At 44.8% G+C, this 115,343-nt stretch carries 91 protein-coding genes and 1 riboswitch (1 of these 92 running past the window's edge); of the genes, 49 read left to right on the top strand and 42 right to left on the bottom strand.

Annotated elements, in window-relative coordinates:
* Together EKG38_RS11135 and EKG38_RS11130 are read right to left on the bottom strand one after the other, a co-directional pair.
* On the bottom strand, positions 1-674 hold the 5' end (the start) of the coding sequence (locus EKG38_RS11135) for a fibronectin type III domain-containing protein (RefSeq protein ID WP_126520337.1). It extends 2,026 nt beyond the left edge of the window; the window shows 674 of its 2,700 coding nt (coding positions 1-674); its start codon is at positions 672-674; its stop codon lies beyond the left edge, outside the window.
* A 622-nt stretch (positions 675-1,296) separates the two neighbouring features.
* Entirely contained in the window at positions 1,297-2,082 is a 786-nt protein-coding gene (locus EKG38_RS11130; RefSeq protein ID WP_246033142.1) for an alpha/beta fold hydrolase, read from the bottom strand.
* A gap of 207 nt (positions 2,083-2,289) precedes the next feature.
* Here EKG38_RS11130 and EKG38_RS11125 point away from each other — a divergent pair, with 207 nt between their 5' ends.
* The 3 genes from EKG38_RS11125 (at position 2,290) to EKG38_RS11115 (ending at position 3,584) form a co-directional block, all read left to right on the top strand.
* A complete protein-coding gene (locus EKG38_RS11125) occupies positions 2,290-2,496 on the top strand; it encodes an AbrB/MazE/SpoVT family DNA-binding domain-containing protein (protein ID WP_126520336.1) in 207 nt (68 codons plus the stop codon).
* A 189-nt stretch (positions 2,497-2,685) separates the two neighbouring features.
* Positions 2,686-3,201, top strand: a complete 516-nt coding sequence (locus tag EKG38_RS11120; RefSeq protein ID WP_126520335.1) for a hypothetical protein — start codon at positions 2,686-2,688, stop codon at positions 3,199-3,201.
* Positions 3,202-3,326: 125 nt separating this feature from the next.
* The gene (locus tag EKG38_RS11115) at positions 3,327-3,584 is read left to right on the top strand and encodes a hypothetical protein (RefSeq protein WP_126520334.1); all 258 of its coding nucleotides are present in this window, start codon (positions 3,327-3,329) and stop codon (positions 3,582-3,584) included.
* 145 nt (positions 3,585-3,729) lie between these two features.
* Here EKG38_RS11115 and EKG38_RS11110 read toward each other — a convergent pair whose 3' ends face one another.
* Entirely contained in the window at positions 3,730-3,930 is a 201-nt protein-coding gene (locus EKG38_RS11110) for a hypothetical protein (RefSeq protein ID WP_126520333.1), read from the bottom strand.
* A 1,719-nt stretch (positions 3,931-5,649) separates the two neighbouring features.
* On the opposite strand from EKG38_RS11110, the gene EKG38_RS11105 reads away from it, so the two are divergent.
* Complete coding sequence (locus EKG38_RS11105; protein WP_126520332.1) at positions 5,650-7,413, top strand: hypothetical protein; 1,764 nt, start codon at positions 5,650-5,652, stop codon at positions 7,411-7,413.
* A gap of 85 nt (positions 7,414-7,498) precedes the next feature.
* Here the strand turns inward: EKG38_RS11105 and EKG38_RS11100 are convergent, their stop codons facing one another.
* Together EKG38_RS11100 and EKG38_RS11095 are read right to left on the bottom strand one after the other, a co-directional pair.
* Positions 7,499-8,164, bottom strand: a complete 666-nt coding sequence (locus tag EKG38_RS11100; protein ID WP_126520331.1) for an SDR family NAD(P)-dependent oxidoreductase — start codon at positions 8,162-8,164, stop codon at positions 7,499-7,501.
* A 251-nt stretch (positions 8,165-8,415) separates the two neighbouring features.
* Positions 8,416-9,333 carry a GGDEF domain-containing protein gene (locus tag EKG38_RS11095; protein ID WP_126520330.1) on the bottom strand — a complete coding sequence of 306 codons (918 nt, stop codon included), beginning with the start codon at positions 9,331-9,333 and terminating at the stop codon, positions 8,416-8,418.
* A 261-nt stretch (positions 9,334-9,594) separates the two neighbouring features.
* Between EKG38_RS11095 and EKG38_RS11090 the strand changes: the two genes are divergently transcribed.
* Together EKG38_RS11090 and EKG38_RS11085 are read left to right on the top strand one after the other, a co-directional pair.
* Positions 9,595-10,236: a class I SAM-dependent methyltransferase gene (locus EKG38_RS11090; RefSeq protein WP_246033141.1), complete on the top strand. Its 642-nt coding sequence runs from the start codon at positions 9,595-9,597 to the stop codon at positions 10,234-10,236.
* A gap of 308 nt (positions 10,237-10,544) precedes the next feature.
* Positions 10,545-12,983 (top strand): Lon protease family protein, encoded by a 2,439-nt coding sequence (locus tag EKG38_RS11085; protein WP_126520329.1) that lies wholly within the window; start codon positions 10,545-10,547, stop codon positions 12,981-12,983.
* 107 nt (positions 12,984-13,090) lie between these two features.
* On the opposite strand, the gene EKG38_RS11080 is transcribed toward EKG38_RS11085, so the two are convergent.
* The 7 genes from EKG38_RS11080 to EKG38_RS11050 all read right to left on the bottom strand — a co-directional run bounded on the left by EKG38_RS11080 (position 13,091) and on the right by EKG38_RS11050 (position 20,172).
* On the bottom strand, positions 13,091-13,531 hold the full coding sequence (locus tag EKG38_RS11080; RefSeq protein WP_126520328.1) for a universal stress protein: 441 nt from the start codon (positions 13,529-13,531) through the stop codon (positions 13,091-13,093).
* Between the two features lie 269 nt (positions 13,532-13,800).
* Complete coding sequence (locus tag EKG38_RS11075) at positions 13,801-14,046, bottom strand: acyl carrier protein (protein ID WP_126520327.1); 246 nt, start codon at positions 14,044-14,046, stop codon at positions 13,801-13,803.
* Positions 14,043-15,236 carry a dihydrolipoamide acetyltransferase family protein gene (locus tag EKG38_RS11070; protein WP_246033140.1) on the bottom strand — a complete coding sequence of 398 codons (1,194 nt, stop codon included), beginning with the start codon at positions 15,234-15,236 and terminating at the stop codon, positions 14,043-14,045. The genes EKG38_RS11075 and EKG38_RS11070 overlap by 4 nt, the downstream gene beginning before the upstream one ends.
* Positions 15,236-16,219 (bottom strand): alpha-ketoacid dehydrogenase subunit beta, encoded by a 984-nt coding sequence (locus EKG38_RS11065; RefSeq protein ID WP_126520326.1) that lies wholly within the window; start codon positions 16,217-16,219, stop codon positions 15,236-15,238. The genes EKG38_RS11070 and EKG38_RS11065 overlap by 1 nt, the downstream gene beginning before the upstream one ends.
* On the bottom strand, positions 16,216-17,211 hold the full coding sequence (gene pdhA / locus EKG38_RS11060) for a pyruvate dehydrogenase (acetyl-transferring) E1 component subunit alpha (protein WP_126520325.1): 996 nt from the start codon (positions 17,209-17,211) through the stop codon (positions 16,216-16,218). Before pdhA ends, EKG38_RS11065 begins: the two co-directional genes overlap by 4 nt.
* Complete coding sequence (gene acsA / locus EKG38_RS11055) at positions 17,208-18,977, bottom strand: acetate--CoA ligase (protein WP_126520324.1); 1,770 nt, start codon at positions 18,975-18,977, stop codon at positions 17,208-17,210. The genes pdhA and acsA overlap by 4 nt, the downstream gene beginning before the upstream one ends.
* A 274-nt stretch (positions 18,978-19,251) precedes the next feature.
* Entirely contained in the window at positions 19,252-20,172 is a 921-nt protein-coding gene (locus tag EKG38_RS11050; RefSeq protein ID WP_126520323.1) for a manganese-dependent inorganic pyrophosphatase, read from the bottom strand.
* A 175-nt stretch (positions 20,173-20,347) separates the two neighbouring features.
* Between EKG38_RS11050 and EKG38_RS11045 the strand changes: the two genes are divergently transcribed.
* A complete protein-coding gene (locus EKG38_RS11045) occupies positions 20,348-20,773 on the top strand; it encodes a LexA family protein (RefSeq protein ID WP_126520322.1) in 426 nt (141 codons plus the stop codon).
* A 135-nt stretch (positions 20,774-20,908) separates the two neighbouring features.
* A complete protein-coding gene (locus tag EKG38_RS11040) occupies positions 20,909-22,162 on the top strand; it encodes a Y-family DNA polymerase (protein ID WP_126520321.1) in 1,254 nt (417 codons plus the stop codon).
* Positions 22,163-22,335: 173 nt separating this feature from the next.
* Here EKG38_RS11040 and EKG38_RS11035 read toward each other — a convergent pair whose 3' ends face one another.
* From EKG38_RS11035 to EKG38_RS11000, 8 genes are all read right to left on the bottom strand, one after another.
* Complete coding sequence (locus EKG38_RS11035) at positions 22,336-22,689, bottom strand: P-II family nitrogen regulator (protein ID WP_126520320.1); 354 nt, start codon at positions 22,687-22,689, stop codon at positions 22,336-22,338.
* Between the two features lie 551 nt (positions 22,690-23,240).
* Positions 23,241-23,594, bottom strand: a complete 354-nt coding sequence (locus EKG38_RS11030) for a P-II family nitrogen regulator (protein ID WP_126520319.1) — start codon at positions 23,592-23,594, stop codon at positions 23,241-23,243.
* 201 nt (positions 23,595-23,795) lie between these two features.
* Entirely contained in the window at positions 23,796-26,924 is a 3,129-nt protein-coding gene (locus EKG38_RS11025; RefSeq protein ID WP_126520318.1) for an efflux RND transporter permease subunit, read from the bottom strand.
* 11 nt (positions 26,925-26,935) lie between these two features.
* Positions 26,936-28,687, bottom strand: coding sequence for an efflux RND transporter periplasmic adaptor subunit (locus tag EKG38_RS11020; RefSeq protein WP_126520317.1), 1,752 nt, complete (start codon positions 28,685-28,687; stop codon positions 26,936-26,938).
* Complete coding sequence (locus tag EKG38_RS11015) at positions 28,684-30,123, bottom strand: TolC family protein (RefSeq protein ID WP_126520316.1); 1,440 nt, start codon at positions 30,121-30,123, stop codon at positions 28,684-28,686. Before EKG38_RS11015 ends, EKG38_RS11020 begins: the two co-directional genes overlap by 4 nt.
* A complete protein-coding gene (locus EKG38_RS11010; protein ID WP_126520315.1) occupies positions 30,123-30,644 on the bottom strand; it encodes a DUF411 domain-containing protein in 522 nt (173 codons plus the stop codon). The genes EKG38_RS11015 and EKG38_RS11010 overlap by 1 nt, the downstream gene beginning before the upstream one ends.
* A 320-nt stretch (positions 30,645-30,964) precedes the next feature.
* Positions 30,965-31,315, bottom strand: coding sequence for a hypothetical protein (locus EKG38_RS11005; protein ID WP_126520314.1), 351 nt, complete (start codon positions 31,313-31,315; stop codon positions 30,965-30,967).
* A 278-nt stretch (positions 31,316-31,593) separates the two neighbouring features.
* The gene (locus EKG38_RS11000) at positions 31,594-31,968 is read right to left on the bottom strand and encodes a cation transporter (protein ID WP_126520313.1); all 375 of its coding nucleotides are present in this window, start codon (positions 31,966-31,968) and stop codon (positions 31,594-31,596) included.
* 459 nt (positions 31,969-32,427) lie between these two features.
* On the opposite strand from EKG38_RS11000, the gene EKG38_RS10995 reads away from it, so the two are divergent.
* From EKG38_RS10995 to EKG38_RS10850, 30 genes are all read left to right on the top strand, one after another.
* Positions 32,428-33,426: a DUF4382 domain-containing protein gene (locus EKG38_RS10995; RefSeq protein ID WP_126520312.1), complete on the top strand. Its 999-nt coding sequence runs from the start codon at positions 32,428-32,430 to the stop codon at positions 33,424-33,426.
* A gap of 394 nt (positions 33,427-33,820) precedes the next feature.
* A complete protein-coding gene (locus tag EKG38_RS10990) occupies positions 33,821-35,011 on the top strand; it encodes an efflux RND transporter periplasmic adaptor subunit (protein ID WP_126520311.1) in 1,191 nt (396 codons plus the stop codon).
* 3 nt (positions 35,012-35,014) lie between these two features.
* A complete protein-coding gene (locus tag EKG38_RS10985; RefSeq protein ID WP_126520310.1) occupies positions 35,015-38,197 on the top strand; it encodes an efflux RND transporter permease subunit in 3,183 nt (1,060 codons plus the stop codon).
* 532 nt (positions 38,198-38,729) lie between these two features.
* Positions 38,730-39,605, top strand: a complete 876-nt coding sequence (locus EKG38_RS10980; protein ID WP_221767756.1) for an RnfABCDGE type electron transport complex subunit B — start codon at positions 38,730-38,732, stop codon at positions 39,603-39,605.
* A gap of 49 nt (positions 39,606-39,654) precedes the next feature.
* A complete protein-coding gene (locus EKG38_RS10975) occupies positions 39,655-44,574 on the top strand; it encodes a 2-oxoacid:acceptor oxidoreductase family protein (protein WP_126520309.1) in 4,920 nt (1,639 codons plus the stop codon).
* 14 nt (positions 44,575-44,588) lie between these two features.
* A complete protein-coding gene (gene rsxC / locus EKG38_RS10970; protein WP_126520308.1) occupies positions 44,589-45,944 on the top strand; it encodes an electron transport complex subunit RsxC in 1,356 nt (451 codons plus the stop codon).
* Positions 45,941-46,996 (top strand): RnfABCDGE type electron transport complex subunit D, encoded by a 1,056-nt coding sequence (locus EKG38_RS10965; protein ID WP_185826838.1) that lies wholly within the window; start codon positions 45,941-45,943, stop codon positions 46,994-46,996. Before rsxC ends, EKG38_RS10965 begins: the two co-directional genes overlap by 4 nt.
* Positions 46,993-47,775: an RnfABCDGE type electron transport complex subunit G gene (locus tag EKG38_RS10960; protein WP_221767755.1), complete on the top strand. Its 783-nt coding sequence runs from the start codon at positions 46,993-46,995 to the stop codon at positions 47,773-47,775. Before EKG38_RS10965 ends, EKG38_RS10960 begins: the two co-directional genes overlap by 4 nt.
* A gap of 4 nt (positions 47,776-47,779) precedes the next feature.
* Entirely contained in the window at positions 47,780-48,454 is a 675-nt protein-coding gene (gene rsxE / locus EKG38_RS10955) for an electron transport complex subunit RsxE (protein WP_246033139.1), read from the top strand.
* Positions 48,444-49,034 carry an electron transport complex protein RnfA gene (locus EKG38_RS10950; protein ID WP_126520307.1) on the top strand — a complete coding sequence of 197 codons (591 nt, stop codon included), beginning with the start codon at positions 48,444-48,446 and terminating at the stop codon, positions 49,032-49,034. Before rsxE ends, EKG38_RS10950 begins: the two co-directional genes overlap by 11 nt.
* Positions 49,027-49,209, top strand: coding sequence for a chemotaxis protein (locus tag EKG38_RS10945; RefSeq protein ID WP_126520306.1), 183 nt, complete (start codon positions 49,027-49,029; stop codon positions 49,207-49,209). The genes EKG38_RS10950 and EKG38_RS10945 overlap by 8 nt, the downstream gene beginning before the upstream one ends.
* Before the next feature lie 534 nt (positions 49,210-49,743).
* Positions 49,744-49,914, top strand: a riboswitch (cobalamin riboswitch).
* A gap of 168 nt (positions 49,915-50,082) precedes the next feature.
* Entirely contained in the window at positions 50,083-51,933 is a 1,851-nt protein-coding gene (locus tag EKG38_RS10940; protein ID WP_126520305.1) for a TonB-dependent receptor domain-containing protein, read from the top strand.
* 57 nt (positions 51,934-51,990) lie between these two features.
* Positions 51,991-52,803: an ABC transporter ATP-binding protein gene (locus tag EKG38_RS10935; protein WP_126520304.1), complete on the top strand. Its 813-nt coding sequence runs from the start codon at positions 51,991-51,993 to the stop codon at positions 52,801-52,803.
* Positions 52,790-53,800 carry a FecCD family ABC transporter permease gene (locus EKG38_RS10930; RefSeq protein ID WP_126520303.1) on the top strand — a complete coding sequence of 337 codons (1,011 nt, stop codon included), beginning with the start codon at positions 52,790-52,792 and terminating at the stop codon, positions 53,798-53,800. Before EKG38_RS10935 ends, EKG38_RS10930 begins: the two co-directional genes overlap by 14 nt.
* Positions 53,801-54,328 (top strand): bifunctional adenosylcobinamide kinase/adenosylcobinamide-phosphate guanylyltransferase, encoded by a 528-nt coding sequence (gene cobU / locus EKG38_RS10925; RefSeq protein WP_126520302.1) that lies wholly within the window; start codon positions 53,801-53,803, stop codon positions 54,326-54,328.
* Complete coding sequence (locus EKG38_RS10920) at positions 54,329-55,249, top strand: cobalamin-binding protein (protein WP_126520301.1); 921 nt, start codon at positions 54,329-54,331, stop codon at positions 55,247-55,249. It begins immediately after the preceding gene.
* Positions 55,246-55,815 (top strand): bifunctional adenosylcobinamide kinase/adenosylcobinamide-phosphate guanylyltransferase, encoded by a 570-nt coding sequence (locus EKG38_RS10915; RefSeq protein ID WP_126520300.1) that lies wholly within the window; start codon positions 55,246-55,248, stop codon positions 55,813-55,815. Before EKG38_RS10920 ends, EKG38_RS10915 begins: the two co-directional genes overlap by 4 nt.
* Positions 55,815-56,453, top strand: coding sequence for a histidine phosphatase family protein (locus EKG38_RS10910; protein WP_246033138.1), 639 nt, complete (start codon positions 55,815-55,817; stop codon positions 56,451-56,453). The genes EKG38_RS10915 and EKG38_RS10910 overlap by 1 nt, the downstream gene beginning before the upstream one ends.
* Positions 56,454-57,548: a nicotinate-nucleotide--dimethylbenzimidazole phosphoribosyltransferase family protein gene (locus tag EKG38_RS10905; protein ID WP_126520298.1), complete on the top strand. Its 1,095-nt coding sequence runs from the start codon at positions 56,454-56,456 to the stop codon at positions 57,546-57,548. It begins immediately after the preceding gene.
* Positions 57,545-59,014, top strand: coding sequence for a cobyric acid synthase (locus tag EKG38_RS10900; protein ID WP_126520297.1), 1,470 nt, complete (start codon positions 57,545-57,547; stop codon positions 59,012-59,014). The genes EKG38_RS10905 and EKG38_RS10900 overlap by 4 nt, the downstream gene beginning before the upstream one ends.
* The gene (locus tag EKG38_RS10895) at positions 59,014-60,387 is read left to right on the top strand and encodes a cobyrinic acid a,c-diamide synthase CobB (protein WP_126520296.1); all 1,374 of its coding nucleotides are present in this window, start codon (positions 59,014-59,016) and stop codon (positions 60,385-60,387) included. The genes EKG38_RS10900 and EKG38_RS10895 overlap by 1 nt, the downstream gene beginning before the upstream one ends.
* Positions 60,384-61,157, top strand: a complete 774-nt coding sequence (gene cobS / locus EKG38_RS10890; RefSeq protein WP_126520295.1) for an adenosylcobinamide-GDP ribazoletransferase — start codon at positions 60,384-60,386, stop codon at positions 61,155-61,157. Before EKG38_RS10895 ends, cobS begins: the two co-directional genes overlap by 4 nt.
* Positions 61,154-61,738 (top strand): cob(I)yrinic acid a,c-diamide adenosyltransferase, encoded by a 585-nt coding sequence (gene cobO / locus EKG38_RS10885; RefSeq protein ID WP_126520294.1) that lies wholly within the window; start codon positions 61,154-61,156, stop codon positions 61,736-61,738. The genes cobS and cobO overlap by 4 nt, the downstream gene beginning before the upstream one ends.
* Positions 61,739-61,764: 26 nt before the next feature.
* Positions 61,765-62,772, top strand: a complete 1,008-nt coding sequence (locus EKG38_RS10880; protein ID WP_126520293.1) for a TIM barrel protein — start codon at positions 61,765-61,767, stop codon at positions 62,770-62,772.
* 277 nt (positions 62,773-63,049) lie between these two features.
* Complete coding sequence (locus EKG38_RS10875) at positions 63,050-63,628, top strand: helix-turn-helix transcriptional regulator (protein WP_126520292.1); 579 nt, start codon at positions 63,050-63,052, stop codon at positions 63,626-63,628.
* A gap of 86 nt (positions 63,629-63,714) precedes the next feature.
* On the top strand, positions 63,715-64,413 hold the full coding sequence (locus EKG38_RS10870; RefSeq protein WP_126520291.1) for a TetR/AcrR family transcriptional regulator: 699 nt from the start codon (positions 63,715-63,717) through the stop codon (positions 64,411-64,413).
* 280 nt (positions 64,414-64,693) lie between these two features.
* Positions 64,694-66,616 (top strand): Ig-like domain-containing protein, encoded by a 1,923-nt coding sequence (locus EKG38_RS10865; RefSeq protein WP_126520290.1) that lies wholly within the window; start codon positions 64,694-64,696, stop codon positions 66,614-66,616.
* A 569-nt stretch (positions 66,617-67,185) separates the two neighbouring features.
* Complete coding sequence (locus tag EKG38_RS10860; RefSeq protein ID WP_126520289.1) at positions 67,186-69,096, top strand: hypothetical protein; 1,911 nt, start codon at positions 67,186-67,188, stop codon at positions 69,094-69,096.
* Positions 69,097-69,767: 671 nt separating this feature from the next.
* Positions 69,768-71,807, top strand: coding sequence for a hypothetical protein (locus EKG38_RS10855; protein ID WP_126520288.1), 2,040 nt, complete (start codon positions 69,768-69,770; stop codon positions 71,805-71,807).
* 292 nt (positions 71,808-72,099) lie between these two features.
* Positions 72,100-72,297 (top strand): hypothetical protein, encoded by a 198-nt coding sequence (locus EKG38_RS10850; protein WP_126520287.1) that lies wholly within the window; start codon positions 72,100-72,102, stop codon positions 72,295-72,297.
* A gap of 183 nt (positions 72,298-72,480) precedes the next feature.
* Here EKG38_RS10850 and EKG38_RS10845 read toward each other — a convergent pair whose 3' ends face one another.
* The 5 genes from EKG38_RS10845 to EKG38_RS10825 all read right to left on the bottom strand — a co-directional run bounded on the left by EKG38_RS10845 (position 72,481) and on the right by EKG38_RS10825 (position 78,231).
* Positions 72,481-72,876, bottom strand: a complete 396-nt coding sequence (locus EKG38_RS10845; RefSeq protein WP_126520286.1) for a DoxX family protein — start codon at positions 72,874-72,876, stop codon at positions 72,481-72,483.
* A 260-nt stretch (positions 72,877-73,136) separates the two neighbouring features.
* Positions 73,137-75,146 carry an MtrB/PioB family decaheme-associated outer membrane protein gene (locus EKG38_RS10840; RefSeq protein ID WP_126520285.1) on the bottom strand — a complete coding sequence of 670 codons (2,010 nt, stop codon included), beginning with the start codon at positions 75,144-75,146 and terminating at the stop codon, positions 73,137-73,139.
* Positions 75,147-75,157: 11 nt separating this feature from the next.
* A complete protein-coding gene (locus EKG38_RS10835) occupies positions 75,158-76,072 on the bottom strand; it encodes a DmsE family decaheme c-type cytochrome (RefSeq protein WP_126520284.1) in 915 nt (304 codons plus the stop codon).
* Positions 76,073-76,366: 294 nt separating this feature from the next.
* Complete coding sequence (locus EKG38_RS10830) at positions 76,367-77,350, bottom strand: ABC transporter permease (RefSeq protein WP_126520283.1); 984 nt, start codon at positions 77,348-77,350, stop codon at positions 76,367-76,369.
* The gene (locus EKG38_RS10825; protein WP_126520282.1) at positions 77,347-78,231 is read right to left on the bottom strand and encodes an ABC transporter ATP-binding protein; all 885 of its coding nucleotides are present in this window, start codon (positions 78,229-78,231) and stop codon (positions 77,347-77,349) included. Before EKG38_RS10825 ends, EKG38_RS10830 begins: the two co-directional genes overlap by 4 nt.
* A gap of 187 nt (positions 78,232-78,418) precedes the next feature.
* Between EKG38_RS10825 and EKG38_RS10820 the strand changes: the two genes are divergently transcribed.
* From EKG38_RS10820 to EKG38_RS10790, 7 genes are all read left to right on the top strand, one after another.
* The gene (locus EKG38_RS10820; RefSeq protein ID WP_126520281.1) at positions 78,419-79,312 is read left to right on the top strand and encodes an ABC transporter substrate-binding protein; all 894 of its coding nucleotides are present in this window, start codon (positions 78,419-78,421) and stop codon (positions 79,310-79,312) included.
* A 344-nt stretch (positions 79,313-79,656) separates the two neighbouring features.
* Complete coding sequence (locus EKG38_RS10815) at positions 79,657-81,591, top strand: hypothetical protein (RefSeq protein WP_246033136.1); 1,935 nt, start codon at positions 79,657-79,659, stop codon at positions 81,589-81,591.
* A gap of 166 nt (positions 81,592-81,757) precedes the next feature.
* Entirely contained in the window at positions 81,758-82,519 is a 762-nt protein-coding gene (locus EKG38_RS10810) for a LuxR C-terminal-related transcriptional regulator (protein WP_126520279.1), read from the top strand.
* A gap of 203 nt (positions 82,520-82,722) precedes the next feature.
* Positions 82,723-84,675 (top strand): hypothetical protein, encoded by a 1,953-nt coding sequence (locus EKG38_RS10805; RefSeq protein WP_246033135.1) that lies wholly within the window; start codon positions 82,723-82,725, stop codon positions 84,673-84,675.
* 157 nt (positions 84,676-84,832) lie between these two features.
* On the top strand, positions 84,833-85,594 hold the full coding sequence (locus EKG38_RS10800; RefSeq protein ID WP_126520277.1) for a helix-turn-helix transcriptional regulator: 762 nt from the start codon (positions 84,833-84,835) through the stop codon (positions 85,592-85,594).
* Positions 85,595-85,803: 209 nt separating this feature from the next.
* Positions 85,804-87,696 (top strand): hypothetical protein, encoded by a 1,893-nt coding sequence (locus EKG38_RS10795; RefSeq protein ID WP_246033134.1) that lies wholly within the window; start codon positions 85,804-85,806, stop codon positions 87,694-87,696.
* Positions 87,697-87,902: 206 nt separating this feature from the next.
* Positions 87,903-88,664 (top strand): helix-turn-helix transcriptional regulator, encoded by a 762-nt coding sequence (locus EKG38_RS10790; protein ID WP_126520275.1) that lies wholly within the window; start codon positions 87,903-87,905, stop codon positions 88,662-88,664.
* 84 nt (positions 88,665-88,748) lie between these two features.
* Here the strand turns inward: EKG38_RS10790 and EKG38_RS10785 are convergent, their stop codons facing one another.
* Positions 88,749-89,534 carry a helix-turn-helix transcriptional regulator gene (locus tag EKG38_RS10785; protein WP_185826837.1) on the bottom strand — a complete coding sequence of 262 codons (786 nt, stop codon included), beginning with the start codon at positions 89,532-89,534 and terminating at the stop codon, positions 88,749-88,751.
* Between the two features lie 146 nt (positions 89,535-89,680).
* Here EKG38_RS10785 and EKG38_RS10780 point away from each other — a divergent pair, with 146 nt between their 5' ends.
* Together EKG38_RS10780 and EKG38_RS10775 are read left to right on the top strand one after the other, a co-directional pair.
* Positions 89,681-91,561: a hypothetical protein gene (locus EKG38_RS10780; RefSeq protein ID WP_126520273.1), complete on the top strand. Its 1,881-nt coding sequence runs from the start codon at positions 89,681-89,683 to the stop codon at positions 91,559-91,561.
* Between the two features lie 1,013 nt (positions 91,562-92,574).
* Entirely contained in the window at positions 92,575-92,889 is a 315-nt protein-coding gene (locus EKG38_RS10775; RefSeq protein ID WP_126520272.1) for a site-specific integrase, read from the top strand.
* Between the two features lie 107 nt (positions 92,890-92,996).
* Here the strand turns inward: EKG38_RS10775 and EKG38_RS10770 are convergent, their stop codons facing one another.
* The 16 genes from EKG38_RS10770 to EKG38_RS10690 all read right to left on the bottom strand — a co-directional run bounded on the left by EKG38_RS10770 (position 92,997) and on the right by EKG38_RS10690 (position 112,998).
* A complete protein-coding gene (locus tag EKG38_RS10770) occupies positions 92,997-94,316 on the bottom strand; it encodes a hypothetical protein (protein ID WP_126520271.1) in 1,320 nt (439 codons plus the stop codon).
* 189 nt (positions 94,317-94,505) lie between these two features.
* Positions 94,506-96,809, bottom strand: coding sequence for an SEL1-like repeat protein (locus EKG38_RS10765; RefSeq protein WP_126520270.1), 2,304 nt, complete (start codon positions 96,807-96,809; stop codon positions 94,506-94,508).
* A 1-nt stretch (position 96,810) separates the two neighbouring features.
* Entirely contained in the window at positions 96,811-97,359 is a 549-nt protein-coding gene (locus EKG38_RS10760) for a hypothetical protein (RefSeq protein ID WP_126520269.1), read from the bottom strand.
* 10 nt (positions 97,360-97,369) lie between these two features.
* The gene (locus EKG38_RS10755; protein WP_126520268.1) at positions 97,370-98,683 is read right to left on the bottom strand and encodes a transglycosylase SLT domain-containing protein; all 1,314 of its coding nucleotides are present in this window, start codon (positions 98,681-98,683) and stop codon (positions 97,370-97,372) included.
* A gap of 9 nt (positions 98,684-98,692) precedes the next feature.
* The gene (locus EKG38_RS10750; protein WP_126520267.1) at positions 98,693-99,451 is read right to left on the bottom strand and encodes an ETEC_3214 domain-containing protein; all 759 of its coding nucleotides are present in this window, start codon (positions 99,449-99,451) and stop codon (positions 98,693-98,695) included.
* Positions 99,452-99,513: 62 nt separating this feature from the next.
* Entirely contained in the window at positions 99,514-100,047 is a 534-nt protein-coding gene (locus EKG38_RS10745; protein WP_126520266.1) for a hypothetical protein, read from the bottom strand.
* Positions 100,048-100,577: 530 nt separating this feature from the next.
* A complete protein-coding gene (locus tag EKG38_RS10735) occupies positions 100,578-101,087 on the bottom strand; it encodes an LPP20 family lipoprotein (protein ID WP_126520265.1) in 510 nt (169 codons plus the stop codon).
* Between the two features lie 42 nt (positions 101,088-101,129).
* Positions 101,130-103,469: a caspase family protein gene (locus EKG38_RS10730; RefSeq protein ID WP_126520264.1), complete on the bottom strand. Its 2,340-nt coding sequence runs from the start codon at positions 103,467-103,469 to the stop codon at positions 101,130-101,132.
* Positions 103,470-103,485: 16 nt separating this feature from the next.
* The gene (locus tag EKG38_RS10725) at positions 103,486-104,520 is read right to left on the bottom strand and encodes a hypothetical protein (protein ID WP_126520263.1); all 1,035 of its coding nucleotides are present in this window, start codon (positions 104,518-104,520) and stop codon (positions 103,486-103,488) included.
* A 107-nt stretch (positions 104,521-104,627) separates the two neighbouring features.
* Positions 104,628-105,191 (bottom strand): hypothetical protein, encoded by a 564-nt coding sequence (locus EKG38_RS10720; protein WP_126520262.1) that lies wholly within the window; start codon positions 105,189-105,191, stop codon positions 104,628-104,630.
* A gap of 261 nt (positions 105,192-105,452) precedes the next feature.
* Positions 105,453-109,040, bottom strand: coding sequence for a PKD domain-containing protein (locus EKG38_RS10715; protein ID WP_126520261.1), 3,588 nt, complete (start codon positions 109,038-109,040; stop codon positions 105,453-105,455).
* Between the two features lie 441 nt (positions 109,041-109,481).
* Complete coding sequence (locus EKG38_RS10710) at positions 109,482-110,615, bottom strand: serine/threonine protein kinase (protein ID WP_126520260.1); 1,134 nt, start codon at positions 110,613-110,615, stop codon at positions 109,482-109,484.
* Positions 110,612-111,199 carry an ECF-type sigma factor gene (locus EKG38_RS10705; protein WP_185826836.1) on the bottom strand — a complete coding sequence of 196 codons (588 nt, stop codon included), beginning with the start codon at positions 111,197-111,199 and terminating at the stop codon, positions 110,612-110,614. Before EKG38_RS10705 ends, EKG38_RS10710 begins: the two co-directional genes overlap by 4 nt.
* Before the next feature lie 92 nt (positions 111,200-111,291).
* Positions 111,292-111,966 (bottom strand): metallophosphoesterase, encoded by a 675-nt coding sequence (locus EKG38_RS10700; protein WP_126520258.1) that lies wholly within the window; start codon positions 111,964-111,966, stop codon positions 111,292-111,294.
* A gap of 58 nt (positions 111,967-112,024) precedes the next feature.
* Positions 112,025-112,615, bottom strand: a complete 591-nt coding sequence (locus tag EKG38_RS10695) for a hypothetical protein (protein ID WP_126520257.1) — start codon at positions 112,613-112,615, stop codon at positions 112,025-112,027.
* Positions 112,616-112,671: 56 nt separating this feature from the next.
* The gene (locus EKG38_RS10690) at positions 112,672-112,998 is read right to left on the bottom strand and encodes a hypothetical protein (RefSeq protein WP_126520256.1); all 327 of its coding nucleotides are present in this window, start codon (positions 112,996-112,998) and stop codon (positions 112,672-112,674) included.
* A gap of 135 nt (positions 112,999-113,133) precedes the next feature.
* Here EKG38_RS10690 and EKG38_RS10685 point away from each other — a divergent pair, with 135 nt between their 5' ends.
* A complete protein-coding gene (locus EKG38_RS10685) occupies positions 113,134-113,724 on the top strand; it encodes a hypothetical protein (RefSeq protein WP_126520255.1) in 591 nt (196 codons plus the stop codon).
* Between the two features lie 232 nt (positions 113,725-113,956).
* Positions 113,957-115,084, top strand: a complete 1,128-nt coding sequence (locus EKG38_RS10680; protein ID WP_126520254.1) for an OmpH family outer membrane protein — start codon at positions 113,957-113,959, stop codon at positions 115,082-115,084.
* Positions 115,085-115,343: the final 259 nt, after the last annotated feature.

Raw genomic sequence — 115,343 nt, 5'->3', positions numbered from 1 at the left:
GGCTGAATGCCATGGTTGTGTGCTAAGTTGCCAACGACCGGATTAGAAACATCATGGCAAGTGCCACAGAAGTCTCGATCACGATGGAAATTTGATTTAAGGAACTGGTGGCGTGCCTCTGCATTGTTATATGGACCTAATTTATCACTCCCCCCAAACATGGATGACATTCCGGAACCGAGGTAACCCTCAACCCCTGTAAAAGGTTCATCCCAATCAAATACTGAATCAAAATTTGGCTCGGCTTCATTTGCAATAAAAGGAACGTTCATTGTTCCTTGATGCTCTGAATTATCGGAGTTAGTGAGTTTATGGCAGTAGTCACAATCTACGCCATCAGAGTCACGCGCAGCCAGACCCGAACCATCAGTTGGTGTAGAGCGTCCGCCGAGCCAGCCACTTGTGCTATGGCAGCGTATACACAGATCGCCGGAACCATCGAAGTCCTGTTCGGCTATTGCCACAGTCGCCCAAAAAATAGGATCTCGCCCGGCATGAGCCATCATACTACTTCGCCAATTGTGTGCTGGTTCTACAGAGCTGTTATAGCCACCGTGACAATTATCACACTTGTTCGGGGATTCTAAGTTACCAATTTCCCCTTGCTGGGTACCCGGTTGTTTTATATCCGTCGGAACCGTATCGGCGGCCAGAGCCGTAACCAAAGTAAACAAGCACAGAAACCAAAAGAGATGAAGTATCAACATTAGCCTCAAGGAAAATTTCATGATCTCCTCCGAACTTAATCAATATGTGATATCAGCATTTTCTGATCTAAGAATAACTTTAGTACCGAAAAAAACTGAAGGAGTAGTAACTCCATAATCAAGCCTACATTTCTTGAAAAACGAAATGTTCTTTAGTTTGGAATATGTTCTTAAGCTCATGGTTAATTCTTGTTGGTTACAAAGCAAATTGTTAAACATGCCAGCTAACGCTTTACAATCTGAACTTGATTTTTTATGTACTCAGTTCTTAACCATTAACAATGCCGTCTGCAGCAAAAAATTTGAATGATTGTCCAGAACCGCAATAAAAAGGCCTGCTAATAAGCAGGCCTTAAGAAAATGAGTGAAAAGCGCGTCGGGGGCTAGCTATTTCAGGGTTTTGCTACGTCCCTCGTTGACCGCGCTGTAAGCCCAGAAACTAACACGGTTGCTGAACTTAGAGTCATGATATCCTAAACTTAACAACCCTATCACGCTCTAAGAAACGCTTTTCATAGTTAATTGTAGTAGATAATTTGCCGATAAGTTGCTTAGGAACCAAACAGTCTAAAAAATTTGAGCGTTATTTCTAACAAGAAGATAAGGTTAGGAAGCTTTCTACCTTGTCACATAACCATTGAGGATCATCCAGTGGTATATCATGACCGGCAACCGTATTCACAAGCAATGGTTCATGCCATCTCTCCGCTATTGCCTTAGTAGCATTATGGCTAACAAGATTATCATTGAGGGATGATATAAACAGCAGTCGACAACTCACTGGTCTTGTGATGTCAAACCTAAACGCTGCCAATAACTGTCTGAAAAAATTAATTTTACTGATTGGGTTCTCTTCTGCATAACTAACCCAATCATCGATTACTTTTGTGTTTTCTCTCCGGTTTGAAACCAAGCTATAGATAGCCTTCTCTCGCCGCTCCACATTCGAGAATACAGCCTTGATGATTTTAAAATAATTTTCCGGACTTAACCTATGATGGAAACCGGAATAATTTTTGGCACTGGTATTTATACAGATAACGCTATTAATCTCATCCGGGTACATTGCAGCCCAGCGAAGTCCAATCATGCCTCCCATAGAGATGGCGATAATGTTGACCGGAGCTCTGGCATCGAGATCTTCTCTGATTTTATCTACCATCGACTCAATTGAGACGGGAGACAATTCCATATTTCGCCGACCAGATCCTGGAATATCGACACAGATAACATCGGAATCGGAGAATGCCTTAGACAGTAGAGCCGGGAACTCTCCCCAATGTCTCTGCTCTCTGAATAACCCCCTGATCAAAACAAAGGAGATTGATTTTTTCATCAGCGGCATATTGCGTCTACCGTTCCAGGGGCTAACCAAGAGTCACCTCCCCCTTCTGGGCGGTTCCTATTATCTTCATATTAGGACACAGCCCGAGGATTAGGAAGAGTCATGGTTCCATATACGGGTCATAACCATGGTAATCACTTGATCGAACCTAGTTCTACTATAATTTTAATTCATATGCTTTGTTCTTACAGGCCGGGCATAACTCTGAATGCTGGATGACATAAGTGAATAACGATAATGACTGAACTTAAGATACGATCCGTTGGTACGGGGTTGGGAATTGAGCTGCCACACGATGTACTCGACCAGCTCAAACTCCATAAAGGAGAAAGTCTATTTCTGGAAGTAATGTCTGATGGCAAGTATCGGCTGGCCAATTACAATGAAGTAGCCGATGAGCAGATGACCCTAATCGAGGACTACATGCACGAAGAAGACGCCTGAAATAGAATAACCACTACCCCATTACTGTTTATTGTGAACTCGGGGGCGCACCATACTTGAGCCCTTTATTTGGAGAGCTGTTTTCCTAAGCATAAACAGTAGTCTCGTTTTTACACGCCTTTACATTAGGGCGACACTGCTTGAACGTGTATTTGATACGCTGTAACTATCAACTACGCCGGAGTGCTTATGTCTACATTAACCACCATACGAAATGCGATTTTATTGCTCACATTAACCGGAGCCACAGGCTCTGTAATGGCTCATCCAAACCACGTGGTTCCCGCCAAAGCTTCCCCTTACAAAGCAAGCGTACACGTGAAGAAAGTTGTCGTTAAGCCTGGTCATCGCCCGGTTCATAAAGCACCTAAACACCGTTCATACCATCATAAGCATCTACCCGCCTCTGCAAGCTTCATTGTTATTTCAGGCATTAGCTATGCCATCGTCGATAATGCGTACTACAAGCGAAATGGTGACCAATATATTTATATTCAGCAGCCTCCGGTAACGGTACAAACAAGTGTAAACGAAGCCTCTATGGAACTGACCTCCGAATCAATAACAGGGTCCATAGTCGATCTGTTGCCAGCAAACACCACCACAGTGACAGTGAATGGCGTGACCTTCTATGTCGATGGCAGTGATTGGTATGCACCTATAGCTGGCACGCCTCGGTTTGTGATTGTCGAGCCCCAGCTTTGATGTTTGATGTTAATACGGCTCATACTCGATGGTGAACTACACTTTTAGAAGAGACGATGTTGTAAATTTGAGGCTTCCCCTGTGTAACCACAATTGTCAGTGGTTTTGAACGATAAGGAGTGAAAATGGAACTATTACTTGATGAACTTTTGGAAATTATTGAGTTTGTGAGTGAATACCAATACAAGGAGGATGGGAGTTACGAGAAAAAAGACCTATTCCAACAAGGCCGCTTTCGAACTATTGAAATAAAACAGAAATGTATCGCTGATTATAATGACTCGCCGTCAATTTCGAAAATTAACCAACTGCTTGGACAGCTGGACGAAAAATTAGAGAAAGGTTACGACAATCCGGAACTTCAGGTCTGGAAGTTGATTTAACACAACCGCTTCCGCTAGCCAGTTGATGGCCCAACTGGCTGATTATGTCTAATACATTTTGATTAACTTTTCATGCAGCGCTTCGAAATGGGCTGTCTTCATTCACTCTTTCCTTGAACGAACCTGCTTAAGCAAACTTTACTTGTTAAGCGATGCTGGTTAATACACCCGATTTAATCTCTTTTTCGCGCAGTACCCATGCCTGAGCGATCGACTCTTGAGCGCTGGCTAAGGGATTATCTCTCTCTAGCGCCTCGGTCATCGTCTCTAATGTGTTCAGTGATTGTGCTCTTCTTAACTTGAACAGGTAATCCAGTGTCATTGGATCAATTTTTGAAGTTTGCATTTAATCTCGTATTGTTATTAATCTTGTATCGGCAAGTTTAGTTAATAAATCCACAGCTAAACCTAAGAGGTTAAACTCTGTGAGTTTGCAGCTTGTACGGCCGTATCTTGATAGATACGGCTTAGTTTAAACGATTGCTAATTGAAAGATCAAAGTTTAGTCGTGGTCAACTTAGCATTAAACCCAAAAAGATACTGGCAGATAGATAGTTTGGCCACATTAAAACCGATTATCAGTGTGGTACCAGATCCAACCTCTGACTCCCCTTCCTGCTGGTGGTAAGTTTGTTGATGTTTATGGCAAGCATGCTATTTATTCTCTTCTTGCCTTGTTTCTCTTGGGTGAGTTTTAACTTAATTGTCTCTACTCTACCTTAACTAGGTAGCTTAGCTTAATTACTCCCTCTCTCGTTTAAGCAGTAATAAAACTTCAAGTTTCAGATTAAACATGGTCAGAGCATGTTTAATCCCTACCACAATGTCATTAACAATTTAACTCTATCCGTCAGACATAAAATCAAAACCAAATGACGTTAAAAGGTCTACTTACATTATCTTTATAGAGTAAACACCCCATTTTACAACGAGGTCTACTTCGTTGATAAATATAAGCAGCATCCACTGCTAATTAATCGATTTATCATTTACGATTTTACTGCAAAGTTAATATTCCCAGGGGGAAATAATTAGCTAGCCATATCACAACGCAAAGTTTCAGCTTTAAACATTTGACTAATCTCTAAACCTTCATTCATTTTCCTGTGCGTAAGCACTGTAATTAAAACACACAAATTTGCTATCTCTCCTAAACCTAATTTTATCTATAAACTTTTTACAACCTTAAAGAAATAGACGTTTTACATAGAGCACCTCTAAAAGCCTTGACCTCTAACTTAACTTTGTCAGGCGATAAGCTCGCTATCTTATTCCAATACTAATCTCTGTGATTAAATTTACATTTCAGCCCTAAAAGATAACCTATATCACGCTACTCAGCATTTAGTGATCAACTCCACAGTAAGAGTCTACACCCAACCGCAGTCAAGTTTATCGCTTTAAAAACAGGCGTCTACACAAAGAAGGCGTCAGCAACAAGAAAGCCTTCACTTCTTGACCTGGTTAACATTAGCCTTATTAATATACTGGTAGGAAACAGTCTATTTTACGCTAAATCTAATACTTCCTAGACTGACGAATAAGCACATATTAATTAAGTAAAAGCTGTAGTAAAAAAATCTTATGCGTTTTTCTAAAAACTAGATCTAGCTCATAAAACAAACCAAACCGTTCCTGTAAGTTGAACTAAAATAAAGTAACAATTTTGTTAAATGCAATTTCAGCCGTAAACACAAATCGCCACGTTAATATTGGTTAACTTTGAATGGAATATTAGATTCAACAAAAACATCAATTAAGCATGAGTGTAAAATCGTCGGCTTACGCTCTGCAATATAAGTAAACTGCCGACAAACATAACCGTTCAATGCGGTTTTAATTTTGGAAGAGACAAACGTTGGATCATGTCTTTCGACTAAGTGCATCCTGAATAAATCTAAGGCGCTTCGAGTGACTGTTGTAAACAGTGAAATTTTTATAGAAAGCCCCTTGTTTTATGAGGTGGTATTTACATCTCTTAGCATGAAAAGGCATTAATCTGTTTTTGGCGTAGTGGTCTAATCCATAAATACAATTATATAAAAAATAAAAATGGAGTGCAGTGATGAGTAAAACTAAAGTATCGGGATATATAGGCTTACTTGCCTTAATCCTTGCTCTTCCGGTTAGCGCCGGTAAACCTGTAGACAATGATGGAGATGGTTACAAATCCAGTTTAGATTGTAACGATAACAACTCATTAGTCTGGGAGCTAAACTCATGTGGCGTCTGTGACGTCGAACCCGTCAATGGCTGTAATGCCTCTAACCCACACTCAGATCTGAGTTGGACCGACTACCCAAATGCTTGTATAAACTGCCACGACGGTGGAGTTGGTGGTTCCCAGTATGATGAGATGTTTGGCTCTACTCACTATCAATGGACGGGTGATACGCCTGACATGGTAAATCAGGGTGGTACCCTACAGGGTAAGCTTACCAACGCAGTAAACAGCTATTGCATCAACATCGAAGGTGACTGGCCGGTTTGTGGCTCATGTCATGCGGGCCGCGGTATTAAGCCTGGCGAAGGTGATACCAACGCCAATGTCGATTGTTTGATGTGCCACAACAAAGATTACGCACTAAACCGTGTCAGAAAGCCTGACGGTAGCATGGGTCCATCGGATGGTACTGCACAGGTCGATCTCGATGGCTATGTTCAGAACATCGCAGCCCCCGGCAGAACGAACTGTCTTAAGTGTCATGCCTACGCTGGTGGTGGTGATGGTGTGAAGCGCGGCGATATATCTTCAGCCTTAATGGCGAACTCAGATATGCATTTCGATGTTCATATGAACGTCGCCGGTGCTAACCTGGAGTGTCAGGATTGCCATAAGTTTGATAGTCACAGAGTAATAGGTAAAGGCTCAGATCTTCGACCTACCGATGACATAGTCAGAGGCGCAGAGGTAACATGTAGTAGCGGTACCTGTCACGTCGGAATGGACTCAGGCTCCGGACATGCAAGCTCAGGACGTCGTGATGAGCCCGATCGTCACGTGGCAAGAGTTTCCTGTCAATCCTGTCACATTCCAACCTATGCAAAAGATCTCGGCGATCCTTCACACGTTCCAACAGAGATGCACAGAGATTGGCGTTTCCATCATGATGGCACACCAGCCGATGGCGTTTCCGGTGCCGGCCACCCCCATGCCGATAAATTAGCAAACCAGACTCCTGAGATGAAGTTCTGGAATCGTAAGAGTGATAACTACCTGCTGCATGATCTGGGCATTGTGGATCCCGCTACAGGCCGTTATCCAACGTCTCGTCCTATGGGCGATGTATCGGATGGTAAGTTAACGCCATTCAAATACAAGACAGCGACTCAGCCTATGACGGTTGCTGACGACCGTATGATTGCACTCGATACCTTCGAGTATATCAAAGGTTCGGGTAATGCCGTCACCTCTATCGAGGCAGGTTTAACTAACATGGGTTACCCTGTAAATGAGCCTTACAAGTGGATAGAAACTGATACTTATCAGGTGATTAACCATGGTGTGAATCCGGCCAGTGATGTTGCGGCTTGTAGTCAGTGTCATGAAGAGACACTGGATTTAACTACCGATTCCAAGCTGGACGCCCTGGGTTACCGTCTCAAAGGACCTAAAGAGCAAGTGTGTGCTCAGTGCCATGATGGCAGCAAAAACTTACCCCGCACCTGGGATAGAATGCACAATCATGTTGAAAAAGGCAGCGCTGGTATCGGTTGTAACTTCTGTCACGATGTTGAACGTGTCGAACGCAACCTATGTGATCCTTGCGACTCTTCTTGCTCCATCGAATATGTGGATAACATCTCCTATCCACATCAATGTAACTAACTAAATGTCACCAAATCATCAAAAGTAAGTAAAAGGCTGGCACCTGGTGCCAGCCTTTTTATTCTCCTGATTAGCCAGTTAGTTTCTAGCCCCGTGCAATAGTAATATCAGACACATAGCCATGTTCGGTTCCTACCAGCGCTTGCTTAAGCATGGTAGCCGCTTCATCTGCGCTCATAAATCCGGATGTATCCAATGACTTACCGCTTGAGGGCCAAAATTCTGTTGCCATTCCCCCGGGGTAAACAGCAATTAGCTTCATGGGGCTCCCTTTAAGCTCCAATCGTACAGATTCAACTAACCCCCGTACTGCCCATTTAGCCGCACAGTAGGTCGACTCGCCAGCCTTTGCCGCCAGCGCCGCCGTTGACATCACAATCACAACGGTCACAGCCTGCTCTTTGTAGCGCTTCACCGCTTCACGTAAAAGCATGATTGCCGACGTCACATTGTTTTCTATCAAAGAGGTGATTGCATCGGGTTCTTGATTTTCCAAGGCACCAAAATAACCGCTACCGGCGCAGTGTATGATGGTTTTCGGTGTATCTGGGCAGGTATCAAACAGGGCTTTTATATCCTCTGGATGACTCAGGTTCGCCGTCTTAGCCTGGACTTTTTCACTTAAAGGAGCCGCAACTTCACGTAAACGTTGTTCGTTACGCCCCGAAATTAGCAGTTCAATCCCCTCTTCGCTGTAAAGCTTTGCCAGGGCAGCCCCTAGTCCGCTACTGGCACCGGTAATGACAATCATGGATCACTCGCTATTTAACTAATTCAGATAAAAATAGTCACATAAATGGAGCAAGACTACAAAGGAATCCATCCGTGAGGATCAATTATCTGTGATGACTGAATGCATTCCGGCCAATTCTTACACAGCCCCTAATTTAGCGCCCCCTAATTGCATTCATTCAGTTCACGTGACAGAAAAATATTAGCAGAGCATTAACCCGCTTATAGTGAGCAATTTTTAAGGAGTGGTGCCCGGTTCAAGGCGCAGCGTCAATAACTACAGACATTATTCCTGTCACGACTCTTGGCTTCATAGAGGGCAATATCAGCCTCATGGATTAGATCGGTTAATGATTGCCGCCTGTAACATGAAATACCGATACTCACAGTCAGATGTAGTTGCTGACTCTTACTCAGCCTCATCGCTTTTGCAGCCAACATTTTTCTATAGCGCTCTGCGAACGTTACGGCATCACCTTCGGCAACATCGGGGAGGAATAGCAGAAACTCCTCACCGCCATAACGGACCAGAATATCTGACTGACGACTGGTTTGTCGCAAGCTATCGGCAATAAATTGCAGAGCCTGATCGCCGATCTGATGGCCGTATTGATCATTCACGCGTTTAAAATGATCCACATCCAGCATTAATACGGCTAAGTGCATCTTATTGCGCCGGGTTAACTCGTACAATTCACCCATCCGGTGGAGTCCTTCCCGACGATTGTACAACCCGGTGAGGTCGTCATAAGTGGCCTGCTCAATCAGCTTACTTTCAAGCCGTTTCTGAGCGGTAATATCGAAGATGACGCCAATGAGACCGGCAACCTCATTATTGTTATCGACAAAACTGGTTTTATGAAACTTAACATAGCGCTCATCCCCTTGGGTTGAACGCACTACACTTTCATAATTCTGTACTCCGGGGTTCTCGAACAGGGCTTGATCGGCACTATGATAGATCTCGGCCAGTTCTCGATCGAACAGTTCAAACGCACTGCGTCCAATCAGTTTTCTGCGTTCGATTTTAATAAAGTCTTCGAATGCCTTATTACATCCGAGATAGTTTCCATCCCTATCCTTATAGAAAATAGGCACAGGAAGCGTATCTATCAGGTATTGCAACATAGGGCTATTATCTGACAGATAACTGATGAGATCAGAGTCTAACGAACTATCCATATTCATTTAGCGACATCTCTAATACTGTATTTGTTATACTATTCAATTGTATTCCCTTCTGCCAATAACCGCCAGTTTTCTGTACATTTTTCACACAGTTATCATACCTGTGCCTCCTTAAGTCATACTTATCGTTCACTCATAGGTTTCCGGCAGGTTTCATCCATGCTTGTGCATCTATTTAGCAATATTTACCCACATTTTTTCTACGTTATTGTTATTATCGCAACTTACCTTCACATAGCCCGTTGACCTGGATGAAGTATCATGTCTTTGTTTGAAATTGGCATATTGCTGATCACTCTTTTTTTGGCGATGACAATAGTTTGGACCACTATGCGCGTCGGGATCTCGCCAATGCCCAGTTCAGAAAAAGCGTATCGAGCCATGCTCAAACTGACAGAAGACACAGGCGATGGTCCCATTTACGATCTTGGTTCGGGTTGGGGAACTTTAGTCATCCGTATGGCTATCAAGCATCCTAAGCGTAAAGTCATTGGATATGAGCTATCACTACTGCCCTACCTGATAAGCCTGTTAATTAAATCTGTTACAAGAGTGAATAATTTAACCTTATATCGTCAGGATTTTATGAAGGCCGATCTATCCGGGGCATCGGTGCTGCTTTGCTATCTTTATCCTGATGGCATGTCAAAGTTAGATCTCCTTATCGATGCACAATCGAAAAAGGCGTCATGCACATCAACGTCCTGTCTCAGCAAGGTCAATGCCAACCACTTATCTAGCGACACAGCCCATTTTCACTGTGGATGTAATCCCGACTTTGTCATCAGTAATAACTTCGCGCTTCCATCTCGAAAGGCCGAAAAAGAGATCCGTTTAGACGATCTTTATCGCTCGCCCATTTTTCGCTATAAATTGGACCAATCTGTTAACCGCCTAGGTTAATCAAACTGCAGCAAGCATTAACCCTGATTAAGTCATCAATCGTTCTGTCAAATACCGACTACACTGGTTAAGTCTCTTACTGAGCTTAATCTCAAATTTCATGGTTTGATTCATCCTTAGTCATTTCGGTCGAATTTTGCGCATTATTACTGACGGGTTCTCAACTAGCAGCAGATATCTGTTTATAAAGTAGGCATTCGGTCAAAAATTGTTAATAATTTCGCAAACAACGGCAATAAACTACTGAAATTTAAAATCTTCATGCCTACACTGAAAATAACAAGTGTCATATATGAGGTACTCTCCCTATGAAAACATTTCCTCTTGTCTCCCCTCTTAGTAGTGACCAGCTTTACCGAACATCTGAACTTTCGGGTCTCGCTCCTGAATTCAAATCAACCAAAAACTTAACCCCTATCAATGAAATTGTGGGTCAGGAACGCGCTCAACAGGCGGTTGAGTTTGCGATGTCCATGAAGGATAAAGGCTACAATATCTATGCTATCGGACGTAATGGCTTAGGCAAGCGCACTATGGTACTGCGCTACCTCAATCGCCACGAGCCGGATGGTCATGGGCATACCTTATATGACTGGTGCTACGTCATTAATTTCGACGAAGCCCGTACCCCTAAAGTCCTTAAGCTGCCCGCAGGCACAGGAATGGAGCTAAAAAAGGACATAGAGAAGCTCATGGTACGTTTAGTCAAGGCTTTGCCGCTCGCTTTTGACAACGAGATGTACTACTCCCGCGCCGAAAAACTCAAGGGGTTACTTGCCCAGAAACAGGAGTCCGCCTTGCTGGGGCTCACCAAAGAGGCAAAAGAGTCCAGTATCAGCCTGACTATTACCCCCCAAGGTACCTATGAACTGGTCGCCATGAATGGTGAGGAGCCCTATACAGAAGAGTCTTTCGCTCAGCTGCCTAAGAAGAAGCAGGATAAGTTAGAGACGGCCATCACCTCACTGGAGTCGAAGCTTAGGGTTATCGTCAGGCAGTTTACGGTTTGGGAAGAGGAGTATTCCGACAAGCAGCTCAAGCATGATGAGCAGGTCGCTCAAGATGTATTGGCTCACCTCACCGATAAGTTAAAAGATAAATACAGTAGCTTACCCGCAGTGAAAAGCTATCTGGCTGCAATGCACAAAGATATTATCGATAATTTAGACCTTTTTCTTGAAGAGAACGAGGAGCAACTGGCTCTCTCCTACGCCTCACTCGACAAGAAGATGCCAAGACGTTATCAGATCAATGTATTAGTCGGTCAAGATACTGAGAAGATGCCGATCCTCATTGAGGAGACGCCTAACTATCACTCCATCTTTGGCTACATAGAGAATGCGACCTTTAAAGGCACCATCTTTTCTGACTTCTCACTCATCAGACCCGGAAGCCTACATAAAGCCAATGGCGGCGTGCTGATGATCGACGCGATTAAGGTACTCGAACAACCCTATGTTTGGGATGGGCTTAAACGCGCACTGAGATCGAGAAAACTAAGCCTGAGCTCACTCGAGCGTGAAGTCACCTTATCAGGGACTATCTCATTGGATCCTGAGGCTATCCCTTTAGATATCAAGATTATCTTACTTGGCGATTATCAAACTTATCAGCTCTTACAACACTACGACCCTGAGTTCAGTGAGCTATTCAGGGTTACCGCAGACTTCGAAGATGAGATGCCACGCACACAAAAATCAGAAGCCCAATACGCTCAATTTATCTCGAGTATTATTCACGGTAATAAGATGCTGCATTGCGACCGTAGTGCGATAAAACGCATTATTGAATTCAGCTCCCGACAGGCCGATGATCAAAACAAACTGTCTCTGCATTCCGCCGATATTGCCAATCTGCTCCGAGAGTCTAACTATTGCGCTCGTGCGGGCAAGGCCAATATGATCCGTGCCAGCCATGTTGATCAGGCACTGCATAATCATGAGCTCAGGGTATGCCGTCTCAAAGACAATGTGATGCAGAGTTTTGTCAATGGTACCACCTTGATAAGTACTCAGGCCCATGCCGTCGGTCAGGTCAATGCCCTGTCTGTAATTGCGACCTCAGATCACCAATTTGGCGCGCCTAGCCGGATAACTGCCACCACCGCATATGGCGAGGGTAAGGTGTTCGATATCGAACGAAAGGTCGATCTCGCAGGCAGTCTCCACTCAAAGGGGGTGATGATCCTCTCGGCGTACCTTGCCTCTATCTTAGGTAAAACGGCTAAGATCCCCCTGACGACTCACCTCACTTTCGAGCAGTCATACGGCGGCGTCGATGGTGATAGCGCCTCAATGGCGGAACTGTGCGCCATGGCATCGGCGTTCTCTCAACAGCCCATCAGGCAAGATATTGCTATCACAGGCTCGATGAACCAATTTGGCGAGGCTCAACCTATCGGTGGCGTCAATGAGAAGATCGAAGGCTTCTTCGATGTTTGTGTCATCAAAGGACGCAAGGCGACCCAGGGAGTGATTATTCCTCAATCTAATGTCCAAAATCTGATGCTTCGAAAAGACATTGTCGAAGCCGTTAAAAAAGGCAAGTTTAATATTTGGGCAATCGAGCATGTCACCCAGGCCATAGAACTTCTGACCGGTATCCCTTCGGGAATGAATGTCAAAGGCAGCGGTAAGAAAGCGTCATATCCCGATAACTCTATCTTCGGTATGGCTCAAGCGCGATTGGAAAAATTGAGAGAGATAAAATTGAGAGAGAAACACTCACTGGTGATAAAAGGAGAATAACGGGGGACGTTTGTGTTCTTCAGCATCGATGACAAGAGGATAAAGGTCATCGATGCTTAATTAGTCCTACTATTCAGTCTTATTACTTATAATCTTACAACTTATAGTTAAGGGACTAATACCAGCGGAATACCGATACAGTGCGCTAATTTGTTGGCCACACTCCCAAGGATCAGATCGGCGAAACGAGAACGACCTCGGCGACCGACAAAGAGCATATTGGCGCGCTCCTCTTTTGCGCAATCATGCAGCACCAGTGCCGGGTCGCCCCATACCAACTCCGTCGTTATCGGCACATCCGCTCCACTGTATTTTCGTTTAAGTGGCTCGAGTACATTCTTTGTGACCTGCTTTTCCTCTTCGTCACGGTCTAAGATAGTGGGTGGAGCCACCTCTTCCACCATCATAGGTTGAACTGCAGGCCAACTCAGGACATAGACCAGCTTTACCTGTGCGCCGGTTTGCTTAGCTAGATGTACGGCTCGCTCCGTTGCCCTATCGCCCCACTCGCTACCATCCACACCCACAAGATATAGACATTTATTCATCAGTTATCTCCATTGTCGCTAATCCATGCACTATCATCGCCACATAACATCAGGTGCCGATGAATGAAAGTTATCTGTCATCTCTATCATGACAAGCAATAAAACAGCCGTCTACCATTGATTTAAATATATTTTTAATACTTATTGATAAGTGCAACTCGTAGTTTATCTGTCGGGCCGATCTGGTAACAGATAGCTTCAACATGGAGAAATGTCGCTTAATAAGCGAAGTACAAATATCCGTTAGAGGAGGACACAGTCTGTTTTTATCACGCGATATTTTGCTCCAGGTGTGCCAGCATTTTCTTGAAGGTATTTACGTTTGGGTAGTCTCTCTCTGTTATTTTTACCCCGGTTAATTTTTTTATTTCGATCAGATAATTCAAAAAATCCATAGAATCTAAATCACATTCATCACGGAGATCTTCCTCAAGATCAATATCCTCAAGCTCTATCTCCGGGGCTATCTCCTGTATGGCTTTTAGTAAGAGAGCTTTTATCTCATGATTTTTCATAACAGCTCCGGCTTCTGCAGTTGTTTTGACAAAGCATTAAGGAATTTTGCCCCTAACATGCCATCGATAACCCGATGATCGGCACTCAGACATACACTCATTACATCGCAGTTTACAAGGTCACCTTCGACAAGTTGTAGTTTCTCTCTTATCTTTCCAAAACCAATAATGGCCACCTGTGGAGGATAGATAACAGCAAATACTGTATCGGTTCCACGTTCTCCCATATTCGTTATTGTAATAGTTGCATCGGTTAACTCCGAGCTACGCAGGTGCCCGTTACGGCCCCTTGCCGATATGTCGCGGATGGCCTGCATGGTTTCATCAACCGAGAGTTTATCGACATGATGGATAGCCGGGACCACTAATCCCCCCTGACGTAAGCTGATCACGTTACCTATGTGGATCTCTTCTGCATGTACAAATTGATTATTTTCATAAAAGCCATTTAAATCCGGGTATTTCGTTAATGCCTTTGCCGCGGCTTTTAATAACAGAGCTAAAAGCAATATATGCTGATCCGGTGATCTATATTCATTGGTTTTCTTTAACCACTCCTGTGCATTGCCCAGTTCGATATCTAAGCTTTGATAAAAATGGGGGATCTCGTTTTTTGATTTGGTCATCGCGGAGGCAATAGCGCCGCGCATTTTCTTGGTTGCACCGCTGCTCTGCTTACTGGCTTGTGTGCTAGCCCGCATCTCCTCAGTGGTTTCCGGCAGGTCCCTCAATAAAATAGCGCCCTGTGGACCACTGCCTCTAACCGCGGTCAAATCCAGTTTTTGTTCCATGGCCACTTTACGGACAACTGGCGAAGCTAATGGAGTACGAGTCTCTACTTGAGTGACAGCGACCGAGTCTAATTGAGTCACTTTGCTTCTGTCGCTATGTTCGGTTAATTTCACTCGCGCCATCACGGTGCCGACGGGCAGAGTGACTATGGGTTGGTGTAATATTTCACTGATGACGCCGGTGTGGTACACCTCCATATCGATCGCACCTTTTTGAGTTTCGATTACGGCAATAATATCGCCTCGTTTTACCGGGTCTCCGCACTTAACCAGCCATTCAACCAATATCCCCTCTGTCATGTCTGCCCCCAGAGAGGGCATGACAATATCTTCCACAATTTCTGTCACTAAACCTTCCGGCTTCACCTGCAACCCTTTGTGGCCACTTTCTCTGTCCATTAGCGCCCTTCCATTATGGCTTGAGCCATCTCTACGATTTGCTTCACTTGAGGCAGGGCCGCCTGCTCCAGGTGACTCGGATAGGGGATCGGCACTTCGGCGGTGCAGAGTCGTTTAACGGGGGCATCTAAAAACCAAAAACCTTGCTCCATGATGATGGCACTGATCTCTCCGGCCAGCCCACAGGTTTTCCAGCCTTCGTCAATGATGATGGCACGATGGGTCTTCTCTACACTGCCCAGGAAAGTATCTGTGTCCAATGGACGTAGACAGCGTAGATCCACGACCTCGGCACTAATATTCAACTCAGCAAGCTTATTTGCCGCAGTCAAGGCTTTGTGCAGGCAGCCCCCATAAGTGATAAGAGTGACATCATCTCCTTGTCTACGTACCAGGGCACTTTCCATATCGGCTTCGGGTGACTCTGAGACCTCTCCGTTCTCATTCAATAACATGACATGTTCAAAAATGATAACGGGATCAGGATCTTCCAATGCCTGCCCCAACATATGCCTGGCATCAGTGTGAGTTGCCGGACTCAAGACTTTTAACCCCGGAATGTGTGCATAAAAATTTTCCCAGCTATGAGAGTGTTGGGCGGCCAGTTGACGTCCTGCGCCGCAAGCCATGCGGATCACGACGGGGATATTAAACTGACCTCCCGACATATGCCGTAATGTGGCTGCACTATTGACGATCTGATCCATCGCCAACAGGCTGAAGTTAACCGTCATCACCTCTACGATGGGCCGTAGCCCTCCAAGTGCGGCGCCTATTCCAACACCGACAAATCCGGACTCACACAGAGGTGTATCGATAATTCTCTGCTCGCCATAGTAATCAAACAGACCCTTACTCACCGCATAACAGCCACCGTAGCGACCCACATCCTCCCCCATCAGGAACACACGCTCATCATCTTCCAGGGCCTGCTCTATTCCCGCACGTAATGCTTCTCTGTATGTTAAGGTTTGAGCATTCATCCCGGCTCTCCTTGTTGAGTTGGACTATAGACATCTTTGCAAAGATCGGCGGTGTCCTCCCAGGCGCCCCCTTCGGCAAATTCGATGGCGGCCTCTATTTCGGCCTTTATCTCCGACTCCAGCTCATCGAGATCCTCTTCATTGAAGTGATTATTTTCTTTTAACCAGTTTTGCAACCTGATCACCGGTCCCTTCTCCTCCCACTGACGGATCTCCTCTTTTTCACGATAGAGTTGCCCGTCGAAACTGGAGTGACCACGGAACCGATAGGTTTTACACTCCAGAAAATAGGGCTGAGAGGTTGTCTTTATCAGATCCAGCGCCGTTGACGTTGCCGATTCAACATCGACGACATTCATGCCATCGACTTGAGAGGAAGCCATGCCATAGCCGGACGCCTTCTTGGCGATATTGGTTTCGGACTCAGACAGAGACAAGGCCGTCCCCATGGCGTAACCATTATTTTCACACACAAACAAAACGGGAAGTTTCCATAACACGGCAAGGTTCATGGCTTCATGAAACTCTCCCTCAGCTACGGCCCCCTCACCGAAGAAACAGACAGTCACCGCATCTCTATGTTGCTTTTTATTGGCCATGGCCAGCCCGGCGGCTAGTGGTAAACCGCCGGCTACGATGGCATTACCGCCATAGAAATTCATCTGCTTATCGAACAGATGCATCGAGCCCCCACGGCCCCTGCTGCAGCCGTTGGTTCGACCGAACATTTCAGCCAGTATACTGCCCATCGATAAGCCACGAGCCAGTGCATGACCATGCTCTCTATAGGTTGCCACAATCTGATCTTCTGGCTTCAACACTGACATCACGCCGACCGCTATAGCCTCTTCGCCTATGTACAGATGTAAGAAGCCTCGTATTTTTTCCTCAGCATAGAGCTGTGTGCATTTCTCTTCGAAGCGACGAATTCGCAGCATCTGCTTTAGCTGGTTAATCAGATGCGTTCTATCTATATGTAGTTTTTGATTCATTGCTCGTCACTCTCCAATGTTGATATATCACCTTCCGGTAGGCCAAGCTCTCGCGCCTTTAACAGACGACGCATAATTTTTCCGCTACGGGTTTTGGGCAGGTTCTGACGAAATACGATCTCTTTAGGTGCGACGGCGGCACCTAAACGTTTGCGGGCGAAGCCTTTCAGCTCTTTTTGTAATGCCTGTAATGTTTGCTCTGTCTGTTCTACGTCCGGTTTCAATGCCACATAGGCTTTAACCATCTCACCGGTAAGCTCGTCCGGAATGCCAATGACCCCCACTTCGGCCACACTGCTATGCTCCATTAATGCACTTTCGACTTCAAAGGGACCGATCAGGTGACCCGATGATTTAATCAAGTCGTCGACGCGGCCGACAAACCAATAATAGCCCTGTTCATCACGCATGGCCTGATCTCCACTCAGGTACCAGCCATTATTAAAGCAACGCTCATATCTTTCACTCTGATGCAGGTAACCGCGAAACATGGATGGCCAACCCTGTTTTAATGCCAGCTCACCGACTTCCATCGGTTTATGCACCTCTTCAACATCACCTTGCTCATTTCGTTTAACGATTCCCGCAGTGATCCCGGGGAGAGGTAGACCCATAGAGCCGGGTTTGATTGCCTGACTCGCATAGTTGGCAATCATGATCGCCCCCGTTTCTGTCTGCCACCAATTATCGTGAAACGGAAGCCCCAAGGTTTTCTCCCCCCAGATAACCGCTTCAGGGTTCAAGGGTTCACCTACACTTGCAATAAAATGTAATGCCGAGAGATCATAACCCTGCCTTATTTCACTCCCCGCCCTCATCAACATTCGAATAGCCGTAGGTGCGGTATACCAAACCGTTATGTGTTGATCCTGTAAGATCCGATACCAGCGCTCCACTTCAAACTCGGCCTCATCGACGATCATCGTCGCCCCCATGCATAGAGGAGCGATAATGCCGTAAGAGGTACCTGTCACCCAACCGGGATCGGCTGTACACCAGTAGATATCCGACGGATGCAGATCGAGTGCGTAATAAGCGGATATTTTATGCTCCTCTACGGCCTGATGAATATGCATGACACCTTTGGGCTTCCCCGTAGTGCCACTGGTAAAATGCAACAGTGCCATCTCATCTTTTTGGGTATTAACACAAGGATAATAGGGATCCCCCTGATCCATTAACTCAGGTAACGCATAACAGCCCTCCTCCAGTTCACCACTGCCATCTATCAATAAAATGGCCTTAAGGTATGGCAACTCGTGCCACCAAGAAGCCACTTTCTTTCGATACAGACCCATAGTTGTGATCAGCACGTTCGCCTCGCCGATCTCCATTCGCGAACGGATAGGTTCCGGACCGAAAGCCGAAAACAGCGGGGTAAACACACAACCCGACTTCAATGTACCCAGAGCCGAGATATAGAGCAGCGGCAAGCGACCCGCTAAGCTGAAGACGCGATCTCCCCGTTCAAAGCCCAGACGGTGAAGCACGCTGGCAAAACGACTGGTTTGCTCGGCTAAATCCCGATAGCTGAAATCCACGATTTCATCTTGCTTACTCAGCCAACGCAGTGCCAATTTATCTTCAATATCTGTATTTAGATGACGATCGACCGCTTCATAGGCGATATTTATGGTTGGTCTATTGGGTAGATCAGATACAGCCGAAGGAGGCTCAGTAGAAAAGGAGGTGTAGCACTCATGGTAATCGGTCAAGTTTGACGTCACTTGCCGATGAGGTGGTTTATCTATGATGGTTTCAGTCATAAGGAGGTCTTCCCTGGCCCTGAATGGATCCTATGGCGATACGGCTTGGTATCAGTATAGTATCCAATCGATAGACGACTGCTGAATTGATTGATCTATATCAATTTTGTTCTAAGCTCTTATACCGATTGGTATTAAATTTTTAACGTGGCATTGATGCGGCAGATTTTACTGGCTTAACAGATACAAAAAGGCCGAAGCACTATCTTCTAATGAAAAGTGCGTCGGCCTTCGATATTACTATTGCTATGAACGGTTGAAAAAGCGCTGAGCGTTAAGCTAATGCTTCTTGCAGCGGTGGCACAATCTGCTTCTTACGGCTCAATACACCATCAAGCCAAACTCGGCCATTTTCAGATGGTTTACCATAAGCACGCTCGGTCAAGGCTGCATCATCGCTGACAATTAACAGCTCTGAGCCTTCCTTCATGATATCGGTCAGCAGTAATAGCATACTGTGACGCCCACCTTCGGCTTTCATTGCTTTGATATCGGCTTCAAGCTCGGCTTTGATATCATCAAATACTGAAAGGTCGATAACCTCCAGTTGACCGATACCGACCAGATGGCCGTTCATGTTGAAGTCTTTAAAGTCACGCATAACGAGATCGCGTGCCGGAGTACCTTCGACGGCAGACTTAACCTTAAACATCTCCATGCCTAACGCTTTAAAGTCTTCGATGCCGGCAATTTCGGCTAGTGCTTCGACACACTTAATATCTGCAGTGGTGCACGTTGGTGACTTAAAGATAACCGTATCACTCAAGATGGCGCACATCATGATGCCGGCAATATTTGCTGGAATTTCAACACCATGAAAATCATACATCATCTTAATGATAGTGTTGCTGCAACCAACAGGACGGATCCAACACTCAAGCGGTGTAGATGTGGTCAAATCGCCCAGTTTATGATGATCGACAATCCCGACAATCGTCGCTTCGCCAATATCGTCCGGCGCTTGTGTTAGCTCAGAGTGATCGACAATATACACCTCTTCACCGGCATAGCTTGTTTTAAACTCCGGAGCTTCAAAGCCAAACTTTTCTAAGATAAATGCGGTTTCTGGCGATAGCTCACCGAGTCGTGCTGCAATCGCTGCTTCACCGATTTGATTTTTCAGGTAAGCAAGTGCAATCGCACCACAAATGGAATCTGAATCTGGGATCTTATGGCCCACAACATAAACTGACATTGATAACTCTCCTATTAGTCCCCCTATTCTACCAAATCTCACTCATTTGAAAAACCCAAAGTTGGCGTTTAAAAGCGCAGGCTCAAGCACTATGGTTAAAAAAGATTGCCAGCTTGTAGATTACTGCTAAACTTACCACTGTATATTTATACAGTTCACGGTAAATTATTAACTTATGAAAGTGATCCCAATCTCAGCCAGCGCCGGTATTACCGGGTTCGAGTCACCGGCAGCTGACTATAAGCAGCTGCCGCTGAGTCTGGATGAACTGCTGGTCGAACATCCCAGCGCCACATTTATCGGTCAGGCCAGCGGCGACTCGATGCAGAATATCGGCATATTCGACGGTGATATTCTTATCGTAGACAGGCATGTATCCGTTAAGAATCAAGATGTGATCGTCGCCAATTATAATGGCTGCTTTGTCTGCAAAATTATTGATACATACCGAAAGTTATTGCTATCTGCTAGCGATGAACACCTACCGGTAACCATACATGAGTATGACCAGTTTAGCGTAGAAGGCGTTGTGATACGGTCGATACGATGCCATCGCCCAAGTCCTCTGCTGACAAAAGGTACAGATCAGGCCGAGAATTAACTCATGAATAAATTTGATGCGAAAGCCATCACGAGTCCGATTGCTTCCAATCAATCGTGTTGGAGAGATCTCTGTTGCCCATCGCTATCAGCACCTGGATATTTAGCATGTTTACCCATAGCAAAGGAGAAATAGATGTTTGCTCTGGTTGATGCAAACTCCTTTTACTGCTCCGCGGAGCAGGTATTTCGCCCCGAATGGCGCGGTCGCCCGATTGTTGTTTTGTCCAATAACGATGGCTGTATCGTGGCGGCCAATCGTCAAGCCGTCGATGCCGGTATCCCCAAATTCGAGCCCTTTTTTAAGGTGAAGTCGCAATGTGAGCGATTAGGCGTGATTGCACTCAGTTCAAACTATGAGCTCTACGGTTCGCTGTCGGCCAGTATGATGGAGGTCATAGGCCGCTTTGCGCCCGAACAGCATATCTACTCTATCGATGAATCCTTCCTCTCCTTTAAGCACTGCTTCCCGGCGATCCCCAGTTTAATTAAGCATGGTGAGGCATTGAGGCGAGCGGTTTGGAAAGAGACCCGTTTGCCTGTGTGCGTTGGCATGGGAGAGACGCTCACCCTGGCCAAGATTGCAAACCATGCCGCAAAGAAACATGAGGGGTATCATGGCGTCTGTTTAATCAATAGTCCGCAGCAGCGCAAAGCGATCTTACTTAAAATGCAACCGGTTGATGTGTGGGGGATCGGGCGACGCCTGACTAAACGGCTCGATATGATGGGCATCAAGACCGCCTATGCCCTGTCTCAAATGGCGCCGGGAATAGCCAGAAAGCAATTTAGTATTGAGGTCGAACGCACCGTTCGTGAACTCAATGGCGAAGTCTGTAAGGGATGGGATGAGGCCCGCGCCGATAAACAGCAGATCTTCTCCACACGTAGCATGGGGAATCGGATAGTCGATGCAGCATCACTGCAACAGGCACTGAGTAAACATGCGGGAATTGCCACCAGCAAGGCAAGAGAGCAAGGCTCACTGTGCTCCGTGCTACATATTTTTGCCTCTAACTCCCCTTTCGATGAACATCCGACTGGCTTTAAGATCACCCACCGTTTCGCCTACCCAACCAATGATACCGGAGAGATAACGGAGGTGCTCAACCGAGTGGTCGCACGACAGTTTCGCCGGGGGGTGCGCTACTACAAGGTGGGTGTGGGCTTGATCGATCTCGTCAACGAAGCGCACCTGCAGAGGGATCTGTTTGCTCCCCCTAAAAACCCCGCCTTAATGCGGGTGTACGATAGGCTTAACCATAAGTATGGCTCAGACTCACTGTTTATGGCGGCTCAGGGGATCACCCCGAAATGGAGCATGCGCAGGCAATACCTTAGCCCACAATACACCACATGCTGGCAGGATCTGCCTAAGATACAGTGCTAGAGATACTGGGCTTAAGATACAGCGCTAGAGTGAGATGCTAAAAGGACTTCGCCAGAACTCGATGCGAAAGTGCAATGAATAGTAAGTAAGGAGTAACGGAGCAAGCTGGTTAATCTGATATAGATCAACCAGCTGTTACGGGATATGAAAAGATTAACCCATGTTATGCCAAATCATCTCTCGGCTTCCTTTTCGAAATAGTTAAAATCATCTTCATTGACGACGCGCTGTTCATGAACCCAAAGCAACTGTTCAACATCGGTGATGGCGACAAAACCTATGCTGATCTCACCGATTTCGGCAGCATTCATGATGAGTTTAGCGACCTTATCGACATGTTCAGCACTGGTATACACTTCCATCTGAGTATGACCGACTAACTGATCTTGAGTGTATAAGTTACTATATTTACCCCGTCCTCTGACGGTAAATACCGTAAAACCTTTAACTCCATGCGCCTCTAGTGCATGTTGAACACTCTCAAGTTGCATATCCCCTATAACCGCAGTGATCTTCTTAAGCTTCATATCGAACTCCTATCGAAACTAGCTAACAAATATCGCTAATAATTCCCACTAACTAGTTTAGCTGTAAATAACTGGAGCATATGACAAATTGTGCAAATAAATAACGAGGTTCTGGACATCAAGGCAAAAGATGGTTGCCCTTGTATCAGGTTCGACTCACCATCAAGCCATCCCCCACGACGGTCGTTATGTATTCTCTAGTAGGGTGGTCACGGTTATATCAGCGTCGTAGATCTAACTGAGAATGAAATGATCAACACAATATATACAGGAGCTATACCAATACAGTCAGGACCAATGTCTTCTCATCTTGTATATTTCGAAGATTAGTCGGTAACCTACCCCTCAAATCCCAAAGCAGGAAAAGTTGAAGCTGAAATGATTAATACGGTTAAGTTAGACGCAGTAGAGAGACATCAGATGGTAGTTGTACAAGAAAAATTTTTAATTTTTAATTTTCAATTTTTAATAATGGTTAAGTAGCTGGTTAATCACATACAGATCAACCAGCCCTTACAGGATATGAAAACATTAATCCATGCTACAACGCATCAGGCCTCGGCTTTTCCTTCAAAAAAATTAAAATCATCTTCACTGGCCTCACGCTGTTCATGAACCCAAACTAATTGCTCTACGTCCGTGACGGCAACGAAGCCTATACTGACAGCCCCGATTTCGGCGGATTTTATAATTAATTGAGCAATCTCGTCTGCATGTCGAGAGCTCGTGTAGATTTCAATCTGAGTGTGGCTGACTAACTGATCTCGTGTGTATAAATTACTGTATTTACCACGTCCTCTGACGGTAAATACAGTGAAACCGGTAACGCCATGCTGCTCGAGTGCATGCTCTACATCGTCAAGTTGCATATCCCCGATAATCGCTGTGATTTTCTTAATCTTCATACTGAACTCCTAATGAGAGTATTAAACTCTGCTATTTAAGTTTAGCTGTAAATTCCATAACCTAGTGATGAGAAACGCCTGGGAGAACAAGGTGAGGATAGGCTTTGCTCCCCTATCCACGTTCCCTCCCCAGACTTCTACCTCAGCAGGCTGAGTCGTTCCATTACTGCATATTACCTGTCACTTCAACCTAGTGTCGCTTCAACCTTGTCTTCGTAACTGATGGCTTCTCCAAAGGTAAAAAACAACCGGAACGACGACTAAGGTAAGCGCGACGGCGCTAACCATGCCGCCAACCATAGGGGCGGCAATACGGCTCATCACTTCCGAGCCTGTTCCTGTTCCATATAAGATAGGTAACAAGCCAGCGATAATCGCGGCTGCCGTCATCATCACAGGCCTGACCCGCATGCCAGCCCCCTGTAATACGGCTTCCCTCAATCCACTTTCACAGGGAACCGAGCCACTGTTTTCACAATCATTAATCATCTGGACAAAGGCCTGATTAAGATAGACCAGCATGATGACACCAATCTCTACTGCAACTCCGGCAAGCGCAATAAAGCCGACGCCGACCGCAACCGAGAAGTTAAATCCTTGCAGATACATCAGCCACACACTGCCCACCATGGCGAACGGCAACGTCCCCATGATGATGCTGACTTCGATGAAGTTACGAAAGTTCATATACAGCAAGAGTATGATGATCCCTAGGGTTAACGGCACAACATAGGTCAGTTTCGCCTTGGCGCGCTGCATGTATTCATACTGACCGGACCAGGCAATGGAGTAACCAGCCGGAAGCTTCAGCTGTTCGTCAACCACTCTCTGGGCTTCGACCACATAGCTACCGATATCGATCCCCTCTATGTCTATGTAGGCCCAACCATTAAGCCGCGCATTTTCACTCTTGATGCCAGGAGGGCCATCTTCGACCACTATGTTGGCCACATCGGCCAGGGAGATCCGCAGGCCTTGAGGCGTGATGATGGGAAGCATCGCCAACTGTTCGGGTGAGTTACGGTAATCCTGGGGATAGCGCAGATTGATGGGGTATCGCTCCAGCCCTTCCACAGTCTGAGATACATTCATCCCCCCAATAGCGGTAGCAATAACCTGTTGGACATCGGCGATATTGAGTCCGTATCTGGCCGCCTTTTCTCGCTGAATGTCGACCTTAATGTAGCGGCCGCCAGCCACACGCTCCGAGTAGACCGAAGCCGTACCCGGTACATCCTTAAGAATGCGCTCCAGATCCTTACCTATCTCCTGGATCACACCCAGTTCGGGGCCGGCTATCTTGATCCCCACCGGAGTCTTAATCCCGGTCGCGAGCATGTCGATACGGGTCTTAATCGGCATCACCCAGGCGTTTGTCACTCCAGGCAGTTTAACCAGTGCATCCAGCTCTTTCTTCAGGCTTTCCGAGGTGACGCCCTCACGCCATTCACTCTTAGGTTTTAGCTGAATAAAGCTTTCAATCATGGTCAATGGCGCCGGATCGGTAGCTGTCTCCGCTCGCCCTACCTTACCGAAAACCGTCTGCACTTCCGGTACTGTATAAATGAGCTTATCCGTCTGCTGTAGCAGCTCACGCGCCTTACCGATAGAGATCCCCGGATAGGTGGTTGGCATATACATGAGATCCCCTTCATCCAAAGGCGGGATAAATTCGCTACCTATGTGTTCCAGAGGCCAAATACCGATACCCAGTACGACCAGCGCTAACATCAGGGTCGACTTGGGGAATTGCAGAACCTTGCGAAGCACAGGCATGTAAGCCGCAGTAAGAATACGGTTGACCGGGTTCTTATGTTCCGGCATCACCTTGCCTCGAATGAAATACCCCATCAATACCGGCACTAAGGTGATGGCCAATGCCGCCGAGACTGCCATGGCATAGGTCTTGGTAAATGCAAGCGGGGCAAACATGCGTCCCTCTTGCGCCTCCAGAGTAAATACCGGCATGAAACTCACTGTGATGATCAACAAGCTGAAAAACAGGGCCGGCCCCACCTCCTTGGCGGAATCTGCGACAATCTGCCAGCGGTTCTCGTCAGTTAACGGGGTTCGTTCCATATGTTTATGCATGTTTTCGATCATCACGATCGCACCATCGATCATGGCTCCAATGGCGATGGCGATGCCGCCAAGCGACATGATATTGGCATTAAGGCCCTGGAAATACATGATGGAGAAGGCGGCCAATATGCCAACAGGCAGACTGACGATGGCCACCAGTGAGGAGCGAAAATGAAACAGGAACACCATACAGACTAAGGCAACGACCAGAAATTCTTCCAGCAACTTGTAGCCCAGATTTTTCACCGCGCGATCGATAAGACCGCTGCGATCATAAACTGTGACCACCTCAACCCCTTCAGGCAAGCCCTTCTTCAACTGTTCCAGCTTCGCCTTGACCCCATCTATGGTTTTCTGGGCATTCTCACCGTAGCGCATCACTATGATGCCGCCAACCGTTTCGCCCTCACCATTGAGCTCGGCCACACCACGTCGCATCTGCGGGCCTAAGCCTATTTCGGCGATATCTTTGAGCAATAACGGCGTACCATTGTTATTCACACCCAATGGAACATTGCCAATATCTTCCACACTCTGCAGGTAGCCGGTGGCACGAACCATATATTCGGCCTCTGCCATCTCGACCACGGATGCACCTATCTCTCTGTTTCCCCGTTTGATCGCTGTTTGAATAAGTGAGAGCGGAATACCGAAGGCACGTAACTTATCGGGATCGACTTTCACCTGATACTGCTTCACCATACCGCCAAGGGCGGTGACTTCAGATACGCCCGGCACAGTTTGCAGCTCGAACTTCAGAAACCAATCCTGCAGGCTACGTAATTCGCTGATGTCATGCTGACCTGTTTTATCTATAAGGGCATAGAGGTAGACCCAGCCCACTCCCGTGGCATCCGGACCGAGCTGAGGTTTGGCATTGGGCGGCAACGAAGGTGCAACCTGACTCAGATACTCCAGCACCCGACTTCGCGCCCAATAGAGATCGGTTTTCTCATCGAAGATGACATAGACGTAAGAGTCACCGAAGAAGGAATATCCTCTCACCGTGACAGCGCCGGGTACCGACAACATGGCTGTCGTCATCGGATAGGTCACCTGATCTTCGACCACCTGAGGTGCCTGGCCGGGAAAACTCGTTTTAATGATGACCTGTACATCCGACAGATCGGGTAAGGCATCGACTGGGGTATTTTTCAATGAAAACAGCCCGAGACCGACTAAGAACGCCGCGCCCAATAGCACGAAGAAGCGATTCTTAACCGACCATTGAATAATGGATTCAACCATTTTGATCTCCTTTATTCACCGCTGATGTCAGACATCTGCATGGGCTTGATTGTGGTGATGATAAATTGACCGTCACTGGCCTCGAAGGTGAAGTGAAGCTTGGCTCCGACTTTAAATACCGACATGTCCACCGCATCACTCACCATAAAGTTCACCTCTGCCGCAGGGCGGTTCCATTTTTCTATCGGGCCACTACTGATATTGACCATTCTGTGATCGACCATCACCGAGTTAACGACACCCGAAGTGGTGGCGCTATTGTCTGAGTCACTACCTTGAGATATATCGCCGTCAGGAATATGTATCATCACGACCTCGACGTTGCCATCGGCAGACTTGCTAAGCTCGACATGCAGGGTTAATCCTGGTTGTAATGCAGAAAAGTCGACCGAGTCAGCGACGGTAAAGTCCATGGTCATCGCGGGCCAGTCCCATTCGGCGATGGCTTGATGATCCATGTTCAGCATACGATGTCCCGCCATCAGGCTATTGATGCTGGCCTCTACCCATACAGTTGAGGGAGCCGGGTTTTCATCTTCATCCTGGCTATTCATGCGTTTAAAATCAGAGGTCTTACTGGACTCTGAATCGAGCAGGAACTGTGCAGATGAAGCGACAATGTCACCTGCGGAGACGCCGGATAGAATTTCGGCAAATTTCTCATCGTAGCGGCCAACCTTCACGGCGATCGACTTATAACGGCCTTCACCGAGAGCAAGCACCACACGATCCGAGCTGCCAGTACGAATGATGGCTTCTTTTGGCACCAGCAACACCTCTTCACCCTTGGCATGAATGGTCACCTGAGCAAACATGTTGGGTTTGAGCTCCCATTGTGTGTTATCGAAGCGCAACCTCACCCTAAGGGTGCGGGTCTTACCATCTAAGGTGGGATAAACGTAGTCGACCTTGCCCTGCCAAATTTTTCCGGGCAGGTAATCCAGCGTCATGCTTACCGCCAGACCTGTCGATACCAGAGATGATTGACGCTCGAAAATTTCAGCATCAACCCATACCTGATCTAAGCTACCGATAGAGAGCAAGGTATTGCCGGGTTTAACAAAAAATCCTTCGCGAATATTAAGATTGTCGACAACGCCACCTTGCGGAGCGAAGAAGGTAATGTTTTGCTTAACCTTTCTGCTTCTCTTTAATTCGGTGATGGCATTTTTGGGTAGCTGCAGGGCCTTCAATCTGTTTCGGGATGCCTGAATCAAGCGTGAATTATTTCTATCCAGTGCAAGCAGATACTCCTCCTGGGCATTGACGAGCGCCGGAGAATAGATCTCATACAATGGTTGACCCACTGTGACCCGATCACCGGCGGCTTTAACATAGAGCTTTTCTATCCAACCTTCGACTCTGGGGTGAACATGGATCAGCTGGTCTTCATCATATTTCACATAGCCCACGGTCTCGATTTTCGTGTGCAGTAAGCCCAGCTCAACTTTGGCCGTGCGAACTCCCAGATTATTGACCACTTCGGGCGAGATCATTATGGTTCCGGGTCCAGCATCTATGCCCCCCAGCTCCTTCTTGTAGACAGGGATCAGATCCATGCCCATGGGCGACTTTCCGGGTTTATCGGACGTGTAATTGGGATCCATAGGGGCAACCCAATAGAGGGGCTCATCTTGAGCGGCCGACACCGAATGCTGAGTATCTGCGCCAGAACCACTCAAGCTTAAATAGGAAAATGTGCCAACAGCACCTAGAGCCACACCTAAAACCAATAAACCAAATACGTTTATATTTTTGCTCATTTTTTGTCTCCATCACTTTCCATAACACCGTTATCACTCAAGATAATCTGATCGGGGTTGGTCATAAGGAAGTAATTCAATTGAAGTTTTGTTTTTTGAATATCGACATCGATACTGAGATCATCAAGCTGTGCGTTTAATTCTGCGATTAAGGCACGCACCACTTCGGCAAAATCACCATCATCACTGGTATAGGCTGACAGGGATGCATCCGATTGATCTTTCATTTGAGGCAATAGTTCGGTCCGATAGCGATGCTGACGTTGATCAAGTCTTAAAAGCTGCGCCTTTGTGGCGCCGAATGCCGCCATCATCTCTCTGAGACGAAGCCATTTACGAGTCTTAACCGACTCGGTCTGAGATACTGCCGCCTGGACTTCCCTGTCCTGTTTATCAGAAGTGAAAAGCGGCAGGTCGAAGCTCACTCCTATCGTAAAAAGATCGGCGCGTTCGTTGCCCATAGCATCATCTGCTCTGTAGCCGTAACCCGCATTCACTCCCCACTCAGGTTTGAACTTCTGTTTCGACAGCTCAATGCCTTTACTACTCGCCTGAATACTTTTTTCGATAGCATCGACAGAGGGGTGATGAGAAAAATACTCAAACAAAGTTTGTGGTTGCAGCTGCCGTTCGACATACAACTCGGGATGAAGCAGATAGATTGCGGGTAGTGGGGTTGCCAATTTCACATCTCCCCCACTGCTATCGAGCCGAGTGTCGTTGGAGAACTCCCCAACAAAATCCCCAACAAAATAGTGGCTTGTCCATTGAGACAATCGCTGCGTGCCCGTGTCCAACTGCTGCTCAAGCACATTAAGGCGATCATCTATGCGCGTCACCTCGAGCTGAGCCCTGACAATATCTTGCTGTCTGGATTTCCCGAGGGCAGCGGAATAACTCGCCTGAGCGATATCGGACAGCTGATCGAAAAGGGCTCGATTACTCTCGATTAAGGCAATACTCTCCTGAGCCTTGTACACATCCAACCAAAGTTGCCCGGTCGTAACGGCAATTTTGGCCTTACGATCTTCTCTTTGAAACGGATACTGACCGGCGATTAACTCTAGTTGCTGCTGTCTGAGCGCCAAACTCTCTCCGCGAGGGAACATCTGTGATACGCCCACCTTAAATTGAGTCATGCCTTCCTGACCAAAATCAAAAGTATCCAGAGGCATATTCGCCAGGCCGATATTAACCTTAGGATCCGGCAAGGTTCCGGCGGCGATACTTTTTGATTGGTAAGCATCCTGAGTATGCCGATTACCCGCTAGCCAGGGATCATTTCGCTGAGCCGACTTAACGGCCATCTCGAGTGTGAAACCGGCGTGCTTTATCGATTTAACCTCAGCTCCCTGAACAGTCTGAATACAAAGTTCGACAAACAAAAAGATTAGAAAAATCAAAGGTAAAACCTTAAGAATTGATAGTTGTTTCATCAATACTGCTCCTTCAGCGAGTTCACTTCAGCATAGTTGCTGACAGAGCCATCCGCTCTCAGTAAAACCACCTTATAAGGCATGAATTGATCTCCCTGCTCCATGCCGGGACTTCCCACTGGCATGCCTGGGACACTCAGCCCTATAGCGCCTTCTGGTTTCTCTTCGAGGAATTGCTTAATAAATTTTGCGGGAACATGTCCCTCAAACACAAAGCCCTCTCTGGAAAGAGCCGTATGACAGGACTGGTATCTGGGCTGAATTCCTTTTGAGGCTTTAAAGCCTGTGAGATTGTCCCGATTAACCGAGATAGTTTTAAAGCCGTTAGTGTCCATGTTTGTCGCCCACATACCACAGCAACCACATGAGGCACTCTTATATACGGTTAAAACCGGAGGTTGAACTTGTTGAGTAGAGTTTGCAGTTCGGGCCGGACCATTAGTTGGATCGGTACAAGCTGTAATGAATATCGGTACACTAATAGCAGCGACCAGCATTGTAAGTGTTTTATAAGAAAGCATAATATCCCCCTGGGGACCTCTGATCGGGGAAAATATCTAAATGGAGTAAGTGCAAGGCATTTATACAGACTAGAACCAGATACAACAGAGCTTCAAAGATTGAAGTAGTACCACTAATACCAATCGGTTTAGTTACTTCAATACATGCTTACTGTCGAAATTGGTTCTGCATATAAAAGTCCTCTTACCGAGTACCATAGATATAAGATCAGAGCCGATGTCGATACATCAAAAATCATAATTTGGGAGTGTGAATCTCCCGCTAAAATACAGAAAACAAATAGAAAGAACGGTCAAAATGAAGACAGTTCTATCCTGTATTAGCAGGCCATCGGAGGGCGATAGTTGTTAGTCGGATAGGGATCTTGAATAGAAAAATCGTTTGATACAATCTGCAACGATGAAGCTTTTACTGAGTCAGACGGTGTTAAATTAGTGATTAATACCATCGAAGCACACCCACTCATAGGGCAAGTACAGATCAGGTCACAGTCATCACATTCACCGGATTGGCTTGAAGCGTCCATATCACCATGAGTCAATTGAGCACCGCTGTCCATATTCATAAGGTGGGATGGTGAGGTGATCTGCATATTCATTTGGCAAGGAATGCTGGCAGCCGCAACTGCTTGACCGATAAAGGCCAACAGTAGAAGCACAACAGCTAACATGTTTCTCTTACTTAGAGTCACGTCGAATACCAAATCTTAAGGTGATTAATGAATAAACTAACGCAAGCATAATCTCAACATCATGACAGTGCAAGCTTGAATTATACCGATAGATATAAAGATATGACCGCTCAGGAGTGTTTATAACCAGCAATACAAACTAAAGCTGATAGAGGTAATATCAGCTTTAGTTGAAACATAACCACATTTAATGGGGGAAGAAGATTATAGAAAGTCGCTATTAAATAGCATCAGGTTTAATCTTATTCCCATAAAATCTAATGCTTCTTACTACCAGGTAATGTTTTTGGTAGCGAGTTGCGGGGAACAGGCTCAATTTCATCGTTGTCTTTGACGTTTTGATCGACGTACTTGTAATAGCCCTCTTTAAATCGAGTCCACCAGCCGTGGGACACCTCGGCACCATGGGCCTCCAGATGCTCCTCAATGCCATCCAAGTTGCAATGCGTCGCATCGTAGGCAACATTTAACGTGGACGATTCATCATCATAAGAGACACTATCGATACCAATAATCTGATCGATCTCATCTATGATAACTTGCTTATTCTCAGCAGTGATCCCCTCTAATTTCAGATGTCTGACAACAAGGTTAACTTCTTTAACACCGCCTCTGTGGTCTAAATCACTCATTTGAAATTCCTCATTCAACAATTAGTTCTAATAGAAACAACTGATTTTATTGTTATTTTGAAGCAACCTATAAAGCCAAAATGTATCTGCTATCGAAAAGAGATCAACTCTATCCTCTATGACATTACAGCCTAACAAGTCTGTATAAGCTTCATTGCTTCTTACTACTGACTCCAATAATAGAACACCCAGTCATCATCTCACAGAAAAGAACAAATATTTAACCGCATTGACTCGATTTTGACACAGATCAATAACAGGCAAAGCGTATACTTGATTCAACTTCTTTCAGCTAACCGTGATTTACTATTAGTCTCACCACCGCAACACTCTCAAGAGTACTCACAACTAGACCTTAGTCGAAACATGGCCAACATTTAAGCAGCAATTGATCGAGATCAACAATGACTACCTACAAAGGAGTAGCATTAGGAAAATTCATATAATATCGGCCCTACAATGAACACTAATAAAGCACTCATATTGCTATCCTCATTGCTGCTGGTTAGCGCCTGCGGAAGTGACAGCTCCGATCCTGAAAAAGAAACTGTGTTACCAACAGCTAAGTTATCATTAGCTATCTCCGACTCGCCCATGTCTGGCGTTTCACATTTAGGCATGGTCTTGAATGAGCTGGTGATGACCGATGCTGCAGGTGTTATACACAGACACGACCTGCAAGATATGGCATTTAATCTGCTCGATTATCAGGGTATGGATAGTCATATGGTGGTTTCAGGCATTGACCTGCCAGAGGGTAATTATCACGATGCCTATATTACGATTCATCAGGGTGATGGCAATCAGGGTTGTTACATAGAGGATGGTCAGGGGCGCCACGGTCTGCATGTGACAGATGGACACCTACCGGTCCATGATTTCGAACTGATCGCAGGGCAGCATCTTTCGCTCACTATGGAGATCGATCTCTATCGAGGGCTTTCATACCATCAAGGCCAATATGAATTAAATCATCAAGGTATGTGGAGTGTAGACAACCGTTATATGGGCCACTTGATAGGCGAAGTCGACCCGCAATGGGTAGCTGACTGCGAAACAACTTACTCAAGCTTAACCCCTACCGGCGGACAGTTTACCCATTTAGCCTATCTCTACCCTAGTACCGTCACTGGTATAGGTCAGATGGCCGATATGGGAGCCACGCCTCCAAGCGGACTTACTGCACCTTCGGCGGTGAGCCCGATGATGCAAGATATTGACGGTAACTGGCATTTCGCCATGGGATATCTGCCTTCTGGTGAGTACCGAATGGGTTACACCTGTTTAGGGCATCTGGATGATCCAATCTTGGATGATATCAGTAGTGGTCCGTTTGTGATGTTTAAGGATTCCGGTTCTATCACCATAGAGACAGGTTCTCAGGGCGGGCAACAGACCGTTCATGAGTGCGGTAACGGTAATGGCGGCCATCATGGTGGCGGCAGACACGGCGGATAATTCACTGTTTAAGGGCTTCATACTCTGGAGCCCTCTTTTTATTGAAGACAGCGTAGATCTCTCTTAAATTCTTCCCTTCACAGAACTTCTAACATATTGCTTTCAACATATAGGTTTAACATTTAGTCGTGATCTAGACAGATGACTTTGCCTCCCCCCCATTAAAAATAGCCCCAGATTTTCAACAGCTAACGCGACTCCCACTGCTGATTGACATAAATTTCATAAAGTTGACATACATTTTTACACAATCCGCAGGTAACATTGACCCAGATCATTTAACATGTCGAATTAGATCTATTCTTTCGCCTAATTCTGTAGCAGATACAAAGTTAAACGTATGTGTTTACAAGAGTTAATAATAAAAAACTGGCTTCAACAAGAGGAAGTGTTCGTGGCTACAAAAAAACAGATTATTTTGCCTATCGTCGTATTATCCATTGGGATCGGCGGATTCGTAACGATGTCGGCACTGAAGAAGCCACCAGAAGAGAAAGAGGCGGTTGACAATACCCCATTAGTCGCCGTCAAGCAGGTCGAAATTAAACCTATGACATTCTCTGTTAACTCCTACGGTATAGTCAGTGCTAAATATGAAACAGAGCTGGTTTCGCAAGTTAACGGTGAGATAGTCTTTCTGTCGCAAAGCTTTGTACGAGGTGGATTTGTTAAGAAAGGCACGGTTCTGGCCAAAATTGACTCCAGTGATTATGACGCCGACCTTATCGATGCTGAAGCTAATCTGGCATCGGCCAGAGCGACACTGGTTCAGGAAAAAGCCTACGGTAAGGTAGCCGAAGAGGAGTGGAAGCGCATCAAGGATGGCGTACCGACTGAACTTAGCCTTCGAAAGCCTCAGCTAGCGCAGGAGATAGCTAAACTCAACTCCTCTGAAGCGGGCCTTAAGCGCGCACTGCGAAACGTAGAGCGAACCATCATTAAGGCCCCTTATGATGCACTTATCGAAAGCAGAAATATCGGTTTAGGCTCATATGTGAGTAAAGGCACCCCACTGGGTAAAGTATTAAACACAGATAATGCAGAAGTACGCCTGCCCCTTGCAGATAAAGAACTTCAATATCTGATCAAAAAAGGTAAAGACGCCAAAGTCAGTTTGGTTGCCAATCTCGGTGGAGAGAAGCAGGAGTGGACAGGAACCATAGTTCGTAGCGAAGGCGTTATCGATAGTCGCAGCCGCATGACCTATCTGGTTGCCGAAGTCATTGACCCTTATGGGCTAAAGTCAGATAAGAGTGAGCTTAGATACGGCACCTACGTCACCGCAAATATTGACGGGAATGAAGCCGGAAATGTCGCCGTAGTCCCAAGACACCTTATCGTGAATGGACAGATCGCAGTATTGGACGATGAGAAAAAATTACGATACAAGCCGGTTAACATCATTCGCCAGTTTGGGGCCGAAGTCGTTATATCCGAGGGGCTTGAGCAAGGGATGAACATAATCACCTCCGCACTCGATTATCCGATAGAAGGGATGCAACTGGCCCTGCCTGAAGATAAGATACTACAAGAGGATGATTCTGAAGAGAGTGAGACTCAGTTAGCGATGGAAGAGAAGGAGTAAACGATGCCGGATACCAATAGAGGCATCATCTCCTGGTTTGCGCGCAACAGTGTCGCAGCGAATCTTTTGATGCTCATCATTATCATCGGTGGTCTCCTGACAGCCGATACCATACGTAAACAGTTTTTCCCTCAGATAGAGATAAACTGGGTTGAATTTAATGCTTTCTACCCGGGAGCCGCCCCACAGGAAGTCGAGGAAGGGATCACGATAAAAGTCGAAGAGGCACTAGAGAGTGTTCAGGGGCTTAAACGTGTGATCACCTACTCGAATCGTAACTCGGCCAGGGGTTACTTCCGAATTGAAGATTCTTACGACCCTCAGATAGTACTGGATGAGATAAAATCAGAGATCGATTCAATATCCAGTTTCCCCGATGGCATGGAGCGACCAAAGGTTGAGCGCATTAAATTGCGTCAGGAAGTGCTCTACATGAGCCTGTATGGTGATATGACACCGAGACAGCTCAAAGAGTTAGGTGAAAAGATCCATGATGAGTTGATGCAACTTCCACTGGTCAATATTACCGACTTTTACGGTGGACTGGACTATGAGATCGCCATCGAGGTCAGTAAAGACAGACTTAGAGAGTTCGGCCTGAGCTTTAACGACGTTGCCGCAGCGGTCAGAGGGTTTTCCCGTAATATGTCGGCGGGTCAGATAAGAGCCGAGAATGGTTATATTAACCTGCGTGTTCAAAATCAGGCCTATGTGGGATATGAATTTGAAAACCTGCCATTAATCACACTCGATGATGGAACCACGGTATTACTAGGCGATATCGCAACGGTTATCGATGGTTTCCAGGAGGGGATCCAATACTCTAAGTTCAACGGTAAAAATTCAGTCACCTTCTTTATCGGCGCCGCTAACGATCAGAGCATGACCGATGTCGCGGATGTGGTGAAAGCCTATGTCGCCAAGAAACAGGAAGTATTGCCTGAAGGACTTAAGCTCGAGACCTGGGTCGACATGACTTACTATCTTGAAGGCCGACTGGATTTGATGTTAGATAGCATGAAAACCGGTGCCGTCTTGGTATTTTTGATGCTTGCACTGTTTCTTCGTGTCCGTCTCGCATTCTGGGTAATGATGGGACTACCGGTCTGTTTCTTAGGTACCTTGCTGTTCATGCCTATGGCCATGATAGATGTTACCGTTAACGTCATCAGCCTGTTCGCCTTCATCTTAGTGCTGGGTATCGTGGTCGATGATGCCATCGTCATGGGAGAGAGTGCCCATGAAGAGTGTGATAAAAATGGGCAGAGTCTCGATAATGTCATCCGCGGGGTTAAACGCGTTGCCATGCCCGCCACCTTCGGCGTACTGACAACCATAGCCGCATTTTTACCCCTGACGATGGATGATGGTCCCTCCTCCGCCTTTGGTAAGGCTATCGGCTATATCGTTATCCTGTGTCTGATATTTTCATTGGTCGAGTCAAAACTTATCTTGCCAGCCCACCTGGCGCGTATGAAGAAAAAGACCATAGTCAAACCGGGCTCTAAAAATCCGCTAGATTGGTTACGAAACGGAGTCAATTTTGTTCAAGACAAGGTCGATTCGAATCTGAAAAAACTGATCCAGAATATCTACCGACCCACCCTCACTATGGCGGTTGAGTATCGCTATACGGTTATCATGTTGTTCATCAGCTTCATCCTGATCTGCGCCGGACTCTATGCGGGCGGCATGATCCGTTTTATCGGACAGCCTAAGATCCCCCATGATTTCCCTCGTGTGACCTTTGAGATGAACGTGGATGCCTCGGAGAAAGCGACGCTATCAGCCGCATTAGCCATAGAAAAAGCCATCTATAACGTCGATAAAGAACTCGAGGATAAGTATGGCCAGGGCATGATCTCCGATATGCAGGTCGATCTCGAGGGACGCACCTCGGCAAAAGTGATGACCAAATTGGTCGACCCTGAGATAAGACCCCTAGATACCTTCGAGCTGGCGGAGCTTTGGCGCAAAGCCATGCCCCTCATCCCGGGAATGAAATCATTCGAAGTTAAGGACAACCTGTTTGGCGGCGGTCGTGATGATGGCGATATCAGTTTCCGTCTCGAAGGTAAAAACGAGGAGCAACTCGTCGCCGCTTCGAAAGAGCTTAAGGCTAAACTCAATTCCCTCAAGGGGGTTGGCGATGTCAACGACAGTCGACAGTCCAGTGCCAAAGAGGTGCAGTTCGAGCTTAAACCACAAGCCTACGGTTTGGGGCTAACCTTAGCCAATATCGCCTCACAGGTAGGCAATAGTTTCTATGGCCTGGAAGCGCAACGTATCTTAAGAAATGGTGAAGAGATAAAGGTGATGCTCCGCTATCCGGAAGCACAACGTAACTCTATCGCTCAAGTCTCTGAAGTGTTGATTGTGACGCCTCAAGGTGCAAAAGTGCCGCTGTCAGAGGTCGCCAATATCAAGGTAACGCAAGGTGTGAATGGTATTCGTCGTGAAAATGGTAACCGGACCATTAATGTCTGGGCCTCTGTCGATGCCGATCAAGCCGAGCCATTTAAGCTGGCTGAAGATATCCGCGATAACTTTATGCCTCAGCTACTGAAGAAGTATCCGAGAGTGAAGAGTGAAGTGTCGGGTAATATTCAAGAGCAGATGGACAGCGCTAAGACTCAGTTACGTGACTTCATCATATCCTTGTTGATCATCTATAGCTTACTGGCGATACCACTGAAATCTTATTCGCAACCTCTTATGATCATGGCCGTGATCCCATTTGGTGTTATCGGTTCAGTACTCGGTCATATGATTATGGACATCGACCTGAGTGCCCTGTCGCTGTTCGGTATTATTGCTGCGGCGGGTGTGGTAGTGAATGACTCCCTGGTGATGGTCGATTACATCAACAAGTCCAGAGAGTCCGGCATAGCGATGAAAAGGGCGGTGCTGGAAGCGGGTTGTCGACGATTCAGAGCCATCATGCTGACCTCTCTGACCACCTTCATCGGTTTGATGCCAATCATGACTGAGACCAGTATGCAGGCTAAGATGGTGATCCCAATGGCAACCTCCCTCGCCTTCGGCGTTCTGTTTGCGACAGTTGTGACCTTAATGCTGATCCCATGCCTGTATCTTGCTATCGAAGACATTAAAAAGCTGTTGGGTAGTAAATCTCGCGTGCACCATGAAGCAGACCATGGAATGGAGCCCGAGTTGCTCAAATAACCTTAGAGATAAAGTTCTAATCGAGTGTTCTGATCGATTGCTCTAATCAACAGCTCAATACTAAAATGCCGCTCTGCAACAGAGCGGCATTTTTTATGAAAAAAACAACGCAGCATTAACATACCCGGTCACAAGATTATTAATCTGCACCACAAATACTGGATCAGAACACCCAAGAAAGCAGCACTATCGTGAACAGCCAACTACCATCCATTAAGTCCCGCTCCTCAATCCTCTTTAAAATCCAATCTAGCACTTCATATGCCACCCAAGCGAACAGTGTCCGAAGACTTCTGATCTTTGTACCAAGGGGGTTTTCTAACTTTGTTTTTGTGAAATTTACATTGTCAAATTTCCATTGTCAAATTCTAATTACAAACCTGCTAACCTACTACTAAATAGGTACAGCGATTGAAATTGTCGACAGATACTTACAGGCAATCTCAATGAACTAACAACAAGAATGCGAGACTGGATTAGTTGCTAAAAAAAGATGAAGAGATGTAGTGGCTAAAAATGGAGTAACTAACAAGTGGATGAACTGACTAGTAATTTGATTGCCATAGGATTTATGGCTGGCCTTGGTTTGATATTGGCTAGCATTCTTGTGTTAGCAAATAAACGGCTTTTTGTTTACGAAGATCCTCGAATTGATGATGTCGAAGAATTATTACCTGCTGCCAATTGTGGCGCCTGCGGTTCTCCTGGATGCCGCCCATTTGCAGAAGGGTTGATTGACGGAACCTTTGAGCCATCCCAGTGCACCGTTAATGCCAAAGAATCTATCCAGAATATTGCTAATTATCTTGGCGTAGATGCGGGTGAGGCTAATAAAAGAGTCGCAAGAGTTGCTTGTGCAGGTGGAAATCATGTTGCACTCATCCGCGCAAGTTATAAAGGTCTCAATAGCTGCCGAGGGGCTGCTCTGGTTTCTGGTGGCGGAAAAGGATGCGTCTGGGGATGTCTGGGTATGGGGGACTGTGGTGCGGTCTGTGATTTTGATGCCATCACCATGGATGATTATGGGTTACCCATTGTCGATGAAGAGAAATGCACAGCTTGTGGCAACTGTGTTGATATCTGCCCGAAAGATTTATTTGAACTGCACTCCATAGAGCATCAACTTTTTGTGGCTTGTAAAAATCTTGAAAAAGGTAAAGAGACCGAGACTGAATGTGAGGTGGTCTGTACCGCCTGTGAGCGCTGCGTAGTAGATTCACCTGAAGAACTAATTACCACGTCAAATAACCTTGCAGTAATTAACTATGAAAAAAACAGCCTTGCTTCCCCTATTGCGGTGAATCGTTGTCCTACGGGCGCTATCGTCTGGTTTGATAATAAGGGTGGCTATAGAACTGGAAAAGCGGGTAAAAAAATCATTCGAAAGGAGCCCCTACCCATAGGATAGGAACAATTGTGTAGATATTAGTTATCGATTAACAAGGAGAGTACTACTGATGTTCGGTAAAGATAAGAAAAAGACGTTTAAATATCCTGGTATTCGCATGGCAATGGACGGCAATACCGCCGTTATTATGTGTGAGCGAGAAGCTTCAGATGCTGCTGGTGCATATCCTATAACTCCTTCCACTCAGATGGGGGAGTATTGGGCTGAAGAAGTTGCCAAAGGCCATCTAAATATTTCTGATAAAGAGCTGATTTTTGTAGAACCTGAATCAGAGCATGCAGCTGCTGGCGTAACGGCAGGTATGTCGATGAGTGGGCTTCGTGCTACCAACTTTTCTTCTGCTCAGGGTGTGGCATTTATGCATGAGTCTCTATATGCCGCGGTGGGTAAACGTCTTCCTTATCTACTCAATATTGGTTGTCGAGCAATTACCAAAGCTTCATTGAATGTGCATTGCGCCCACGATGATTACCATTGTATCGATGACACCGGTTTTTTTCAGGTGATGGGAAAAGATGCCCAGTCAGCAGCGGATCTAAATCTGATCTGCCGAAAAACTGCTGAGCTGAGTTTAACGCCTGCAGCTGTTGGCCAGGATGGTTTTCTGACAACGCATCTTATTGAGCCTGTTAATATTCCTGAACGTGAATTGATTGCAGAATATTGTGGTCTTGCTGATGATATTATTGATTGCCCAACACCTGCACAACGTATGACTTATGGTGAAAAGCGTCGTCGCGTACCAGAGGTCTGGGATGTCGATAATCCTATGGTTTCCGGTCCAGTTCAAAATCAGGATGCCTATATGCAGGCCGTAGCCGCGCAACGTCCGTATTTCTTCAATCATATTGTTGATCTCTTTGATCAATCTGCTGATGAGTACTATCAATTAACCGGTCGAGAATACAAAAGAATTGGTTTGTATAATGTGGATGAAGCGGAATACGTAGTCATTGGCATGGGATCATTGATCGGACAGTCTGAAGCCGTTGCTGATTATTTACAGGAAACTCGTGGTCTTAAAGTGGGTGTTTTGAATTTAACGATGTTTCGTCCTTTTCCAGGAGATATGATCGGAACGGCACTGAAGGGGAAAAAAGGTGTGGTGGTTCTTGAACGAACTGATCAGCCATTAGCGGAAGATCTGCCAATTATGCGTGAAATCCGTGCTGTAATTACAAAATGTATGGAAAATGGCGTTGCCGCAAAAAACAAACCCTTTGAGAAGTATGCCAGTTACCAAAAACGTAGCGATGCTCCGCCATTATTTTCTGGCTGTTACGGGTTGGGTAGTCGTGATTTACAACCTGAAGGTATCATTGGTGCAATTGAAAATATGCTGCCCAATGGAGCGCAAAAAAAATTCTTTTATCTGTCTGTTGATTTTGTACGTGATGAGTCGGTCAATCCCAAGCAAGAGATCCAAATGCAAAATTTGCTTGATGATTATCCCCAGATTAAATATATGGCAGTTCGGGGTAGTGAAAATCCTAATTTGTTGCCAAAAAATAGTATTACCGTACGAATGCACTCAGTCGGTGGCTGGGGGGCGATCACTACAGGCAAGAACCTGGTTATGACCCTTTATGATCTACTGGGTTATGATATTAAAGCTAACCCGAAATATGGTTCCGAGAAAAAAGGTCAGCCAACAACCTATTTTCTCTCCGCTGCACCTGAACCAATCAGGATCAACTGTGAATATCATTATGTTGATGTTGTGTTGTCTCCCGATCCCAATGTATTTAGTCACTCGGACCCTCTTTATGGTTTGAAGAAAGGTGGATCATTTATAATCCAGTCAGATCTTGCCAGTGCTGATGAAGTGTGGGCCACCATTCCCTTCAAGAATCAAAAATTCATTATTGATAACGAGATTCGAATTTTCTATGTTGATGGATTTAAGATCGCTAAAGAAGAAGCATCAAATCCCGAGTTACAGTTTAGAATGCAAGGTAACGCTTTTCAGGGGGCCTTCTTTGCTGCATCGCCTTTGATGGAGCGTTCCAACCTCGATGAAAACAGTCTTTTTGCAGCAATTGAGGTGCAACTAAAAGGCAAATTTGGTGGTAAAGGTGGTGCAGTTGTTGAAGATAACTTGCGTGTTGTACGCCGTGGCTTTGATGAGGTAACCGAGATCACCAATAAAGAGCTGGGCGTTAATCAGGCAGCTATTGCCCGCAAAGAAACTGGGATCCCCATTATGCTTAAACATACTCCAGTTGGTGATGGAGGATTGGCTGACGTACATGCATTCTGGGAAAAAACGGGGAGCTTTTACGCTTCAGGTCATGGCGATGATAATCTGGTCGACCCCTTTATTGGTTTAAGTGTTTTTCCTGCCGCTACCGGTATCTATCGTGATATGACCAATATTCGATTTGATTATCCTGAATGGATACCTGAAAAATGTACCGCCTGTGGTGATTGTTATACAGCCTGTCCAGACTCTGCAATTCCTGGATTGGTCAATTCACTCTCAGAAATATTCGAAACAGTTATCAACAATATCGAAAAATCGGGTACTCCGACACTGTATCTACGACGTGAGACACGCAATGTTGAAAAACGTTTGCGGAAATTACTTAATGACGCTGGTGAAACTGCAGATGTCAGTAAAATGATTGATCTGACGGTACTTGAACATTTAAAAAATTCCGGCCTTGAAGGCAAATCCAGAGACAGTCTTGAACGGGAATTTGCTCTGTTTTTAGGCGAGTTGGCTGATTTTAAATTCGCTATCACTAAGCCTTATTTCCTCAACAAAGAGAAGAAAGCTAAAAATAGTGGTGGTTTATTCTCAATCACTGTAAATCCTTATACCTGCAAAGGTTGTATGGAATGCGTGAAGGTGTGTAAAGACAAGGCTCTGGTTCCTGTTACTCAGACTAAAGAAGCGATTAATACATTACGTGACGAGTGGGCATTCTGGTTAGACTTGCCATCAACCTCACAGGATTTCAGTCGTATTGATAATCTGGATGAGAAAATAGGCGCTCTTCAAACACTACTATTAGACAAACGTAACTATGCAGCAATGAGCTGTGGCGATGGTGCCTGTCTGGGTTGTGGTGAAAAGACGGCCCTTCATATATTTACAGGTACTGCTACCGCCTTAATGCAACCAAGGGTTAAAGCTCAGATAGATAAATTGGATAAATTGGTAGAGCAATTAGAACAACATGTCAGACTAAAACTTGTCGACAATATTGATCTGAGCGATCCGGCGGCTATCAAAACCGCAACTGAAGATAATCAGGATAGCGATCTGACGCTTTCCAGTCTGACCGCCAGTCTTGAGCAGGGCAAAATTTCTCAGCCCATTGATCCTGTGTGGTTACGCTGGGTCACTCAACTGATAGAGAAGTTGCGTTATTTAAAATGGCAGTATGAAGTAGGCACAACAGGCAAGGGTCGTGCCGAGATGGGTATTATCAACTCCACTGGTTGTACTTCTGTATGGGGGGCTACATTCCCTTATAATCCCTATCCTTTCCCCTGGACAAGTCATTTATTCCAGGATTCCCCATCGGTTGCCATGGGTATATTTGAAGGCCATATGCGCAAGATGAGTGAGGGTTTTAAAGCCATTCGTGTTGCAGAATTGGAACTCGCAGGAAAGTATAATAATGATAGCCATGATGACTTCTTTAAGCGCTTCAATTGGAAGCAGTTTAATGATGAAGAATTCCTTCTATGCCCGCCAGTTGTTGCAGTCGGTGGTGATGGCGCTATGTATGACATTGGTTTCCAGAATTTATCCCGTCAAATGATGTCCGGGGTGCCGGTGAAAGTACTGGTGCTTGATACTCAGGTTTATTCCAATACCGGAGGTCAGGCCTGTACCTCGACTTTTGTCGGGCAGGTTGCGGATATGTCGCCTTATGGTAAGGCGGCTAAAGGAAAAACTGAGACTCGTAAAGAGATGAGTCTGATTGCAGCTGCTCACCGTACAACCTACGTTCTGCAAAGTTCTGCGGCGACGGAAACACACATGATTGAAGGTTTTATTGAAGGTCTTAATAGTCGAAGACCTGCAATATTTAATATCTATACCACTTGTCAGCCAGAGCATGGTGTAGCCGATGATGCATCTACAACTCAAGCCAAACTTGCGATGGATTCCCGTGCTTATCCTTTGTTCAAATTTGATCCCGATGCAGGGACGACTTTTGAAGAGTGTAGTAGCATCAAAGGCAATCCTGCAATCAATGACGATTGGCCAATGTACATACTTGACTATGTCGACGAGGAGGGAAAAAAAGGTCAGTTGGACGTGCCTCTTACCTTTGCTGATTTTGCCGTGACTGAAGGTCGATTCCGAAAGCAATTTCGTCAAGCTCCTCCTGAAACATGGAATGACGACATGGTTCAATTGCATCTATTTCTGGATTTGGATGAGAATGACCGGGAAGGTAAATATCCTTACATCTGGGGTGTAGATGCCAAGAATCACTTAACCCGTATCCTTGTTGCCCAGCCAATTGTTCTTTCCTGTGAAGAGCGACGTCAGTTCTGGTATCAATTACGTTCAATTGCCGGTGAAGATGTGAGGACTAAAGTCGATGCGAAAGCAATCGCCGCTCAGGCTAGAGCCGAAATGGCACAATCCCTGGCAGCAAATTTGTTAGCGATGTCTGGTGGTGATGTTTCAACGCTGGACTCATCGGTAACATCCGGTGTTGTAGCAACAGCTGCAACTACTACAACCACCGATGATTACGAACCGGTATGGATGGAAACACCAGAATGCACGGCTTGCGATGAATGTATCAATCTCGCGCCAGGAATATTCCGGTATAACAATGACAAACTAGCCGTTGTGACTAATCCACAGGGTGGAACATTTGAGGATATCGTCAAATCTGCAGAGAAGTGTACAGCTGCTGCTATTCATCCCGGTACTCCATGGAATAGCGAAGAGAAAAACCTTGAAAAGCTGATCAAACGAGCTGAAAAGTTTCAGTAAAGCCGGAGATTATAATGACTCTATTGGAACGTTTTTCAACCAGGAAGACTTTTGGCCACGGGATCCACCCTATCGCTCATAAGGAAGCGACGGCTGAGCTAGCTATCCGCCGGCTCCCCTTTGCCAAGCAGATGATTGTGCCTTTGGCACAACACTTGGGTGCCCCCGCGAAAGCAATTGTCAGCGTTGGTCAGGAGGTGGTTCGCGGTGAGCCTATCGCCGAGCCTGGTGGATTTGTCTCGGTACCCATGCATTCGCCCGTAACTGGTGTAGTTAAGTCTGTCGACAGGTTGGTAGCGACCTCATCGGGGCCAAAAACGCCAGCCATCATTATTGATACCTATGCGGCTTCGGATCAAAAAGTTTTATTTGAAGGGGCTGTCGATATCTGGCAGTTAACCCCAAAAAAACTAGTTCATGCAATACAGGACTCAGGAATGGTTGGGCTTGGTGGGGCAGCATTTCCAAGCCATGTAAAATTACTCCCCCCTAAGGGTATGTCCATCGATAAAGTAATCATCAATGGTTGTGAATGTGAGCCCTATTTAACCTGTGATCATCGGATCATGCTCGAATATACGGATAAGATAATTCTTGGAATACAGATGGTGATGGCAGCAGTTGCTGCCAAACGAGCGATTATTGGTGTTGAAGATAATAAATCCGATGCTTTCGAGATGATCCAAAGCAAATTACCCAAAGACGGAAGCATAAGTTGTGAGTTGGTAGAAACAAAATACCCCCAGGGTGCGGAGAAGATGCTGATCAATAGCCTGTTAAATAAAGAAGTACCATCGGGTGGGATCCCCGCTGAAATAGGTGTAGCAGTCTATAACGTTGGAACCATGGCCCAATTAGGCGATTTACTACCTCAAAGTCGAGGTTTAATAGAACGTGTAGTGACTGTTTCCGGTTATGGAGTCAACAAACCAGGCAATTATCTTGTACCCATTGGCACACCTTTGCGATTTGTGCTGGAACAAGTGGGTTTGAAAGATGATTTTTCAAAGATCATTATGGGTGGCCCGATGATGGGCATGACTACCGCTTCTCTTGATGTAGCCATCACCAAGGGGGTATCTGGTGTTGTAGTGTTAGCGCCACAGTCCTTCGAAAATGAAAAGCCCCAAGCATACCCATGCATAAAATGTGGAGCCTGTCTTTCTGCCTGCCCTATTTCTTTGAATCCTTCTATGTTGGGTCAACTGGCAATGGTTCGTGACTATGGGACGATGGAAGGTGGTTACCACCTCAACGATTGCTTCGAATGTGGATGCTGCACCTATGTTTGTCCGTCAAATCTTCCATTAACGCAATATTTCAGGATCGCTAAAGCGATCAACCGAAAAATTAAAGTGAAAGAATTATGAATCTGTTATCTAAGCCTGTGGAGTTACATACTTCTCCACATCTTAAAAAAATGATTACGGTTGATCAGATCATGCGTAACGTGGTGTATGCCCTGTTACCTGTTTGTGCATGGTCGGTTTATCAATTTGGTATCAGTGCTTTGGCATTAATGTTGGTGACTACCGTTACCTGTTTATTAACTGAAGCGCTATTTTGTCACCTCTCAGACAAGTCAAATACTGTTACTGATTTCAGTGTTGTTATCACCGGACTGCTTTTAGCTCTGACATTGCCACCCGGTTTTCCTCTCTGGATGGGAGCAGTGGCGGGCTTTATAGCAATCGCTTTGGGCAAATCATTATTTGGTGGTTTGGGTTATAACGTTATGAATCCGGCGCTTGTCGGCCGAGCTTTTGTACAGGCGGCATTCCCTGTAGCTATCACCACCTGGACACCGGCGCTTGCTCCGGGGCGTTTTCTGGAATTCATTCCATCCAGCTTGGCAATGCCATTTATGAGACCCGTGGATACAGCAGATTGGGTTAAGGAACGGGCTATTGATGGTTTTACCGGCGCTACGCCGCTGGCGCTACAGAAGTTTGAACAAATAAGTACCGACAGTATGGATTTGCTACTGGGCTATGTTGCAGGTTCAGCGGGTGAAACATCGGTTGTAATAATACTTTTGTGTGGAACCTATTTAGCGGTCCGCAAGATGATGGACTGGCGTATTTCTGCCGGCGTTCTCATTGCAGCAGCACTAACAACGTTACCCTTTTATCTTTTGGACCCGGAACATTATCCAAGCCCGCAGTTTATGTTGCTTTCTGGCGGCCTAATGCTCGGAGCCGTATTTATGGCTACAGATATGGTGGGGTCGCCGATGACTGTTAAAGGTGTTTGGCTTTATGGGGCTGTTATTGGTTTTTTAACCGTTATTATTCGATTGTTTGGCGGTCTGACTGAAGGTGTTATGTATGCAATTTTAGTGGCCAACGCCATGTCACCGATGATTGCATCGGTAACGCAGCCTCGGATCTATGGTCAACGCAAAAAGAAGGGGAAATCATGAGTATTTCAGATATGGCCCTGCAACAGCAAGAAACGCTAGTACCAGAAGAGCGACAACCGGATACGCCCAGTTTTGCGATGATTAGAACGCTGGCGGGTATCGCTATGTTATCGGGATTTTTGGTGGTACTGGTTTATCAGATAACCAAACCAATCATTGCTGAAAATAAGCGTATTGCTATTGAAAAGGCTATATCCGTTGTTCTGTCTGATGTCAGCTCTAAGAGAGATTATTTTTTGGGAGAAGAGGGTCTTATTTTACTCGATGCCGATCAAAAAGAGTCTTCGTTAGAGGGCGAAAAAATCTATGCGGCTTACGACGATAAAGATGAACTTCGAGGAATAGCACTGGAAGCTGCTGCAACAGGCTATCAAGATGTGATCCGTATTCTCTATGGATATGACCCCTCTTGCCAATGCGTAACGGGCATTAAAGTTCTTAAGATGGCTGAGACTCCTGGATTGGGCGATAAGATTGCTTTTGATGCTGAGTTTCTGAAAAACTTTAAAGCACTTGATGCCAGACTAAATGCCAATCTGGATGCTATTCAAAATGAGATAGTCACGGTAAAACACGGTGCCAAAACCGAACCGTGGCAAATTGATGCTATCTCGGGAGCAACAATATCATCGAAAGCGATTGGTAAAATGATTAATCAGAGCGGTCAAAAGGTGATCCCATTGATCAATAAACATTTGAATGAGCTAAAACATCCTGAAAAAGAGCCTGGAAAAACTTCTGAAATAAATCCTGAAGCAACTCCTGAAACAAAAGAATAATTGAGTGAGTGAAAATATGGATCCACGACCCAACCAAGAAGAAACCATCACCCTGGATACTTTTACTCGAGGGCTTTGGAAAGAGAATCCCGTATTTGTAATGCTGCTGGGTCTTTGTCCGGTATTGGCAGTGACCAATACCACTATGAATGCTATTGCAATGGGGCTGGCTACATTATTTGTCCTCGTTGCTTCAAGTACTCTGGTTTCTCTGTTACGCAAGCTGATCCCGAAACAAGTTCGCATTGCTTCTTTTATTATTATTATCGCCACGTTCGTTACCATGGTGGATTATTTGATCCAGTCCATCAGTCTGGATTTATATAATGCTCTGGGAGCCTTCATCCAGTTGATCGTTGTTAACTGTGTGATTTTGGGCAGAGCAGAAGCCTATGCCTCGAAGCAGAAAGTGAGTACAGCAATTATTAATGCTCTGGGAATGGGCGTAGGTTTTACCATTGCTTTACTCTGTCTAGGAGTGACCCGTGAATTATTGGGTGCAGGAACTATTCTCGGTTTTCAAATGTTTAGCGTCGATTTTGAACCTTGGATTGTGATGATTCTGCCTCCAGGCGGATTCTTTGTCCTAGGTGCTTGGTTGTTATTATTTGAGTATATAAAACAACGCAAAGAAAAAACTCATTTGAATGTAGAAGGAGTGGCTAGCCATGGATCCTGATTCTTTAACCTTTATTTTTATCAATGCGGCTCTGAGTAACAACTTTGTGCTAGCTCTATTCTTGGGTCTATGCCCTTTCCTCGGTGTTTCAGCAAAAAAAGAAACCGCATGGAATATGGGACTAGCGACAATGTTTGTTATGTTGGTTAGTTCAATTTCTGCCTTCGGCATCAATTGGTTGCTCAATGAGTTTGATATACAATTTTTGCGCTTGATTTGTTATATAGCGGTGATTGCCTCGGCGGTTCAGCTGGTAGAAATGGTGGTGAAAAAATTCAGCCCAACACTTTTCAGAGCCCTGGGTATATTCTTGCCATTGATTACTACTAATTGTGCAATTCTCGGCTTGGCATTATTCCAGACCTTCCGAGAGTACAACTTTCTTCAGAGCCTTGCATTCAGTCTCGGTGCAGGTGTTGGTTTCACCATCGCCCTGATGTTAATGGCTGGTCTGCGTGAAAAACTGGAATTGGCTAAAGTTCCCACCGTTAGTCAGGGTGCAACCATGAGCCTGATGTTAGCAGGTTTGTTATCTCTTGCCTTTATGGGTTTTGCCGGACTGGGAAGTGGTCATGCTTGATTTTATGATAGCTTGTATCACGATTATGTTGGTCTTATTTGGCTGGGTAGCAGTACAGTATCTGGCACGGCAATTTGCTGAACGCCATCCGGAATTTGGACCTTATGTGGAAAAGCGGGGCTGTGGTGGAAACTGCTCTTGCGGTGATGAAGATAAATGTAAGAATAAGCAGTAAGGATGTCTATTCCAAGTGTTCGTACCCGTCTGGTGATCTGTACCTAGTCCAGTTGCACGTTCTAGGGTAACAAGTGTTCCAGACTCTCGGGCTTGAGTGGGAAGTGCATCATTATAGGACAACTATATGCCCATTGACCTCAGCACTAAAATGCCGCTCTGCAATAGAGCGGCATTTTTATGAAGGGTAAAACAAAGGATAAAACAAATAGTAAAACAATTAGTATGCCCGGTCACAACATGCTGTTCATTATATAGCCAAAACCGGAATCAAAGAAAAAATCAAGCTTTCTCCCCTATTAACTCAGACTAAACTCAGACCAAACTAAAACTAAAAGCCGCTTTTACTTATAAGAGAAATGTCGACGGTTAAGAGAAACTTAAAAAACGTAACCTGTTGATGTTTAGATTGAATCTACCCTATTAAACACTATACGGCAAACCTCATTGAAAAAGACTGTAAGAAGTAACAGTCTTTTTCGTTTTAAACTTTGTGTGTGATCTTTGCCATATTCAAGCAATGACATTATCGTTATATTCGCATCGACTTAAGGGCGTTATTGTAACTTAATCGGGAACGTGGTGAGACCCCACGGCTGTACCTGCAACTGTAAACAGAGCGAAACATTATTACCACTGGTAGAACCGGGAAGGAATGTTTCTAGATGCTGTGAGCCAGGAAACCGACCCAGAAGAACTATTGACTCAAGCGGGTTTCTTGAGCAAGTAGACGATGCAGGTGTCTGGGTTTTCCCAAAACTTAATATTTCACACCTCTATTATCTATTCGTCATAAGGATGAGTCTTTCAAAACAAGACTCATCCACGACGCATTTTCCCGCAAATTTCAAACTCAAATAATTAAAGGCTAATCATGAGTTTTAAACTGCGACTCTCTGTATTAACAATCGCTATATGCCAGACATTTACCGCTGCTGCGGCCGTACCAGCCAATCCGGTGATTGAGACAATAACGGTCACTGGTGACCGATTTGACAGCACACCCGATCAGCAACTCACCGTTATCAACACCATAGAAAGAGAAGAGATAACCAGACTCAGCCCTAAGTCTGTGGTCGATCTATTGGAAACCTTGCCGGGGGTCAGCGTTACACGTAATGGCGGCGCAGGTCAGTCGGCATCCATCAGTATGCGCGGCACTAACTCCAGCCATGTATTGGTACTGGTCGATGGTGTTCGTATTGGCTCCGCCACTCTAGGCGCGGTTAGCTTCAATGCCCTCTCGCCTGAGAATATCGAACGAATCGAGGTGGTAAAAGGCCCCAGAGCCGCAATATGGGGCAGCGATGCCATCGGGGGAGTGATTCAGATATTTACCCGTAAGCTCGAAGGTGGTGAATGGTTTGCCTCTGCCGAATACGGCAGCGATGCATACATGAGAGCAACCGCGGGTGCGGGCGTCAACCACGGCGACGGGCACACCAGTATCACGGTTAACCGTGAACAGAGTGATGGTTATGACATCAAGAACGACGCCGAAGATGACGACGACGGTTACGATCGTATCGGCATGAGCATCAAGGGCCAACAAAATCTCAACAGACAGTGGACACTCAATTGGGTTGGGCAACTGGAGAGTGGTAACTACGAGTATGACAATATGGGTTATTACGGGCCCGGTGTTAATGAGGCCGACTATGATAACTATCTGTTGAATGTGGCGGCCCAGTACCAAAGTGACAAACTGATGAGTAAGTTGGCTCTAGGGCAATCACGGGATCAGAACGAAAACTTCCGCGCTGACGACCCAAGCCTGGGCACCTCTTTATATGAAACGACCCGAGATCAGCTCAACTGGAGTAACCGTTACACGGCAAGCGATGACCTGACCTTCATTGGCGGCGTCGACTGGTCGAAGGAATCGATCGAAGGAGACTATGCCGTCGACGAGCGCGATCTACTTGGCGTCTATGGTCTGGCACGCTACCAAATAGGCAAGCTTTTGATGGAAGGGGTTATTCGATACGACGATGTTGAGAATATCGATAGCGAAACTTCCTACAACGCAAGCCTGGCCTATCAATTCAATGAGCAATGGCGTGTGACTGCCAGTTCAGGAACAGGCTTCAAAGCACCGAGTTTCAATGACCTCTACTGGCCAGGATCAGGCAATCCGGATCTGGTCTCTGAGACATCTGAAAACCTGGATCTCACCATCAGCTACAACGGCGATAGCCTGCGTGGTTACCTGAGTGTCTACCAAAACAAAATTGATAACCTGATCCAGTGGGCACCTACCGGCGAGAAAGATGATGATGGCTACGATATCTGGAAGCCTGCCAATATCAAAGATGCCGAGATCACCGGAATCGAACTCTCCCTCAACTACAGCACCTGGGATATTGAACACCAACTCGGTTACAGCTACATCGACGCTGTCGATGGCGAAAGTGATGAGCAGCTGATTGGTCGCAGTGAACATGAGTTCGATTATGCACTCAGCTACGCCTGGTCTCAGTTCGACGTGCTGGTTAACTACCACTATCAGGGAGAGCGTAATGCCGGCGATTATAACTATGATGGCGTTACCGACTTCCTCGATGCCTACCATCAGGTCGATCTGAGTATCGGTTATAAGCTGGCCGACGCCTGGCAGCTTCGCGTTAAGGCAAATAACCTGCTCGACGAAGAGATCATCTCAGACCGAAACTACTTCAGCCCTGGCCGCCAAGTGTTCTTGAGCGTGAGCTATCAGGCTTTTTAATCATAAATAGAAGTAAATTGCGTCGGCACTTCCGGCGCAACATTGGGGCTCTCTGCAATGCCAACAATAGTAGAATCAAACTCTCACATGGAAGTTAATCACTTAAATTGGGCTACCTCATCTAAGAAGGTGCTCGACGACTTAAGCTTCACCATCGAAAGAGGCGATTTTGTCGGCATCTTGGGTCCCAATGGTGTCGGAAAGTCCTCCTTGTTGCGGTGCATGTATAAGTACATGAGCCCGGATAGCGGCAATGTTTTGCTGAACAACCGCAATATATCCTCTATTTCACACCGGGAATTCGCCTCGAAAGTCGCTGTCGTGCTGCAGCATACCCCCGTCGGTTTCTCGATGACAGCAAGGCAGTTACTGGCGACCGGATTGATAAACCAGCAAAAATGGTGGCAGCGGATCGACCACTGTGTTGAAAAAGTTGAGATTGACCGCGTCTTATCACTTGTGGGTCTGACCGATAAAGCCGAGCGGGTGTTTGAGTCTCTTTCCGGTGGTGAACAACAAAGACTCCTGATCGCCAGAGCTCTTTTACAAAAACCGGAGATATTGTTGCTCGATGAGCCAACCAACCATCTCGATGTCGGCTATCAAGTGGAGATATTAAAGCTGATAAAAAACTTAGATATCACAGTGGTGGCCAGCATTCATGATCTTAATCTTGCCAGTGCCTTTTGCGATAAACTCCTTCTGCTTAGAGAGGGAAAACTGATTAAAAGCGGCACGCCTGCACAGGTGTTAACCCCCGCCAGCATCGAAAACATTTACGGTGTTAAAACCGAAGTAGACAGACATCCTCAAGGCAAACACCCCAGGGTCACCTATCACTTTGACGGGGGTCGCCATGCGGCTGTTTAACCCCAATCTTTTACTGGCAATCTTGCTCCCCCTTGCCGTGATATCGCCCTTGATTGGCATAGCACTAGGTACCGCCGACATCAGCTTAACGGAAGTGGTTGGCGCCATCGGCCGTACTATCATTGCCCTACTCGAGCCTGAATCTAAGATGATCCTGGCCGATCGCATCATCATCGAGCTCAGAATGCCCCGGGCATTGATGGCGATGGTATGTGGTGCCGGGCTCGCTGTATCTGGCTCGGTACTGCAAAGTGTCACCAGAAACCCCCTCGCCGATCCTTATCTGTTTGGTATCTCAGCGGGTGCATCGCTTGGGGCCATTTTGGCACTAACCGGTGGACTCACCTTTCTTCCTCTACCCATCTGTGCATTTTTAGGCTCCTTGATTGCCGTCGCTGTTGTGGTGGTGATGGCCCGGGATGGCCAGGTGGAAACCTTGGTGCTGTCGGGCGTGGCTATCTCCTTCCTGCTCTCCTCAATCGCCAATCTGGTTTTGTACTTCGGCGATCCCCAAGCCATGCAAGCAGTGCTGTTTTGGTCTCTTGGCAGTTTCAGCCGCGCCACATGGGGGACGCTCATGGTGCCCGGCATTATTGTGATCATTGCCACTGCGATTATTTATCAATTCCAGCGCCCACTGCAGGCACTGATGGCCGGCGATGAGAGCGCTCATACTCAGGGCGTTGCGGTTCTGCCGCTACGTTTAGGCATGTTAATTCTTACAGCCTTAATGACCTCTTCATTAGTGGCGGCGTGCGGCGGCATTGGATTTGTGGGGCTGATGGTGCCTCATATCGTCCGCATGCTTATCGGCTCGGCCAGCTCGAGCTCACTCATTGCCACGGCCTTACTCGGTGGCGTACTCATGGTGTGGGTCGATCTGTTAGCCAGACTGATCCTGCCATCACAAGAACTGCCTGTCGGTGTGATGACCGCCATGCTGGGTAGTGTCTTTTTCATCGGTTTGTTGGTTAAGCGTAAACAGGGGCATAGATAGATGAAGCAATTAATCATTGGCGGTGCACGTTCGGGGAAAAGCCGTCTGGCACAGGAATACGCCAAAATCTGGCAGGCCCGCACCAGCGGTGAAGTCATCGTGGTTGCGACTGCAGAGAGTACTGAAGGCGCCATGGCTAAACGTATCGCCCACCATAAAAGCCATCGCCCAAGTGAGTGGAAGCTGGTCGAAACAACGCTGGATTTAGCCCAAGCCCTGATTGAACAGAGCCGTAGCGATAACCTTCTCTTAGTCGACTGTCTGACGCTATGGCTATCAAATATACAACTGAGCGACCGTAGTTGGAGTCAGGAGAAGCAGGCCTTACTGGAGGCATTAACAGACCTCCCTGGAGAGGTCATCTTTATCAGCAACGAAGTCGGACAAGGCGTCGTGCCACTGGGTGAGTTATCACGGGAGTTTGTCGATGAATCCGGATGGTTACATCAAAGCTTAGCGAAGCGGGTCGACAGGGTCACCATGGCGATAGCTGGCTTACCGCTGGTGATTAAGTCGGTGGAGGCATAAATGAGATACCTCAGTCCCCTTCTGGCATTTTGTCTGGTTTTTTGTCTTACATTAGGCTGTAGTTTTTCTGCCAGCGCCGAGAATCAACCTCGCTTAATCGTGTTATCGCCCCATGCCGTCGAGATGTTATTCGAAATCGGCGCCGGCGATACCATCATAGGTACGGTCGAATATGCCGATTACCCCAATCAGGCAAACCAAATTCGCCGCATCGGTCGTTACGATTTTATCGATTATGAAGCGGTAATGCTGCTTCAGCCCGATGCCATCATAGTCAACACCAGCACCACCTCAGCCCCTATGCAGACGAGACTTAAAGAGCAGGGCTTTACCTTGATAGACTCAAGCGTCAGTGAGCTCAAGCAGATCCCCCAACGTCTGTTAGAGCTAGGGGACCTTACGGGTCATAGTGCTCAAGCAAAAGCCAGCGCCGAGAAGTTTAACCAGACACTCAAAGAACTGAAGCAGACCTATCAAGATCAGGACCGCATCAATCTGTTTTATCAGGTGTGGCCGACGCCACTGACCACCACGGCCAGTAGCTGGATGAATGAAATTTTTGTCGGTTGTGGTGCAAATAATGTCTTTGCAAACAGTGTCAGTGAATACCCTCAGGTCAGTCTGGAGCAGGTACTCTCTTCTACCCCAGAGGTGATCATCAAGCCTATATACCATGGCAACAGTAATCAGGAGGCGATTACCTGGAGTGAGTGGCCGGAGCTCCCCGCCGTTGCAAATGAGCAGATCATTACCATCGAAGGCGATCTGGTGCATAGAACCGGCCCGCGAGTGTTAAAAGGCATGCTACAGGTGTGCGAAAAAGTGGCACTGGCCCGTACGCAGAAACAGTCCCAGATACAATCGCAAAAACAGCCCCGGAATCAAGCTCAACTAAATCAACTTAAGGCAACAGCCCAATGATCAGTTTATATATTGGCGGCGCAAGAAGTGGTAAATCCGGGCTTGCCGAGCAAGAGGTGAGTGATATTGCCCTGCCGACAACCTATATCGCGACTGCAACTGCCAGCGTCTCGATGGCTGAGCGTATCGCCCTGCATCGAGAGCAGAGACCTGACGAATGGAAAACCGAAGAGATCCCATTGGAACTGGCCTCAGCGTTGACTCAAATTGACACAAAACAGAGCGTGATCATTATCGATTGTCTGACGCTCTGGCTCACTAATCAGCTGATGGCTAAACATTGTTTAATCGATGAGATTGAGCGTCTGTGTGACACATTCACCTCGCTTCAATGTCATCTGGTATTGGTTAGCACCGAGGTAGGTCAAAGCCTGATCCCCGATGATGAGATGAGTCAGCAATTTGTAACCGCCAGCGGACTCATGCACCAGAAGATTGCCGCCATTGCAGACAAAGTCAGTTTTTGCCAGAGCAAGATTGCTATCTGTTTGAAAGCGCCGGACCTTTTAGTCTGCGAAACGATTAAATCAGCTATCGCAGAAACAGCAACAGAAGGCGGCATTTGATGAACGACACTCAATTTACTCTGCTGCGCCACGGGCTACCGGAGCAGTCAGGCTGCCTTCTCGGCCGTACTAACCCACCGCTGACCGCAAAAGGCTGGCAGCAGATGGAGCATAGCAGCGCTTCGCTAAATTTCGACGTTATCATCTGCTCTCCACTCATAAGATGTCAGGCATACGCGCAGCACCTGGCAAAAAATCATGATTGCGAGCTGATCGTCGATGATGCCTGGCAAGAGCTGGATTTCGGGCACTGGGATGGCAATAGTATCGCTAATTTATGGGAGGACCCGCAGCAAGGCTATGGGAAATATTGGCACGCCCCCTTCTTACATACACCGCCAAATGGTGAATCGACCTCAGATCTGCTCAATCGAATAACCATGAGCATAGAGTGCCTCAGCCATGATTATCGCGGCAAGCGACTCTTAATCGTCAGCCACTCCGGCGTCATGCGTATGGCTCTGGCATGGCTACTCAATAGCAACCAAGATGGTAACCCTCATCTTAGCCGCGTCCAGCTTGAGCATGCGGCACTCTTGCACTTCAGCACCTATATCGACGATGAAGACACCTTATGGCCTCAGCTCCAAGGCTTAATCAACCCCTCCGTTTGTCTCAACTCCCTGGTGGATAAATAAATGAAAACGATCTGTTTTAATATCATAAACGGTGCGGCGACCCACCTTCCCGGCCTGCATCAACTGTCTGATGCAGGTGTGGGGCAAAATTTAATGCACCTGACTCCCACCAGAGATACCGAGCTAATCACCTCGGGCCAGAGTGTTACCCCCCTGCCGGGAATACAGTCAAGTGGCGACGGACTGCTCTCAAATCGCGGCGTCAGCCCGGCGGTACTGACCCGTGGTCTTCTTAGAATGTTTTACAAGGCAGGCTACCGAATTGAGTTTAATAGCTTTAACTTCAATGTACCTCTGCCTCAGGTCGAGACGCAAGAATGGCTCAGTGTTAATCAGCACTTTGGCGGCATCAACAGTGACACCGACACTCTGGTTAACGAGCACCTTCTGCCAACTCTGACCTCACAGGCTGAACGTAACTGCATCAGCATCCTGGCCGAGTGCGGCGTCGGAGGTACGACATTCTCCACCCTCTGGCTGCGATTACTGACAGGCTTACGTTTGTCTCCGGCCGGAAGTACACAGGACAAGCAAAAATTAGCAAGCAAATCCGCAATTCTGACTCAGCTGGAACAGGTATATCTTCATGATAACCGAGAATTTGAGCTGGATAAACTGCTGGCTGATGTGCAATTTCACGATGAAATTCAACAAGCCATCTGTGGTCTTGTTCGAAAGTGGCCAACCCACTTATCGCTACCCCAATTTGCCGGTGGCATGATGTTCGTGGCGCCGCTGTTAGGTGCAAGACGAGCGCAAGAGTTAACACAGTCGGTCACCATTTCGACCACACGTTGGGTACTCAAAGGCGACGGACTCCACATCTTAAATCACCTCGACAATGACGATGTCATTAATGCCAATACCACAAATTTTAATGCCTCTGTAATGGATTGCCTCAATGTCTATGAGCAGGGTCAGGTCGTTGAAGGCTGTGGCTTAGGCGGTTGCTTAGTACTCGCCGAGGAGTTGGGGTGGAGTGAGCAAAAGATCATCGAGTCACTGGAACAGGCCGTTCACTGTCATCTCAGCCATTTTTCAGAGCAAAACCATACATTAGGGGCAAACCTTACATTAGAGGAAAACGTTGCATGAGCGGATATAAATTGATGGTGCAAGGCACCACAAGCGATGCAGGCAAGAGCGTGATGGTTGCCGGCCTTTGCCGGGTGCTTGCCCGTAAAGGCATTAGCGTCGCTCCATTCAAACCCCAAAATATGGCGCTTAACAGCGCGGTGACCCCCGATGGTGGCGAGATTGGGCGAGCACAGGCGGTGCAAGCTCAGGCTTGCAACCTCCCCTTAAGCGTACATATGAATCCGGTACTGCTTAAACCCAATACCGACACTGGGGCTCAGGTGATCATCCGCGGCAAGGCCATAGAAGATATGGATGCCGTCAGTTATCACACCTTTAAGCCACAACTGCTCGAGATGGTATTGGAAAGTTTCGAATTTCTGGGTAAAGGCATGCAGGCCAGACTGGTCGAGGGCGCTGGCAGCCCAGCCGAAGTAAACCTACGCGAGCACGATATTGCCAACATGGGCTTTGCACTCGCGGCGCAGACACCTGTGGTGATCGTGGCAGATATTGACAGAGGCGGCGTGTTCGCGCACCTATATGGCACCTTCGATCTGTTGTCCGATGAAGAGAAGAAGCTGGTGAAGGGCTTTATCATCAACCGTTTCCGAGGCGATGTGACTCTGCTCGAAAGCGGACTGACCTGGCTCACCGAGAAAACCGGCGTTCCGGTTCTGGGCGTGGTGCCTTATCTGCATGGTCTGTATCTGGAAGCGGAAGATGCCATCAATCAGCAACAGCTCGATGACGATACCCATTTTAAAATCGTCGTTCCCGGTCTGCCGCGAATAAGTAACCATACCGATTTCGATGCGCTGAGACTCCATCCCGGTGTCGATCTCTGCTTTGTAAAACCCGGCGATGATCTGCCTGCAGCCGATCTCATCATCTTACCTGGTTCCAAGAGCGTGCGCGGCGACCTTAAGGCGCTCAGAGATCGTAACTGGGACAAACAGATCGCTCGCCACCTCAGATTTGGCGGCAAATTGATCGGGATCTGTGGCGGCTACCAGATGCTCGGCAACAGCATTGACGATCCCCACGGCGTCGAGGGCGAGCCGGGCAAAAGTGCCGGACTTGGGTATCTCGATGTTACTACCACACTCACAACGCAAAAAACCTTAAAACAGGTCAGTGGTGAGCTACAGCTCAACGGCAAGACTCATCCGGTCAAGGGTTATGAGATCCATGCCGGTGTCTGCGAGGTTAAAGAGACACAACCAGTCACACTGGGCACTGGCGTCGATAGTCATGGTGACGGTGCACTCTGTCGTGACAATCAGATATTGGGTAGTTACCTGCACGGCATCTTCGATGAACCGGGCGCCTGTAATGCCCTGCTCAACTGGGCGGGCTACCATCAACAGAAGGCGCAGGATATGTCGGCGCTCAGGGAGCAGAACCTGAATCGCCTAGCCGATAGCCTGGAGCAGTCATTAGATCTTGATTCGCTATTTGGTGAAATCGAGGGCTGGCACTGATGAGCAGCCAAGCATTTTGTCCTGCGCTGTTTGTCACGGCGCCGAGTAGCGATAGCGGTAAGACTACGCTGGTCGCCGCCATGGCAAGGTATTGGAGCAATCAAGGCAAGAAAGTCAGAGTCTTTAAAACCGGACCGGACTTTATCGACCCTATCTTTCATGAATTCGCCAGCGGTCATCCCGCCCATCAACTGGATCTTGGCATGATGGGCGAAACCATCTGCAGGCAACATCTCTATCAGGCCGCCTTGGAAGCCGATCTTATTCTTATCGAAGGCGTGATGGGCATGTTTGATGGGGCTAACAGCAGCGCCAATCTTGCAGCAAAGTTCGGCATTCCACTGCTTGCAGTTATTCCGGCAGCCAAGATGGCACAAACCTTCGGCGCGATCGCCTATGGCCTCGCCCACTATCAGGATAACGTTAATCTGTTTGGCGTCATCGCCAACTATGTCGGCAGCCCGGGACATGCCGCCATGCTTGAAGATAGCCTGCCCGATGGCATCGAGTTTTGTGGCGCCATGCCGCGGGACAGCAGTCTCGCCCTGCCGGAAAGGCATCTTGGTCTGGTACAAGCCAACGAAATAGAGGGGATAGACGATTGGCTCGAAAATACGGCCAAAGTGCTCGGTGAAAGCTGCAAATTGCCTCTGCCAGACCCCGTCTGTTTCAAGGCTCCTATCAGCGACACGGGCGATTTTTTAGCATCGACACCAGTATCATCCCTGGCATCGCAGCCTCTCAGTGGTCAAATCATAGCCGTAGCTAAAGATGCCGCCTTCTCGTTTATCTATCGGGATAACATCACCCTGCTTGAACGATTAGGGGCCAATATTGAATATTTCTCTCCCATCGCAGACGAATCGCTGCCAGATGCAGACAGTCTCTATCTGCCGGGAGGTTACCCGGAACTGCATCTCAAGGCGCTTAGCGCAAATATGTCGATGTGCAGCTCTATCAAACAGCACATTCAGAGTAATAAACCGACCTTGGCCGAATGTGGCGGCATGCTCTATCTGCTTGAGCAATTGACGACGAAGAGCGGAGAGACGACCGAAATGCTCGGTGCACTGCCAGGCACAGCAACGATGCAGCAACGACTTCAGGGTTTAGGCATGCTTAGCGCAGAGATTAGTGGGCAAACAATGACCGGACACTGCTTTCATTACTCGAAAGCGGATATCACACTGCTTCCGCTGGCTATCGCCTCTCAGGCCGGTAAGACCCGTATGCAGGAGCGGGTGTATCTGCACCACAACACTCTGGCTTCCTATGTTCACTGGTACCTGCCCAGTTCTCCTGAGCTGGTTTGTCGACTTTTTCTCGGTCAATTGAATGCAGCCGACAAACTTGCCGTTGGGGATTGCATATGAGACGTCATCTGGGTGCAATTCTCGCCGCCGCAAGCTTTCTAACTCGACTTCCTATGCCCCTCTGGGTAGGCAAAGACAGTGAGGCTATCGCCCAGGCCAGTCGCTGGTTCGCCTTGATAGGCTTGTGTATCGGTGCCGTGGCTGCATGCTTGCTTTACGCCTTAGCGTCGCTGATGGGTCAAGAGCTGGCCGTTGTATTAACACTGGTTGGGATCATACTGCTGACCGGCGCATTTCATGAAGATGGACTGGCGGATCTCTGTGATGGCTTTGGCGGAGGCTGGGAGAGGAGCCGCAAACTTGCCATCATGAAAGACAGCCAGATAGGCGCCTATGGAGTATTGGCGCTGGTCACCTCTTTTTCCATCAAGGTTATCGCCCTGACCCAGCTCTCACTGCCACTGGCCTGTATATCTCTGCTCGTCTGCCATGCTGGCAGTCGAGCCATCGCCGGGCTGGTGGCGGTGTATCTCCCCTATGCCAGAGACGATGACAATAACAAGACACCACAAAAAGATGCCGCGCTGCCGCTAAGAAACCGATTGGTTCTCTGCATCTGTGGTGCCCTGCCACTATTGATGTTGCCCTTAACTGCCGCGGTTTCATTAATAGCGCTCTGGCTGGTGACATTCATCGCTCTGATTAAATTAATGCAGCGCCATATCCAGGGCTATACCGGCGACACCTTAGGCGCCACACAACAGATAGTCGAGATCGCAGGCTTAATCTTTTTTGTTATCTATCACTTTCAAATGACGGTATCTATATGAGTTATAACCCTAAGAAGCAAAAACAGCACAAAGAAAATGTCGAAAAGGCCGTGGACAATGCTCAGGAGGAGCGAGGTCAGCTGCTCATCATTACCGGCAATGGCAAAGGCAAAACCACAGCAGGTTTTGGCAATATCGTCCGCGCTTTGGGACATAAACAAGATGTCGCCGTGGTTCAATTCGTTAAAGGTGTGGGTGAGTGCGGCGAACGTAACCTGCTTGAGTCACGCGGCGTTCCCTTTCATACCATGGCGACCGGCTTCAGCTGGAACAGCGAAGACAAAGCCAAGGACAAACTCGCCGCTCAGCAAGCCTGGCAACAGGCCAAGGCTTGGCTGCAAAATCCTGATCTCGATATGGTCCTGCTCGACGAGTTGACTTACATGATCACCTGGGACTTTATCGAACTTGAAGAGGTCATTACCACGCTTAAACAAAGACCAAAAGAGATGTCGGTCATTATCACAGGCAGAGCGGCCCACCGGGAGTTAAAGGAATATGCCGATACCGTGAGTGAGGTGCGCCCTGAGAAGCATGCGTTTCATCAAGGGCTAAAGGCACGTAAAGGGCTCGACTGGTAGTCGGGACTACGCAGCAAGGAGAAGTGATGAAGCAATTAGCGAATATTACCGTGACCCCTAAGCCCGGCCATCTGTTTGACAGTTGGGATACTGCCGGGCAATGGCTCAGTAACATGGATCTGTCAGGTTTTGAGATATATCCCCATGGCGAGCTCAATGCGGCAGATATTCCCGCTAAGCTCGTCGGCGGTTTTCATCTGCAATCCTTCCCCATCTTAACCCCCCTGCTCTATAACGACAGCAGCAGGCTGATGAACATCTTCGGAGACTGGCAGACCGTTGAGCAGTTTTATGGCGGCACAGATGCCGACCATATTGTGAAAGTGATGATCAGCCAGCTAAATCTTGCCGCAACGCTCAACGCGCCCTACGCCGTATTCCATCCTATGGATTGCGACATGGAGCACTTGTTCAGCCAGAAATTTCCCTGGACACTGGATGACACCTTTACCGCCTGCGCCGAGTTGCTGAACTTAGCACTCAGACAAAGCAATTTTAAAGGCTGGTTGCTGTTTGAAAACATGTGGTGGAAGCAAAGTTTCAGACTGGATAGCAGGCAGGAGTATGACAAGTTGCGCAACCGGATAAACTATGCCAAATGCGGGATCTGTTTCGACACGGGTCATATGATGGCGACCAACTCACAGCTATACAATGAGCCTGAAGCGATTACGTTTCTGCTGCAAAGGCTGCAGCAACTCGACCTCTATTCAGAGATAAAAACACTGCATTTAAACAGTAATTTACCAGCAATGAATCAGCCTAAAAATAATACAGATGCTGCCGCTAACTACAACGGATGCAAAGGTTTCTGGCAGCAGTTTGAGTTGGCACTAAACCACATCACTAAACTTGACCCACACAACGGCTTTGACCGCTGCGACCTTGCCCACTTGGTTGAAACTATCGATCCTGACTACCTTGTGCACGAGGTGTCACAAAACAATATTGAGCAATGGGGGCAGATGATTATAAATCAGCGAGATTGCTTCTCTCCTACTGTAGATCAAGTTGCCTGGAAGAGATACGCCTGAATAAAGCACTCTATTAACCAATACTAATCGCCCACAGCATTTATAAATACGGTGAAAGAGTGGAGACATTCTCCACACCCAATTACCCCCACCCAGCAAGTCGCGATCCAGATCACACTCAATACTACACACCCCCTCAAAAGCGTGACCTACATCACGCTAAACTTGGTTAATTAGGGGGCGCTTACATTCATGATTCACTTAACATCACAATCCCACTCAAAACATTAACATTTGATTTAAGATTTGAATGAAATTGATGAGACGAGATTATTCTATGAAACCATTAGGTTGGATTTTATATGTAAGTAAAAATCTCTTTTTAGAGGACAACGTCACTCTTAGTGAAAGTAACAAATATTGTGAAGGTTACCTTCAACCGATAAATGTTTTTATCTCGGATGATTCGTTAAAAAAAGTGGCATATTCATTGTTGGCAACCCCAAGGCATGCAAACAGAATCCTTACCGCTACCAAAGTTGACGGACAAAGGGTCATCGCTAAGAAATACATCATACATAGTGACAGTGCTTCAGAAACTATTGGTGAGATAATATTTTTTATCGGCATAGATGGATGCAGTGAGTTGGTGCTAAAAAACTTCTTTATGGATGAGGTCCAACCATCCGTTAATGGTATAAATGACCGAAAAATAAAGCAAAAAACCAAAGATGTTGTAAAAATGATCGCGCTTGGCCTCGATCGTGACGAGGTCAGTGAGTTGTTCAACTTAACCAAACGAGGTGTCGACTACCATATTGATGTAGCTAAAGAGGTACTTGGCGCCAGCAACAAATCGAGTATGGTCTTCCAGGCAATGCAACAAGGTTGGTTAACCAGTCACCAGCATGCTTAAAGTGATCATTTAATGATATGGTTAATGACATATTATCGAAGTAACAACTGTTTTATCGCAACATGTTTACCAGTTAAGGAAAAGCCATGCCTAATGCAACCAGAGAGAACAAGGTCGCTAAAATAATTGATGCTGCAGAAGTATTGATCCACGAGAAAGGTGTGTTTGATTTTTCCTTTAAAGAGCTGAGTAAGCTCAGCGGCGTGTCCAATGGTAGCCTATACCGCGAGTTTCAATCGAAAGATGAGTTGCTGTGTACTATTTTTACCAACAAATTAAAAAAACACATCCAGGTCATGGATTATCTACATCAGGCAGAACTAACTGGAAAAGAGAAGATTATATCCCATGTCTATTACACATACTTCTCAATTAAAAATGATGAAGCTAGTGTCGCCGATCGGTTTTTAATCACCAATTATGCCTTGTATAAAAATGCGCGCCCTGAATTTACCGATGAGATGAAAAAACACATAGAGATACTAACTAACAAGTTCCTCTATCAATATACATCTCTGAAAGAATCAAAAATCATTAATGCCAGTCTAACAAAAGCCAAGCGTCAGATGATATATATGCAGATTGTAACCCGAGGGCTTAATGTTATTGCCGGTAACCGTTACACACCTAAACGCAAAATTAAACTCGACATGCTAATTCCTCTACTCGCTCCTATATTAGATGATCTGGAATGGACGCCGGGACCATCCAGTGAATATGACATCAACAAAATACAGGTCACAGTAAATACATTGAGTGACAAAGGGTTTATCAATGTAAGCTAAAAGAAAGTTTCTTATGCTGTATTGAATAACTTGAAACCAGCCTTTGGTTGATTTCAAGTTACCAGTTAGACACATCGTTAATAACACCTTTATTATTTATTGCTTTAACTCAACTTATATAGCCTCTCTACTTCACATTTACCTCCTTATCAGCGTCATAAGTCACAGTTTTATTTTCTGTGTAATTCGACACGGATTAACTATTAAGCAGACCACATACAATTAACAGGTAAATCCCAAAAGGTTTACAACAATAAAACAGATATAAATAAGGAAGACGATGATGAAAAAATTAAGTCTGGTGTATATTGCATTATTGCCGATACTATTCGGTTGTAATAGCAGTGACGATTCGGATGATATCCCTCTAAATTCAGCACCAATAGCCATGCCTGATGTCGCCACAGTGAATCAGGGGGATACAGTCTCTATCGATGTACTGGCTAATGATGTCGATCCCAATGGAGATGCGCTAACTCTGGTTGCGGCAGAAAACCTTGAAATTAAAAACAATCAGGTTAGTTATGTCTCAGCTGAGGATGACACACCAGGTGAGAAGGTGTTTACTTATCGGATCACCGATGGCCTATTGGAATCAACATCGACACTGACTGTAACGGTAGTGCAAAACGGTCAACCGCCACAACCACCGGTAGCAGAAGCTGAATATGTAACGGCTCAAACCTGTAAAACATGCCATACCAATATCTATAACGACTGGAAAGATACCAGGCATGCACAGGATTACCGCACGCTATACACTGACGACCCTAATAAAACCATCGAGAAGATCATACCAGAGCTAGACTGGGGAACTGAAGCTGAGCCTATTACCCATACCATTAAATTTAGCCCCAACCAGATAAGCACCTATAAGGGTGATGATGGTAAATATTACGCAACTCTGATCGATAGAGTCGATGCTGCCAACAGCCAAACCTATCGTATCGATGGGATCTCGGCAACGACATCTAAGCAGTTTGTCTCTTACGATTACCCACAAAAATCAGCAGATCCTCAAGATGCGATTGGCTTCATGATGCCTTTTGCCTGGTATAATGACGGCAACGCCCAGTGGTTTTCATCTTTCTATACCACCTCGGTATTTTGGAATAAAGATGGCAGCCTGAACGACATGGATGACATCCACACTAATGGCGTACCCGTTGGCGAAGAACTGCACAGGATGAGCTGGGAAAATCAGTGCATGCAATGCCATACAACAAATTCAATAATAACTGGGTGGGAGAAAACAGAGAACTATGGCAAGGGCGGTGTCCCTGGTATGTTAGTCAGTTCAGCAAACATGCACAGCGGTGATGTCGAAGACGGTATCTCCTGTGAAAAATGCCATAACGCAGGCTCAAACCATGCTACTTCAATGGATGCCGATCAGATCACTAACCCTGGAAAGATGACTCTTGAGCAGAAGAATGACAGCTGTATTCAGTGTCACCAGATGTCTAAGCATCACGATATGCCCCTATACTCTCAGCTCTATAAGTTTGTACTGGATGATGAAGGTAATCCAACCACAGAGGTGGGTCAACAGTTTAAAGTCGGTGATAAGGTGCTTGATTTTACAACATTCGATCCTCAGGGTATGTGGTTAGGAACAGATCGAATCAAGGGGCAGAAAAATTCGGTACTTGAATACAATAGCTCTAAACATGCAGCCATAGGGCTTGCCTGTGTCGATTGTCATGATCCACACAGTATGGAGATTAAGGCCCCTGCCGACGATCCTGAAAAACTCTGCCAAAGCTGCCATGCAGATAAAGACGCGGATCATAAGATGGCTATCCATGACATGGTTGGCGCAACTTGTATGGACTGCCACTCAACTGCAATTGGCTCAACTGCGACCATGTGGGACAATAGTACACATGACTTCAAGGTGATCTCACCGACAGAGTCTTTAGCTAACTATGATGCACTCATACCTTACAGCCGAAATGAAGGCGATAATCCACAGTTACAATATTACTTCAATATGGCTGTAGGTTGGGGGCCTGGCTGTTATGCCAATGGTCCATACGTACCGAATTCATATGTGTGTACTACTGCAGCCGTATTGCCGAATGCCTGCGCCTCATGTCATAAGTCAGAAATGCCTACGATTGGCATATTTAATGACGTAGAGCGAGCTAAGCTGCTTAAAGGCCAAGAGCGCTGGCAACGATTTGAAGATGCAAGTAAGTAATCTTTAATGAGTTAAAGAGATAAAAGATGCCACTACCTTTAATAAGTGGCATCTTTTTTATATAAAATTTAATTGCACAGTGATAGTAAACCAAAACACTGCATTGATTAATCCAACCTCATATAGATTGCAAAAAATATCAAGCATTAACTTATCTAACTCTAGACCATTAGTTATATTACAGGCTTCCTACCCTCCCCTACAAAAATATTTCACGCATAGCCAGTAAAATAAACCAGCACTCCATACCTGCAAGTAAATCAAAACAACCAACAACACCTCCGCCTCAAACAATAAGTAACCAACACACATTATTCACTTATTAATTAACAACAACTAGTTTATTGGAGAGACCATCCATCCACGTGCAATGAGATATAAAAACACCACTTATTTTGAGGACCTGCTCACACATAAAATGCATTAACCCTCAAGGTTTGAGACTTACCCCTCACTTTCATTTAGCTCTATTACTACGTGCACTCCGCATCTTTTTGAGAGCATCTAAATTGATAAAATTTAATTGCAAAAACACTATTAAAATAATTTATAAAATATTTGGAGTTAAGATGAACAAGAAACTTGCCTTGGCAGTGTCTTTCGCTCTGGGACTTTCGGCATGTGGTAGTGATGATAATACTACTACACCACCTCCCGTCGAGCCGCCACCGACCATCAATCCAGCTTGGCAATATATTGACACTGGTTATATGGAATTAGAAACCAAGCTTGAAGGTGAGATCACCGTAGCAATTGGCATTCCAAATTGGCGTGCTGAGTGGTGGCGATTCGGATGGGGCGAGTTTGAAGGTAACAAAGGTACAGACGTTAATGGTGATGGGGTTGTAAACGTTAGAGATGCCGATATGGCCGGTATTAAGAATGACGCTGGGTTAGTATTCAAAGCAAAAGCTGACGATATCCATAAAGTACTACGTAGCAATCCAGACGGCTTAGGCGCAGGTACAGCAAGGCCAGACATCTTCACCGAAGGGAATTACTCAGCATTCGATATTATGCGATATGTTGTTGCAACCAGAGATGACTTAAGATTTGAGAGTGTCATTAAACCTGAAGACTCAAAGTACGACACCTATGAGTACACAGTGTCATTTGATAAAAATCAGGATGGTATTTTTAATGAGGATGACGGTGAATATTATAATAGCCCGGACTGGTTCTATGCGATGACTCAGCACGGTGGGCATGCTCTAGATATTCCATCAAGGTTAGGCGAAAGGTTCTATTTGAGAAGTGACCAATTCTGGGTGCAAACTGGCGCGCAAGTACGTTTACAACCTTTTAACTCTGCAATGACCGGCAGAAGACAACTCTCCTGGCTAAAAGAACAACAATTTTTGGCTGCAAATGATGGCAAGTACATAGTGCCTAAAATCACTATTGTTGATAAAGATAGGGTCCCGCATACCATCGTTGAAAACCTTGAGGTTAAAGCGCATAACTTAAGAAATGATATATTCCAAGAAGGTGTGATCACCTTTATGGATGTTTTTTTATCGGCAGCTGAGCAAGGCTATGACTTTAAATTAAGCTGGTGGCCAATATTATCATCAGGAGCCATAGTCAATAACTTCCAACTGTCAGCAAACCCGTTAGGGGACTACGGCTCATTTGAAGGCTATGACAGTCGATACAGTTGGAGCGAGTTTGATGACTTTCAATGGCCTGGATACAATGGATCAGGACTTAATGGTCCTGACTGCAGCCAATTTGGTTTGGATGGTAAACCCGATGGCGAAGGGCAACTTGACCTTGATACTTGCCGACGAGACTTTGCCAATTTCAACGAACAGGGTGGCTACAAAGGTAACATTGCAGTAAGTGCAAGAATTGCCAGATACCCTCAAGGTGAGGTTACCCTTAATTATGTTGATATGTCTGCCATGATGACAGGGAAAAGTGAGCTTAACTCAGATATTCCAAGCGAATGGGATTTCAGTCAAGGTAAGGATAATACCGAAGTTTATTTGTTAGAAACACTGAAAGCTGCCGATGAAAACAACCCATCAGGTAACGCACCAATTGTTGATAGTAACCACTTTGGTTGGCAAATCGCTGATTGTGCACTGTGCCACAATGAAACTAAAGATCCTAAAGGCCATGGCGGTGCCTCGTGGCCTGTAAATAAGGCGGCAGGTTTTGATGTTGTCCAGCCTTATTATTGTTCAACCTGTCATGGCAGTAACGGTGCGCCTGAGATGCACTCTAATAAAGCAAGTTGCTACTGGTGCCACAGCCAAGACAAAATGCCAAGTAATCATGGGGAAGCTAGCTCAAAAATGAACATTGGTTTAAACGAGAGTATTCCAAATAGAATCTCACGCCGAGGGTTATACAACCAAACTAATACCAACTTTGATCAATATGATGGGATTGTAGAAGGAAAAAACAATTTCTATTGGCGGGCTGTCACTTTCCCTGATCCACATTCATGTGCCACATGCCATCAAGCTAAATAGCGATTACATCAAAATAAAGTCAACCTGATTTCATATCAAATTGACGAAGGCACAGCAACTGGCTGTGCCTTATATCCTTCAACTCTCCACATGTATACAGTCCCGTTCTATTCACGCAAAAAATATGACAACCCTCAAATAAAGCTCAATACAAAGCTGAATTCAAAGCTAAATACAAAGCTAAATACAAAGCTAAATACAAAGCTAAATACAAAGCTAAATACAAAGCTAAATACAAAGCTAAATACAAAGCTAAATACAAAGCTAAATACAAAGCTTAACATGCATCATTGATGTGTATCACAAAAACTCCCAAAAGTTCCTCCTCAATATCAATTAAGATTGAATATTCTGTATCAGACTATATTTAGGTTTCCGGCACGCTTCCCGTATATTCCGCCCTAAAACATCCACTTCACTTATTATTCATCACAATAATGACTTTATTGGAGAGGCTATCCACTCACACACTAGCAAACATATAAACAAAACAAATTTTGCTAGCGTAGTCACATCTATAAGGTGTTAGCAGTCAAGACTTTTGACTTACATCTCATTTACCCTCAACTCTATTACTACGTGCGAACGGCATCATTCGAATAGCATTGAAATTGATAAAATTCATTTGCAAAAACACTATTAAAATAATTTATATAAATATTGGAGTTAAGATGAATAAGAAGCTTGCTTTGGCAGTGTCTTTCGCTCTGGGGCTTTCTGCATGTGGTAGTGATGATAATTCAAGCACACCGCCTCCCGTCGAGCCACCACAAACTATTAACCCAGCTTGGGATTATGTAGAAACTGGATATATGGAGATGGGTCAGTCCACCCTCAGCGGCAATATAAATGTCGCTTTTGACTATATGAATGAAAAAGTATGGAAATGGATACGTGGCATCACCAAAGATTCGAGTCAGTTTTGTATGAATTTACCCGAATCAGTAACGCAACCTTGCAATACAGATGTCAATGGTGATGGTTTTGTCAACGCTCTGGATGCCAACCTTGCAGGGGTGTTAAATAAACAGTCTGATATTTTATCCATAGATACAGCCAAAATACATAAAGTATTGGCGACTAATCCCGACGGATTAGGTGCCGGAACAGCCAGACCCGACATCTTCAAGGAGGGAAGCCTCTCAGCATTTGATCTCCTTCGCTATATGGTCGCCACTCGCGATGATATGAAATTTATCGGCGAGGTCATTACCCCAAATAAATCCGCCTACGACACCCATGAATTCACACTAGGTTACGACAGAAACGGTAATGGTGACTTTACCGATGAAGGAGAGCAATCACGTAATTGGCATTATCGTTTCACACAAAGTATGGGGGAAGCCGGACTTTACAGGGATCACAGTGGCGAGATCAGCTACACCAGAATGGATAACTTCTTGATAAAAGAGGAGCAGAGGATCCGCTTCTTGGACACATCCACTCCATTTATCTCTCGTCTGCACTATATCTGGCAACAAGAAATTGAAAAACTGGCAGCCAACAACGGTAAAGTGATTGTCGATAATGTTTATTGGAAAGATGATCCTGAAAATTCATTGGCAACAAATATTGAAGTTAAAGCACACAATTTACGAAGTGATGTATTCCAGGATGGCGTTATCACTAGAATGGATGTCTTCTTAACACTTGCCGATATGGGACTTGATTTCCGATTAAACTGGTGGCCAAAGCTTGAATCCGGCGCGATAGTCAACTCTTTTAGTTTATCCAGAGCCCCCGTTCTTGGTAAAACAATAGGGCTAAGATCTTTTGTAACCAAGCATGCCGTCATATCGGAAGTGGATGGTGATCTTTTCTTCTCAGACAGAATGCCCAACATTTGTAACTTTGATGCAGAAACCGGTCGTTCCGATGTGATTAATACTCCCGTTGCTATGACTGATTGCGTTCAAGATTTTTGGAGTGCTTTTGGCATTGGTGGTTGGTTCGGAAATATTAACAATGACCTGTGGACTATGCCCTATGGTGCAGACTTCGTAGAGTTAAGTAAAACAGACTTGAATAATGCCGGCTATCATAGTGCTGGAGCCAAAATTGACAGCATATCAAAGTACGACATTATTGAGTGGGACTACAATTGGCGTCAGAATGCTCTAGCAGACAAAGGCGTCAAAGATGAGTATATCAATACTGATATTGTTACTTTACGTTCATTTAAACCTGCCACAAAGGAAGGTGAAAATGGTAAAGCACCGCTACTTGATGAGACTCATTTTGGTTGGAAAGTTGCCGATTGTACACAGTGTCACAACGATGAAAAAGACCCCAAAGGTCATGGCGGATATTCTTGGCCGGTGAATGCTGCGGATGGCTTTAACGAAACGCAGCCTTACTACTGCTCAACTTGTCATGGTAATAATGGAGCACCTGCCGGCCATGGCCGAGAGGCTCGCTGTTTCTGGTGTCATTCAGAAGATAAATTGCCGAAGAATCATGGTGAAGCCAGTGCACGCAAATTACTGAAGCATGAAGATAACTGGATTAATACCATTACCACCCGTCGAAAAGCCGGTATCGACAACAATTACTATGGTTTTTCTGACAACCATAATGAGATTTTGGAAGGAGATGAAAAAGGCTATGGAGATCGTTGGGTATCATCTAACAACGATTATGACTTTAGCAAAAAGTTCCCAGATCCATTTGCTTGTGGCACTTGTCATCAGGATATAGTGAAAGACAACTAATCGTATTATTATCGCTACAGGGCCTTTCATAAGGCCCTTTTCTTAAAATAATTCATTTAGAAGCATAGCGTTAACTATCCACTTCAGAGCTATACACACTCAGGAAGTAAAGTAATTAAACTCAAATGATAAACCATGCTCAAACAATCGTTCATTACCACAAGCATGACAAATTTGTGGGCATCCTAATGGTTAATCATCAAGTTAGCCCCCCAAGTTCGACACGTCAGGCGTTAATATATTGTAGAGACTGTCAGGTGAGTTTTCACTATGCAAGGGCCTGGAAAGTTCGATGATAATGACACTGCACTTCAACAGTATTCTGAAAATTGACTCTGTCCAAAAAAGCTCAACAGGTGGCAAGTCTCGTAGTAAAAAAGCGCAATTGAGTTATCAAGATGGTGATGGGGACAATTCGACATCGCCCTGCAACACATTTCAGGGATTGATCCTCACAACGGATTTAAGCATGCAGACCTTTCTCGATTAATCGAGCTCATAAAGCCCGGTTATCTGGTGCATGAGGTATCAAAACAAGACCTCTTCAGTTGGCAGCAAGCAATCACCATTCAACAACAATTGATCTTACCTAATACAAAACCACATCTGCGCTTGCAGATGTCGGCCTAGGTATATTTGGACCTGAAGATGCAATGACAGATAAAACGTCTTATCATTCATCTTTCTTGTTTATGCGGTTATCCATTGCATAGGAACCAGGACCATTGGCGAATAACATCAAAAAACCACCAGCAATTGCCAGGTTTTTCATGAAACTAATCATTTCAGCCTGATTACTGAAATCAGAATGAAAGAACACGGCGGCCAAAACACTAAAACCGGCCAGTGCTATAGCTGCGTAGCGAGTTTTCCAACCAATGATAATTGCTACTCCGCCAATTATTTCCGTAATGATCACCAAAGGTAACAAGGCTCCAGGAACGCCCATTGCTTCCATGTAGCCTTGAGTCCCTGCATATTGAGTAATCTTAGTTACCCCAGACAGAAAAAAAATAATTGCTATCAAAAAGCGGCCTAAGGGGGCGGCGAAAACTTGTAAGGTATTCATATAGTCTCTCCAAAGAAGCAAATTTTAAGCTAGCTTGAATTATTAGTTGTATAGATAATATTAGTTGCGAACAATGAGAATGCACAGACTGGAAGCTATTACTGCTTTAATCAATATGAAGTAAGGGTTAGATAAAAAACCGGGAATAGATGCCTCTATTCCCGGTAAAATGGGGGGAGCAAGTAAAGCTATAAACTTGCGATTTTTTATTGCTACCCTCTCAGTTGCCAGAAAAGGTAGCGTTTATGATCATGTGTGTATCAAAAACGATACTGTAAAGTTGCCAGTATCAAATGGGCATCATAATCATGATTCAATACGCCTAAAGTGTTTAGGCCAGTCGGGCCTGTTCCCGGGTAGTAGTAAGTGGGCAGTTGAGTATCATCCGAGTCACGGTATCGCTCGAACTGATATTTAAGTCCCACAATCGTCTGCTCAGTCATCGCGTAGGTGGCTTGAACCGTGACGTAGTGGCTGGTGGACTCATAGTCACCTAACACATTGTAACCGTTTGAATAGCTGTCGCTGATAGAGATCGCATAGCTATAATCGGCACTTAAGTTTATTCCTTTATCACTCAAGCCTGTGTAGTTGAAACCGATGCCGGCAAAGCCAAACTGATCTTCGGTATCGGCTTGCCACATATCTACGTTAGTCGTCTGCGCGCTGGCTTGATCGCTATCGATCCATTGGTAGCCACCATCGATATTAACGCTTAACTCCTGCAATGCCTGCCAGCTTAACCCCAGGTCGTATCCATAGTCTTTAGACTCGACTAAGCCAATTTCGGTATTGGTATAATCGTCCAGACCGTAATAGCCTCTGAAACTAAGACTTAGCGTATCGAGTGGCGCATGGGTAACAAATAGCTCGGCTCTGCTGCTCTTCTTATCGGCAAGATAATACTTACGCATCAGGGTATTTTCACCACTTTCGCTCATCTCGTCATAGACAAACTCAGAGCCACCACGGTCAGAGTAAAGCCCCTTTAGGCGAATGTCCCACATATCTAAGCCAGTGACCCGCCACTGTGCCCAGAAAATATTGTCATCGGTCTCTTCACGATCCTGATTTGTGCGCTCTGTTTCGATGCGATCATATCCGGCCTCGATACGTTGCCCCTTTGCCAGACTGTAACTCGCGCTAGCTTTATACGCTGTGCGAGTGGTATCCAGCGGGGTATTAGCCTGAAAGTCACCACTGAGCTCATCAAAGGTGTATTGCTCATACATCCTGACATCGGTCTTATTATCTCTGTCGGAGTAATCGATTGACGCCCTGAGTCTCAAACCCGACATCACAGTACTGGTAACTTTGAAGTTAGCATCTAAGGTATCGACTTGTGTATCGGCGTTACCCGGTCCTGATGTGACCCCGGTAAGCGTTACATAATCGGCATCTTGCGTCATGCTGCCCTGAGTTACACGACCACTGAAATGTGTCCTGCTCAGTGAGTAACGCCCTGTAAGAGTAACAAACTGTGACTGATTGTCCGGCGCTTGTGAGCTTACCGGGTAACCCATGCCATTGAGCTGCAATGAATCGATATCATTTTCGAACCAGCTGCCTTTATAACTGAGCTCTGTTAACCAGTTCTGACCACTAAGGCTTATGCCCGCAGCCATGTTCTGGGTTTGCATGTCGATAGGCGCGGCAATATTGATAGCCTTGATGCTGCCGTTGGTCATGCTTGAGGTTTGTTTGCCCGTTTTATCTTCGTTTGAGAAACGAATATAGCTGGCTACATTATCTAATTTGAGCTTCGCCTCGATGGCAGATTTTTTACGCTCCTTGACCAGTTGCTGCGTCACCATCTCATCCTGTGCGATAAGAGTGTTGCCATCGGCAACCCAGATACTCTCGGCGTTGTCAGCGTTATAACGGCGCTTCTCATCGAAGCTGGCCTCTACATTCCATACACCAAGCCTGCCGGTTTTAATTGCCCCATAACCCTGTTCGCTGCCTAACTGGTCCGCTACCACTTCGGTGCGATAACCTTTGTTGTTATAGACAACGTCGGCATTAACGCCCGCTGCGAACCCATCGGTATATTTGAGGTTATTGGCTGCATGATCGTCATCGCTGCTCATGGAGCCAAGTTCGATACCAGCCTGCCCGAGAACCGTATTTTTACTGGTACACTTTTTACAGGCCCATTTTGTGTTGGTATTTGTCTGAGTATTGGCCGATGTGACGCCAAAATCGAATGCGAAAGCACCACTGCTACAGGTTGCCAGCGCTAATGTGATAAGACTTAATTTAAATTTCATTTTACGCTCCCTTAAAACTGAAATGCTTTACCAGATGGATGATTCGAGCCGTGGATCTGACCATGACAGTTGAGACAACCTTGACCGCCGGTTTGAATACTCGAGTTATCACCAGGCGCTGTGCCTGCGTGTCCGTCGTTGGCATGACACTGTTTGCAAAGCATTGGTACTCTTGATTTCAGCAGTGCTTCATTTACGCTGCCGTGTGCATCATGACAGTTGGCGCAATTTTCCATCACAGGCGCATGTTCCCAAAGGAATGGGCCGCGTTTTTCAGCATGGCATTCGAAACAGGTCTGGTTAACATCAATTTCATTCAATGCTGAGTCGCTCATAGAGCCATGTGGGTTATGACAATCGCTACAGGTCATATCGCCCCACTTAAGTGGGTGACTGGAACGCTTATTCATATCGGCTTTAGCACTGATATGACACCCGCTACAGACTTCTACCTGTTGGTCTTTAACCAGCACTGGATCTTTACTGACATGGAGTTGATGACAGCTTACACAGCTCACATCTTGTTCGGCATGCAAGGACGTGTGCCAAGCCACGCGGGTAGTATCGTTATGACACGAGGTGCAGACCGAGTTTTGCATCTCAGCCGTTAGAGGCGACTCTTCACCGAAGGTCACCATAGGTTCATTTTTACCCTTATGCTTCCCTTGAGGGCCGTGACAGGCTTCGCACTGAAGACCTGCCATAGGGCTTTTACTGTTCGCTTGCCCGTGCACACTATCGAAGATAGCCATCACCTTATCTGAGCGCTTATGGCACATGATGCAAGTATCAGCGCCCTTCTTTGAATACTTACCCTCTTCAAACTTTTTCATTAATGTATCGAGGGGATCGGCGGAGACCCCCGTAGATACCCCTGATAAAAGAACGAGCACAACACTCATCACATTAAATATTTTCATCGTCATCTGCCGTAATGTTTTTTAATTATTAAAATCTAACTACCTGAAAAATAATATTTCAGTAGCAAGGCTAGAGGATGACAGAGCTAATTTCTCTGTGGTTTATGACACACATTGCTTTAGTGTTAACTATGCCGTTAAAATTTTTCACATCATCGATGTTTATACAATCCTGGCGCCATATTTAACACCTTAAACAGTGTGTTCAAGGTATAAAGCCCTATAAACCAAAGGGTAAAAACTCTTCTCCCCTCTATATTCAGTAGTCAGAGCGCGGTGCTATGCCCTGAACCACAAGAATTAATCCCAGCGAAAACTGCGGCTCGCCACTCCCAAACAGATCAGGATAATCGCAACGAGGAACAGCAAGTGATCGCCGATATCTAACAGGCCTGCGCCGTCGATGATCACAGCCCGGTTAGCGTCGTTCATATGTGTCAGGGGCAGGCAATCAGCCAAGAATCTGACCCAAGGTTTACTGCCTTCCAGGGAAAACCAGATCCCCGACAGAAACATCATCGGCCAGGAGAGGATGTTAAGCAGACCGTTACACAACTCGTCCGAGCGGGTGCGACTGGCCACCAGCAAGCCGATACTGATCATGGCTGCACTGCCCAGCAGAGTGTTAAGCACTAAAAGAGCCACATTGCCTTGAGAGCGGATATCGAACAGGAGCGCGATAACCGCAAATACTAAGATGGCGGAGACGACCGTGGCGCCCAGTCTGGAGATAAGTTGTGATGCCAGAAACTGCCAAGCTGCCAGTGGTGTCACCTGCAGACGCTTTAGTACGCCGGTTCTTCGGTATCTGACCACGACATACCCCACACCATAAAGGGCAGAAAACATCATGTTCATGCCGATAATACCGGGTAAGATCCACTCCACATGACGGACGGCTTTGCCTGTAATTGCCTTTTGGTGTAACTGAGGCAATTTGCCGAGAATGACTTGCTCCAGGATGTAACCTTGGGCGCTTTCCGGGTTGACCCAATAGGTATCATTACTAATTAATCCATCGACTAAGTGTCTGGATACCTTATGTTTTGCTTGTTCAAGATCGCTGTAATGGATAATTTCGATATGTTTTAACGCCGATATTTTTTTTATCTGCTGGACCTCACCATAGACGCCAAGCTGATAGAGGCTGGGGTTATCGTCATCAAACACCAACACAAGGGCGATCACTATGATGATAGGAAAGAGTAGCGACCAGCCCAGTGCCGACTTGTCACGAAGGAACTCCAGGTTACGCGCGGTGATCAGTGCAAACAGTGCATTCATAGTCGAAGCTCACTACCGGTTAACTTTAAAAACAGATCTTCTAAGTGCGGTTTACGTACGGCCATGCCACTCGATGAGCCCGGCGACGCCTTTAGCATGGGGAGCAGATCATTGAAGCTGTGGCATTCGACGCGTGTTTGCCCTGCGCACTGGCTTATTTTTACGGGTAAGCCGTCAAAGTCATGTTCGGCGTACTCACCATTGAGTTCGACTATCTGTGGCATGAAGTTATCTTTGAGTAAGCTGTCTGGCGAGCCTTCTGCGATAAACTCCCCTCTGTCCATGATCGCAATTTGATCGCAGAGCTGCTCCGCTTCTTCCATATAATGGGTCGTCAGTATTATGGTCTTGCCCTGCTGTTTAACCTCCCTGATCAGCTGCCAGAAATGCAGACGCGCCTGAGGGTCGAGTCCGGTTGTAGGCTCATCTAAGAAGAGTAACGCCGGGTCGTTAATCAGACTCAGCGCCAGCAGTAGTCGCTGCCTTTGTCCGCCTGAAAGTGTGTAATGAAATTGGTCAGCAATATCTGATAGCTGACACTGTTTTATCAGATGAGGTAGAGGTGTATGGCTCTGGTAGAAGCTTGAGAAGAGCTTAAGGCAATCGTATACGGTCAGGTGGTCGGGCAAGGTTGTCGATTGAAATTGAATGCCGATCTCTTGCTTAAAGTTTTTATCGATTGGCAAGCCCCGGTACAATACTTCACCGCGAGTTGGCTTAAGTACACCCTCAAGGATCTCCAGAGTGGTCGATTTACCGGCGCCATTGGGTCCGAGCAAGCCAAAACACTGACCCGCTTCAATTTCCAAGTTAATGTTATTGACCGCAATAGAATCACCGTAACGGTGAGTCAGGCCGCGCACACTCAATAATACTGACAATACAACCTCGAGATAGCTAAATAGAGCTGTATTGTCATCAGTGTAATGACAAAAAACACTGGGGTTTTTAACAGACTTTTATACTGCACATCATATTTGTGTGCTTGTACACAAACCGGTTTTAACTCACTTGTCTTTACCGAGAATCTCTCCATGATGCACATATACTGGGTAATTGAGATTTAACATGCGCGCGATAAAGATACTATTTTGCCTCTTATTGGCACTCGGGCCCCATTCTGTTTTCAGTCAGGAGGGAGAACAGCTCAGAATCGTCTCCCTTGCCCCTAACTGGAGTCATACTGTGGCGGAGATAGGCGCCATAGATGACTTAGTCGGTGTGACACGTTATGCACGATTTCCAGCAGAGGTGCCCCTGAGAGTCCAGCAGAAACGAATCGATGTGGTCGGTGGCTTCACGGATATCTCAATCGACAAGATCACCCGACTCGAGCCGGATCTCGTACTCACCGCCACCGGCTTACAACTCAGGTTAAAGGCAAAGCTGGAAGCACTCGGTATACCGGTTATTCATATGGAGGAGTCAAGCTTAGAGGAGGTATACGCTAAGATACTGCTACTGGGTAAAACCATAGAACATCAGCAGCAAGCCGATGATCTGGTTGAATCTATACAATATGAGTTGAAGGAGATTGCGGCTCAGTACAGCGATCACCCATCTCCTAAGGTCTACTACGAGATTAATTACCTCTATAAATGTGTGCCAGGTAAACACTCCTATATGACTGAACTGATTGAGCTGGTGGGCGCAAAACCAATCTTTTCCGAGCGCGATGGCATAGCCCCTATGGTCACCTGGCCCGAAGTGGTTACGCAAAACCCGGATGTGATCTTGCTGCCTATGTGGCCAGATGCTACCGGCCCTGTGTTCGAAGGTCCAGATGCCGGAAGCGGCACCACCACCATAGCAGAGGTTAAATCCCGCGAAGATGCCGATAGGGTCAACGCAGTAAATAAGGATGCTGTTAGGTTTATCGACTCGGCCGTGACGAAACAAGCCGGCCCGAACATTCCACAGGCCGCCAGACTACTCGCCGAGGCGATATACGCAGAACAGTAAAGCACACCAGTAGTAAAAACAGACAGCACTATGCCGAGTGTTTCACCTAAACACTCGGTATGTCTTTCCTGTTAACACCTACGCCCTCTTCCCACCGGCTCTGAAATTTTTCATTATTTTTACTCACTAATGCTAAACCATTAGTCCTAAACATCAGTACAATATCTGTTTCACGGCCCGCAATAAGTGCTAGCTAAGAGATAAATAAAGCTGAAATAGCAATGAAGATCACACCTGAGATCTCTGCAAAAAAATCCTAACAGATCCATTAAGGTTTACATTGCTGACATTCGCTACTCTCATTTTGCCCAATCTTGGGCTAACAATAATTCAAATGAGAGATGATGATGAAAAAATTATTGCTAAGTACCTTGGTGCTCGGCCTACTCAGTGGTTGTGGCAGCGACGATACTCAAGACCAGCCTGATGAGCTTGTGAGTCCGCAACCGGATAAACCTAAGTACCTGACCGTTGACGTTAAGCCCGAAGCCAAATTCGTAGGTACATTCAAGGTAAATCTGGGCCGATATCCCGATCCGGTCAAAGCCTGGCTTCAGAGCGATGAGGCATATCATCAAGGCAATCACACCCACGACAAGATGGAGACAGGTCAATACTATGCAGTTGATGAGCGAGACGCACTGCTAGCAGGGATAGTCAACGAACCAGAGGCCGCAATTATCGTCGATGCAGCTGAGATGCATCAGCTGTTGATGACCAACCCGGATGGTTTAGGTGTTGGAAGTGCCAGAAGTGATATTTTTGTATCGGGTCACTATTCTGTGTTTGATGCACTGCGTTATCTGGCCCTCACCCGCAATGATATTAAACTTGATAATATTATTGGTTATAACGACAGTGGCCGCGACACCTATGAGTTTACCCTGTCGTGGGATTGTAACGGCGACGGTGAGTTCAGTGACACCGATAATATCAGCAAAGAGTCTGGTGATATCTATGGTTGTGGAGTGAATTCCAGCAACTATGAAAGCCCTGACTGGCACTTCAGATTTACCTTTGAAAACGGCGAAATGGCTAAAGCAAACGGAACCCTTAATGGTGTTGGACCTCAGGGCGAAGCTAGCTATGAACGTATGGATCAATTCTGGCTAAAACCCGGTATGAAGATACGTTTCCAGTCATTCTCTCCGGAAATGACTCAGAGACGCCACTGGGTACAAGATAGGGAAATGTCACGCCTGACACAAAATAGTGGCAAGGTCATCGTTCCGACTTTCTCAGTTAACACTCCCCCACCGATGACACCCACTGTGATTAAAGATCTGGAAGTCACAGCACATAACATGAGACCCGATATATTCCAGCCTGGAGTAATTACGGGGATGGATATATTTCTCTCTGCTGCAGATGCTGGGTTAGATATTAAGTTCAACTATTGGCCATCACTCTCAACCGGTGCAGAAGTCGGTAGCTTTGCCCTATTCCGAGCACAAGGTATTTCCTCTGAAGTAGGACGCGGTTGGAGCACTATGTATGGTGAGCATGCCACACAGAGTGACTTTTCCCGCCATTCGGTTTGCGATTTTTCATCCCAAGGAATAGTTGTGGATCCCGAACATTGCCGCCGGGATTGGCAATCCAGGTTTGGTGGTAACGTTGTTCACCTTATGTCAGATAGGTGGGTGATGAATCAGCCTCCGGAATTCGTTATGGCAGGGTTTAAAGATCACTATGAAACATGGGGAATGCCTGAGTACTCCGGAAAAGATCGAGTCGAACGCGACTTCAGCCTCGAAGAAGATGGTTCTGACGTCATGACGCTTCAGGTCTATGAACTACCTGAAGACGCGCAGGGACCCGTTTTGCAACCAACTCATTTTGGTTGGGGTATAGCCGATTGCACAGAGTGTCACAATGAAACTAAGCAGCCGCTGGGTCATGGCGGTTACAGCTGGCCAGTCAACAGCAGTGATGGCTTCGATGAAGTCCAACCTTACTATTGTGCCACTTGTCATGGGAATAACGGTGCACCAAAGGCTCATGGTGAAACCGCTCGCTGCTTCTGGTGCCACGACTCAGAAGAAAATCGTCCTGCACATCATGGCGATGCATCGACTCAACGTTTCTATCAAGGGGATGAGGTAAAGAGTAACTCTCATATTTATAATTACCCTAATGAGATCGCCGCATTACCAAGAGATAAGATGGGTAACTTCAGGGAGTATGACAATATTTGGAGCTCTGTAAATTCCGATTGGGACATGAGTAAGCCCTTCCCTGATCCGTACTCCTGCATGACTTGTCACCAAAAACCTTAAAATAATTGGGATTAGACTCAGGGGCACACTAGCGCCCCTGTTCTACTTTGACGCTAGTGTATTATCCCTATATTCTGCCTTGATAAGTACTATTGTTAAGTACTGTTGATAAGAGCTAAAGGCACTCGATGCCGCCCAAAATGCAACACCGAAAAGAACCATTTCTATGAGAAACTGTACATCTAAACCCTGCGACATTGACCCTAAGTATATTAGCTTCGTTCGTGAGTACCTGGCCGATTATGGCATTACAGAGTTCTTCTATGGCATTACGATCAAGACGAAGCCAACTACAAAGGAAAGATTCAAAAAGTTGCGACAACGAGTTCCCAACGAAATGCTGAAGGCGAGATATATGCTCTGCTCCAGCAAGACAATCATGGAGTACCGCCATCACTATCTTTCGCATTTTGCAGCCTCCGATGATGGTTACTTCGAAAAGCAAAAATTAGGGTTAAACCTGTTAAAAAACGCCGATATAACAACGGCAAAGGGTCAACAGTTACAACGACTAAGGGATGAGTATGGTTTCAAAAGCTGGGGAGCCTGGCGATTTCCGATAAAACATAATTCAAACTGGGAAGCGGTCTATGTTTTCTTCTCCGATCTCGAACAAGAGGCACTCAAAGAAATCTTACAGGCCCATAAGGAACAGATAGATCACCAACTGCAGCTCTATTCCAGTTTTTTTAATGAGCAGTGTATTGCCCAGCTCAATCCCATCACCAATTTTAACTGCCTGTCTGCTAAGACGATGCAGGTACTGCAACTTACGGCTCAAGGCCATTCAAGCGATGAGATCGGAGAGCAACTGACAATCTCCGAAAGTGGAGTTAACTATCACCAAAACCGCCTAAAAGAGCTGTTTAATGCCAAAAACCGGGCTCAGCTGGTGAGTTTTGCCCACTCATTAGGCGTCCTTGATTAATTCGATTCGCCTTAATTCAAAGCAAAAACAATTATTCAACTTCCGGTTAAAATCATATCCACATCACAACTCTCTTTTCCCCGCTAAAACACTACGACTAGTCGTAGCGTTTTGGCGGATCGCATCGGCTAATCTCGTGTCTGCAAATTCAGATGTAATTTGTAACCTAAAAAATAATTCAACAACTTACACCGAGAGAGATGATGATGAGAAGAAAGCTATATAGCGCGCTTTTACTGAGCATGTTAGCAGGCTGTGGCAGTGATGACTCGCCACAAACTCCTGTAACTCCAGAAGAGCCGAAGCCTGAGAAATCAAAATACCTAACCTTAGATATCAAACCTGATACTAAGTTTACCGGTGAGTTTTATGTGAACTTAGGTCGCTACGATGACCCTGTGACTCACTGGATACATGACAACAGCGATCTTGATGATAAAGACAGGCCCAAAGCCGATGGTCCTGACGTAGATTTTAACAAAGATGGCTGGATAGATGAGCGTGATGCACACTTGGCTGGCGTGTATAACCCTAAAGAGGCCAGCATCAAAGTAGATGCAGCTAAGATGCATCAGCTATTAATGACCAACCCTGATGGCTTGGGGGCGGGCACTGCCCGTAACGATATTTTCGTTCACGGTCACTACGGCGTATTTGATGCGTTGCGCTACCTTGCCGTTACACGTGATGATCTTAAACTCGAAAATATTGTCACCCCGGAAAACAGCGGCCGTGATACCTTCGAATTTGTGGTGTCCTGGGACATCAATGGCGATGGTATTTTCGATGAACAGGATAACGATATCTATGCCAATTTTAAGGGTAAAGATTGGCATTTCAGGTCTAAATTCGATGGTGGAGAGTTTAAGAAAATCGACAGCACCATCAGTGGTATTGGCCCTCAGGGCGAGCTCACCTACTCCAGAATGGATCAATTTTGGATCCAACCTGGCATGACCATTCGCTTCCAACCCTTCTCTCCTGAGATGACTGAGAGAAGACGATGGGCTCAGGATCGTGAAATGGCAAGGCTTGAGGAGTCCGGTGGCAAGGTTATCCTACCGACTATGTCCATCGACTACAAAAAAGAGAATGAGCCTCCTACGATTATTAAAAACCTGGAAGTCACCGCACACAATATGAGACCGGATATCTTCCAGCCGGGTGTGATCACTAAGATGGATGTCTTCCTATCCGCAGCCGATGCCGGACAGGATATTGCCTTCAATTACTGGCCTACTCTCTCTACCGGGGCAAAGATAGAACATTTTGCTCTATTTAGAATTAACGGTGTCGCATCTGTTGTTGGCCGTGGATGGACAACCGGGTATGGTGAAATGGCAATCGTAAAAGACTTCACCCGTAATTCAACATGTGACTTCTCATCACCGGCTGGTGGAAACATGGAGATAGAGGTAGATCCGGAACATTGTCGCATAGATTGGAGAACTAATTTCGGTGGCTGGGCCGTTCATATCATGTCCGATGTATGGGTAATGAACCAGCCGGTCGAATATGTTCATGCGGCAATTAAGTCTCATTATAAGGTGTGGGGAATGCCGGAGTATTCCGGTAAAGATATCATGGAACGTGATTTCAGCCAGGCCGAAGATGGCTCGGATATCATGACACTTCAGGTATTTGACCTCCCCGATGACACGAACTCTGAATCAAACAGGGCCCTGCTAAAAACCACTCACTTCGGCTGGGGAATCGCCGATTGCACCGAATGCCACAATGAGAGTAAAGATCCATTGGGCCATGGAGGCCACAGTTGGCCGATTAACTCGAAAGATGGCTTCGATGAGACTCAGCCTTATTACTGTGCCACCTGTCATGGGAGCAATGGGGCACCGCAGGGACATAACGAAACTGCACGCTGTTTCTGGTGTCATGACACGAAAGATAACCGCCCCTTACACCATGGAGATGCTTCTACTCAGCGACGTTATCAGGACAGCAAAGGAGAAATTAAGAGTAACACCCATATCTACAATACCAACATCCCTAAAGACGTAAATGCGCTACCAAGAGATAGCATGGGTAACTATGAGGAGTATACGGACCTGATGAGCTCGGTAAACTCTGACTGGGATATGAGCCGGGTATTCCCCGATCCTTACTCCTGTATGACTTGCCATCCTAACCAAGATTAGGGCGAGATAACCCAAGTTAATTAGCCTAATCGGGCTTGGGCTGCAAAACGCTCAAGCCCTCTTTGACAATGAATATCACCATGGGTAGTCTCATTAACTCAGAGATTAACCAAGACTCAGCACAGCATTAAATAACATTGATTAGCCAGTATTATCTATGACCAATATTTACAATAAACCTTGTGACATCGACCGCGAACATGTTCGCCTTGCCAGTGAATTTTTAGCCGAACAAGGGGTGAGTGAATTCTTTTATGGTATTACAACCAAGTCATTAATGCCTGCGACCAATGAATTTAAAAAACTACGCCGACGCATGCCAAATGAGATGCTTAAGGCAAGATATGGCATCAGTTCCAGTGACAATATACGGATGTACCGCCAGCGCTATCTGCAACATTTTGCCGCTGGTGATGAAGCCTACTTCGATAAAAACCTTCCCGGGCTGAATATTTGGCGTGACCCCGACTATAGCGGTGGTAAAGGCGAGCAGTTTAAACGCCTGATGGATGAGTATGGTATCGTCAGTCGTGCTCTATGGCTGTTGCCCATCAAATACAACCCTGACTGGTTTGCTGTTTTTGTTTTATTTTCTCCACTGGACAGAAAAACACTCAGTCAGAATCTCAACGCTAACCGTGAGCAAATTAACTACCAACTACAACTCTACTCCAGCCTGTTCAATGAACAGTGTATTGCTCAGCTCAACCCCATCACTAACTTTAACTGCCTCTCAGCCAAGGCTTTACAGGTGCTGAAACTCACCGCACAAGGCTACTCCTGCGAGGAGATCGGTGAAACCTTGGTGATGACAGAAAGCGGCGTGCACTATCATCAAAACCGTCTCAAAGAGCTGTTTAATGCAAAAAACCGGGCCCAACTGGTGAGTTTTGCTCACTCATTAGGCGTGTTGGATTGATTTAACTCAGTGTGAGGAACTGCGACCGCTTTCTTTGCGGTTCATCACACTTTATGTTCCTTTTGAAATAAATATCACAGCATCCCCACCAAGTTCAAAACCCTGCAAATCTGAATAGGGTTTCAATTATCAAGTTTCGCTACGCTTAACTCGGCCAATTTATAACTCAATTAAAAATCCGGATCCGATTAACACCACGAGAGATGATAATGAAAAAAATACTAACCAGTGCGCTATTACTTGGCCTGTTAACGGGTTGCGGCAGTGATGACACCACTGAGACACCCGTTATTCCTGAGCCTGAAAAGCCCAAATACCTCACTCTGGACATTAAACCTGAAGCAAAATTCGAAGGCACCTTCAATGTTTATCTGGGCCGTTTCCCCGACCCTCTTAAAGATTGGCTACAGAGTGAAGACGCACGAGATCTCACTAATGATGGTCATATTGATGAGAGAGATGCGCATAAAGATGGAGTCTTTAACCCTAAAGCTACGCCAATCGTTATCGATGCCGCTAAGATGCATCAAGTGCTGAGCACAAATCCCGATGGGTTGGGAGCCGGTAGTGCTCGAGGCGATATTTTTGTTGATGGCCATTACTCGGTGTTTGATGCACTTCGTTATCTGGCCATTACCCGTAATGACCTGAAGCTCGAATCTGTCATCTCACCACAAAACAGCGGCCGGGATACCTATGAGTTCACTCTATCCTGGGATAGCAATAGAGATGGAGTATTCGACGAACAAGATAATGACCTTAAGGATAATCTGGTCAATTATGATAACTATATGGGCAGGGACTGGCATTTCCGGTTCACCTTCGATGGCGGTGATCTGACTACGCTCAATGGCACACTCGATGGCTTGGGGCCTCAGGGTGAAGTGACCTATGGCCGCATGGATCAGTTTTGGATCCAACCGGGAATGAATATACGTTTCCAGCCGTTTTCGCCTGAGATGACCGAACGCCGACATTGGGTTCAAGACAGAGAGATGGCAAGACTTTCAGAAAATGGTGGCAAGGTGATACTCCCACTACTTCGTTTAGTGCCCTCAATGACGCAGGCACCGACGGATCTGATAAACCTCGAAGTGACGCCTCACAATATGAGACCGGATATTTTTCAAAATGGTGTGATAACCAAGATGGATATCTTCCTATCGGCAGCGGACGCGGGAACAGACATAGCGTTTAACTATTGGCCCTCTCTGTCTACCGGGGCCGAAGTCGGTCATTTTGCTCTGTTCAGAGCACTAAAAGTCGCATCGGAAGTAGGCAGAGGCTGGACAACCGCATATGGTGATATGGCGGTTCAGGGAGACTTTAATGCTCACTCTACATGTGATTTCTCATCACCTGCCGGTGGCGGACAAGACATAGCAGTTAACCCGGAGCACTGCCGCTTAGATTGGAACTCCAACTTCGGTGGCAATGCACTGCATATCATGCCTGATGTCGGGGTCATGAACCAACCGCTTGGCTTTGCCATGGCCGCGATTAAGTCTCACTATGAATTATTTGGAATGACTGAGTATTCAGGAAAAGAGGTTACCGAACGTGACTTTAGTCCACAGGAGGATGGCAGCGATGTGATGACGCTTCAGGTATTCCCTCTACCGGAAGATAGTCAGGGGCCAATACTGGAAACAAGCCATTTTGGTTGGGGAATTGCCGATTGCACCGAGTGTCATAACGAGAGTAAAGATCCTAATGGCCATGGCGGATACAGCTGGCCGATAAACAGTAGTGACGGTTTCGATGAAACACAGCCTTACTATTGCGCGACCTGTCATGGCAATAACGGCGCGCCTAAAGGCCACGGTGAAACCGCTCGCTGTTTCTGGTGTCACGGGGGCGAGTCAAAACCGGTCCACCATGGTGAAGCTTCGACGCAAAAACTCTATCAGGGTGATGATATTAAGAGTAACGATTTCATCTATAATGATCCCAATGAACTCAATGCCCTACCCAGAGATAAAGACGGTAACTATAAGGCCTATGAAAAAGTATGGAGTTCTGTTAACTCTGACTGGGACATGAGCCGGGTGTTCCCTGACCCATACTCCTGTATGACCTGCCATAAAAATTCGGCTGATTAAGTCAAGACTCACATTCGACCAGCTCATTTAAATAGTTGAGTGTAATATCTACCACAAGAGCCTGTATACTCTGATGTATCAGGCTCTTAAATTTCATATAATAAAAATACAACACAGAGATTATTGTTATCTCCATACGGACAAATGAACACTATTGGACTTAACCGGATAACTAAGACGGACAACTAAGAAAAATAACGATTTTTATGAATACAATCGATACAAAACCTTGTCAGGTACCCGCACAGCAGATGCAGCTAATCAGTGACTATATGGCGCAATACGGTATCACTGAGTTTTTTTACGGTATCACGACAAAAAACAGAATGCCTCAGGGAATTGACTTTAAAAAGTTGAGCCGTCGCGTGCCTAATGAGATGCAAAAAGCTCAATATAGTGTCTTTTCGAGTGAGAAGATAAGACGGTTCAGACACGATTACCTTCAATCGTTTGCCCGTTTTGACGCCGGTTATCAGGAAAAAAATGTCATGGGGCTGAATATCTGGCGTGACCCCGATTACAGCGGAGGAAAAGGAGCGCAATTTAAGAAGTTAATGGAGCAAAATGAGATCCACAGCCGTGGGGTTTGGTACTTCCCGGTTAAATATCATAGTGATTGGACTGCCGTGTTTGTTTTCTTTTCCAACATGGAACGTCAAGCACTGGTCAAAATACTTAACGATAATCTGGAGGAGATAAATGCCCAGCTGCAACTTTTTTCAAGTTCACTCAACGAGCAATTTATCACTCAGATAAACCCGGTTACCAACTTTAACTGCTTGTCGGCAAAGAGCCTTCAGGTATTGGCGCTAACAGCTGAAGGATATGCCTGTGATGAGATCAGTAATCAACTGATGCTTTCTGAAAGCGGTGTGAATTACCACCTCACCCGCCTTAAGGAGCTGTTTCATGCGAAGAATCGTGCTCAACTCGTCAATCTGGCCCACACATTGGGGGTATTAGATTAGCGAGTGCAGCCTAAGATTCTATCGTGTTAACAATTAACTCTCAGCACATAGCGGTGCAAGTCACTGACGACCAAACAGATTGAACTAAGTCGGTGGCAGCATCGCATTCATGATCCCCATCTGAAAAGCACGACTAACAAGCTGTGCCCGGTTATTTGCACCAAAAATAACTTTCATCTTATCAAGATGATAAATCACTCCCCGCTCACTCAAAAACAACGTCTTAGCAATTCGCTGGGTAGACACGCCCTCTGCTGCCATCTCGAGGATCGTTTTACTGGTTGGTGTCATACAATGAAAATTATAGACGGGGTTCAACAGGTGAATATATTTGCTGGAAAAATATTCACCATAGAGCTCTAACAGCCTTTGTATCTTATCTCTATTGTCATCGATGGCCACTTTCATCTCATTATCGCTCAGCGACGAATACAACATGAAAGTATTCACCCAACTCTTATGATACTTGGTTGGCAGCAACCATATCACCCTACTGTAAATGTCATCTTCCTTAAGCAGTTTAATAAATTGATGCTGTGTCGAATCTGGCTGACGCCAAATGTTCGGCCCCATCGCTTTCTTTTCAAAGTAACACTCATCATGGCGGGCAAAGACCTTGAGATAGGTATCCCTTAGACGACGGGTTTTCTCATCAGAAAAAATGGCATAGCGAACTTTAGCCATCTTCAGCGGCAGTCTCTTCTCTAATTTCTTATAGGGGTGATCCTGACCAGGGTTTGGGTTAGCTCCTATACCGTAAAAGAAACCATTAACTCCCAGTACTTCGAGCTGAGAAAGCAGATCTTCGATAATTTCAGTAGGTACAGAGCAAGCTTCAGTCATAGGAACACCGGTAAATTTGCGGGACAATTAAATCTTATGCATAAAAAAATCACTTTTCAGGACAAATCTCACACTTTTACTTACATCGAGCGATTTAGTGTCACAAATGATGGTGATTGAGAATGTTAAAAAGCCAAAAATTGCCACACCATTAAAAATGAAGAACTTATAATATGAAAAAATCCAATTTAGCATTTCTCCTGCCAGTGCTACTTGCTTCAGCTTGTAGCGATGACGACAACTCATCAACAACACTAGATCCCGTAGTTCCGCCGTCTCCCGTTTCTGAATATTCCACTATCGATATCACGCCTAAAGCCACGTTTGACGGTACTGTCACTGCCTATCTGGGCAGATTTGAAGACAAGTACAGAGACTGGCGATTAAGCCCTGACGCCATCGATGTCAACAATGATGGTCATGTCGATGAAGAGGATGCCCTTGAGTTAGGCATTCTCAACGACCTTGGAACGCCGATTGTCATTGATGCAAAAAAAATGGATGCGCTTTTGCAAACCAACCCCGATGGACTTGGAGCGGGAACCGCCAGACCCGATATTTTCGTCGATGGCCACTACTCAGCCTTCGATGTATTGCGCTACCTGGCTCTGACTCGTTCAGACATCAAGCTCGAAAACATCGTTCCTTATGAAGAAACCGGACTGGATACCTACCAATTTGCCGTCTCATGGGATCAAAACGGCGACGGTATCTTCGATTCACAAGATGCAAACAGCTTCAACAGCTCAGATTGGCACTTCAAATTTAAATTTGATGGTGGCGAAAAACGGCGTGTAACCGCCAGCCTGGATGGCATTGCTCCCGATGGTGAGTCCAATTATATGCGTATGGATCAGTTCTGGGTACAACCGGGCATGAACCTGAGATTTCAGCCTTTCATTAAGGAGTTCATGGCCAGAAAAAACTGGGTAATGCTGCAGGAGACGGAACGACTCAAGGTGAATGGTGGTAAGGTCATCATTCCAGAAGTCATTTCATCCACCGATTATGGTGCCACTTATGAAACTATTCTTGAAGACCTAGAGGTCACCGCACACAATCTTCGTCCCGACATCTTCAAGCCCGGAGTTATCACAAAGATAGATATCTTTTTATCTGCAACTGATGCCGGACATAAATTTGTCATAAACTATTGGCCTACTATTTCCACCAAGTCTCCAGTGGGACACTTCGCCCTGTTCAGTGTCGATGGCAAAGACTCGGTCGTTGGTGAAGGCTGGATCACCGATTTCGGTGAAAAGGATGCGGAGACTGACTTTGCTCCTTTTGCCAAATGTGACTTCGGCGCAGATGGTACGACTGATGGCTTACCGAAAGTGACTCATGAAGCCTGTTGGTCAGAATGGAATTACTATTTCGGTGGCAACATGGTGCACCTGATGACCGATGTCTGGGTCATGAACCAACCCAGTGAAGTGGCCAGAATCGCCTACAAGAGCCATTACACCATCTGGGAAATGGAAGACTTTAATGGTAACAAGATCCAGGAACGTGACTTTAGTCAAGATGAAGATGGTAGCGATATTGCGGTCCTGAGAACTTTATCTCTTCCTGACGAAGCCACCTCAACACTGCCGATTTTAAAAGAATCACACTTTGGCTGGGGAATTGCCGACTGTGAAAGTTGCCACAACGATACAGCTCCCAAAGGACATGGCGGCTATTCTTGGCCTGTCAACAGCGTCGATGGATTCAATGAGATCCAACCCCATTATTGCGCAAGTTGCCACGGCAATAACGGTGCCCCAGCAGGACATCAGGAAACAGCCCGCTGCTACTGGTGTCACTCTGAAGACCAGTTGCCAAAAAATCACGGCGATGCATACGCTAAGAAACTGATAACCGGCGTGGAAAATTTAGAAGGTAACCTCCACAGTTATCCTAAAGCAGGTTCTGCCATCACCCGAGACAAGAACGGTAACTTTGCGCCATACACTGAGATCCTCAGTGCCACTAACTCCGACTGGAACATGAGCAAGGCATTCCCAGACCCATATTCCTGCATGACCTGTCACCCCAACGGTCCTAAATAACCTGCTTATCTAAGTGTATGATTTTAGGTACGAAAAAGGGCTACTCTTTCGAGTAGCCCTTGATCTAAATGTGGCGGAGAGATAGTGGTCTTTAAACAATAGGAATCCTGAGGTTCAATTCCTTATCCATTTAAAACGAAAAAAAAACCAGCATTTCTGCTGGGGCTTCATCTGAATGTGGTAGAGAGATAGCGATCTTATAACTGGAACCCTAAGGTTCATATCCATATCAGTTAACTAACTCTTAATTAATTAGATTCTGAAACGAAAAAAGGCTCATCATTACTGATGAGCCTTTCGTCTTTCTCTTTATAACAGACTGGGGTGCAGAGATAGCGGTCTTTAAACATTAGGAACCCCGGGGTTCAATTCCTTATCTTTTTAAAACGAAAAAGCCCCAGCATTTCTGCTGGGGCTTCATCTGAATGTGGCGGAGAGATAGGGATTTGAACCCTACCGCTGCATATAAAACTAAAAATAAACCGTTAAAAATCAGTTTGTAACGAAAACAAAACGGAACAATAATTGTCAATTGGTAACTACAATTGACTCTAGTGAAAATCTAAGTTGATGTCAACAGCTACCCACGCCCAAAACATCTTGTTCTAAACTCCACTAGAATTGTTATAGTAACCAATAAATTTATTCATATTTGATGATGTTCGAACTAGATACTATACAAACCTGATAATTAGATTTCGTTCCATAAACGGAAAAACCCACAACAAGAGTCATGAGCTTTATCTTATGTCTTTGATGGCTGCTTACATAGGAATATCCAAAGCGCTCAACTGTTCAAAAATGTATCATTACGGTACTACAACAGTTTTGGTGATTCCTGGTGAATAGGCACAAGGGAGATAGTCTGCCGTGATGAGGTCTTCTCCTGTATTGCCGAGCTACGTGAACGATTTCCCGACCGGAAACCATCAGATAAGTTATTTAGGCTTGCCGATGGGTCAACGACTAAAGAACTTGGTAAGGCATTTGATAAGGCGCTCCTCGAGACAGGCTTGAAACAGTCAGCACATGGTGTCAGAACACTCTATTCATTACGTCATACCTATATCACATGGCAGCTTATGTCTGGTGAAGTATGTATGAAAGTACTGGCTAAACAGTGTGGTACAAGTCTCCAGATGATTGAGCAGCACTATAGTTATGTAGTACCCAAGATGTTCACTCGTGAACTCTCTGGTGTTAAAGTTAGAAAGTCGAAACCTAAAAAGGCCACTCGTTCGCCAGCTGCTTTAGCGAAAAGTCATGCCAGGTTAACAAAACAGTTTAATGAGTGGGTACTTGAGTACAAAAAACGTGGCTGTATCTAAACAGCTTAATAGCCTTAGAGAGTCGGCCGATAAGACAGCATCGTTGACTCACGAAATATAATTCTACTGAGCTAGTACTGCTAAACCACTTACTAAACTACGTAGCTTTAATATTTAGATTTCAAAACCTTAGCTTTATTACGGGAATCTCGAGCAAGCTGATCGTTACGCATACCTGTAAAGGTAACCTCATTTTCCTTAGCCCTGCGGTCATAAAGCTCCGCATCTGATTTCGCTTTTAAAACTTCGTGGGCTTCAGATGCGCTCATGCCACTATTCACTAGCCTACTAAACTTCGCTTTGTCTGCAGCTTCCACATTAGATGCCGCTCCCATAATAAAGATGAATATTACTGCAAGTGGGAGAAAGGTCAGTATTGGAACTAAAAGGGTCGATACAAAGAATATCAAACCAAACAAGGATAATGTTGGAGCAGCGAATATGATTAAGCGTTGCTTGATGGTTCGACCAAGGAAAACTGAGAGTGAGGCAAAAAGGATAAGCGAAAAGAATACCATGTTTGTAATCTCGGCCCCGTTATCAAACCCAAACAGCAATAACAAAGCGACTATGGAAGCATAGATAGCGACTATTGTAAATTTAACACTGTCATGCAGTAGCCCGAAAAGTAGTTCAGCTAGAAAGCTTTGCTTCACATGCCTATTTTGACCTTTCATTTTCTTCACCCTAAGGAATAGTTCCATGACTATTGTGAGCATCATGGTCGAAATAAGCACGCCTATCGTTACCAATATAAATGCATCCTTGTTTATGAGAAGTCTCTGGAATGCCTCAAGACCGTATTTAGCAAACTCTTCTCCTAAACCACTAATTACTAGCGCCACAATGATTATGGATATTCGTGCTGTAAATGAACCTAATGTTATAGGAAGGGGTTCGTAGAAAGCACTTTGCCCCCTTTTGTTGTTAAGGAGATGCGAAAATAGTCTTAAGAAAATCCACGTTGCTACTATATAGACTAGAGCTATTGTAAAAGGAACATTATAGGCGCCAAGATATTCAGATATTGTTGCCATCGTGTCAGGATTCCAAGACACAGCAACTATCCATGCAGCCTCAATGAGCTCTTTATTAAGAAAAATACCAATTAATACTGCCGATGAAAGTATCAATATTATAATCATAGCTTTAACTGTCGTAACTAGCTCATCAATGAATATCACTGAACTAGTTTCATTGGGACGTATGCACTCAGAACAGATTTTGACTATGATCATCAATGTAGCTATACCTACAGCTATAGGCAATATGTAGTACTTGATTTCAAATGGTACAGAATGATGTACGGATTCTATTCCATAAAACACAGAAAATGCAGCCGGTACAATTGACAGTACAAGGCACAATATACTTGTAATTATCGCTATTGTTACTTTTGATCCAATATTATTGCATTCTTCATTCAATTAGTATAGCTCCCCACGTTGAACATAATAGATTGATGACAATCGAGAAAGCTATGTCATGATCTTTTTATTAAAAAACAATCTTATGGCACTGCATCACTGCATATTATGCGAATGATTCAGCACCACTTCAAACTATGCTTTTCAATAAAATTCAATGTTATCCGTAATAAAAATAGCGGTTCGCTATTAAACTTTGCCTTTACTGAATACTGGCAAGCCCTGCTTCTTTTTTATGGTTTGATAAAAAGGTTCATTTTCAAGGACTGGCAAAATTATTCTACGAAATTGTCGAGCTATTTCAATATATTGAGAGTTCCCCGAATCGAGCATACGTCGGCTGAGGTACATCATTTTTCTCAGCAGTTCATTTCCTTCATCTTTGCCGATACTGCCAATTTGCCAATTTAACCTGAAGCTTTCAAGTTTTTTAAATTTTGTCATATAGCTCAGAAGCAGTGTGGAGTCGAGAAGTAATTTATCACCATGCATTGCAGCCTGCTCTAGGAAAGGAATAGCTTCGACAGCCCGGTCTTGACGGAATAAGTACAGCCCATAACGCCAGGAGGCGTAGCCACGAACGTCATTACTTCTGTCTTGTTCACCAACAAAAATGGCATTTTTAGTCGCGAGAGCCATTTTTTTTAGTCGCTTGACCTCACCACTTGACAAAGTGTAATCAAAAGGAAAAGCGTACTTTACATAAACATCCGCGATGCTCCAGTGGTCGCTGAACTTTATTCTGAGTTTATTCACAATAAATGCCGCTGCATATTGCTTTGCACTAATGTAGCCATTTTGTGCCGCATTAGTAGAATCCCAGTCATTAACTTCGGCAAACTTCTTGAAATAAAAGTCATACGGTAAAAAGCCAGTAATCAACGATTCTGCGACTTTATTACTCGCCTCTGAATTCCCGCCCTTTAATGCGATAGCAAACTTGTAAGATGCGGATAGCATTTCCTTAGCATAAGCATCACTTCCCTTTTCTAAACGTGTGGCCTGCTCTTCGAGTAGTAGTCCTAATTCATAGTGACAATAGCCATGAGTAAAAGCCCTGTTGTCAAACTCTTCGATACAAGTGGTGAACATATCTTCTGCTTTAGCCTCATCTACTTCAATGCCGAAACCGTATCGATAGGCTTGACCAAGCTGCATTAAAGATTTCGACATAATTGCAGAAAGTTGATTTAAGATGTCAGACGGTACCTCTTTATACGGCCTGCTTTTGTCATACCCAAAGATTTGTTCCGGCGTCATCGGCAGTTGTTCGTTTATTTGTTGCATCACCTCAGGAATCCCGAGTTTCAGCCAGAATGCAGATGCTGGAGTATTGTGCTCAAGTCCATTACCGATCGCATAGTGATAACCAAGAGTAATTTGAGATAGCGCATGGCCGTTCTGAGCTGCCTCTCGACACCATTGCAGATCACGAGACAAATAGTTTACATCCCAAGAGTGGGCAAAACACAGTAACCACATAGCATCAACATCGCCATTTTTAGCGTCAACATCCCAGTGTTTAATAGCTGTGCTAAGGTAACTCTGGGCATTTTTAATGGTCGGCGCTTCGACCATACTTTTTTGTTCTTTGAGAATTGCTTTCGCATATTTGAGTTGTTGGCTTGTGTGTTTTCCGGGTTTTTTAAGAAAATTACGTGCCATTTCTCCATTTGATACGTCCGATGCAATCCGGCTGTACTTTTTATAAGCTTTCACGCCTGCCTTATAATCATTGCTTGAAGGGCGCAGCACATAGGGAATAATGGGCCGATCAAAGTATTGGTACACTTCGACCCTGCTTTGCAGTTCATTACGAATGTTTTCAGACTCGGCCAACAAGCCTTTTTCGTATATCGCAATATCAGCAGTTACAGAGACCGTATTGCCAGTCCAAGACACATCGGAAATATGCTGGATACTAATATTGGTTGAGGTAGTGCGGGTTATGATGGAATCAAAATACTCCAGATCAGCTTTTTGCAGTAATTGACTATCGATATTGACCAGGGTATCCAGACTAAATAAAGCATCAGCCTTGAGTTGTTCTACGGCCCGATTAAAAATGTTAGCTTTAGAGTCAGTTGTACTGCCGGTGTAATGAGCGCTCATTTTTCTGACAACTACATGGGCTTGGTTGCCTTCGATAGTGTTGAATAACTCTGAGGGTATAACATGCAACTTTGCTTTCATGTAGTAGCTGTCGCCAAAATCCCTCCAGTCGAGTACGCTACTAAATTGAATTTTGCTTGAAAGCTCTTTATTAGTAATCGTCAGCATAGAAGTTTGTGAGTGCCGATCCTCTAACCTGTGAATTTGCTTCCTCTGGCTCCAAAGCTCTAATGCTAGATCTCGTTTTAACAGCTCATTGGCAACAATTTTTGGCTCTTCAGGCGCATTGGAATCGTGTTTAAAGTAGATTTCCCGGATAAAGCTTTCAGCGTTAACTGAAGATGATAAAACCAATGTAATGATAAGCGTTATTAGGCGCATCTTATATCTCATCGCTATGCCTGCTACATGTCATTAGTCCTTCACGGCCCATCCACATTAGCTCGTTGCTGCCGGTGATGCGTAATGTAACTTCACTCACCCCCGGGGACAGATGCGGATGCTGTTTATTGTGAATCGAAGTGAAGTATTCAGAAAAATGGAAGAACTCTTCCCAAGGGTATTCCACCAGGGTTTGTGCTTCAGCACTTTGTAGTTCCAATTGAAGAGTCTCCTTACTCAAAACCCAGCGTCCATGGGAGTCGATGGCTATCTTAAGAGTACCGAAGCTATTATTGGTATCGGAGATCGTCAGTCGCTGACGATAACTCCCGTTTTTATCAAAATGAACGCTGTTGGCAAGGGAGGTTATCCCTCGAAACGAGATTTTTTCCTGTTCACAGTGCCACGGACCTAACAGTGCTGACTTGGAAAGTGGCGTGTTGACCGATAATCCTCGCCCGTTTGACTGACATCCAGTTAGTAGCAGGATTGTTGAAGCAATGACAACATAGATAAACATGTGATGACGATAGGCTGTATTTGTATTCATTAGCAAGCCTCTAAATAAAATGTTTTGTGGGGGCTAACTGCTGATATTTATCACGAGCACTAAGGACTTTTTTGAGATAATTTTGTGTTTCTGCATAAGGCAACTCTTTTAGTAGTATGGCCAACACTTGTTCGGGAGACATTTGATTAATTGCTGTAGCAGCTCGATTGAAATTTTTTGTACCTGTAAATGCCTTGGCGACATTACCAGCCCCGGTGTTATATGCCGCAATAGCACAATAGAGCTTACTCTCTGGCGATGTCACCTTACTTAAATAAGAGTAATACAAGATGTTCAAGTAATTGGCACCATAAACAATATTGATTTCAGGTTTATATAGCTCGCCCTCGCTGGGTGAGCCCAATTTCCTGTGGAGTCGGTGATATACATCGGCACCAGCAGAGTGTCGGACAATCTGCATCAATCCGTGAGCTGGTACATCGGAACGGGACAGCGGATTATAGTTGGATTCGGTTTCCATAATAGCCAAGATCAGTGCATCACTTAATTTTTGCTGTTTTGCATAGTGCTGGATATTCGCAAGGTAGGGTTGTGCCGCTCGCCAGTAAGACATTTGGAACGGTACCTTTCGGGCCGTAGTGCTTTTGCTACGAGGGTTGGCGATTCTTTCCTGTTGGAGCTTAACGTATCGTGCTTTTTGTTGCTCCATTTCCTTGATGGTTGATTGCTGGCGTGTTAGTAGTGTGCCTGCCTCGCTCAAACCTGAGTCGGCAACGATAGCGTACTCATTTTTGGCTTTTTTCAGGTTTCGTTCAACATCATCCACCACGCTTTGAATTGCTTCAATTTCTGAGACTGGCGTTGAATTATTAACCAAGTCGTTTGCAAGGCTATCCACTTTCTCAGGTTCAAGCCCGAGGCTTTCAGCAACGGTGAGCTCTGGCCCAGCGTTTTCAGAACCCATTTGATCTGACAATTCACTTTTCATTGCTTTAATAAAGAACGCCTTTAGATCCGCTTCATCTCGTGACTCCCTCTCTTTGAGCAAGGAAACTGTGATAGCTTGGTTATCGTGGTCAACAACAAGTTTGGCGCTTTGATCTTGTGAGTAAATCACAAGCTTGCTGGAACTATTTACTTCTGCAAATCCCCAACGCTTTTCAAGTTCAGCTCGATATGCCGCGAACTTAATTTGAGTATTTTCCTGATGAGCTAGCCAGGCATCCTGTTGCTGGCGAACATACAGCTGAAATGCAGGCTCCTGCATCATGGCTTCAAATTGTGTTTCCGTGTTAGTCTGTTCTTCAGCTGTGGCACAAAAAATGCCGATTGCAAGTAAACTCGCCAGTAATATTTTATTCATCCTTGCTTCCTACTTCAGGTATTCGTATTCTGCACGTGTCAGTAAAGAATCAGCCATCTGTTCTGCGTCTACTTCGCCGAGCGCAAATAAGTTGGGGGCAGATTCGGAGCGGGCACGCTCAAAAAGCTCCACAGTTTTTGAATTCATGGCGGATTCCTGCTCTGCAGGTGCTGAAGAGGTGATGAGCTGTTTGATTGCAGAATCGTTATTTTGTTCTGTCGAAGCACCATAGCCCACCCAGCCCAAATAACGCTTCAAGAGCATTGCATTACGTGGGAGCTGCTCTTGCTCCATGTAATATGCCAGATTGAAGCTATCCATCATATAGGTGTCGGGCACGCGCACAATATCCTTGATGCTTGCCTGTAATAAGCTGTGATTAGAGAAGGGGATTTCAGGTTTGAAAGAGTCGTTCAGGCTCAGTACCCAATAGCCTGACAGGCGTCCACCATTGTAAATCAAACCCAAAGTGAATTTGCTTGAAAAGTAGTAATTGTACTCAAGCAGCCCCCCCTTTGAGGAATGTTTAACTAGTTTGGCATTCCCCAAAACACTTTTAGCGAAGTGTTTGCTGATTCCTATATCTATTCGATTTATTTTTTTATAATCAACCCAGTGGGTCATAGTTGAACTGAGCCCCTCATATGCGGATATTGCGAAGTCCTTACTATCATTGAACTGTCCCATACCGATAAGTAATGATACAAGAAGAAACCACGAGGACTTCGTCCTAGCAATAAAATTACTTTTGAAAGATTCTGTTGTCACCAGTTAACCTACCTTGTAGTACTGGGGCGATAAACCCCATTAATCCTTTAATTATGTATGCATCACTGCGCTATTTTTTGTTCTGCTTGAGCGAGGGTAAACCCGGTAATCAGGGCTTCTTGGGAGGTGGGGTCGAGTACCTTTTTCTTAAGAGCGTCTTCATAGTGGTCTTTATCCATTGAAACCAATACGCAAAGTTGCTTTTTTCCATTACTCACCCCCTCTGCGACCTCAATCGTATTCGCCCCGGAAATAAGCTGCTGGACATGAGAAATCGTTTGAGACATAAAAATGTTACTTTCGGTGTTATTGCTGGTCTTGATGATATCTTTGACCCGTTTTTCAACAGTGATACCGATTTTTGAAGCTAACGATGCAATAGCACGGGTTTCTGCTTTTGCCTTGGCGGTCGCGATATTACCAGTATTATTAACACAAGACGCGGCAGCAATACCGTTCTCGGCAACGGGTTTAAGGTACCAGGAAGGAAGGTTATTAGTTGATATGCCCGAGTCGCTTTCATCAGCTGTTGTGCTACAACCTGAAAGAGTAAGGGTCGCAAGAGCTACCGCGGCGCTTAGATAAACATTCTTCATTATACATCTCCTTTGCATATTCATTTCCATCAACACTACAACAATACTGCTTATGCATTTGAAAAACAACATAAAAATATGTTTTACGCCGATAATCTTACATCTCATCCAAGGCGAGAGTCGCGCAGAGCCAAAGAGTGCCTAACAAATACTTGGCTATCAATTTCTTCGCGGTATTGGACCCCCTCCCAGCCTTCACGCCGCCTTTCCCCCGTAAACGTCCAGAGCAATACATTCCATTTGTAATCAGAATCCTCTTGCATTTCTCAGTACTGAACGACTGTAAAAATTTTAGCCGCAGCCCCCCCGCATAAGACAATGACTCGACATCAACCATAATGCCCTTAATTGGCTTATAACCGCGCTCGGTAACCAGTTTTACGGCTTCGATTTTGAATTCATCGTGGTAGCGTTTTCCGCGAATGTAACACTCCATATTTTTGATTCATTATAACTCTATGAAGTATCGAGTGTTCTAGGGGCTTACCAAACCTTGATTCCATTTCATATAACAGCTACCCATAAATAATTTATAATTTCTGTCTAGCTTGCTCAAGGTTAAATCCAGAAATTAGTGATTTTTGACTCATTGGATCCAATACTCCTTTTTTCACAGCATTTTCAAAATATGCTGTTTCTATTACTACCAATACGCACAACTGATCACCTTCAGCGAGTTTAATCGCTTCAACTTTTTCAATCCTTGCTCCAGAAACTGACTGTCTAACATAGGTGACAGTCTCAGATTTGAACTTTTCCATTTCCACATCATTACTTGTGTTGATAGTCGATTCAACAGTATTCTCTACAGAAGTCTCAATTTGGGAAGCTAAAGCAGCTATCGCTAGAGCTTGAGCTTTCGTTTTAGATATAGACAGATTTCCATTAAATTTGACACATTCAGCAGCTGCAACTCCGTTTTCAGCATGGGGATTCGTATACCATTCAGGTACACTTGATTCATTGGTTCGATCAGGTGAATTTGTGACAGAACAAGCTGAAATGAACGTAAAAACAAAAATCACTAATAATTTTTTCATAACCTTCTCCTTTTTATACCATTGATCTTATTCAGTTAATAACTAAAGACGTATTAAACCATTTCCCTGAAGAGACGGCTCCTGCTTTTTTACCCCACCAAGTAATTTAGATTCTTTAACAACATTAGTTCTTACTACATCAAATAAATCATTGACAGTTCCTTCCTGAGTCAGAATATATTTCATCACATAATATGAAAAAAGCCTGTTACCTCTCTCATAAAATGCATTGGAAAACTGATCTTTTCTACCCGCTGTAATGACAACCATTTTTTTCTCATTAAATTCCACTCTTTTTGGAACAAGTCGAGAAGCTGCAACGTCAGGTAAAAGCGGCATACCATCTGTCATACCGCTAAAGCAACTGTCAACAAAGACAATTACTTGTGATGCCTTAGAATTTGACAATTTTGAATATAGACTCTTTAGCATTAAACCATCATCTTCGGAAACAAAACTTGGAAATGAATCAGATGGTAATATGTAAGGCTCTGAATCTTGAGTAGGATTTGGAATGCCGTGACCATTATAATAAAAGTATATCGTATCTCCCTTCTTAACTTTATCAAGAATTAGTCCAATACTGCCTTTTATAGCCCCTGCCGTCGCATCCTCATCAAAAAGCGTTAATGTATTTTGCTCTGTTACACCAAACTTACTTTGAACTACTTTTTTAAAAAGGCTTGCACTACGTTTAGCAAAGATAATATCTTGAGCATTATCATAACGTTCAATACCAACCACAATAAGCCACTTATTAGTTTGCTTCCTTACTCGTTCTGAGATCTTGAGAAGTTCAGGTATATCATCAACAAAATTGACTTCACTTGAATTTAAAACACTCCCTCTGATATATGTTCTTAAATTGACGGATTTCGCATCAACAAGGTTAGCACTTTGTAGACCAGCCAACACAACTTCGTCTGGCTTGTCAGATATTAACTGTTCCATGTTCCATTCAAGCTTTCTTGGTGTTACTTTGAAATATACTGAGTTGTTTTTATAAGTTTCATCGGTTACAACAGCATTATACCTCTCTCCTAACACGAACAGATTAATATTATTAAGAGATATTTCATTTGGATTACTTATCCCGAAATCAAGCCTAACATTTGCGATAGATGGACTTTCAAAAATATTTTTAGCCACATCCCTTGGAACTAAGGATCTTATACTTTCAGAATAATCTGAGCCAGTAGATTTAATTACCCCATACAACATTGAATTATCGGCATCATAGCTCAAATTATCTAAATATGTATTTCCGACAACATTACGAAATGCGTAAATAACCTGTTCCTTTAATCGTTCGATATCAAACGATTGATTTTCCTTTATTCTTAGCCGGCTGACACGCACAATATCCCCTGCAGCCTTCTTAATAAACTCATTATCGATAGTTACAATTTTATTTCTTTCATCCACCTGATATTTGAATGCTTTTTTGACCTGTTCAACATGAATATTTCTTACCTCAAGAGCATCTGATGCTCGCAACTTAAATTCATCAGTGGTTTCAAAACGCTCCTTTTTCAGTTCTGGCAATGGTAGCAATTTTGGTTTTTTGATCTCTGGTATTGTATAAGAATGGGGGAATGAAATCGGGATTAGGCTATCTTGCAAACTTTCTATATAGGAGTCTCTATTACTAACAACCTCTTTAATATACCCCTCAGAAAAGTCACCAACTTTATTTGAAAGTGAAAATTGGTCAATGTAAAAGGTGCTATTTATAACTTCAGAACCAATAGCTGTGACTTGTTTTGGCACTTCGAATTTTTCATTATTTCCTGATACAGCAACATCTTTTAGGAGACCTTTGAAACTTAGATTTATTGAAATTTCATCAGGGTATCCTAACTCCATCAAAGTAATTGATGCCGAACCACTCGAGTCCAATGGAATAGATTGCAGGACGTTTTTCCCATCCTTAAAATCAATTACAATCTCACCAGGTCGAAACTTTAATTTATCTGTAATACTTTTCCCTTTCTCTATTCGTGTAAATTCATTTTCTTTGGTAGACTGACAATCATAAACCCAACAAGCATCAGATGGACCATCATCCGTTGCTAATGCAACTAAACCAATACCGGCTGTAGTAACGCCCCACAAAGTCAAGCCAAACGCACTTAATGCATTAAAGTCATTCTGAATTACAGTACTATAGCCTTTTGTTTTCAAATACTCTTGATATATCCCTGTCATTTCAGGAGTTAATGTAAAAACTCCATTTAATATCTGAGTAGAATAATTATCTACTTCAATTTTTAACGGTATCGGACTAAGAGGCAAGGGGGTTGTTGAAACTATATCCTCTCCAGAGGATTGATATGCACAACCACTTAAAGCAATTACACATGTAATAGTAATATTTTTCATATTAGTTCCAAGACCGTTAATTCGATTGTCTAACTTTATTCTTAACTATAGATGAACTAACATCACAACCCGATAGTTCATCCAGTACAAATGACAACATCGCCTTATTATCAATGATCAAATAGTCTGTATCTATTTGATCCAAGAATGCAAATTGACTTGGTTTGTCACATATGCTTGCAATAGTCATCTCTACATTGTAACCTCTATCACTATCAATATTAAGCGACATTCCTTCATACAAAGAAAGATCTGGATATACCCAGTATTCATTATGCATCAAAACTTTATTTTCAATTAAACTCTGTACATCACCAGAATTTGTAATTTGATATAAAGAGAAAAAACCTTCCCTATTAGTTTTTATTTCGAAGTTATAAAAATCACTTTCTAACAACACTCGCTTAGACGGTTTAATCACCACCATCTCATTGCTATATTCAACAAACAGAGCCATAAACTCTGATTCCGTTAGGGGGTAATTTTTTTTATTAACTGAAAAATACCATTTTTTGTTTTTTGAAAAAACATTAGATTTTGGATTGCAACCTAGATGTCTTTTTAAACTTTTATATAAAGGACTTTGATGAATAAAGATAGCATTGTCTTCACATTCGAATTGATTGTCATTAGCAATTTTTTCTGCTAGTGATAACTGCGAATAGGAATATGCAACAAAAAATGTATTGCCAACAAATTCGTATTTGATCAGTTTTGTATCATTAAGAGATGCAACAGATAATATTTCGCCTTTAAAATCGCTCTTAGAATACTCTTCATCCTGCAGAGTTGAATACATGTATGAACCAGCAGAGTTAACATCGGTATAGATTGACCTTGAAATCTCTATAAATGCTTGGTCAGAAGCGGACTCTTTTGAAGCACCATGTCCGTAACCAATCAACTCTTGCTCATCGATTGCTAGTGTTCTTCCTGTATACCAGTCAGGATGTTTTTCGACAGTCGTACACCCCTGAACGAAAGACATAAAAACCGCTACAATAAATTTCCCAAACAATTTACTACATATAAATGGCTTACCAAATTCCATGTTATTCATCCATAATAACTTAAATAAAGCCTTGTAAGGCACAAAAATATACTGCACTTTCAGTGGAATGTGAACCTTTAGATCGTAAACTGTGATCTAAATTTGTTTCAAATTTGTGTTATTGCTTTTTCATTATACTGGCAGGTGTTGTAGGGGATTACCACACCCTCGGTAAGATTCAAATAGTTTTCGTCATTCATTATTTCCAACTCGGACTGAACAAAGCTTTTATCAAGCGAAATCGAGAACAGCCCAGAAACGGCCTTATACAAATCCGAATTAACTTGAATATTTTTACCCTCTTCAACCTCTTGTAAACAGTGACGAATTTCCTCAACTAGCTTTTCGATTTGAATTGTATCATCAACACAAGAGAACTGATTTACAGCTCGGTACCCACCAAGTTTTTTGATAATGTTTAGCGCACACCTCTCATCTTTTAGATGAATATTTTCAGCTGACAAAAAGCACAGTGATTGCGTTTGTTTTACTAAATCAAAACTAACAACTGAGCTTTCCAACTCAGTATCTCTAATTGCTAATTTAATCAACAGCAAAACAAATGGAAGTGCTACATCCGATTGTCTAAGCACGTACATGTCCACTTCCATGTCTGAACACATCACAGTTCGGTATTCAAAAAAGTTTTCAACTAATTCTTTTATAATCATAAAGCCTCAAAGGCAATTTGCTTGATAATTGGATGGGTTATAATTTCACTACCTTAAAGACCAGATGGAATATCCCTAAATATCAACAAGATACTGGGTGAGCAAAAGCCTATTAATTTAACGTGTATATCACTCTAAAGAGCAAGAGTTGATATACATATTGTGACGATCCTAAACTCTGTGAGTAACCGTTGTGCAGGAACGTTGATCAGTTAACAGTGCGCAAGCATTATGTTTGCGCACTCAACATTACTGATATTTTTAAGCGGCTAACTTACGCTTATTTGACCGCCCAGCATAGATAACGCCAGCGAAAAGTACTAACCACCCCATAGAGCCGCCTCCACTGCTGTTATCTTCCGGTTTATTTGTGTCAGGGGGCGTAACCGCAGTAGGAATATTTATAGCTTTAAAAGAGACGATAGATTTGGCTTCTAGTTCACCATCAGATACGACTAACTGAAGTTCAATTATTTCATCGCTAGACACTTCTGGTACCATAAAGCTTACCGTTGCACTGTTAGCACTTGATAAGTTAACACCAGTCCCCGATAACTGAGTCCATAGATACGTCAATGTATCACCATCTTGATCTACAGCATCAGCCGACAATGTAACTTTAGTCCCTTCATCGTAGGATCCGGCAAGTGCTCCAATGCTAACCGTAGGTGCATGATTGATTGGCACATCAATAGCCATGAAGGCAATTATTATGCTCGCTTCTAACTCACCATCTGATACTACCAACTTAAGCTCAATTGTTTCATCGCCAGACACTTCGGGGACTTCAAAGGTTACAGCTGCACTGTTAGCGCTTGAAAATGTTATACCTGTACCCGATAACTGGCTCCATTGATACGTCAACGCATCTCCATCGGGATCTATAGCTTCTGATGATATCGTAAAAACAGAACCTTCCCGGTAAGTCGCGTCTATAGAACTCGTACTAACAGTAGGCGCGTGATTAATAACTTCTGGAGCATTTTTCACCATTAAAGCGCCAGGGCCAAATTCAATAACATTCATTGGTACATCAGGATTAATAGAAACGTATGTTAAAAGTAGACAATTTTTGCCTGGGATTAACCCTACCGAATAATCATCAATATTTACTGAGCAACTTCCATCAACGGCTAGCCCAGAAAATACATTAGGTCCCACCATACCATCTGAAAATGCACTCCATTGACCTTGTGAGTCGATAACTCTATATTCTGAGTTTTCTTTGATAGGCTTATCTTCAGGAAGAGTAACCACAAGTTCTGCCATCCAATCAGATCGGGGGCCTAGATTACTGTGATAATTAACACCGATCACATCGGAGTATGGAGTGTAACCCTGCTCATCTATTGATTGATTTGGGTAAATTGACTGAAGCTGATCCCAAGTCATAACTGCGGAGTCAGTGACCCCCTGCTTTGCTTGTAATATTTTTTGTGGTATAGAGAGCGTTCTTGCAACACTAAATAATTGACCTTCTTGATATGCTTCATATATTGGTAAATTATCCAATCCTTTTAAGGTGTTGTTCGCTGAACTCAGTGGGTCGATGTAATCGACAATGCCATCACTATCCGTGTCTTTGAAGCCTTCGACTGCGTCGCTAAGTCCGTCATTATCAGTATCGTTCGTATCAAATAATTCGGGTAGCGCATCGGCAACAATTATCTCACCACTGCCGATAACCTTACCGGCAGTGCTTGTTGCTGAAGCAGTAGCCGTAATGATATTTATCGTATGTACGCCAGTCTCCACATCTGTAAGCTCTAATGCAAAGGTGTTTCGATTGATTCGAGACCAAGGTATGGTCGAGTCCAGTTTAAAATTATCAAACTCTGGCCCGTAAACATCTATTTTCACAATCGTCCCACTCAATGCTTTAGAAAGGACGGCTGTTTCAGATGTTGCGTCTTCATCAACTGAGGTCGTTGAAGCGTATGTAAGCTGAGATGACGAGTAAAAAGCTGGTGCCATCTCAGGAGCAGCTTGACTGGGGATATGTTGTCTGAAGCCCATCTTCGAAAAAGAGGCACCTTGTGAATCAATCTCTAAATTAGGATCAAACAAACCGGACAAGTCGATATCTAACATTGCCTCACCTATGATTGCAAGGCTATTATTGCTTTTTGAGCTACTGTCTTCCCCTCCTCTCAGTATCACTAAGGGCAACTTCTTTTTAATAAAATAGGCTTCATTAAAATTAAAGGAAGTGTGTTCAGTTTCACCATGTGCTTCTTTTTTTATAAGACTGGAAAAATATGACTTCCAGTCGTCTTGGCTCCATTTTGACGTTAATGTAAGGGTGCGCAGCTTGCCTTCCCCAGAAAAACTAAAATCAAAGATCTTATTGAGCCACTCTGGATCTAGATCGCCATATAAGGGGTCATTGCCGAACCCTAAATGAACATCTAAAACATCTCTATTTATTGGATAACGGCAATCATCATCGGTTGTAAGACAGGGTGCAGCATTTGATGCTAGATAGAAGTCATTGTTTGCTATGTTTTCATCCATTACCGTTAAATTAATACTGATGGATTGACCTTTTTCTGGCATAGAAACTAAGCTCGAGCTCAGTCCTATTTGACCATCTTGTATCAGTGTTTCCCCTGTTTGCATGTCAAAGTCTTCATACCTACCTCTAAGCGCTACTTCACCAACAGAAATTGACCCAACATCATCATTTATGGCATTTATTGTTTTAACAACCACATACTGTTTAAAGTTATTCCCAACAGTGCCAGAAAGTTCAAAGAACGGTCTGTCCAAAGTGATTTCCGGCTCTGTAACGATATAACTCTCGATAACATTATAATGGTGAGGTCGAAATCCATCACTCACTTGTACCAGATATCTAGAACTTACATCACCCCATGTAAGGTGAACCTTATCCGTAGATATTTCAGTGGAAATATTAGTGGCTATAGTTCTATCGGCTAACAGTTCTTTATTGCTACGAGAAAATAATGTTACATTATCTGCGGCATCGATATTTGAACTATCTTTTCCTATTGGAGCACCATTATGTAATAAATAGGGATTTGAAAATAGCGGAAGTTTTGTGCACTCAACATTACTGTCTTCGCATTCAGAAAAGACGCTCATAATGCTCATAAAGCCATTATCTAAATCGACATAGCCATAGCCGGGCCAGTAATCAACAGCCTTACTATCGTCAAACTTGTTAAATTGGTAACGGTCATGATCAGCGCCAAGCCAGTGACCCAACTCATGGGGTAAAACAGTTCCTGTCAATGAGTTGATATCTACTACACATGGGAAGAATCTTTCAAAACGAGGGGAACCATCTGTATCGTATTGGCTGTGCCAATATGCCTTTACGCATTGTCCGCCGCCTATGAAATCTGATCTCACTATGCCAATAACTGCATCGGCTAAATTTCCTAATTTAAAATCCTGATACCACTCCTGTTCTGCTAGTGCTTTTTGATCAAAAAAGAAAGGCACTTGTTGAAATTCAGTATCAGATTTTATCACCAGCCAATCGAACTGAACATCAGAGCCAGAGCTGACGAATACCTGATTAACTGAGGTCATTGCCCTATGTAGAGCAGCGACCAAGTCACCGCCATAATCAGTCTTATAATTATCTTCAGTTGCCTGATCATAGGTTAGGATGAGTTTGGGACGCTCGCGTACCAGCGGCAATGGTAAGTCTGAGCGATTTAAATCGACGACCTCTGTGCTCTTTGGGGTAGGCACTCCAAATATTTTTTGGGTGGTTGGACTCATATCTCCTGAGGGATTAACCAAATCTGATATTTGTGTGGAACACACCCCCTGAAAAGAGAGCGCCAACGAGCCGAATAGAAGTATTTCCTTATACATTTAAACCTCTTTACAATAAAAACAAGTAAAACCAATAAATTACAGCCTATCTACAATATCGAAAATGTTCAATGCAACCTATTGTTTCTTTAGTTAATAAAAGCGTCAACTGTTAACTTGATCGCTTTTCCGACAACATATATTCAAAATTTCAATTACCTGCGCTCCCTACTCATATACAAACAAAATTAACTGCCGACTTTTGGAATGTGGACTGCCCCGAGTCTTATGAACTAATTTAACCTAATCTGGACTCCGAAAAATATAGGGAAAGTTACATAATCATAACTTGGTCACTTCTTACATATTTAGCATTATTAGAGCAATATGAAAGACTAAGGGATGAGTTATAGCGATTAACTCTAGATAATGATATAGCGACGGCTAATGAGATTGCAGTGACTGAAACACTCAGAATTTACGCAATATATATGGAATATTTTAGCGAAATACTATCCATAAGGTTGTTGCAATAGAGTAAAGCAGTAACACGCAAGCAAGAAAGGTAAAAGGCTTTCGTCTTAAAAGTTTTTGCAAATGGTAAGGCGCACTTTGGGAGTATTCCTGAACAGGTAAACCTTGCCGAAAAAAATGGATACTTTGCCTAAATGATTCTGCATCGAGATAACGTTGCTGTGGTGAGCTATCCAAGGCTTTATTAATTATCGAATTAAGCTCAGGATTTTTTAGTTTATTCACCGTATCGGTTATCGCAACCTTGCCCGTGACCATATAGTGAAGTATTACTCCAAGTGAAAAAACATCTGATTGTGAGGTACAAACCTGCCCTGCCACCTGCTCAGGCGCGCTCCAGTGGCGTGTAAACGCCTGAACTGTTTGATGATAGCCATCTGTGCTATCAGTGACTTCTTGTTTATATTTTTTTGCGAGTCCTAGGTCAATCAGTACTAAGTGTCCTTGATCATTTATAATGATATTTTGCGGCTTTAAGTCACCATGATAAAGATGTTGACCATGTAGATAACTCACAGCTCGCAGTAATTGTTCAAACACATTCAGTTTTTGTTTTAGCTTGAGTTTATTATTAGCCAGCCATACATCCAGCCCTTGACCGTCAATGAAATCCATGACGATACAGGCGTTGCCTAACACCTCTGACACCCCGTATATACTGCAAACATTAGGGTGATCTAGTGTCATTAAAATAGAGGCTTCGTTATGAAAAATCTCCCTTTGCTGCTGGGAGTTAAACTTATTCGTACGTAGAATTTTAATAGCCGCTTTATGTACTCTTACATGCCCATTATCATGGTTCATTAAGCGTTGTTCGCCTTGAAAAACCAGCCCCATCCCACCAGACTCTGAAACTAACTGGGTAATAGTAAACCCCATTACTTCCTCACCAATCAATGCATCATAAGAAACAGAGGACTGATTAGAAAGTTGCTGCGATATTAACTGACTACTGGATAACGATATATCATCTATCGTCAGCATTTTTTCAAGCGCTAACACTTGTTTTGGGAATTTTTTCTTTAAGGGCAATAAGCGTTGCTGTTGATCTGTTTTACTTAAACTCGCCAACTCACTATATAGAGAAACAATATCTATCATTCAGTTAACTTTGCTCTAAGCCAAACCGTGGCAAATTTTAAGTCGTTATCGACTGTTCTTGGCGACAACCCCAGCATATCAGCCACTTGTTGATGTGACACCATGGCAAAGTTTTTAAGTTCAAACACGTCAGCTTGTCTTGGGTGGGACTGTTGAAGCAGCTCTAAAGCAGAAGATAATGAAAGGTTTTCGGTCCAATTAGGCAGTAACACCTCAGAGTCCATTAGTTGTGAATGCAAGTATTCTTGTTTCGCTTTTTGTTGATTCTCTAGTGATTGATGGGGCTTACCAAACAACAAATGCCACACTGATACGCGCACATAATCAAAAAAGTCTTGCCGGTTTTCAAAGGGCTGTTCATCGTTACGCCAGCGGTGTAATTTCACCACAGATTCATTGGCTAACTCAGTAATGGAGGCATCATGTAAAATAGTTTCATTAGGGCGGTGTTGAGAAAGGTATTTTTCTACAATCGACCGAATATCTTGATAAGCATAAGTAAGGAACTCTTCACTTTGATGCTTGTCTCTATTTTGCCAACCCACCAATAACTCAGTGGCATTGCTTAGCTCTCTTATTGACACAACAATCCCTATGTTCAACATTCATTAACAACTGAATTATCATCTACTTCAGCCTCCAATGATAGTAATTACAACACATTAAGTTCACATTACTATAAATCATTGAGGTTGATTATGGACAGTTCTTGCTTCAAGGTGAAGGTATCAATCCAATAACGGTTCCCATGACAAGTTACCCTGTCTACGGGGCTATGCCCATGTACTACATAGTCAACCTCATCAATCCCTGCGCAAGAGCGAGCATTATGTAAAGGACGACTCCATAATACATGCCAAATGTCATCATCTGACAACGTACCATTTTGCAGTCTTTTCCAGCTAGATGTTGCGGACGCATGGCTAATACCAATCGTTTTGCCATTAACATCAATAGTACGCGCTAATGGCATCGTAATTTCAATCAAGGTTTTCCAGCGTATTAACAAGTCAAAACGGTGCATATGCTGTGATAACCACTCACCACCTTTTTGTCGCAAAAAATCCCAATAACCTGGGCACTGAAAACCTAATAGAAACAGCTGTTCATGGTTCCCCATCACCGAAAAAAACCACTTTTTAGTGAGTAAATTAATACAATCAATACTGTCGTCACCTCTACTGATAAGATCTCCAGTACAAAAAAGGCGGTCAGTTTGAAAGTTAAATTCCAGTGTAATTAATTGCTCATAGAGCCGTTGTATTTGGCCATGTATATCGCCGACGATATAGTCTTTACCCACTAAATTGGCAGTATTATAAACATGCTGTTTGCGAGGTTTTAGTTGCATATCATCTGAGCCTTAAAAAAGTAGCCAGTCGTAGACTGGCTACTTGAAAAATGACGCGCTATTGAACTAATTGAGCCCACAATGCATGGTTAGTTTTGTAGCCAGGTTTAATCGTTGCAATTACCACCAACACAAGGCTTGCTAAAAACAGATAAAACCCAACATCAGCATATTTTAATCCTTCCGCCACCGCCCTTAAAATGTCTTTTGTGCTTACACTGCCAAACATTTGTGCAGCTTGAAACATATCCGCTATTTGTTGATACACGGTGTAAGTAATCGACAGTAGCAGTAGTAATAATAGCCCACGTGAAATTGACTGTTTGACCCCAAACAAGTGGCTACACAAGGCTAAAATGGCAACAATAAATAACCAAGTTGGAGTCATCTCACTCAGTGGCATACTGCTTCCCATCACCTTCATCACCGGGAAATAAGTGCTTAAAAGCATAAATGCCAAACTAAATACTGCAAACAAGTTCATCAATTTAATACTGGCAGGCTCTACTGCTAGTGCCCGTTCTTTGGTATTAGAAATCGTTGATTTAGCTTGCTCAAAGGTTTGCGATTGTTGTAAATCATGAGTTAACTGCTCAGCAGTATTTTTTGCTTCGTTGACTAAATCGAAGGTTTTTTCTTTTATTGACATATATATTCCTTTTTGATCTCTTTTGCCAAACGGCCAGGATGATGACGTATCAAATCTTATAATTGCAGGGTGTTAGCGGCTAAAAGGTCTCTATCTAATTTAATATCATCTTTTTCAGCCAATTCCATGACGTAATCAAGCTCACACTGATTCATTATTTCACTTTGTGCGGCTGTCATTTGCATAGTCTTACTATTTACTCCCGCTACTTTAAAGCAGCCATTTAGCATTTTCATTTTTGCCTCAAAATTAAGCGAGTTGTTCCAACTCTTAATCCAAGCCAGTTGATCATCTTCTGAAGAATTGCCACAACCCACTAACACCAGCGCACTTAACCCAAAAATCACGGTCGCTTTTATATTGTTTTTAAAGTTCGACTTCATCACTGCTTCCTTTTCTTATGTATACATATTCAATCAATATGCGAATAGGGTCAGCTTAAAGGAATGTTCAAAAATGATGAGTGACGTAAAATAAAATTATTTACGCAAAAAGATGAGTTAAAAAAGAGAACTGAAATGGGTTTACAAAGGAAATCGTTCATAGGACTCGGGGCTTACCATTGTACATCTGAAAGTGAGGTAATTAATAATGTATATTCATCAGCCATGCTTCAGATTGAATGTCTGAACTCGAAGGATATTAAAGGAGATCACCTTTGTATCGTAGGTTTATACGAATACAGTCATAGCGACTACAATTCAGCACTATGCGTAAACGCATCCCAGCCTATGGGGTACGAGTTTTTAAACTTGTTCGATATTAAGGATATTTACACCAGCAGGGACATGCAACACAGCTTGTTCTCAGACCTAACAAGAACGACCAGCAGAGTCGGCGAGTTTTGCCCTACTGGCTTTCAAATTGCGCAGAGAAGGTATTTAGGAGCAATCACCCCTGAAAAGGTGTTTTCAATTGATGAAAAAACAGTAGCTGAAATCTGTTTCGGGAACTACTGGCTATTACCTCTAGCTTGCTCATTTTTGAAATGCATGACGGAAGAAGCTGATCAGTTAGACAACACAATCGAAACAGCTTTGGACAAATTATGCCAAAAAGCCACAGCACTCATTCCGGAAATCAACGACATCTGGACTGAAGGGCAATAACATTGATTTTGAAATCAATATAATCTGAGCACCATTTAATGGTGCTTTTTCTTGGCCTACTTACAGGATAGTTAAAAATACTCCTCCCTGAGCATTGGACAGATCCACAAGACAACGGCATACATTTTTCGAATAAGAGGTAGCGAACTTTAGACGAGGATTTCGCCCCATTACCTCGACGGCTTCAGGTTTATTAACTCTATGTATTGATTTGTCTTTGTAGAGAGTTACCATGGAAGGATTTATTAGAAAAGGAAATCTAACCATGAACCAGAAAGGGTTTTACCTGTTCATTTTTGTGAGTGCGCTATTCGGGGCGGGCTTTATTTGGTACACACACAATTTGTACATCGCAAACGTCGGAAACCCGATTTTTCAAGAAACACTCACCAACTTCACTAGCTGGGCATTAGTAAAACTAAGGCCTCTCGGTGTTACGAGCCTGGAGCAAACAGCTATACCCAGAATGATGACCTTGGTCTTGGCATTGTTTGTCGCTATAGGAGTCGCGTGCCATTATTGGTTCAAATACTGGATTTCAAAACCAGTATTCTTAATGGGGATTTTTAATTCAGCCCTTGTTTTCATCGTCACAGCCGGAATGTGGGTCATTATTTCAGTTCTCTACTCACTTTCGCCACAGATGATCGACCAAACACTTGCCCAACAAACTTTGTTTGGTGTGCCTCAAAAAACTGAATATATTTTCCGCGCCACCGCAGGCGTGTGGGGGATATGTCTATTTTTTTGGATTGTACTGTCTGCCTTTGTACTTTTAGTTAAGGCGTGCCTGTATAGCGTTTCGAAAGTCTCTTCGATTGGCTCAACTGAAAAGAAAATGAAAACTGTAGACAAGCCAGCTGCCCCAGTAGCAAGTAGAAAGAGTAGAGTTTTTGCATATTTTAGAAACGCTAACCCATGGCACTCTTGCCACTCAGGGAAGAACATGGCTCATGAGAAGGTGAATGTGATCAAGGGGGTGATCGAAGGCGTATATCTCACCGCTTCCATCGTTATCGCAGTGACTTATCATTTTGGCGTGACCGTGATCCTCCTATTTTTTTGGGGGATAGTTAAATATGCCTACGCGAAGCAAGCGGCGGATGATAAACATCACCTCAACATGGCCAACGACCCTGAATACCGTAAAGCATATGAGCTCAAAATGTACGAACAAGAATTAAGAGATCGCGACGCAAAAGAGAGAGGACGTGAGCGCCTTAAAGCTGAGTTGAAGCAACTTGACATGGACGTGAAAAACGAAAGAGAGGCAAATTACAGAGCAATGGGCCGAAGCGGACAAAGAAGCGGGGCGGCTTATGAAAAGGAGTTACGCGAGGCTAGAATGAAGTTGTGGTAACCACATCTGAGGAAAAAGCTGAATAAAAAGAAAAATGGGAGCAATGCTCCCATTTAGTATTTGTGAATTATGCAGCCCTGAGAGTCTCATGAACCAATTTGACCGAGTTGTGTGTAACCCACGGAATTTTATGACCCTGTAGCAGATTCTGTGTAACTACCTAATTTATATGTAGTCTGCTATTCGATCTTCAAACTCGATAATAAAGCGATTTAGTGCTGGTTTCCAGTTTCTAATCGGCATCGTCCACTTCTTAGAT

Source organism: Shewanella canadensis, from assembly GCF_003966225.1.
Classification (GTDB): domain Bacteria; phylum Pseudomonadota; class Gammaproteobacteria; order Enterobacterales; family Shewanellaceae; genus Shewanella; species Shewanella canadensis.
The sequence above is the reverse complement of the archived record's forward strand: the minus strand, read 5'-3'. Positions and strand labels throughout refer to the sequence as shown.

Excerpts from the sequence above, each read along its gene's own strand:
- EKG38_RS11125 (WP_126520336.1), top strand. The coding sequence starts at position 2,290 with ATGACTGAACTTAAGATACGATCCGTTGGTACGGGGTTGGGAATTGAG.
- EKG38_RS11120 (WP_126520335.1), top strand. The coding sequence starts at position 2,686 with ATGTCTACATTAACCACCATACGAAATGCGATTTTATTGCTCACATTA.
- EKG38_RS11115 (WP_126520334.1), top strand. The coding sequence starts at position 3,327 with ATGGAACTATTACTTGATGAACTTTTGGAAATTATTGAGTTTGTGAGT.
- EKG38_RS11110 (WP_126520333.1), bottom strand. The coding sequence starts at position 3,930 with ATGCAAACTTCAAAAATTGATCCAATGACACTGGATTACCTGTTCAAG.
- EKG38_RS11105 (WP_126520332.1), top strand. The coding sequence starts at position 5,650 with ATGAGTAAAACTAAAGTATCGGGATATATAGGCTTACTTGCCTTAATC.
- EKG38_RS11100 (WP_126520331.1), bottom strand. The coding sequence starts at position 8,164 with ATGATTGTCATTACCGGTGCCAGTAGCGGACTAGGGGCTGCCCTGGCA.
- EKG38_RS11095 (WP_126520330.1), bottom strand. The coding sequence starts at position 9,333 with ATGAATATGGATAGTTCGTTAGACTCTGATCTCATCAGTTATCTGTCA.
- EKG38_RS11090 (WP_246033141.1), top strand. The coding sequence starts at position 9,595 with ATGTCTTTGTTTGAAATTGGCATATTGCTGATCACTCTTTTTTTGGCG.
- EKG38_RS11085 (WP_126520329.1), top strand. The coding sequence starts at position 10,545 with ATGAAAACATTTCCTCTTGTCTCCCCTCTTAGTAGTGACCAGCTTTAC.
- EKG38_RS11080 (WP_126520328.1), bottom strand. The coding sequence starts at position 13,531 with ATGAATAAATGTCTATATCTTGTGGGTGTGGATGGTAGCGAGTGGGGC.
- EKG38_RS11075 (WP_126520327.1), bottom strand. The coding sequence starts at position 14,046 with ATGAAAAATCATGAGATAAAAGCTCTCTTACTAAAAGCCATACAGGAG.
- EKG38_RS11070 (WP_246033140.1), bottom strand. The coding sequence starts at position 15,236 with ATGGACAGAGAAAGTGGCCACAAAGGGTTGCAGGTGAAGCCGGAAGGT.
- EKG38_RS11065 (WP_126520326.1), bottom strand. The coding sequence starts at position 16,219 with ATGAATGCTCAAACCTTAACATACAGAGAAGCATTACGTGCGGGAATA.
- pdhA (WP_126520325.1), bottom strand. The coding sequence starts at position 17,211 with ATGAATCAAAAACTACATATAGATAGAACGCATCTGATTAACCAGCTA.
- acsA (WP_126520324.1), bottom strand. The coding sequence starts at position 18,977 with ATGACTGAAACCATCATAGATAAACCACCTCATCGGCAAGTGACGTCA.
- EKG38_RS11050 (WP_126520323.1), bottom strand. The coding sequence starts at position 20,172 with ATGTCAGTTTATGTTGTGGGCCATAAGATCCCAGATTCAGATTCCATT.
- EKG38_RS11045 (WP_126520322.1), top strand. The coding sequence starts at position 20,348 with ATGAAAGTGATCCCAATCTCAGCCAGCGCCGGTATTACCGGGTTCGAG.
- EKG38_RS11040 (WP_126520321.1), top strand. The coding sequence starts at position 20,909 with ATGTTTGCTCTGGTTGATGCAAACTCCTTTTACTGCTCCGCGGAGCAG.
- EKG38_RS11035 (WP_126520320.1), bottom strand. The coding sequence starts at position 22,689 with ATGAAGCTTAAGAAGATCACTGCGGTTATAGGGGATATGCAACTTGAG.
- EKG38_RS11030 (WP_126520319.1), bottom strand. The coding sequence starts at position 23,594 with ATGAAGATTAAGAAAATCACAGCGATTATCGGGGATATGCAACTTGAC.
- EKG38_RS11025 (WP_126520318.1), bottom strand. The coding sequence starts at position 26,924 with ATGGTTGAATCCATTATTCAATGGTCGGTTAAGAATCGCTTCTTCGTG.
- EKG38_RS11020 (WP_126520317.1), bottom strand. The coding sequence starts at position 28,687 with ATGAGCAAAAATATAAACGTATTTGGTTTATTGGTTTTAGGTGTGGCT.
- EKG38_RS11015 (WP_126520316.1), bottom strand. The coding sequence starts at position 30,123 with ATGAAACAACTATCAATTCTTAAGGTTTTACCTTTGATTTTTCTAATC.
- EKG38_RS11010 (WP_126520315.1), bottom strand. The coding sequence starts at position 30,644 with ATGCTTTCTTATAAAACACTTACAATGCTGGTCGCTGCTATTAGTGTA.
- EKG38_RS11005 (WP_126520314.1), bottom strand. The coding sequence starts at position 31,315 with ATGTTAGCTGTTGTGCTTCTACTGTTGGCCTTTATCGGTCAAGCAGTT.
- EKG38_RS11000 (WP_126520313.1), bottom strand. The coding sequence starts at position 31,968 with ATGAGTGATTTAGACCACAGAGGCGGTGTTAAAGAAGTTAACCTTGTT.
- EKG38_RS10995 (WP_126520312.1), top strand. The coding sequence starts at position 32,428 with ATGAACACTAATAAAGCACTCATATTGCTATCCTCATTGCTGCTGGTT.
- EKG38_RS10985 (WP_126520310.1), top strand. The coding sequence starts at position 35,015 with ATGCCGGATACCAATAGAGGCATCATCTCCTGGTTTGCGCGCAACAGT.
- EKG38_RS10975 (WP_126520309.1), top strand. The coding sequence starts at position 39,655 with ATGTTCGGTAAAGATAAGAAAAAGACGTTTAAATATCCTGGTATTCGC.
- rsxC (WP_126520308.1), top strand. The coding sequence starts at position 44,589 with ATGACTCTATTGGAACGTTTTTCAACCAGGAAGACTTTTGGCCACGGG.
- EKG38_RS10965 (WP_185826838.1), top strand. The coding sequence starts at position 45,941 with ATGAATCTGTTATCTAAGCCTGTGGAGTTACATACTTCTCCACATCTT.
- EKG38_RS10960 (WP_221767755.1), top strand. The coding sequence starts at position 46,993 with ATGAGTATTTCAGATATGGCCCTGCAACAGCAAGAAACGCTAGTACCA.
- EKG38_RS10950 (WP_126520307.1), top strand. The coding sequence starts at position 48,444 with ATGGATCCTGATTCTTTAACCTTTATTTTTATCAATGCGGCTCTGAGT.
- EKG38_RS10945 (WP_126520306.1), top strand. The coding sequence starts at position 49,027 with ATGCTTGATTTTATGATAGCTTGTATCACGATTATGTTGGTCTTATTT.
- EKG38_RS10940 (WP_126520305.1), top strand. The coding sequence starts at position 50,083 with ATGAGTTTTAAACTGCGACTCTCTGTATTAACAATCGCTATATGCCAG.
- EKG38_RS10935 (WP_126520304.1), top strand. The coding sequence starts at position 51,991 with ATGCCAACAATAGTAGAATCAAACTCTCACATGGAAGTTAATCACTTA.
- EKG38_RS10930 (WP_126520303.1), top strand. The coding sequence starts at position 52,790 with ATGCGGCTGTTTAACCCCAATCTTTTACTGGCAATCTTGCTCCCCCTT.
- cobU (WP_126520302.1), top strand. The coding sequence starts at position 53,801 with ATGAAGCAATTAATCATTGGCGGTGCACGTTCGGGGAAAAGCCGTCTG.
- EKG38_RS10920 (WP_126520301.1), top strand. The coding sequence starts at position 54,329 with ATGAGATACCTCAGTCCCCTTCTGGCATTTTGTCTGGTTTTTTGTCTT.
- EKG38_RS10915 (WP_126520300.1), top strand. The coding sequence starts at position 55,246 with ATGATCAGTTTATATATTGGCGGCGCAAGAAGTGGTAAATCCGGGCTT.
- EKG38_RS10910 (WP_246033138.1), top strand. The coding sequence starts at position 55,815 with ATGAACGACACTCAATTTACTCTGCTGCGCCACGGGCTACCGGAGCAG.
- EKG38_RS10905 (WP_126520298.1), top strand. The coding sequence starts at position 56,454 with ATGAAAACGATCTGTTTTAATATCATAAACGGTGCGGCGACCCACCTT.
- EKG38_RS10900 (WP_126520297.1), top strand. The coding sequence starts at position 57,545 with ATGAGCGGATATAAATTGATGGTGCAAGGCACCACAAGCGATGCAGGC.
- EKG38_RS10895 (WP_126520296.1), top strand. The coding sequence starts at position 59,014 with ATGAGCAGCCAAGCATTTTGTCCTGCGCTGTTTGTCACGGCGCCGAGT.
- cobS (WP_126520295.1), top strand. The coding sequence starts at position 60,384 with ATGAGACGTCATCTGGGTGCAATTCTCGCCGCCGCAAGCTTTCTAACT.
- cobO (WP_126520294.1), top strand. The coding sequence starts at position 61,154 with ATGAGTTATAACCCTAAGAAGCAAAAACAGCACAAAGAAAATGTCGAA.
- EKG38_RS10880 (WP_126520293.1), top strand. The coding sequence starts at position 61,765 with ATGAAGCAATTAGCGAATATTACCGTGACCCCTAAGCCCGGCCATCTG.
- EKG38_RS10875 (WP_126520292.1), top strand. The coding sequence starts at position 63,050 with ATGAAACCATTAGGTTGGATTTTATATGTAAGTAAAAATCTCTTTTTA.
- EKG38_RS10870 (WP_126520291.1), top strand. The coding sequence starts at position 63,715 with ATGCCTAATGCAACCAGAGAGAACAAGGTCGCTAAAATAATTGATGCT.
- EKG38_RS10865 (WP_126520290.1), top strand. The coding sequence starts at position 64,694 with ATGATGAAAAAATTAAGTCTGGTGTATATTGCATTATTGCCGATACTA.
- EKG38_RS10860 (WP_126520289.1), top strand. The coding sequence starts at position 67,186 with ATGAACAAGAAACTTGCCTTGGCAGTGTCTTTCGCTCTGGGACTTTCG.
- EKG38_RS10855 (WP_126520288.1), top strand. The coding sequence starts at position 69,768 with ATGAATAAGAAGCTTGCTTTGGCAGTGTCTTTCGCTCTGGGGCTTTCT.
- EKG38_RS10850 (WP_126520287.1), top strand. The coding sequence starts at position 72,100 with ATGATAATGACACTGCACTTCAACAGTATTCTGAAAATTGACTCTGTC.
- EKG38_RS10845 (WP_126520286.1), bottom strand. The coding sequence starts at position 72,876 with ATGAATACCTTACAAGTTTTCGCCGCCCCCTTAGGCCGCTTTTTGATA.
- EKG38_RS10840 (WP_126520285.1), bottom strand. The coding sequence starts at position 75,146 with ATGAAATTTAAATTAAGTCTTATCACATTAGCGCTGGCAACCTGTAGC.
- EKG38_RS10835 (WP_126520284.1), bottom strand. The coding sequence starts at position 76,072 with ATGACGATGAAAATATTTAATGTGATGAGTGTTGTGCTCGTTCTTTTA.
- EKG38_RS10830 (WP_126520283.1), bottom strand. The coding sequence starts at position 77,350 with ATGAATGCACTGTTTGCACTGATCACCGCGCGTAACCTGGAGTTCCTT.
- EKG38_RS10820 (WP_126520281.1), top strand. The coding sequence starts at position 78,419 with ATGCGCGCGATAAAGATACTATTTTGCCTCTTATTGGCACTCGGGCCC.
- EKG38_RS10815 (WP_246033136.1), top strand. The coding sequence starts at position 79,657 with ATGATGAAAAAATTATTGCTAAGTACCTTGGTGCTCGGCCTACTCAGT.
- EKG38_RS10810 (WP_126520279.1), top strand. The coding sequence starts at position 81,758 with ATGAGAAACTGTACATCTAAACCCTGCGACATTGACCCTAAGTATATT.
- EKG38_RS10805 (WP_246033135.1), top strand. The coding sequence starts at position 82,723 with ATGATGAGAAGAAAGCTATATAGCGCGCTTTTACTGAGCATGTTAGCA.
- EKG38_RS10800 (WP_126520277.1), top strand. The coding sequence starts at position 84,833 with ATGACCAATATTTACAATAAACCTTGTGACATCGACCGCGAACATGTT.
- EKG38_RS10795 (WP_246033134.1), top strand. The coding sequence starts at position 85,804 with ATGAAAAAAATACTAACCAGTGCGCTATTACTTGGCCTGTTAACGGGT.
- EKG38_RS10790 (WP_126520275.1), top strand. The coding sequence starts at position 87,903 with ATGAATACAATCGATACAAAACCTTGTCAGGTACCCGCACAGCAGATG.
- EKG38_RS10780 (WP_126520273.1), top strand. The coding sequence starts at position 89,681 with ATGAAAAAATCCAATTTAGCATTTCTCCTGCCAGTGCTACTTGCTTCA.
- EKG38_RS10765 (WP_126520270.1), bottom strand. The coding sequence starts at position 96,809 with ATGCGCCTAATAACGCTTATCATTACATTGGTTTTATCATCTTCAGTT.
- EKG38_RS10760 (WP_126520269.1), bottom strand. The coding sequence starts at position 97,359 with ATGAATACAAATACAGCCTATCGTCATCACATGTTTATCTATGTTGTC.
- EKG38_RS10755 (WP_126520268.1), bottom strand. The coding sequence starts at position 98,683 with ATGAATAAAATATTACTGGCGAGTTTACTTGCAATCGGCATTTTTTGT.
- EKG38_RS10745 (WP_126520266.1), bottom strand. The coding sequence starts at position 100,047 with ATGAAGAATGTTTATCTAAGCGCCGCGGTAGCTCTTGCGACCCTTACT.
- EKG38_RS10735 (WP_126520265.1), bottom strand. The coding sequence starts at position 101,087 with ATGAAAAAATTATTAGTGATTTTTGTTTTTACGTTCATTTCAGCTTGT.
- EKG38_RS10730 (WP_126520264.1), bottom strand. The coding sequence starts at position 103,469 with ATGAAAAATATTACTATTACATGTGTAATTGCTTTAAGTGGTTGTGCA.
- EKG38_RS10725 (WP_126520263.1), bottom strand. The coding sequence starts at position 104,520 with ATGGAATTTGGTAAGCCATTTATATGTAGTAAATTGTTTGGGAAATTT.
- EKG38_RS10720 (WP_126520262.1), bottom strand. The coding sequence starts at position 105,191 with ATGATTATAAAAGAATTAGTTGAAAACTTTTTTGAATACCGAACTGTG.
- EKG38_RS10715 (WP_126520261.1), bottom strand. The coding sequence starts at position 109,040 with ATGTATAAGGAAATACTTCTATTCGGCTCGTTGGCGCTCTCTTTTCAG.
- EKG38_RS10710 (WP_126520260.1), bottom strand. The coding sequence starts at position 110,615 with ATGATAGATATTGTTTCTCTATATAGTGAGTTGGCGAGTTTAAGTAAA.
- EKG38_RS10700 (WP_126520258.1), bottom strand. The coding sequence starts at position 111,966 with ATGCAACTAAAACCTCGCAAACAGCATGTTTATAATACTGCCAATTTA.
- EKG38_RS10695 (WP_126520257.1), bottom strand. The coding sequence starts at position 112,615 with ATGTCAATAAAAGAAAAAACCTTCGATTTAGTCAACGAAGCAAAAAAT.
- EKG38_RS10690 (WP_126520256.1), bottom strand. The coding sequence starts at position 112,998 with ATGAAGTCGAACTTTAAAAACAATATAAAAGCGACCGTGATTTTTGGG.
- EKG38_RS10685 (WP_126520255.1), top strand. The coding sequence starts at position 113,134 with ATGGGTTTACAAAGGAAATCGTTCATAGGACTCGGGGCTTACCATTGT.
- EKG38_RS10680 (WP_126520254.1), top strand. The coding sequence starts at position 113,957 with ATGGAAGGATTTATTAGAAAAGGAAATCTAACCATGAACCAGAAAGGG.